96 protein-coding genes and 2 pseudogenes (1 of these 98 only partly in view) are annotated in these 115343 nt (G+C 58.8%); 32 read left to right on the top strand and 66 right to left on the bottom strand.

Annotated elements, in window-relative coordinates:
- The 6 genes from HMPREF9451_RS02930 to HMPREF9451_RS09620 all read right to left on the bottom strand — a co-directional run.
- Positions 1-1206, bottom strand: partial view of a sodium-dependent transporter gene (locus HMPREF9451_RS02930; RefSeq protein ID WP_009138811.1) — the 5' portion only. 219 nt of this gene lie to the left of the window's left edge; the window shows 1206 of its 1425 coding nt (coding positions 1-1206); the start codon lies at positions 1204-1206; its stop codon lies off the left edge, out of view.
- Between the two features lie 204 nt (positions 1207-1410).
- Entirely contained in the window at positions 1411-2334 is a 924-nt protein-coding gene (gene whiA, locus HMPREF9451_RS02925) for a DNA-binding protein WhiA (RefSeq protein ID WP_009138810.1), read from the bottom strand.
- A 4-nt stretch (positions 2335-2338) separates the two neighbouring features.
- Positions 2339-3478, bottom strand: a complete 1140-nt coding sequence (locus tag HMPREF9451_RS02920) for a gluconeogenesis factor YvcK family protein (RefSeq protein ID WP_009138809.1) — start codon at positions 3476-3478, stop codon at positions 2339-2341.
- Positions 3479-3480: 2 nt separating this feature from the next.
- Entirely contained in the window at positions 3481-4437 is a 957-nt protein-coding gene (gene rapZ, locus HMPREF9451_RS02915; protein ID WP_009138808.1) for an RNase adapter RapZ, read from the bottom strand.
- A 167-nt stretch (positions 4438-4604) separates the two neighbouring features.
- On the bottom strand, positions 4605-6542 hold the full coding sequence (gene uvrC / locus HMPREF9451_RS02910; protein ID WP_009138807.1) for an excinuclease ABC subunit UvrC: 1938 nt from the start codon (positions 6540-6542) through the stop codon (positions 4605-4607).
- 42 nt (positions 6543-6584) lie between these two features.
- Complete coding sequence (locus HMPREF9451_RS09620; protein ID WP_009138806.1) at positions 6585-7523, bottom strand: LysO family transporter; 939 nt, start codon at positions 7521-7523, stop codon at positions 6585-6587.
- Between the two features lie 249 nt (positions 7524-7772).
- Between HMPREF9451_RS09620 and HMPREF9451_RS02900 the strand changes: the two genes are divergently transcribed.
- From HMPREF9451_RS02900 to HMPREF9451_RS02880, 5 genes are all read left to right on the top strand, one after another.
- Positions 7773-8789, top strand: coding sequence for an acyl-CoA dehydratase activase-related protein (locus HMPREF9451_RS02900; protein ID WP_009138805.1), 1017 nt, complete (start codon positions 7773-7775; stop codon positions 8787-8789).
- Positions 8786-10072 carry a hypothetical protein gene (locus HMPREF9451_RS02895; RefSeq protein WP_009138804.1) on the top strand — a complete coding sequence of 429 codons (1287 nt, stop codon included), beginning with the start codon at positions 8786-8788 and terminating at the stop codon, positions 10070-10072. Before HMPREF9451_RS02900 ends, HMPREF9451_RS02895 begins: the two co-directional genes overlap by 4 nt.
- Positions 10069-11061, top strand: a complete 993-nt coding sequence (locus HMPREF9451_RS02890; protein WP_009138803.1) for an acyl-CoA dehydratase activase — start codon at positions 10069-10071, stop codon at positions 11059-11061. The genes HMPREF9451_RS02895 and HMPREF9451_RS02890 overlap by 4 nt, the downstream gene beginning before the upstream one ends.
- 116 nt (positions 11062-11177) lie before the next feature.
- Positions 11178-12335 carry an exonuclease SbcCD subunit D gene (locus tag HMPREF9451_RS02885; RefSeq protein WP_009138802.1) on the top strand — a complete coding sequence of 386 codons (1158 nt, stop codon included), beginning with the start codon at positions 11178-11180 and terminating at the stop codon, positions 12333-12335.
- A complete protein-coding gene (locus tag HMPREF9451_RS02880; RefSeq protein WP_009138801.1) occupies positions 12332-15574 on the top strand; it encodes an AAA family ATPase in 3243 nt (1080 codons plus the stop codon). Before HMPREF9451_RS02885 ends, HMPREF9451_RS02880 begins: the two co-directional genes overlap by 4 nt.
- A 71-nt stretch (positions 15575-15645) precedes the next feature.
- Here the strand turns inward: HMPREF9451_RS02880 and HMPREF9451_RS02875 are convergent, their stop codons facing one another.
- From HMPREF9451_RS02875 to pdxS, 3 genes are all read right to left on the bottom strand, one after another.
- On the bottom strand, positions 15646-16440 hold the full coding sequence (locus tag HMPREF9451_RS02875; protein WP_009138800.1) for an HAD family hydrolase: 795 nt from the start codon (positions 16438-16440) through the stop codon (positions 15646-15648).
- 159 nt (positions 16441-16599) lie between these two features.
- Positions 16600-17202, bottom strand: coding sequence for a pyridoxal 5'-phosphate synthase glutaminase subunit PdxT (gene pdxT / locus HMPREF9451_RS02870; RefSeq protein WP_262361686.1), 603 nt, complete (start codon positions 17200-17202; stop codon positions 16600-16602).
- Positions 17203-17237: 35 nt separating this feature from the next.
- Positions 17238-18146: a pyridoxal 5'-phosphate synthase lyase subunit PdxS gene (pdxS, locus tag HMPREF9451_RS02865; protein WP_009138798.1), complete on the bottom strand. Its 909-nt coding sequence runs from the start codon at positions 18144-18146 to the stop codon at positions 17238-17240.
- Positions 18147-18319: 173 nt separating this feature from the next.
- Here pdxS and pdxR point away from each other — a divergent pair, with 173 nt between their 5' ends.
- Positions 18320-19915, top strand: a complete 1596-nt coding sequence (pdxR, locus tag HMPREF9451_RS02860; protein WP_009138797.1) for a MocR-like pyridoxine biosynthesis transcription factor PdxR — start codon at positions 18320-18322, stop codon at positions 19913-19915.
- A gap of 582 nt (positions 19916-20497) precedes the next feature.
- On the opposite strand, the gene HMPREF9451_RS02855 is transcribed toward pdxR, so the two are convergent.
- Complete coding sequence (locus HMPREF9451_RS02855; RefSeq protein WP_009138796.1) at positions 20498-22600, bottom strand: FtsX-like permease family protein; 2103 nt, start codon at positions 22598-22600, stop codon at positions 20498-20500.
- Entirely contained in the window at positions 22590-23369 is a 780-nt protein-coding gene (locus HMPREF9451_RS02850) for an ABC transporter ATP-binding protein (protein ID WP_009138795.1), read from the bottom strand. The genes HMPREF9451_RS02855 and HMPREF9451_RS02850 overlap by 11 nt, the downstream gene beginning before the upstream one ends.
- 344 nt (positions 23370-23713) lie before the next feature.
- On the opposite strand from HMPREF9451_RS02850, the gene HMPREF9451_RS02845 reads away from it, so the two are divergent.
- The 6 genes from HMPREF9451_RS02845 (at position 23714) to HMPREF9451_RS02820 (ending at position 30835) form a co-directional block, all read left to right on the top strand.
- A complete protein-coding gene (locus tag HMPREF9451_RS02845) occupies positions 23714-24433 on the top strand; it encodes a response regulator transcription factor (RefSeq protein WP_009138794.1) in 720 nt (239 codons plus the stop codon).
- Position 24434: 1 nt separating this feature from the next.
- Positions 24435-26036: a sensor histidine kinase gene (locus HMPREF9451_RS02840; protein ID WP_009138793.1), complete on the top strand. Its 1602-nt coding sequence runs from the start codon at positions 24435-24437 to the stop codon at positions 26034-26036.
- 243 nt (positions 26037-26279) lie between these two features.
- Complete coding sequence (locus HMPREF9451_RS02835) at positions 26280-27131, top strand: SDR family oxidoreductase (RefSeq protein WP_148508485.1); 852 nt, start codon at positions 26280-26282, stop codon at positions 27129-27131.
- 18 nt (positions 27132-27149) lie between these two features.
- Positions 27150-28496 carry a dicarboxylate/amino acid:cation symporter gene (locus HMPREF9451_RS02830; RefSeq protein WP_009138791.1) on the top strand — a complete coding sequence of 449 codons (1347 nt, stop codon included), beginning with the start codon at positions 27150-27152 and terminating at the stop codon, positions 28494-28496.
- A gap of 370 nt (positions 28497-28866) precedes the next feature.
- On the top strand, positions 28867-30102 hold the full coding sequence (sstT, locus tag HMPREF9451_RS02825) for a serine/threonine transporter SstT (protein ID WP_009138790.1): 1236 nt from the start codon (positions 28867-28869) through the stop codon (positions 30100-30102).
- 172 nt (positions 30103-30274) lie between these two features.
- A complete protein-coding gene (locus HMPREF9451_RS02820) occupies positions 30275-30835 on the top strand; it encodes a GNAT family N-acetyltransferase (protein ID WP_009138789.1) in 561 nt (186 codons plus the stop codon).
- Between the two features lie 172 nt (positions 30836-31007).
- Here HMPREF9451_RS02820 and HMPREF9451_RS02815 read toward each other — a convergent pair whose 3' ends face one another.
- Positions 31008-32669, bottom strand: coding sequence for an FAD-dependent oxidoreductase (locus HMPREF9451_RS02815; protein WP_009138788.1), 1662 nt, complete (start codon positions 32667-32669; stop codon positions 31008-31010).
- A 104-nt stretch (positions 32670-32773) separates the two neighbouring features.
- A complete protein-coding gene (gene ahpC / locus HMPREF9451_RS02810; protein WP_009138787.1) occupies positions 32774-33337 on the bottom strand; it encodes an alkyl hydroperoxide reductase subunit C in 564 nt (187 codons plus the stop codon).
- A gap of 1103 nt (positions 33338-34440) precedes the next feature.
- Here ahpC and HMPREF9451_RS02800 point away from each other — a divergent pair.
- Complete coding sequence (locus tag HMPREF9451_RS02800) at positions 34441-36393, top strand: MFS transporter (protein WP_009138785.1); 1953 nt, start codon at positions 34441-34443, stop codon at positions 36391-36393.
- An 87-nt stretch (positions 36394-36480) separates the two neighbouring features.
- Here HMPREF9451_RS02800 and HMPREF9451_RS02795 read toward each other — a convergent pair whose 3' ends face one another.
- The 3 genes from HMPREF9451_RS02795 to HMPREF9451_RS02785 form a co-directional block, all read right to left on the bottom strand.
- Positions 36481-37263, bottom strand: a complete 783-nt coding sequence (locus HMPREF9451_RS02795) for a TVP38/TMEM64 family protein (RefSeq protein WP_009138784.1) — start codon at positions 37261-37263, stop codon at positions 36481-36483.
- 130 nt (positions 37264-37393) lie between these two features.
- Positions 37394-38974: a sensor histidine kinase gene (locus tag HMPREF9451_RS02790; RefSeq protein ID WP_187364028.1), complete on the bottom strand. Its 1581-nt coding sequence runs from the start codon at positions 38972-38974 to the stop codon at positions 37394-37396.
- 44 nt (positions 38975-39018) lie between these two features.
- Entirely contained in the window at positions 39019-39714 is a 696-nt protein-coding gene (locus tag HMPREF9451_RS02785) for a response regulator transcription factor (RefSeq protein ID WP_040625981.1), read from the bottom strand.
- 234 nt (positions 39715-39948) lie between these two features.
- Between HMPREF9451_RS02785 and HMPREF9451_RS02780 the strand changes: the two genes are divergently transcribed.
- The 3 genes from HMPREF9451_RS02780 (at position 39949) to HMPREF9451_RS02770 (ending at position 42631) form a co-directional block, all read left to right on the top strand.
- Positions 39949-40362: an ArsR/SmtB family transcription factor gene (locus HMPREF9451_RS02780; RefSeq protein WP_009138781.1), complete on the top strand. Its 414-nt coding sequence runs from the start codon at positions 39949-39951 to the stop codon at positions 40360-40362.
- 59 nt (positions 40363-40421) lie between these two features.
- Positions 40422-40640: a cation transporter gene (locus HMPREF9451_RS02775; protein ID WP_009138780.1), complete on the top strand. Its 219-nt coding sequence runs from the start codon at positions 40422-40424 to the stop codon at positions 40638-40640.
- 83 nt (positions 40641-40723) lie between these two features.
- A complete protein-coding gene (locus HMPREF9451_RS02770; protein ID WP_009138779.1) occupies positions 40724-42631 on the top strand; it encodes a heavy metal translocating P-type ATPase in 1908 nt (635 codons plus the stop codon).
- 54 nt (positions 42632-42685) lie between these two features.
- Here HMPREF9451_RS02770 and HMPREF9451_RS02765 read toward each other — a convergent pair whose 3' ends face one another.
- Positions 42686-45379, bottom strand: coding sequence for a tetratricopeptide repeat protein (locus HMPREF9451_RS02765; RefSeq protein ID WP_009138778.1), 2694 nt, complete (start codon positions 45377-45379; stop codon positions 42686-42688).
- A 154-nt stretch (positions 45380-45533) separates the two neighbouring features.
- Here HMPREF9451_RS02765 and HMPREF9451_RS02760 point away from each other — a divergent pair, with 154 nt between their 5' ends.
- Positions 45534-46145, top strand: a complete 612-nt coding sequence (locus HMPREF9451_RS02760; protein WP_009138777.1) for a GNAT family N-acetyltransferase — start codon at positions 45534-45536, stop codon at positions 46143-46145.
- 137 nt (positions 46146-46282) lie between these two features.
- On the opposite strand, the gene HMPREF9451_RS02755 is transcribed toward HMPREF9451_RS02760, so the two are convergent.
- Positions 46283-46483, bottom strand: a complete 201-nt coding sequence (locus tag HMPREF9451_RS02755) for a hypothetical protein (RefSeq protein WP_009138776.1) — start codon at positions 46481-46483, stop codon at positions 46283-46285.
- A 449-nt stretch (positions 46484-46932) separates the two neighbouring features.
- Here HMPREF9451_RS02755 and HMPREF9451_RS02750 point away from each other — a divergent pair, with 449 nt between their 5' ends.
- Positions 46933-48252, top strand: a complete 1320-nt coding sequence (locus tag HMPREF9451_RS02750; protein WP_009138775.1) for a solute carrier family 23 protein — start codon at positions 46933-46935, stop codon at positions 48250-48252.
- A gap of 755 nt (positions 48253-49007) precedes the next feature.
- Here HMPREF9451_RS02750 and HMPREF9451_RS02745 read toward each other — a convergent pair.
- The 4 genes from HMPREF9451_RS02745 to HMPREF9451_RS02730 all read right to left on the bottom strand — a co-directional run bounded on the left by HMPREF9451_RS02745 (position 49008) and on the right by HMPREF9451_RS02730 (position 52817).
- Positions 49008-50159, bottom strand: a complete 1152-nt coding sequence (locus HMPREF9451_RS02745) for an LCP family protein (protein ID WP_009138774.1) — start codon at positions 50157-50159, stop codon at positions 49008-49010.
- Positions 50140-51030: a class B sortase gene (locus HMPREF9451_RS02740; RefSeq protein WP_009138773.1), complete on the bottom strand. Its 891-nt coding sequence runs from the start codon at positions 51028-51030 to the stop codon at positions 50140-50142. The genes HMPREF9451_RS02745 and HMPREF9451_RS02740 overlap by 20 nt, the downstream gene beginning before the upstream one ends.
- A 219-nt stretch (positions 51031-51249) precedes the next feature.
- Complete coding sequence (locus HMPREF9451_RS02735) at positions 51250-51834, bottom strand: hypothetical protein (RefSeq protein ID WP_009138772.1); 585 nt, start codon at positions 51832-51834, stop codon at positions 51250-51252.
- Between the two features lie 467 nt (positions 51835-52301).
- Positions 52302-52817 carry a hypothetical protein gene (locus tag HMPREF9451_RS02730; RefSeq protein WP_009138771.1) on the bottom strand — a complete coding sequence of 172 codons (516 nt, stop codon included), beginning with the start codon at positions 52815-52817 and terminating at the stop codon, positions 52302-52304.
- Positions 52818-53184: 367 nt separating this feature from the next.
- Here HMPREF9451_RS02730 and HMPREF9451_RS10060 point away from each other — a divergent pair.
- The 3 genes and pseudogenes from HMPREF9451_RS10060 (at position 53185) to HMPREF9451_RS10230 (ending at position 55754) form a co-directional block, all read left to right on the top strand.
- Positions 53185-54428 (top strand): annotated as a pseudogene (locus HMPREF9451_RS10060) (IS256 family transposase).
- Positions 54429-54771: 343 nt separating this feature from the next.
- The gene (locus tag HMPREF9451_RS09345) at positions 54772-55113 is read left to right on the top strand and encodes a transposase (protein WP_009138768.1); all 342 of its coding nucleotides are present in this window, start codon (positions 54772-54774) and stop codon (positions 55111-55113) included.
- A 138-nt stretch (positions 55114-55251) separates the two neighbouring features.
- Positions 55252-55754: pseudogene (locus tag HMPREF9451_RS10230) on the top strand (transposase).
- A 121-nt stretch (positions 55755-55875) separates the two neighbouring features.
- Here the strand turns inward: HMPREF9451_RS10230 and HMPREF9451_RS02715 are convergent.
- The 25 genes from HMPREF9451_RS02715 to recN form a co-directional block, all read right to left on the bottom strand.
- Complete coding sequence (locus HMPREF9451_RS02715; RefSeq protein ID WP_009138764.1) at positions 55876-56079, bottom strand: 4Fe-4S dicluster domain-containing protein; 204 nt, start codon at positions 56077-56079, stop codon at positions 55876-55878.
- Positions 56076-57068, bottom strand: a complete 993-nt coding sequence (locus HMPREF9451_RS02710) for a Coenzyme F420 hydrogenase/dehydrogenase, beta subunit C-terminal domain (RefSeq protein WP_009138763.1) — start codon at positions 57066-57068, stop codon at positions 56076-56078. Before HMPREF9451_RS02710 ends, HMPREF9451_RS02715 begins: the two co-directional genes overlap by 4 nt.
- Entirely contained in the window at positions 57058-58200 is a 1143-nt protein-coding gene (locus HMPREF9451_RS02705; protein WP_009138762.1) for a polysaccharide pyruvyl transferase family protein, read from the bottom strand. Before HMPREF9451_RS02705 ends, HMPREF9451_RS02710 begins: the two co-directional genes overlap by 11 nt.
- Positions 58200-59636, bottom strand: coding sequence for a lipopolysaccharide biosynthesis protein (locus HMPREF9451_RS02700; protein ID WP_040625976.1), 1437 nt, complete (start codon positions 59634-59636; stop codon positions 58200-58202). The genes HMPREF9451_RS02705 and HMPREF9451_RS02700 overlap by 1 nt, the downstream gene beginning before the upstream one ends.
- A gap of 49 nt (positions 59637-59685) precedes the next feature.
- Positions 59686-60420, bottom strand: coding sequence for an acyltransferase (locus HMPREF9451_RS02695; RefSeq protein ID WP_009138760.1), 735 nt, complete (start codon positions 60418-60420; stop codon positions 59686-59688).
- A complete protein-coding gene (locus tag HMPREF9451_RS02690) occupies positions 60410-61456 on the bottom strand; it encodes a glycosyltransferase (RefSeq protein WP_040626365.1) in 1047 nt (348 codons plus the stop codon). The genes HMPREF9451_RS02695 and HMPREF9451_RS02690 overlap by 11 nt, the downstream gene beginning before the upstream one ends.
- A gap of 6 nt (positions 61457-61462) precedes the next feature.
- The gene (locus HMPREF9451_RS02685) at positions 61463-62701 is read right to left on the bottom strand and encodes a hypothetical protein (RefSeq protein ID WP_148508481.1); all 1239 of its coding nucleotides are present in this window, start codon (positions 62699-62701) and stop codon (positions 61463-61465) included.
- 154 nt (positions 62702-62855) lie between these two features.
- On the bottom strand, positions 62856-63839 hold the full coding sequence (locus HMPREF9451_RS02680) for a glycosyltransferase (RefSeq protein ID WP_148508479.1): 984 nt from the start codon (positions 63837-63839) through the stop codon (positions 62856-62858).
- A 40-nt stretch (positions 63840-63879) separates the two neighbouring features.
- Positions 63880-65196, bottom strand: a complete 1317-nt coding sequence (locus tag HMPREF9451_RS02675; RefSeq protein WP_009138756.1) for a phenylacetate--CoA ligase family protein — start codon at positions 65194-65196, stop codon at positions 63880-63882.
- Positions 65197-67065 (bottom strand): heparinase II/III family protein, encoded by a 1869-nt coding sequence (locus HMPREF9451_RS02670; protein ID WP_148508477.1) that lies wholly within the window; start codon positions 67063-67065, stop codon positions 65197-65199.
- Positions 67065-68171 (bottom strand): non-hydrolyzing UDP-N-acetylglucosamine 2-epimerase, encoded by a 1107-nt coding sequence (wecB, locus tag HMPREF9451_RS02665; protein WP_009138754.1) that lies wholly within the window; start codon positions 68169-68171, stop codon positions 67065-67067. The genes HMPREF9451_RS02670 and wecB overlap by 1 nt, the downstream gene beginning before the upstream one ends.
- Positions 68172-68189: 18 nt before the next feature.
- Positions 68190-68600, bottom strand: a complete 411-nt coding sequence (locus HMPREF9451_RS02660) for a serine O-acetyltransferase (RefSeq protein WP_009138753.1) — start codon at positions 68598-68600, stop codon at positions 68190-68192.
- Positions 68601-68641: 41 nt separating this feature from the next.
- On the bottom strand, positions 68642-69859 hold the full coding sequence (locus tag HMPREF9451_RS02655) for a nucleotide sugar dehydrogenase (protein WP_009138752.1): 1218 nt from the start codon (positions 69857-69859) through the stop codon (positions 68642-68644).
- Positions 69860-69863: 4 nt separating this feature from the next.
- The gene (locus tag HMPREF9451_RS02650; protein ID WP_232204088.1) at positions 69864-70634 is read right to left on the bottom strand and encodes a WecB/TagA/CpsF family glycosyltransferase; all 771 of its coding nucleotides are present in this window, start codon (positions 70632-70634) and stop codon (positions 69864-69866) included.
- Between the two features lie 7 nt (positions 70635-70641).
- The gene (locus HMPREF9451_RS02645) at positions 70642-71382 is read right to left on the bottom strand and encodes a sugar transferase (RefSeq protein WP_232204087.1); all 741 of its coding nucleotides are present in this window, start codon (positions 71380-71382) and stop codon (positions 70642-70644) included.
- 104 nt (positions 71383-71486) lie between these two features.
- Positions 71487-72302 carry a sugar transferase gene (locus HMPREF9451_RS09330; RefSeq protein ID WP_232204086.1) on the bottom strand — a complete coding sequence of 272 codons (816 nt, stop codon included), beginning with the start codon at positions 72300-72302 and terminating at the stop codon, positions 71487-71489.
- Positions 72283-72795 carry an antiterminator LoaP gene (loaP, locus tag HMPREF9451_RS02635; RefSeq protein WP_009138748.1) on the bottom strand — a complete coding sequence of 171 codons (513 nt, stop codon included), beginning with the start codon at positions 72793-72795 and terminating at the stop codon, positions 72283-72285. The genes HMPREF9451_RS09330 and loaP overlap by 20 nt, the downstream gene beginning before the upstream one ends.
- 186 nt (positions 72796-72981) lie before the next feature.
- A complete protein-coding gene (locus HMPREF9451_RS02630) occupies positions 72982-73632 on the bottom strand; it encodes a CpsB/CapC family capsule biosynthesis tyrosine phosphatase (RefSeq protein ID WP_040625974.1) in 651 nt (216 codons plus the stop codon).
- Between the two features lie 8 nt (positions 73633-73640).
- Positions 73641-74414 (bottom strand): CpsD/CapB family tyrosine-protein kinase, encoded by a 774-nt coding sequence (locus HMPREF9451_RS02625; protein ID WP_009138746.1) that lies wholly within the window; start codon positions 74412-74414, stop codon positions 73641-73643.
- A gap of 2 nt (positions 74415-74416) precedes the next feature.
- Positions 74417-75079: a YveK family protein gene (locus HMPREF9451_RS02620; RefSeq protein ID WP_040625973.1), complete on the bottom strand. Its 663-nt coding sequence runs from the start codon at positions 75077-75079 to the stop codon at positions 74417-74419.
- A gap of 533 nt (positions 75080-75612) precedes the next feature.
- Positions 75613-76260 (bottom strand): 4Fe-4S single cluster domain-containing protein, encoded by a 648-nt coding sequence (locus tag HMPREF9451_RS02615; protein WP_009138743.1) that lies wholly within the window; start codon positions 76258-76260, stop codon positions 75613-75615.
- 88 nt (positions 76261-76348) lie between these two features.
- Entirely contained in the window at positions 76349-78676 is a 2328-nt protein-coding gene (locus tag HMPREF9451_RS02610; RefSeq protein ID WP_009138742.1) for an anaerobic ribonucleoside triphosphate reductase, read from the bottom strand.
- Positions 78677-79277: 601 nt separating this feature from the next.
- Positions 79278-79529, bottom strand: a complete 252-nt coding sequence (locus HMPREF9451_RS02600; RefSeq protein ID WP_009138741.1) for a hypothetical protein — start codon at positions 79527-79529, stop codon at positions 79278-79280.
- Positions 79530-79681: 152 nt separating this feature from the next.
- Entirely contained in the window at positions 79682-80794 is a 1113-nt protein-coding gene (locus tag HMPREF9451_RS02595; RefSeq protein WP_009138740.1) for a homocysteine S-methyltransferase family protein, read from the bottom strand.
- A gap of 785 nt (positions 80795-81579) precedes the next feature.
- Positions 81580-83214, bottom strand: coding sequence for a DNA repair protein RecN (gene recN / locus HMPREF9451_RS02590; protein ID WP_009138739.1), 1635 nt, complete (start codon positions 83212-83214; stop codon positions 81580-81582).
- Positions 83215-83635: 421 nt separating this feature from the next.
- On the opposite strand from recN, the gene HMPREF9451_RS02585 reads away from it, so the two are divergent.
- Complete coding sequence (locus HMPREF9451_RS02585) at positions 83636-84025, top strand: YbaN family protein (protein ID WP_009138738.1); 390 nt, start codon at positions 83636-83638, stop codon at positions 84023-84025.
- A 113-nt stretch (positions 84026-84138) separates the two neighbouring features.
- Here the strand turns inward: HMPREF9451_RS02585 and HMPREF9451_RS02580 are convergent, their stop codons facing one another.
- Entirely contained in the window at positions 84139-84900 is a 762-nt protein-coding gene (locus HMPREF9451_RS02580; RefSeq protein WP_040626351.1) for a MerR family transcriptional regulator, read from the bottom strand.
- Between the two features lie 245 nt (positions 84901-85145).
- Between HMPREF9451_RS02580 and HMPREF9451_RS02575 the strand changes: the two genes are divergently transcribed.
- Both HMPREF9451_RS02575 and HMPREF9451_RS09610 read left to right on the top strand, forming a co-directional pair.
- Positions 85146-85817, top strand: coding sequence for an NAD(P)H-dependent oxidoreductase (locus tag HMPREF9451_RS02575; RefSeq protein ID WP_009138736.1), 672 nt, complete (start codon positions 85146-85148; stop codon positions 85815-85817).
- 34 nt (positions 85818-85851) lie between these two features.
- The gene (locus HMPREF9451_RS09610) at positions 85852-87348 is read left to right on the top strand and encodes a DNA-deoxyinosine glycosylase (protein WP_009138735.1); all 1497 of its coding nucleotides are present in this window, start codon (positions 85852-85854) and stop codon (positions 87346-87348) included.
- On the opposite strand, the gene HMPREF9451_RS02565 is transcribed toward HMPREF9451_RS09610, so the two are convergent.
- Positions 87345-88010, bottom strand: a complete 666-nt coding sequence (locus HMPREF9451_RS02565; RefSeq protein WP_009138734.1) for an HAD-IA family hydrolase — start codon at positions 88008-88010, stop codon at positions 87345-87347. The two genes, HMPREF9451_RS09610 and HMPREF9451_RS02565, sit on opposite strands and share 4 nt — an antisense overlap.
- A 99-nt stretch (positions 88011-88109) precedes the next feature.
- On the opposite strand from HMPREF9451_RS02565, the gene dtd reads away from it, so the two are divergent.
- The gene (dtd, locus tag HMPREF9451_RS02560; protein ID WP_009138733.1) at positions 88110-88556 is read left to right on the top strand and encodes a D-aminoacyl-tRNA deacylase; all 447 of its coding nucleotides are present in this window, start codon (positions 88110-88112) and stop codon (positions 88554-88556) included.
- A 134-nt stretch (positions 88557-88690) separates the two neighbouring features.
- Positions 88691-89014 (top strand): putative heavy metal-binding protein, encoded by a 324-nt coding sequence (locus HMPREF9451_RS02555; protein ID WP_009138732.1) that lies wholly within the window; start codon positions 88691-88693, stop codon positions 89012-89014.
- Between the two features lie 99 nt (positions 89015-89113).
- On the opposite strand, the gene HMPREF9451_RS02550 is transcribed toward HMPREF9451_RS02555, so the two are convergent.
- On the bottom strand, positions 89114-89524 hold the full coding sequence (locus tag HMPREF9451_RS02550; RefSeq protein WP_009138731.1) for a DUF2871 domain-containing protein: 411 nt from the start codon (positions 89522-89524) through the stop codon (positions 89114-89116).
- Positions 89525-89733: 209 nt separating this feature from the next.
- On the bottom strand, positions 89734-90783 hold the full coding sequence (gene trpS / locus HMPREF9451_RS02545; protein WP_009138730.1) for a tryptophan--tRNA ligase: 1050 nt from the start codon (positions 90781-90783) through the stop codon (positions 89734-89736).
- A gap of 108 nt (positions 90784-90891) precedes the next feature.
- On the opposite strand from trpS, the gene HMPREF9451_RS02540 reads away from it, so the two are divergent.
- Positions 90892-91527, top strand: a complete 636-nt coding sequence (locus tag HMPREF9451_RS02540; protein WP_009138729.1) for an IMPACT family protein — start codon at positions 90892-90894, stop codon at positions 91525-91527.
- Positions 91528-91534: 7 nt separating this feature from the next.
- Here the strand turns inward: HMPREF9451_RS02540 and HMPREF9451_RS02535 are convergent, their stop codons facing one another.
- The 7 genes from HMPREF9451_RS02535 to HMPREF9451_RS02505 form a co-directional block, all read right to left on the bottom strand.
- Positions 91535-92413 carry an ABC transporter ATP-binding protein gene (locus HMPREF9451_RS02535; RefSeq protein WP_009138728.1) on the bottom strand — a complete coding sequence of 293 codons (879 nt, stop codon included), beginning with the start codon at positions 92411-92413 and terminating at the stop codon, positions 91535-91537.
- Entirely contained in the window at positions 92406-93434 is a 1029-nt protein-coding gene (locus tag HMPREF9451_RS02530; protein WP_009138727.1) for a FecCD family ABC transporter permease, read from the bottom strand. Before HMPREF9451_RS02530 ends, HMPREF9451_RS02535 begins: the two co-directional genes overlap by 8 nt.
- Positions 93434-94468 carry an ABC transporter substrate-binding protein gene (locus tag HMPREF9451_RS02525; RefSeq protein WP_009138726.1) on the bottom strand — a complete coding sequence of 345 codons (1035 nt, stop codon included), beginning with the start codon at positions 94466-94468 and terminating at the stop codon, positions 93434-93436. The genes HMPREF9451_RS02530 and HMPREF9451_RS02525 overlap by 1 nt, the downstream gene beginning before the upstream one ends.
- 37 nt (positions 94469-94505) lie before the next feature.
- The gene (gene nirJ2 / locus HMPREF9451_RS02520) at positions 94506-95501 is read right to left on the bottom strand and encodes a putative heme d1 biosynthesis radical SAM protein NirJ2 (protein WP_009138725.1); all 996 of its coding nucleotides are present in this window, start codon (positions 95499-95501) and stop codon (positions 94506-94508) included.
- A gap of 158 nt (positions 95502-95659) precedes the next feature.
- Positions 95660-96625 (bottom strand): glutamyl-tRNA reductase, encoded by a 966-nt coding sequence (locus tag HMPREF9451_RS02515; RefSeq protein ID WP_009138724.1) that lies wholly within the window; start codon positions 96623-96625, stop codon positions 95660-95662.
- A 2-nt stretch (positions 96626-96627) separates the two neighbouring features.
- Positions 96628-97464, bottom strand: coding sequence for a cytochrome c biogenesis protein CcsA (gene ccsA, locus HMPREF9451_RS02510; RefSeq protein ID WP_009138723.1), 837 nt, complete (start codon positions 97462-97464; stop codon positions 96628-96630).
- Between the two features lie 174 nt (positions 97465-97638).
- On the bottom strand, positions 97639-97863 hold the full coding sequence (locus HMPREF9451_RS02505) for a response regulator transcription factor (protein ID WP_009138722.1): 225 nt from the start codon (positions 97861-97863) through the stop codon (positions 97639-97641).
- 674 nt (positions 97864-98537) lie between these two features.
- Here HMPREF9451_RS02505 and HMPREF9451_RS02500 point away from each other — a divergent pair.
- On the top strand, positions 98538-100289 hold the full coding sequence (locus HMPREF9451_RS02500; RefSeq protein ID WP_009138721.1) for an ATP-binding cassette domain-containing protein: 1752 nt from the start codon (positions 98538-98540) through the stop codon (positions 100287-100289).
- Positions 100290-100482: 193 nt separating this feature from the next.
- Here the strand turns inward: HMPREF9451_RS02500 and HMPREF9451_RS02495 are convergent, their stop codons facing one another.
- Positions 100483-102375: an ABC-F family ATP-binding cassette domain-containing protein gene (locus HMPREF9451_RS02495; protein ID WP_009138720.1), complete on the bottom strand. Its 1893-nt coding sequence runs from the start codon at positions 102373-102375 to the stop codon at positions 100483-100485.
- A gap of 126 nt (positions 102376-102501) precedes the next feature.
- Here HMPREF9451_RS02495 and HMPREF9451_RS02490 point away from each other — a divergent pair, with 126 nt between their 5' ends.
- Together HMPREF9451_RS02490 and HMPREF9451_RS02485 are read left to right on the top strand one after the other, a co-directional pair.
- Entirely contained in the window at positions 102502-103275 is a 774-nt protein-coding gene (locus tag HMPREF9451_RS02490; RefSeq protein WP_009138719.1) for a biosynthetic peptidoglycan transglycosylase, read from the top strand.
- Positions 103276-103317: 42 nt separating this feature from the next.
- On the top strand, positions 103318-104688 hold the full coding sequence (locus tag HMPREF9451_RS02485) for an aldehyde dehydrogenase (protein ID WP_009138718.1): 1371 nt from the start codon (positions 103318-103320) through the stop codon (positions 104686-104688).
- Between the two features lie 24 nt (positions 104689-104712).
- Here the strand turns inward: HMPREF9451_RS02485 and HMPREF9451_RS02480 are convergent, their stop codons facing one another.
- Positions 104713-105150, bottom strand: coding sequence for an acyl-CoA thioesterase (locus HMPREF9451_RS02480; RefSeq protein WP_009138717.1), 438 nt, complete (start codon positions 105148-105150; stop codon positions 104713-104715).
- 78 nt (positions 105151-105228) lie between these two features.
- On the opposite strand from HMPREF9451_RS02480, the gene HMPREF9451_RS02475 reads away from it, so the two are divergent.
- Entirely contained in the window at positions 105229-105876 is a 648-nt protein-coding gene (locus HMPREF9451_RS02475) for an alpha/beta hydrolase (RefSeq protein WP_009138716.1), read from the top strand.
- Positions 105877-106512: 636 nt separating this feature from the next.
- Here the strand turns inward: HMPREF9451_RS02475 and metA are convergent.
- Positions 106513-107427 carry a homoserine O-acetyltransferase MetA gene (gene metA / locus HMPREF9451_RS02470; RefSeq protein WP_009138715.1) on the bottom strand — a complete coding sequence of 305 codons (915 nt, stop codon included), beginning with the start codon at positions 107425-107427 and terminating at the stop codon, positions 106513-106515.
- 342 nt (positions 107428-107769) lie between these two features.
- Between metA and HMPREF9451_RS02465 the strand changes: the two genes are divergently transcribed.
- The gene (locus HMPREF9451_RS02465; protein WP_009138714.1) at positions 107770-109050 is read left to right on the top strand and encodes an O-acetylhomoserine aminocarboxypropyltransferase/cysteine synthase family protein; all 1281 of its coding nucleotides are present in this window, start codon (positions 107770-107772) and stop codon (positions 109048-109050) included.
- Between the two features lie 153 nt (positions 109051-109203).
- Here HMPREF9451_RS02465 and HMPREF9451_RS02460 read toward each other — a convergent pair whose 3' ends face one another.
- The 5 genes from HMPREF9451_RS02460 to HMPREF9451_RS02440 form a co-directional block, all read right to left on the bottom strand.
- A complete protein-coding gene (locus tag HMPREF9451_RS02460) occupies positions 109204-109992 on the bottom strand; it encodes a DUF6580 family putative transport protein (RefSeq protein ID WP_009138713.1) in 789 nt (262 codons plus the stop codon).
- Entirely contained in the window at positions 109989-111518 is a 1530-nt protein-coding gene (locus HMPREF9451_RS02455; protein WP_009138712.1) for an ABC transporter ATP-binding protein, read from the bottom strand. Before HMPREF9451_RS02455 ends, HMPREF9451_RS02460 begins: the two co-directional genes overlap by 4 nt.
- Positions 111500-112366 (bottom strand): energy-coupling factor transporter transmembrane component T, encoded by an 867-nt coding sequence (locus tag HMPREF9451_RS02450; protein WP_009138711.1) that lies wholly within the window; start codon positions 112364-112366, stop codon positions 111500-111502. Before HMPREF9451_RS02450 ends, HMPREF9451_RS02455 begins: the two co-directional genes overlap by 19 nt.
- An 82-nt stretch (positions 112367-112448) precedes the next feature.
- Positions 112449-113270: a DUF4430 domain-containing protein gene (locus tag HMPREF9451_RS02445; RefSeq protein WP_009138710.1), complete on the bottom strand. Its 822-nt coding sequence runs from the start codon at positions 113268-113270 to the stop codon at positions 112449-112451.
- Positions 113271-113288: 18 nt separating this feature from the next.
- The coding region (locus HMPREF9451_RS02440) for an InlB B-repeat-containing protein (protein WP_009138709.1) at positions 113289-115343 on the bottom strand (2055 nt) is incomplete at its 5' end.

The raw sequence follows: 115343 nt of genomic DNA, 5'->3' as shown, positions 1-115343 counted from the left end.
TGAGACGATGAAGTCCTCGATGGACTGAATGTCGCCGATGCCGGGAATAGCGACACCCGCAAGCACGTTGAATCCGAACACGCACGGCAGGCTCAAAACAACCACGAGCACGGCGTTGATCGCCACGGCACGCTTGCGATCGACATCCCACTTATCCATGGTAAAGCTGATCAGATTCTCGAACACAGCGATAACGGTGGAAAGCGCCGCAAAGCTCATGAACACGAAGAACAGCGCGCCCCAGATGTTGCCGAGCGGCATCTGGCCGAACACTACGGGAAGCGTGACGAACACGAGAGACGGACCGGAATCGGGCGTGACGTTGTACGCAAAGCATGCAGGGAAAATAATCAGGCCCGCCAGAATAGCGACAAGCGTATTGAGCAGCGTGACGTTGACGGCCTCGCCCGTCAGGCTACGTTCACGGCCGATACGCGAACCGAAAATCTCCATAGCGGCAATGCCGAGCGAAAGCGAGAAGAACGCCTGGCCCATGGCCGCATAGACCGCTTCGCCAAACGTGGTCCATCCACCAGCGAACATGCGGCTGAAATCGGGAATCAGATAGAACGCAAGGCCCTCGGCGGCGCCAGGCAGCGTGACCGAACGGATGCACAGCGCAATCATGGCGACGAACAGGATGGCCATCATCCATTTCGTGATGCGCTCCACGCCTTTCTGAAGACCCAGGCTGCAGATGAGAAAGCCGATGAATACGGCACCGAGCATCCAGCCCATGAGCTCTGAAGGATTCGCAAGCATGGCGTTGAACGCCGCTCCCGTGACCTCGGCCGTGCCGCCATCGAACATGCCCGATGCCATCTTGGGCACGTAGGCAAGCATCCAGCCGGCTACCGTGGTGTAGAACATCATCAAGATCATGCAGCCGATGTATCCCCACCAGGAAAACCAGTGGAAGCGACGCTTCGGCTCAAGGATATCGAAGGCCTGTGCGCAGCTTTTCTGGCTTGCGCGCCCGACGGCGAACTCCATGACCATGACGGGCAGGCCCAGGATGACCAAGAAGATAAGGTACAGCAGCACGAATGCGCCGCCGCCGTATTCGCCCGTGATGTACGGGAAGCGCCAAACATTGCCCAGGCCGATGGCACAGCCCGCTGCGATGAGAATGAAGCCCAGGCGGGACGCGAAGTGCTCGCGCTTCTGCTCCCCGCCTGCAGGCTTCACAGATTTCGTTTCAGCCATTGCGGTTACTCCTTGCATGATGAGAGAGGGTAAAAACGACAGAATTCTATCATCAAATGCAAGCAGCGCGAAAGAATCTCGAGCACGAAGGGCTTGAATGTCGGCGAGCCGAGCCAAAGGAAGAACCGCGGCGGCGTAGCGGAAAGACCCGCCGCGCCCAAACATCGGCGAGTCGACCCGAAGACAAAAACGGCTCGAAAAGCGCTATAAATTGCGGGCCATATCCTCGAGACGGCGAACGCGATGATACACCGCCGATTTCGAAAGGGGCGGGTTCGCCCGCTCTCCGAGCTCTTTCAAGCTGGCATCGGGATAACGAAGGCGAAGACGCACGAACTCCTGGAGCCCGGGAGGAAGATCAGCCACCTTGCCGCTTTCGGCAAGCTTTCTGATGCTGACGATTTGATCGATTGCAGCCTCCGCGCTTTTCGCCTGGTTGGCAAGTTCGGCGTTCACCTTGCGGTTGATATCGTTGCGCACGCTCTTGCGCACACGTTCGTTCTCCATGGCCAGGGCGCATTGATGAGCGCCGACGAAAGCGAGAAACGCCGATATGGCCGTGCCGCTTTTGAGGTAGACGATATAGGAATTGCGGCGGCGCAGGATGCGAGCCTTGATGTTGCGCTCGGCCATAAGAGCCACCAGCCCCTCGGCGAGCGCCTCGTTTTCCACGGTGATCTCGAAATGGAAATCGCCGCGCGGATCGGCGATGAACCCGCTACCGAGAAACGCGCCGCGAAGATACGAGGCTTCGCAACACGGCTTTTCGACCAGGTGCTCATGGATGCCCATCTCCAACCCTGACTCGCCAAGGATGCCCAGGTCGTGCAGGGCATCCTCCATTCCCGGCTGAGACGGCACGACGATCAGGTAATTCGGCGTTTTATGCAAGACGCTGCGGCGAACGGTCAGTTCCGTCTTGAGCGCATAGATCTGGTGCAGCGACTTGATGATGAGACGGGCGACCGAGCTGATCTCCGTGGCTATTTCGAGACGGTAGCGGCCGGGACCGGAGAAAAACAACGTTCCCTCGATGCGCGCGAGGGCCGCCAAGGCGGCCTTGTCGCAGTGGCTGCATCCCGGCATCACGCGGGTAAGTTCGTCTTTGACATCGGCGGTAAACGACATGGTGCTACCTTCTCAAGCGCATTCGGGACAAGCGGACAACGGTGCGCATCGCATCGCGCAGCGCATTCGGGTCGTGCCAGGTGGGACGAAGCTGATCGACGAGGTTTCGAACCAGCACGACAGGACCGGACTGCTGGATGGCGCAGGCGTCTTCGTAGGATATGCGAACGGAGCGAATAGCGGAAGCCTCCTGTTCGCTGCGCATGGGAAGCGTCTCGGGCGCCCGGCGAAGCGCCGCCGCCATGCGGTCGAGACGTCGCGCGGGACGCAACGGCTCGGGACTGTGAACAAGCATGTAGTCTACCAGGCCGTCCATGCCGTGACGTACAAGGGCCTCGTAGTGCTCCTTGGCCGACAGGCCCCAGGTCTCGCCCTGCATATCCGCAAGGGAGCAGACGAACATCGTGACACCGTGCGATTCGCGGATAGCGTCGATTACGCCCGGAACCAGCAAGTTGGGAATAATCGAGGTAAACAGCGAGCCCGGCCCCAAGACGATAAGGTCCGCCTGACGAATGGCGTCAAGCGCCGGCCCATACGCCCGAATAGGCTGGTCGGATTCGAGCCAGGCCCTGTGCAGAGCCGTCTTCGACTTGCACGCACGCGCCTGGCCGCCCAAAAAGACGCCGTCGCAGGCCTCGGCGCACAGAACAACCTTCTCGAGCGTCGATGGGTACACGCGGCCTCGCGCTCCCAAAAGCCGTCCACAGATGGCGATGGCCTCGGGAAACGAACCCGTAGCATCCTCCAGGGCGGAAAGCATAAGGTTTCCCAACGTATGGTTGCGCGCGAAGGAAAAGCGGTATTTGAACGCTCGCGTGAGCGGGTCGGAATCATCCGCGGCCATGGCAGCGAGGCATTTGCGGATGTCGCCAGGAGGAAGCGCACCGGCCTCTTCGCGCAGAATGCCGGTGGAACCGCCGTCGTCCGCCATGGCCACCACGGCAGACACCTCTGCCTCGAGGGAAAGCAACGTGCGTATGGAAACGGGGGCTCCGGTGCCGCCGCCGATGACGACCGCCTTGACGGGAGCGGCCGTGTCGTGCAGGGCCTCCTCCCCCACTTCGGAACGAAGGCGCGCAAAGGCGGCCGTCGCCGCAGGGTCGTAAGCGAACGGAAGATCGCTGGGAGTGAATTCCGCCATGGCTATTCGTCTTTCTTGGAATCGGGCGTCTCGTCGAGCGCGCAGCGCACGGATTCAGCAAGGGGAAGGTCGCGATGGGTCACGCTGACACGATACCCGCGCGTCTTCAGGTAATCCCCCGTGCTTTCCGCCAGCGCGACGCTTCTGTGCTGGCCTCCGGTGCATCCGACGGCGATAGCGAGCTGCTGCTTGCCCTCTTTCACATAGCCGGGCATAACCACGTCGAGAAGCTCGCGCCAGCGCTTCAAAAACTCGACGGTCTCGTCCCGATACATCACGAAATCCCGCACGGGAACGTCAAGGCCGGTCAGAGAACGAAGCGCCGGATCGTAGTAGGGATTCGGAAGAAAGCGCACGTCGATGACGATATCGGCGTCGAGGGGGGCGCCGTGCTTGAATCCGAAGGAGTAAACGGTGACGGCAAGGCCCTCCCGCTCTTCGTTTTCGGAAAACAGCTCCCGAATTCTCGTGCGCAACTGCATGGGAAGCATATCCGTGGTGTCAATGACATCGTGCGCGGCATTGCGCAAATCGAACAGAAGGGCGCGTTCGGCGGCAATGCCCTGCGCGATGGTCATGCCCTCTTCGCACAAAGGATGCTTGCGGCGGCTTGCCTTATAGCGCGCGACCAGTTTGTCGTCTCCCGCATCAAGAAACACCATGCGGAAGGGAATGCCCTTGTCGGCTATCTTTTTCAGCTCGCCCTGAAGGTCGGCGAAAAACGCCTTGTTGCGGGCATCGCAGACGACGGCGAGCTTGCGCGTCATATGTCCATCGGCGCCGCGCGCCGTGTCGAGCAGGTTGGGAATGAGGCTGGCGGGAAGATTGTCTATGCAGAAATAGCCCAAATCCTCGAAGGAATGCATGGCTTCGGTGCGGCCTGCGCCGCTCATTCCCGTGACAAAAACAAGATCGTTCGCATCGTCTTGCTGGAACGACGCATTCATATCGGCACCCATGGATTTCGCCTCTCTCTTCTGCGGAACCAGGCAATGCGGCCCGCCATGGAAAACCCGTTTGAACTTGCCTCGCCTTCAGGCGAAGCCCCGTCCGAATATATCGGCAAAACGCCGCCTTGCCGGGCTGCCAGCTGCGCAGCCGCCTTGACGCGCGGCGTGAAGGCGCGTCAGCGCATCGCTTCGGATGGGGATTGACGCTCATTATACTGCTTGAGAACGCGATGCACCTCTTCGGCGACCTCGGCCGGCACGGCCTTCGTCTCCAAGATGTCTTCCAAGCTCGCCTCTCTAAGGCGCCTGAACCCGCCCATGGCGTCGAGCAGGGCTTTCTTGCGCACAGGACCGAGACCGACCACGTCGTCAAGGATGGATTTCGTCATACCCTTGCCTCGCAGTTCGCGATGGAACGTAATCGCGAAGCGATGGCTTTCGTCTCGAACGTGCTTCACGAGGTATAAAGAGCTCGACCCGCTCGGCAAGACGACCGGACCTGTATCCTGCCAGGGAACAAACAGCTCTTCGTCGCGCTTCGCGAGGCCGGCGACGGGAATATCGGTGATGCCGAGCTCTTCGAGCTGCGCGAGGGCAGCCGTGAGCTGGGGCTTGCCGCCGTCGACAATAAGCAGGTCGGGCTTTTTGCCGAAGCGCTCGTCCGCCATGCGTTCGGGGGCATAGCGGCGACCGAGCACCTCGCGCATGCTCAGAAAGTCGTTCGCCTCATCAAGCGGCGTCTTGATTTTGAAGCGCCGATACTGGTTTTTGTCGGGCCGCCCTCCCGTGAAGACCACCATGGAGGCAACGGTGTAGCTGCCGTGAATCGTAGAGATGTCGAAGCATTCTATGCGCATAGGCGGCGCGTCAAGCGCCAAGGCGCTTTCGAGCTGCATAAGGGCGTCGTTGATGCGTTTGTCCTCGTAGTTCGTGCGGACCTTGTAGCGGCTCAGCGTGTGGCCGGCGTTCTTTCGGGCCATGGCCAAAAGCTCCGCCTTCTCGCCGCGCTGCGGCACGGTGAAGCGCACCTTCGCCCCGTGGGGACTTGCGAGCTTTTCGGTGAGCCACTGCTCCATGGCGGCTTCGTCCTCGAGCTCGCAATCGACGATCACCTCATGCGGGATCGACGTGGTGGCATCGTAATAGCGAAGCAGGAAGTTATGCAGCAGGTCGACGTCGGGAACGTCGCGACCGCGGTCGAGCACGAATTCGTTGCCGTTGACGATTCTTCCCTCCCTGATCATGAACACGTGCACGCCCGCGATGGTCTCCTCGCGCTCAATGCCGATGACGTCGGCGTTGAGATTACGCGCGGAAACGGCGTGCTGGCGATCAGTGAGGGAGTTGATGGTGTCGATGCGCGCCTTGATGCGACCGGCGCGCTCGAAATCGAGATCGGCGGCGGCAGCAGCCATCTCATCAGAAAGCTCTTCGACGAACTCCCTGTGATTGCCCGCGAGAAAACGCTCGATGCGCGCGACGTTCTGGCGATATTCATCCGGCGTGATCCACCCGCAGCAGGCGCCGGGTCCTAGCCCCACATGGGCGTCGAAGCACGGGCGACTCCCCGCTTCGGAAAGAAACGCCTCAAGCGATCCGGCGTCGAGCCTGCGCTTGAGCCTGCGCCACTCCGCGCATTTAGACGCGCAGACGGGAACGACCTTGCGGGCGATATCCACCAGATTGCGCGCCGCGCGACTATCGGTGTACGGCCCGAAATAGCGCGTCCCCGCCACGTGCTTCTCACGCGTGTATTTAATTGCCGGAAACACGTCCCCTTTGGTGATGGCAATGAACGGATAGCTTTTGTCGTCTTTGAAGTCGGCGTTGAAAAACGGCGCGTACTGGCTGATGAGATTTTTCTCGAGCACGAGCGATTCGTGCTCGTTTTCGACCACGATGTACTCGAACGAATCGATCTGCTCGAGCATGAGCGGAATCTTGGCGCGTTCATCCTGCCCCATGACGTACTGCTTCATGCGGGCGCGCAGCTGCTTGGCCTTGCCCACATAGATGACCTGGCCGTCTTTATCTTTCCAAAGATACACGCCCGGCAGCGTTGGAACGCTGGCGAGTTCTTTCTTTATTTCCTGTATGCGAGTCTCGTTTTTCATGCCTGCAAGTATAAGGCACGCAAAACCCTCCGCCTGAGGCGGCTACATGAATGCGTGGAAGAACTCTATAAGCACGGGAACGAAAGCCGAGCAGATCACGCCGTTGACCACCGAAAGAACCACGGTTTCGCCGTTGGTGCAACGAATCATCATGGGAAGCGTGGTGTCTTCGCTCGTGGCCCCCGCCGGCGCGATGCAGGTAGGATAGTTCAGATGCTTCGCAATCCAAGGAATGGTGAAAAACGATATGAGCTCGCGCAGCAGGTTGGAAAGAAACGTGATGCTTCCGATCTGAGCGCCTGCGATGCCCGTGAGCATGACGCCGGAGAGGCTGTACCACCCAAGGCCCGACGCTATAGCCGCGCCCGTCGGAAGGGAAAGCCCACAAAGAAACGCCGCGACCAGGCCGCCTGCGATAGAGCCCACGATGATGCCGGCAGGAATGATAAGCACGCGCACGTGGTATTCCTTCACCTTGCCCACGAGGCCTTTGCTGCCTCCCACGCTGATGCCCACGAAGAACATCAAGGCCGTGAGAATCCAGTCGGAATGGGCAACGAGCGCATCAATCGCGCCAAAGCCGACGTGAGAGAGGCCGTAAGCGACGCCTGCGACAAGAGAACCGACAGCCATGACGATCATGGCCACCTCCCCGCCTGTGGCATCGACCTCGTTGCGGGCGGCGGCATGAACGGCGTCTTCTTTATGGCGCCTGGTGATATCGGACATGAACGCGCGCGAAAGAGCGTAGACGACAGCCACCGAGAACGCGATGGGAAGCACGGCGAAGGCGAGGCTGCTCAAACCGAGCGAGGCAAGTTCGTCGAGAAACGAATCACGCCCCCCAAGCATAGCCCCCATGGAAAAAATCAGCAGACCCGTCGAAACGAGCGTAAGTTTTTCATTCACGCCCTTCAACGACGAGGGAAACGCGAAAGCGCCCACCAGCACGCCGACGCACATAACGAGGATGATTTCCACGGAACTCCTTTCAACACGAAAGCGCTATTGTACGACGAGGCGCCCTCGAAGCGCATGTGAATCAAAAGATGACGATTGCGCAACGATGTATCAAGACCCCCTTCTCCTCGCGCCGAAAGGGAGATAATACTTTGAATCACCGTCGTGAGGCGGCGCGTTCGCACGCAAAACCGACGCAAGCAACCCGGTTTCCCCGCCGCGCGAATCCGCGCAAGACGCAGGTCCGCAGCAAGCAGCAGAAGGAGCGCCATGACGCCGAAGAAGCCAATGCCACCATCGCCCTATGCCGACATACGGACCGTGGGCATTCCCCGCGCGCTCATGTTCTACCGCTACGAAACGCTGTGGACTTCGTTTTTCGAAGCCATCGGCGTACGCGTCGTGACAAGCGAACCGTCCGAGCGCGCGATGCTCGAACGGGGAGACGCCCTCTCCATGGACGAATGCTGCCTCGCCTCGAAGCTCTACATGGGCCATGCGGACTCCCTCATGGGCGCATGCGACGCAATCTTCGTGCCGAGCCTTGCGAACCTTGGCCGTTTCAAAAGCTTCTGCACTAAGTTCCAGGCGCTGCCCGACCTGGTGCGCAACACCTTCTACGACACGCCGCCGCGCATCGTGTCCTGCCTCGTAGAGGAGCAGGAGTCCTCCACGTCGATGCAAGACGCCTTCATTGAGATGGGCATGAAATTCGGATGTACGAAGCACGACGCGAAGCAGGCCTGGAAAGAAGCGCGCAAAGCCTCGAAAAACGAACGCAAGAACGCAGAACGCGCTCTCGACGCGAAACTCGACGAGCTGCGCCGCCGAAAGAAAAAGGCCGATACATCCAGGGGCGAAAAAGCCCCGCTCGCCATCCTAGTAGTCGCCCATCCCTATGTGGCGAAAGACCCCCTCATGGGAAAAGGCGTCGTCGACGCGCTCGAAGAGCTCGGCGCAACCGTTTTATTCGCCCAAGATTTCGATCGAGAGAAAGCCCTCGAAAAGAGCTTCGAATTCTCCGCAACCCTTCCCTGGATCGTGAACCGAGAGCTGATCGGGGCGCTTCTCTGCCTGCATGAAGACATCGACGGCGTCGTCTTAATCAGCGCGTTTCCCTGCGGCCCCGACTCCATGACCAACGACGCCGTGGCCCGCTGCATCAAGGGCAAGCCCATGCTCTCGCTGACCGTCGACGCGCAAAGCGGCACGGCGGGCCTCGAGACCCGTATAGAAAGCTTCATCGATATCCTCACCTATCAGCGAGAAGGAGGCTACCTGCGATGACCGCCCCGAAAGATTGCGCGACGGATGCGAGCACGCCCGTACGCGCGAACGACCCCTTGCCCCTTCGCGCCGCGAATCTCCTCGGAGACACGCTCGATGCCCTCGACACGCTCGGCCGTCGCTACGACGAAGGCCCGCGGGCAAGCGCGTCCGTGCGCAAGCAGGACGGCCGCCCCGCCCGACTCGTGGCGAAGCGCGAGCGCCGCAAGCGAGAGCGCCACGCTAAGACACGCGTCGCGTTTTTCCGCTACAGCTACTACGACATAGCCTTCCGATTCTTCGTAGAGCACGTCCTCAACGCCGAGTTCGTCTGCCTGCCCGAAGCAAATAGGCAAACCCTCGAGCGGGGCGCCGCGCAAAGCAACGACTTCGTCTGCGCACCTTTCAAGCACATCCTCGGCAATTACATGGAGGCCCTCGATGCCGGCGCTGACGTGCTGGTCCAGTTCACGGGGCCCTGCCGCCTGGGATATTACGGAGAGCTTCAGGAATCCATCCTGCGCGACATGGGATACGAGTTCGAGATGCTCAACTTCGCCGCCATAGCGGGCCGGCCCCTCAAGGAGTATGTGCGCACGTGCAAGAAAATCGTCAACCCCGATTTGTCCGTCGCCGACGGCATCAAGGGCATGCTCGTCGCATTCAAGATGATCGAATGTCTCGATGCCTACAACGACCGCTATCTCGAACGCGCGGGATTCGGCGAAAGAGCAGACGTCGACAAGGCGCGCGCCGCCTTCTTCGAGCGCATGGGGCAAGCGACCACGCGCCACGAGGTCGAGGCGGCCTTCCAGGCGGGCATCGAGGACCTCGAGGCCGCAACGGAGCCCTTGCCCGAAAACCCGATCCGCATCGGCATCGTGGGCGAGTATTTCACCGCCGTCGACCCGCAAAGCAACCTCGACGTCGAACGGAAACTGCTCGATATGAAGGTAAGCCTCGCGCGCGTCATGAACATCACGAACCGCAATATCCGCTATAACGAGCCTGAACTGCGCCGAGAAGTGGCGGAGTATGTCAAATACGATACCGGCCCCACCTCCACGCTGACTATCGCCGCCGCGAAGCGCTATGCCGAAGAAGGATTCGACGGCATCGTGCACCTCAAATCGTCGGGATGCACGCCCGAAATCGACTGCATGCCGGTGCTTCAGCGCATCAGCCGAGACTACCGCGTTCCCGTTTTGTTCCTCAGCTACGATTCGCAGACGAGCGACACGGGGCTCGACACGCGTCTTGAAGCGTTCTACGACATGATTGCCATGAGAAAGGCAGCCCGATGAGCAACCAAACCGCATCCGCATCGCCCCGCCGCGCATTCCTCGGCGTTGACACGGGGTCCATCTCCACCAAAGGCGTCATCATAGACGAAAACCGTTCGATCATTGCGCGGACGTATCTTTGGACCGAAGGCGACCCCTCCCAGGCCGCACGCCGCGTAGTCGCAGACCTCGCACGCCAGATAGACCGAGAACAAATCGAAATCGCCGCCGTGGGAACCACGGGAAGCGCCCGGCGCCTGGTGGGGGCGATGCTCGGCGCACAGGTGGTGAAAAACGAAATCACCGCACACGCGGTCGGAACGACGTATCTGCACCCCGACGTGCGCACCATCCTCGAGATCGGCGGCCAGGATTCGAAAATCATCTGCGTGGAAGACGGCGTCGCCGTGGACTATGCCATGAATACGCTATGCGCCGCAGGAACGGGGTCGTTCCTCTCGAGCCAGGCCCACAGGCTCGGCGTGGAGGTCGAGGAGTTCGGCGAAATAGCCCTGCGCTCCGACAACCCCGCCAACATAGCCGCCCGATGCACCGTATTCGCCGAAAGCGATCTGGTCCACAAGATTCAGATGGGCTACGCGCGCGAAGACGTCATCGCCGGACTGTGCAAGGCCGTAGCAACCAACTACCTCAACAACGTCGGCAAGGGCAAGAAGATCAATGCGCCCGTCGTCTTCCAGGGCGGCGTGAGCAAAAACGTCGGCGTCGTGCACTTCTTCGAAGAGGCGCTCGGGTGCGAGGTGACCGTCGATACCGACGGCCACCTCATGGGCGCGTTCGGTGCGGCGCTGCTCGCCGCGGGCACGCCCGAGCAGGACCTGCGCCCGTTCGAATTCGACATAGACGATTTCGAATTCAAAACCCGCGAAATCATCTGTCAAAAATGCCCCAACCATTGCGAGATCGTCTGCGTCTACCGCGACGACGACCTCATTGACTCATGGGGCAACCGATGCGATAAAGGCGCACTGAAAGCGAAAAGGAGATAACGAGAGCAAATCGAAGCGCATGCGTGCTCCATATGATGCTATGATGTATCAATACCGAACACATGTACGTGTTTATCCGCGTAAGTGGCTTAGACACCAGAGCACAAAGGAGCGCCATGCGTCTTCTGCACATCTCGGACCTGCACATCGGAAAGCAAGTCAACGAATTTCCCATGCTCGACGACCAGCGCTTCATGCTCGAGCGCATCCTCGACATCATCCGCACACGCAAAATAGACGCCCTGCTCATCGCGGGCGATATTTACGACCGGTCCGCCCCGAGCGCAGACGCGGTGGCATGCGTCGACTGGTTCCTATCCGCCGTCGCAAAGACGGGCGCCGCATGCATCGCCATCCCGGGCAATCACGATTCGGCCGAGCGCGTGGCCTACGCATCGGACCTGCTCGCGAAAAACGGCATCCATCTTTCGCCGGCATACAACGGCGAAATCGCGCACGTCGCCCTCGAAGACGAGCACGGCCCCGTCATGTTCTGGCTTTTTCCCTTCTTGAAGCCCGCCCTCGTGCGTCCCTTCTTCCCCGATGAAGAAATCGTCACCTACACCGATGCCTTGCGCCTCGTTGCCGACTCCTGTCCCCTCGATTCCAGCATGCGCAACGTGGCGCTGACCCACCAGTTCATCACGTACGGAGGAACCCAGCCCGACCGAACCGATTCCGAGCTTTCGCTCGGGGGCGTAGACAACGTGGACGTGAGCGTCTTTAATGCGTTCGACTACGTTGCCATCGGGCATGTCCATCGGCCCCAACGCATCGGACACGACACCGCACGTTACAGCGGAAGCATCCTGAAATACTCCGCCTCCGAAATCGACTACCCGAAATCGGCGCCGCTCATCACGCTTGGGGCAAAGGGGTCGGTAGATATAGAACTCATCCCCCTCGAGCCCCTTCACGATATGCGCCAAGTCCGTGGCCCTTTGGCAGAGCTCGTGTCCGATGAGACGACCGCCGATCTTTCGCAGAGCGATCGTGAAGATTACCTGCACGTTGTGCTCACCGACGCATTTCCCCCCGTCGATGCGCTTTCCACGCTTCGCAGCGTCTACAAAAACGTCATGAGCATCTCCTACGACAACGCACGCTCTGAAAACAATGCGGTCCATGATACCGAGGAGGAAACCGACCTCGAGCAGCTTTCCCCCATCGAGCTGTTCGCTCGGTTCTACGAAGCCCAGAACGGAAAACCCCTGACGCAAGCCCAAAACAAGCTCGCCGCCAACGCGCTCGAGAACAACGAGGAGGATCGATGAGACCCGTCAAGCTCACCATGAACGCATTCGGTCCCTACGCCAAAACGGCCGAGATAGACTTCACCAGGTTCAAAGACCACGGGCTCTACCTCATCACGGGCGATACGGGCGCAGGCAAGACCACCATCTTCGACGCCATATCGTTCGCCCTGTTCGGCTGCACAAGCGGCGACGACCGCAGCACGAAGACGCTTCGAAGCGACTTCGCCGACCCCGCAGCGGAAACAAGCGTCGAGCTCGAATTCGCTTATCGCGGTTCCCTCTATCGCATATGGCGCTGCCCCGGATACGAACGCGCCAAAAAACGCGGCGAAGGCACTACGACGCAAGCCCCCGAGGCGGTCCTTGAGCGACCGGGGAAAGCGCCCATAACGCGCGTGCGCGACGTTGACGCCGCCGTAAAGGAAATACTCGGCATAGACCGAACGCAGTTCGCCCAAATCGTCATGATCGCACAGGGAGATTTCCGCAAGCTGCTTTCCGCGAGCACCGACGAACGAAGCAGAATATTTCGCACCCTGTTCGACACGGGAAAGTTCCAGGCGTTCCAGCGGCGTCTCGCTGAAGAAAAAAATGCCCTGGAAGCACAGCACAGATCGATCGTGCAGGAAGTGCGCGTTCATGCGGGAAACGCCCGCCTCGAAGCGGAAGCGGCCGAATCGCTCGCAGAGCAGCTTGAGCAGGACACCCTTCAGGCGAATTGGCTGAAAGACACCCTGGAGGAAGCCGTCATTCGCGATCGAGAGCGCCATTCCGCGCAGAAAACGCGCGTTGACGCCGCCAAAAGCCGCAGGGACGCTGCGCTTTCCGCCGCAGACGGCCTCGCTCACCTGGACGCCCTCAAAACGAAAAAAGCCGCAGTAGACCAGCGAGTGAACGATCTCGAGTCCGCCGCCGCCCACGCACGCCGAAAGCTCGACGAGCATACCTTGGGTCAAAGCATCCGAGACGACCTGGCAAACCACGTGGCCGTCGGGCAAAGCGAGCTGCCGCTGTACGAGAAGCTCGAAAAAGACATCCGCCACGCCGAAAACCTGCACGCCGAAGCGCAGGCGGCCGCCTCGAAGGCGAAAGTCGCGCTGGAGCGCGAGGCAGGTCTCAAAGACGAACAGAGCCGCGCAGCGCAAACCATAGCCGATCTGGCACATGCAGAGAAGGCCTATGCGGACGCGCGCCTCGCATGCAAGGACGCAGAAGAAGAGCTCAAGAGCACGGTCGCCCACGTTGCGGCCTGGCAGTCCATGGAGAAAACCGAAAAACAAGCTGTGCAAGCCAGGGCGGAATCGGAGAAACAGCAGCGCGACGCGCAGGCCTCCGAGGCGCAGCGGGCAAAGGCGGCCGAGGCCATCGATAAGGCGGAAGCCGCTCGGGTTGCCCTCTCGGACGCACCCGAGCGCATCGTTCGATACGAGGCGCGCACGCGCGAAATAGAGGAATCCCTCGAACGCCTTCAGGCCGCAGCGCACGCCGAAGAACGCGCCGAGAAAGCCTGCGAGGATGCGCGTCGAAACGCTCGCCAAGCGCTCGAAAACTACGCAAAGGCCAAGGAGGCCTCCGACGAGGCGCACCACGCATGGTCCCAAGCGCAATCCCTCTACCTCGACGGGCAGGCGGGGCTGCTCGCATCCGGCCTTATGCCAGGAAACCCCTGCCCTGTCTGCGGCTCCATCGAGCATCCACGCCCCGCCACAGCGCCCCTTTCCACCCCTTCCAAAGAGCAGGTGGAAGCGCTTCAGCGCGCATGGACGAACGCGACAAAGAAAACAGAAGAGGCATCGCGGCAATCATCGGCGGCGCATGCCGCCGCACAAGAAAAGGAAGAGGCGCTCAAGGCCGTCATAGAGGCAGAAGGCCCTCGCGAGCAACGGGCAGCGCGCATCAGCCAGGAACAAGAAGACCTTGCCGACGCTCGGGCAAAGCTTGCCGCGGCAACCGAAGATTCCGCGAAACTGAAAAAAGCGATCGAGCTGCTGCACGCAGCACAACAGCGCCACAAAGCAGCAGATGAACAGGCAAGACTTCATGCGAGCCAGGCCGCAAGCGCCCTTGCCGAGGCAGAGCGCCACAGCGCAACGGCCCGCACACGGCGCGAGGCCATCCCCTATGAAAGTGCGCAGGAGCTCGAAAAAAAGCACGCCGAAGCACAGCAAGCCCTCGAAACGGCACGGAAGGCCCTCGCTCGCGCACGGGTCGACGCGCAAACGTTGCAGAAAGCCCGAGATGACGAACGGCGCGCATCAGAGCTGCTCGCGCAAGCGCAGTCGGAAGGCGCCGAAGCCAGAAGGCGTGAAGCCGCGCTTCTCGCGCAGGCCGAGTCGGCCGACTCCTCCGCCTCCTCGGCCCGCGCCCGCCTGAAATACGAAAGCAAGGAACAAGCATTGCGCGCAATACAGGATGCGCAGAAGCAGATTGACCTCTTCGACGCGACCCTCGCAAGAATCCGAACATCCCTAGGCGAATCGGAAAAGGAACTCGCAGCGTCACGGGGCGAGGCGGACACGCTCGCCCGCTCGATACGCGAGGCCCCTTCCTACGAGAAAGATCAGGTTGAAGAAGAACGGCGCAATGCGCACGACGCACTCGAGCGCGAAGAGCAAAGCCTCGCGGAAATAGGCGCAGCTCTCTCTGCAAACGAAAAAACGCTCGAGCAGGTACGCCTCCTGGCAAAAAAGGCCGGCGCTGTCGACGAGCGTTACGGGGAAGTGGCAACGCTGGCCGACACCGCCAACGGCAGGCTCGCAGGAAAAGACAAAATCGCATTCGAGACATACGTGCAGAGTATGTATTTCGACCGCATGATAGCGGCAGCAAACCGTCGCCTGCGCGCCATGACGAACGAACGCTACAAGCTTGTCAGAAGACGCGCCGCCATCACGAAAAGCGGACAGAGCGGGCTCGACCTCGACGTCATGGACGCCTACACCGGCAAAATGCGCGATGCATCCTCTCTTTCCGGTGGAGAATCGTTCAAGGCGGCCCTCGCACTCGCCTTGGGGCTCTCAGACGTCGTGCAGGCGCATGCCGGGGGCGTGCAGCTTGACACGATGTTCATAGACGAAGGGTTCGGTTCGCTCGATCAGGAATCGCTGCAGCTTGCCGTCAAGACCCTGACCGAGCTTTCCGGAGGAGACAAGCTCATCGGCATCATCAGCCACGTGGACGAGCTCAAGGAGAGCATCGACCGCAAGATCGTCGTCAAGCGCGGCCGCAATGGCTCGTCGGTCTCCATCGAAGCGTAACGTTTTACGCGCACACGCCTCGAAGGCACGAAAGCCGATGACGGCCGGCGCTTACCGCAGCATAGCGGCCGTCATCGGCGAAGGGCATCAAGCAGCTCTTTCATCTCGCGCTGCACCGCATGCTCAACGTTCGTGCCAATAACCCTTTTCGCAATCTCCTTCACCGCATAGCGGGCGTTTCCCATAGCGCACGACTCCCCCACCATGCGAAGGATTTCGTAATCGTTCATCGAGTCGCCGAACGCCATCACCTCGTCGGGCTTCACGCCGTGCGCGAGCATGACCTGCTCGATGCCTGTGGCCTTTGAAACCCCGCGCTGCATGACGTCGATCCAGTTCGAGCCGGACGGCGCGAAAACGAAATCGTCATCGAGCTCTCGGGAGAGCACGTACGCCATGTCCATGAGCTCATGATCGCAGAATATCGATGCCTTCACGATTGACGTGCTTGCAGGGGGCATATCTTCCATGCGAATGGGATTGGGGAGGTCCTTGTCGAATTCCGCCTTGTAGCAGGAGGGGTCATCGAGCAGATAGCTGTTCGTGCGATCGAACACCACCAGATGAAGACAGCTGAAACGCCTTGTCACGGACAGCAACCGTCGAAGCGCCGCGTGTGAGAAGACCTCGCGATCGACCAGAATTCCGTTCACGACCACTTGAGCCCCGTTCGACGCGACGAAATCCATCGAAGAGGCAACGGGTCCGAAAAACTCCTGAAGCGTGTCGAAGCGTCTGCCCGACGCGGCGCAGAAGCGAACCCCCACGCTTGTAAGGCCCCGAATCAAATCGAAGGTCTCCTGAGGAACACGCGACCTCTCGTCGAGCAGCGTTCCGTCCATATCCGATGCCACGAGTTTAATCATCGGGCTCTCCTTTCCGCGCGAGCCGGCTCGATGAGACCGAGCCTTCCAGCCGCACTTTGCCTTCGGCTTTTCGCCATCCTAGGAAACGAATCCGAAAAAATCGCAAAGCACCGTGCAAGTTGACGCGGATTTGACGCGGCGCGCACGAAGCGTTCACATTCACCGCACAAGCGAAAGGAACACCTCGTGAACGGACGTGTCGTCATCGAGCTCCGGATGAAACGACAACGCCATCTGGTTTCCGTAGCGCACGGCGACGATATCGCCGTGCGCCCGAGCGAGCACCTCGACGCCTTCGCCTACCGCCTCGATGCGCGGAGCGCGCACAAACGTCATCGGAATCTTCCCGCTTTTCGAAGGGTTCTTGCAGCATGCAAACAACCCTTCGGTGCGAAAGCTCCCCAGCTGCCTGCCGTAAGCGTTTCGCCGCACCCTGATCGGCATGGTCGCAAAGCCCCGAGGAGAGCCGCCAGAGCACGAGCCCGACCCTTTCCCCTCGTCGATTCCCTCCGCAAGCAGGATGGCTCCCGCACACGTACCAAGAACCGGCATCCCGCCTTCGATGCGGGCCTTTAAAGGAGCGAGCATGCCAAGGTCTTCAAGCAGTTTCGCCTGGACCGTGCTTTCGCCGCCAGGAAGAATAAGAGCGTCGAACTCCTTGCGCAGATCACCCGCCTCGCGAAGCTCCGTCCAACGCACCCCGAGCTTCGCGAGCACGACTTCATGCTCGGCAAAAGCTCCCTGCAGCGCCAACACGGCCACTCTAGGCGATTCTCCACACCCGGTCGCGCACATTTCTAGATTCCCCTCTGCGCCATGAGCACGTCTATTTCCTGCTCGTTGATTCCAACCATAGCTTCGCCCAAATCTTCGGAAAGACTCGCTATAAGCCGCGCATCCTCGAAGTGGGTAACGGCCTGCACGATTGCCGCCGCACGCTTGGACGGGTTGCCCGATTTGAAGATTCCCGAACCCACAAACACGCCTTCGGCTCCCAACTGCATCATCAGCGCAGCGTCCGCAGGCGTCGCAATGCCGCCTGCTGCGAAGTTGACCACGGGAAGACGGCCCTCGTCATGCACGCGGCGAAGCAAGGCATAAGGAACGCCCAGGCTTTTCGCGTGCTCGAAAAGCTCGTCGTCGACCATGGCAACAACGCGACGAACCTCCGCCATCATGGCGCGCATATGGCGAACCGCCTGTACTACGTCGCCCGTGCCCGGCTCCCCCTTCGTCCTGATCATGGAAGCGCCTTCCGCTACGCGTCGAAGCGCCTCGCCCAAGTCGCGGGCTCCGCAGACGAACGGCACGGCAAAACGCGTCTTGTCTATATGGTGCACATCGTCGGCCGGAGAGAGAACCTCGGATTCGTCCACGTAATCGATGTCGATCGCCTGGAGAACCTGTGCCTCGACGAAATGACCGATGCGGCACTTCGCCATGACGGGAATAGAAACGGCGTCCTGAATGCCTTTGATCATCTTCGGGTCGCTCATGCGGGAAACGCCCCCAGCCGCCCGTATATCGGCAGGGATTCGCTCGAGGGCCATGACCGCGCACGCCCCCGCTTCCTCCGCGATGCGCGCTTGCTCGGGCGACGTAACGTCCATAATCACGCCGCCTTTCAACATGCGGGCCAACGAGCGATTCAAGGAGGCCCGCTCCTTCGCGACCGCCTTATCCTTCAAAGCAACTCCGTGTTCCATAGGGCATTCCTTTCCTTCGAACAAACGCCGCGGGGCATTCCTTTCAGCTGCGTCGCGGCAAGATTGATGTCGATTCGGCAGGATAGTGCCGTTCTGGGTATGGCGGTATATCCAATTTCACTCTTTTTGATAGAATCAGATTAAGACCAGTTTTCTAATAGATAGAGCCAGTTATGTTGACATACAACCTCGACGAAAGAAACGAAGACCCCCTCTACGTCTACCTGTACAAGTGCATCAAAAAAGACATCGAAGACGGCATCGTGCATCCTCACGACAGGCTTCCTTCCAAGCGGACGCTCGCCCGCAATCTCGGGGTCGCCCTCATCACAGTTGAGTCGGCCTACGCCCAGCTTATGGCGGAAGGCTACCTCTACGCCGAGCCTCGCCGCGGGTATTTCGCCTGCGACATCCTCTCCCAACCGCAGCCCCAGAACGCTCGCCGGGATTTTTCAGACTTTGCGACAGGCAAAAATACGCCCTCGACCGCGCCCGAAAAGGATAGAAAAGGTCGTGACCCTCAAGAGGGAAATTCCTCTTCACAGCGGGACTTTACATTGTATAATTTAGAAAAACCAGAGCTATACAATGTAAAGTCTAGGATTCGCTTCAATCTGGCGTCCTTGGAAACGAGCCCCGACTCCTTCCCTTTCAGCACATGGGCCAAAACGTTGCGCGACACCCTTTCTCTCGAGCCTCGTTCAGATTTGGTCTCGGCCCAGGATTGCCAAGGCACCAAACGCCTCAGAGAGGCGATCGCCTGGCACATCCGCTCGGTGCGCGGCCTTGAGGCCGACCCCGACTGCATCGTCGTAGGCGCAGGCGCGCAGGTTCTTTACAACCTCATCATCCAGCTCCTCGAAAGGCCGGAAGCGGTCGCTTTAGAAAACCCAGGCTACGGGCGCCTTGCAAGCATCTACGAGGCCAACGGGATTCGCATATTCCCCATCCCCCTTGATGCGAAGGGCATTTCCTCCGAAGGCCTTCGCGCCTGCGGGGCCGACCTTGCGCATATCACGCCTTCACACCAATTTCCTACGGGAATCGTCATGCCTCCGAGCAGACGTTACGAGCTTTTGGCCTGGGCCACAGAAAAACCGGGGAGATACATCATCGAAGACGACTACGATTGCGAGTTTCGCCTCGCGGGAAAACCCATCCCCTCTCTTTCGGGAATCGACCGGTCCGAGCGCGTCATCTACACGAACACCTTCTCTCAAACGCTCGGTTCGGCCTTCCGCATCGCCTACATGGTGCTTCCCGCGCATCTCGCGCGCGTCTATCGCGAACGCATGGGATTCTATTCCTGCACGGTTCCCGCCATCGATCAGATGGCCCTTGCGCGCTTCATCGAGCAAGGCGATCTTGACCGTCACATCAACCGAACGAAAACGCGATGCAAAGCAGTGCGCAACGCCCTTATCGAAGCTCTCCGACTAACGCCTGCAGGCCCTTATCTTTCCTTCGAAAACATAGATTCAGGGCTTCATTTCCTCATGGAGGTGCACACGCAAAGCCAAGCCTCGCCCGAAGAAAACCGTCCTCAGAACAATTCCGCCTCTTGCACCCTTCTTGAAAACGCCATGGTCGAATCTCTCCTGAAGCAAGACGTAGCCGCAAGGTCGCTTTCTTCCTACCGAATTGGAGCCGACGAAGCGCCCGATTCGAGCAGATGCCGCCTCGTCATAAGCTATGCGGGGCTTTCGAAACGCGATGCGCGGGCTGCCGCGGAAGCCATATCGCGTGCACTCGTTTCGTTCCTTTCCTGATGGCAAAACACCCCGCATTGTGGCAAACGAAGCATCCTCATACTTAAAGTATGACTTTGACCTGGCATTTTGATACCTCACATAAAAATGAGTAGGCGCTTAAAACCAGAGCAATGCCCTAAATATCGCCGTAAATACTCCCTATTGGGGGATTTCAGGGGCTGTTTTCGAACCTATTATGGCAATCGTTCCGAATGACACCCTTCGGACATGCCCCACGCTCGGCTTGCTCTTCCCCATATATACGCAAGCCGACGAATCGGTCCACCAACCTCCTTGCTCGGACCGACGCGGCTCGGCTCGTCTTTCCCCTTTATCTACGAGCCGAAGCCCACAACCGCCCCTTTCCCTTGCAGGCGGTAGAGAAGCCTTGGGCGCTTACCACGCCAAGGCGAAGACGCTTCTCTCCTCTCTAGCGTCTTCTTCCCAAAGAGGCCGGGATGCACGCATATGCATCTCGGCCTGTTTTTTATCCTGGCTCTATGAGCTTGCACGGCGATTTGGGAAAGGGCCCGCGTACTAAGCACGATGCCCCTTCCCGATACGTGATACGTCAGCTGAAACGCGCCGAACAATTGAGCTCTATGAACGACGGAACCTCACCATGGCGCGTGCCGTGAAATACGTCACAAGGAAGTATGCGCCGTACACCGCCAGGAATGCCGCGACGGCGATTACGCTCATCTGGCCGATATCCATGTATCCGAACACCCTCACTACATCGATCACCACTTGCATGGCACACAGCGTATGCGCGACGCCTAGCACAAGCGGGAAGAGGAAGTAGATGCCGATCTGCTTGAAAAGGGCGCCGCTTATCATGGACTCGGGGGCGCCGAGCTTGGCGAGCAGCTCATAGCGGCGCACATTGTTCGAAGCGTCGGTCAGCTGCTGAATCGCAAGGATTGCCGCACAGGCGATTACCAAAACGAAGCCGATATACATGGCCAGATAGCTCACCACGGCCACAAGGCCTTTGCTCTGCGTACGCACGTCAGACGCCGTCTGCACCATCGTCACCGGCCACGTGTTCGTATCCGGAGTGTTTTCGACCTCGTCCATAAAAGCACCGAACGCCTCGGCCTGGCCCGGTTTGCACTGCACGTCGAGCAACGACGAGTAGGGGACCGCGTCAGAAGGGATGCACGAATCGGGAACCACAAGCACACCAGCCCTTTGGGCCACGCCGGTGGTCTCAAGCGTGTCGCGCGAAATCTCGCTTCTCACGCGCAGGTCGCGTCCTTCGTAAGAAAGAACCGGCTGTTTGCTGGCAACCGCTTCGAAATACGGCACGGTCGTGGTGAAGTCGCTCCAAATTAGCGCCTCGTCCTCCCCGAGGGCAACAGGCTCCAGCCCCGCAAGCTCGCGCGCATCGTTGAACTGCGAAACGCCCACTACATCGAGAAACGAGTTCGACTCCATATCGGAAGACATGATGCCGGCGCCTACGTGATCGAAAATCGATTCGCCCGAAGCCTGCCTTACGTCGCCGTACGTGATGCCCGACATGTAGAAATCAACCTGGACGCTGCGATCGACAAGATCGTCCCACGATGCGGCGCCGAGCGCGGCGGCACTGTCGGCAAGCCCAGAGGCCATATCGCGATCGTGCTCTTCGACGAACGCATCGAAACCCTCGGGGACAATCGAGACCATCTCGCCGCTTTCGGGGTCGGGCGTCATATAGCCGGTAATGACGCTTGCGTCATATTTCGTCCCGCTTTCCACCCCCGACGCCATCGCGTTGCAGATGCCTATGCCGCCGCACACGCTGGTGATAGCAAGGAAGAGCGTCAGCGAAATCACGCTCATCGACACGAACGCGGAATTCACACGTGCAGAAAGCTGGCGCAGAAAGAACATGTTCAAGCCACGCAGGTACAGCGGCCTTATCGTCTGGAAAAGGCGGAGCAGAAACCCGGAGAGCGAATAGAAGAACAACACGGTTCCCACGCATACCAGAACCGTCGCACCAATGAACTGCTCATTGACGTTCATGAGGCCGTTGTCCATCAGAAGCTTGTAGGAAATGCCGATGATTACGCACGATACGACGAAAAGAACGAAGGAAAGCGGCAGGCTGCGCAGGGTCAGCACCTCGTTCTTCCGATCGCCATGCAGCAGATCGATAAGCTTCGCCTTGAACAGATAACCCGTATTGAGCGCGACCGTGACGAAGAAAATAACCGCGAAGACAGCAACGGTATAGACGAGCGTTTCCGCGGAGATGGAAAACGCCACGCCTTCCACCGCGGTATCGAACATCGAGGCCGCCACGTTGGAAAGAACCTGGGATATCCCGATGCCCAAGGCAAGCCCCACGACAAGCGAAAGCGCTCCCACGATGCACGTCTCCAGAGCGGAAACCTTGAACAAGTCGCTCTTGCGCATGCCGAGCGTCAGATACAGAGCGAATTCCTTGTTGCGCCTCTTGATGAGGAAACGGTTGGCGTAGATGACAAGAAACGCCAGGATGACCGCGATGAACAGCGAGACGCCGGATATGATCACGCCCAAAAGTTCCACCATCTGCCGCGTGTCCTCGGAGATGCGCGCGACAGCATCCGACCCGGCAACGGAGTTGAATGCGTAGAACACGGCGATGCCCAGCACCAGCGTGAAAAAGTACACGGCGAAATCCTTCGCCGATTTTCGCACATTGGCGAACGCGAGCTTAGCAAGCATGGTCCGCCTCCGATCCGAGCTGGGTGGTTGCGGCGACGATCTTCGCGAAGAACTGCTCGCGCGTGCTCTGCTCGCGACGCAGCTGGCCCCACAGCTTTCCGTCCTTGATAAAGATGATGCGGCTGCACCAGCTGGCGGTAAAGGCGTCGTGGGTCACCATGACAATCGTCGAGCCCAGGCGGTTGAGAAGCTCGAAGGTCTCAAGCAGCTGCCCGGAAGATTTCGAGTCGAGGGCGCCGGTGGGCTCGTCCGCCAAGACGAGGCTCGGACGCGTGATGACCGCACGGGCCGCGGCGGCACGCTGCTTCTGTCCTCCGGATATCTGATACGGGTACTTGTCGAGCACCTCGACGATGGAAAGGCGCGACGCCATGTCTTCCACGCGCGCGGGAATCTCTCTCGAAGGAGCCTTCTGGATGGTGAGCGCAAGGGCGATGTTCTCTCGCACCGTCAATGTGTCAAGTAGGTTCGAATCCTGGAAGACGAACCCCAGCTCGTCGCGGCGAAAGCGCGAAAGCTCCTTGGAAGAAAGCGTCGTTATATCACGTCCCGCCACGCGAATGGAGCCGCTCGTGACCACATCGATCGTGGATATGCAGTTCAAAAGCGTGGATTTGCCCGAACCAGACGGGCCCATAATCCCTACGAACTCGCCTTCGTCCACGAAAAAGCTCACGCCCGCAAGACCGAGCGTCGCCAGCTCGTCCCCGCGCTTCGCGCTGCCGTAGCGTTTCGTGACGTTTTGAACTTCAAGCACATGACCTGCCATGGCTTCCTCCTATCGTTGCGACGGGCAAAACGCACTCGACGCCACGCCCGCCAAGGCGGTGGCCAAGCGAAACGCCCGCATTTCATGACCATTCCATCGTAGAAGCGCCCCCTTGCGCCAACCTTTCCCCAACCTGACGTTTGCCTGACATCGATGCGTCGAATGCTCCACGAACGGCGCTTCGTGCTTTAATGGACGAAGCGCACGCACGCCCGAAAACCGGCGGGTCCAGGCAATGCCGCATGCGCGGCAGACCCGCAGGGTCTTGTGCCCCGCCCGCACGCCGAGCCATGTTCGACGACGCCGCGTACGCAACGAATGCACGACGACATCCTGGAGCGACGATGAGCGACCAAAGCTTGAAAAAACGGAGGATTCTCCTGGTGGACGACGAACCCGAGCTGCGCCGCATGGTGGCGGCCATGCTCGAAGCGGAGGGCTTTTCCCATGTTGCCCAAGCGGCCAACGTGCAGGAAGCGCTTGCCGCATACCGGCAGACAAAGCCCGAGCTTGCCCTGCTCGACGTCATGCTTCCCGACGGCGACGGATTCACGCTGTGCCAATACCTGCGCGCCTTCGAGCCCGACACGCCCCTGCCCGTCATCTTCCTCACGGCGAAAGATGAAACGGACGATCGCCTCGCCGGACTGCGCTGCGGCGCCGACGACTACGTGACGAAACCGTTCAGCCCGCAAGAGCTCATCTTGCGCATGCAGGCAGTACTGCGACGCTGCTATCCGGCCGAGCCCGAAACCGTATACCTGGAAAACGCCACGCTCGACCTCGCGAACGCCGACGTGCTACGCCGCGACACCGGCGAACACCTGACGCTGACGGTTAAGGAGCGGGCGATTCTCGACACGCTCGCCCGCAACGCGAACCGCATCGTGACGACCGACGCCCTGTGCGAAGCCGCCTGGGGCGATTCCTTCGGCTACGCGCAATCGCTCATGACGCATGTGCGCCGTATTCGCGAAAAAATCGAGAAGGACCCCTCCCAGCCCCAATCCCTTGTCACGGCGAAAGGCCTGGGATACAGGCTCAACGTCTTAAAGGATCGCTAGCATGGGCGCGCATAAGAACGATTCGACATTCTCTCCTTCGCAAGAGCGCGCAAAACGGGCACGCCGCAAGACGTTCGCCCCGTTCTCCATAGGAAAGCAAGCTGCGTTGTTCGTCTGCCTGACGATTCTTTTGCTCTTCGTCGACCTGTTCCTTTATATGGGAATCACCATCTATGAGAACAATCAGGCATTCGGCAGTGGAACGCCCAAAGGCGTCACCATGAAAATAGGAGAAGACCTCGTCCGAAACGAAGACGGAGACTACGAGCTTTCCACCTACGCCCAGAACTGGATGGACGAAGAGCAATGCTGGGCTATTCTCATATCCAACGAAGGAACCGTGGACTGGAGCAGAAACGCCCCGGAAAGCGTCATACGCCCCTACACGCTCGCAGACGCCGCGACCTTTGCGCGCATGGGCTATCTCGACGACTACCCGTGCTTTATCTGCAAGCGAGACGACGGAATCCTGGTCACTGGATTTCCCAAAGACTCCTACGCGATGTTTCCCCTGAACTACTGGCCGCAGCAAACCATGCTGCGCACCCCGTTCTACATTTTCTTCATCTTCATCGTGGATGCGGGAATCATGTTCCTGGCATATTTCGTGTCACGCCGACGCGTCGAAAAAAACATCGAACCCATGGTGAAATCGCTCGACGACCTCGCCCGGGGCAAACCTGCGCATATCAACGCGACGGGTTCGCTTTCCGAGGTGGGAGAAAGTATCAACGCCGCGAGCGCCATCATGCGACGCAAAGACGAAGCACGCAAGCGGTGGGTGGCCGGCGTAAGCCATGACATCCGCACACCGCTCGCCATAGCCATGGGACACGCCGAGGGCATAGCCGAAAACCAGAGCCTGTCCGATGAGGTGCGTGCTTCGGCACGTATTGTCGTGAGGCAGAGCGCGCGAATCCGCGACCTCGTCTCGGACCTCAACATAGCCTCGAAGCTCGAATACGACATGCAGCCGCTCGACGCGCATCCCGCAGCCTTCGCCCGCATGGTCAGATCCATCGCCGCAGACTGCGCCAACGACCGCCTTGATGAACGCTTCTCCATCGAGGCCGATATCTCTCCGGCGGCGGAGCAGGTGCGTGTCTCCCTGGACGAAAGGCTTATCACGCGCGCCGTACGCAACCTTATCGACAACTCCCTGCGCCATAACGACGGAGGCTGCACTATAACGCTCGGAGCCGACGTGCGCGAAGGATTCGCGCTGCTTCGCGTGGCCGACGACGGAACCGGTATGGCAGAAGAATCGATCGCCCGGCTCAACCTCGAAGCCCAAAACATCGCATCATCCGCCTTTTCCGAAGACCGCCGCGACAACGGGCCTGTTCCGCCCCCGCACTACGAAGAGTACGCCGCGATGGGCGCACGGGCGGCGCGGGCGCCCATTGCACCCGAAAGCGAGGCCGGCTCCGCCGAGATGCCACCTTCGCTTCGCCCGAAAGAGCTCGCGGGCTTCAACGACCACGGTCTGGGCCTCTCCCTTGTGGCGCGCATCGTCATAGCGCACGGCGGGCGCATCGATTTCTCCACGAGCGACCCAGCGGGCTTCGAAACAACCATGCGTTTCCCGCTCGAAAGCTCCTAGGCACGGCTTTTCGACCAAGTCGAGGGGGCGAACGCGGACGTTCGTCCCCTCGACAGGAGCAAAGAATTCGGCAGCGAAACAAACCGCTCGCCGACAAATTGTTAAATACCGGAAACAGTCCGTGCGCTGCAGTCTTGCGGTTCTTCGCCAGGCTTATAATTCCTTGCTTCCACCGTTTCAGCTCGCCAGAGTTCCGCTTTCCACGATTCGGCTTTGCGCGAGCACCTGTCGAAAAGAGGATATATGAGAATGGGTCCCCAAGAGGTCATCTGGATCGCGGGCGCGGCTGGACGCATGGGCCAAGCGATCGAACACCACCTCGATCACGCACGCTACATCATCATGACGACAGACGCCGAGCTCGACATCACCGATCTCGAAGCGGTCAACAACTACGTCGATACCTACCGTCCCGACGTCGTGGTCAATTGCGCGGGCCTTTCCAGCAAGGAACTCGCCGAGCAAGACCCCACACGCGCCTACAAGGTCAACGCCCTCGGCGCGCGCAACCTTGCCATCGCCAGCGCGGCCGTCGGCGGCCTGATCGTCCACCTTTCAACCGACGACCTCTACCCCGGCTCCATCCAGCACCCCGTCAACGAGTTCGACAAGACGCTGCCTCCCCACGTCTACGGAAAATCGAAGGAAGCGGGCGAAACGCTCGTTCGCGAGCTCAATCCCCGCCACATCATCGTGCGATCTTCTTGGGTATACACCGCGCTGCCTACCGACTATCTCGTACGCATAATAGAAATGAGCAGAAAAGGCGAGACAATCGAAGTCCCCGCGAACCAGTTTGCCTCCCCTACCTCGTCGAACACCTATGCCAACTTCGTCATCTCCGTCATGGAATCGGGCGAGTTCGGCACCTTCCACGCATCAACGGAAGGGCTGTGCAGCCGCTACGAATTCGCCAAGCGCGCGCTCGAGCTCGCCGGCGTCCCCACCACGAATCTCGTAGGCAAGCAAAATCCCGAAGACGCCTACCGCATCGAGCTTGAAAACCTCATGATCAAGATGACCGGTATCTTCGAAATGCCCCGATGGGAAGACGACCTGAAGGCCTACATGGCCGACCACGGCATGACGGCCTAGCGCGAGAAAGGAGCATCCATGACCGAAACCCCCGAAAAGGCCATGACGAAAAAACGTCGCAAACTCGGCCTGACCACCACCATTCTTATCGCGCTCGTGCTCGGCATCGTCTGCGGCGTGATCTTTCACTACCTCATCCCCGCCGGAACCGTGCGAGACGACGTGTTCGTCGACGGCGTCTTCTACATCGTCGGCCAAGGATTCATCCGCTTGATGCAGATGCTCGTCGTTCCGCTCGTGTTCTGCTCGATTATCTGCGGCGCCGCCTCTATCGGCGATACCAAGACCCTCGGCACCGTTGGCGTGAAGACGCTTATCTTCTACATATGCACGACCGCCATCGCCGTTGGCGTGGCATTGGGCGTCGGCAATCTGATCAGCCCGGGCAAAGGCGTCGACATGTCCTCGATTGTAGTGAGCGATACCTCGACGCTCGATACCGCAAGCGCGGCCTCGGAGCTTTCCATCGCCGATACGCTTCTGAACATCATTCCGAAAAACCCCATCCAGTCGCTCGCCAACGGCGACATGCTCCCGGTCATTTTCTTCGCCCTGTTCGTGGGCATCATCATCGCGCTGCTTGGCCGCAAGGCAGAAACGGTGCACAGCTTCTTCGAGCAGTTCAACGACATCATGATGAAGATGACCTCCATTGTCATGCTCGTCGCTCCCATCGGCGTATTCTGCCTGCTTTCGCGCACCTTCGCCAACATAGGCTTCGATGCGTTCTTGCCCATGGTGAAATACATGCTCGGGGTTCTTCTGGCGCTTGCTCTGCAATGCCTCGTGGTCTACATGATCTTGCTGAGCGTGTTCGCGCACGTCAACCCGTTCACGTTTTTGAAGAAGTTCGTCTCGGTCATGGCGTTCGCGTTCTCCACAGCAACCTCTAACGCCACCATTCCGCTGAACATCGAGACCCTGGACAAGAAGATGGGCGTAGATCGCCGCATCTCCTCATTCACCATCCCCTTGGGCGCCACCATCAATATGGATGGCACCGCAATCATGCAGGGCGTGGCGGTCGTGTTCACCGCCCAATTATTCGGCGTGGATCTCGGCCCGGTCGAGTACGCGACGGTCATAGCCACCGCCACCCTCGCCTCGATCGGAACCGCGGGCGTTCCCTCCGTCGGCCTCATCACGCTTTCGATGGTGTTCAATTCCGTAGGACTGCCGCTTGAGGGCATCGCACTGATCATGGGCATCGACCGCATCCTCGATATGACGCGCACGGCCGTCAATATCACGGGAGACGCCGTATGCACCATGGTCGTCGCCAAACAGGAAGGCCGCGTGAACAAGGCCGTGTTCGACGACCCCGACGCGGGCAAGACGCTCGAGGAGATGCGCGCGGCTTCTTAGAAGAATTCTTCGCTTCCGGCCGGTCTTTCGCGCCAACGATCAATTCGCATGTCCAACCGGTGGTTCGCGCCGATAGTCCGCCCGAACCACCGGCCGATCGGCCTCAACCTACTTCTCGCTCCTCCGAATCCGCCCGTTGCGGCGGACGGGCGGATTTTTTTGCTTCCAGAACCCTCCGAACAATCGAACACCCCGCCGCTCGCTGCCAGGAGCGGTCTTTTTCCTTTTTTCGGAAAGACGCTCCACCAAATCAGAGCGCCAAAACGATATGATACGCAAACATTGTTACTTTTCGGTGGCCAGCGCGACTGCCTCGCAGGAATTCGAATCAGTCGCGCCGCGATCCCATCGATTGTCGAAAGGATGTGTGGTGAAGAAAATCTGGCAAAAATGGAACGAGATAAACCTCATCAAGCGAATTCTCGTATTCCTCGTTCTTGGCGCCGTACTCGGCGTCGTAGCACCGACGCTTGAATGGATCGGCATCTTCGGAACCCTGTTCGTAGGCGCCCTGAAGGCGGTCGCTCCCATCCTGGTATTCTTCCTGGTCATCTCCGCCCTCACGAACGCACGTGCAGATGGCTCCATGAAGACGATCATCGTGCTCTACATTCTGTGCACCTTTATTGCGGCGCTCGTTGCCGTCATCGCAAGCTACCTTTTCCCGATCGAGCTTACCCTCACCGGCCTCGAAGCGGCTGAGAACGCCTCGCCCGAGGGTGTCAGCGAAGTCCTGGGCACGCTGATCATGAACGTGGTGGCAAATCCCGTCGATGCGCTCGTCAACGCAAACTACCTGGGCATCCTTGCATGGGGCGTGCTTCTGGGCGTGGCTTTGCGCATCGCTTCCGAGGCAACCAAGAAGGTCTTCACCGACGTTTCCGACGCCGTGAGCCACGTTGTCCGCTGGGTTATCAGCCTTGCTCCCTTCGGCATCTTCGGCCTGGTCTACACCGCCGTGTCCACCAACGGCCTGGAAATCTTCACCGAGTACGGCATGCTGCTGCTCGTGCTCGTTGGCTGCATGTTCTTCCTCGCCTTCGTCGCCAACCCGCTCGTCGTGTACGCCTGCACCCGTAAGAACCCCTATCCGCTGGTTCTGCGCACCATCAAGGAATCCGGCCTGACCGCATTTTTCACCCGCAGCTCCGCAGCGAACATCCCCGTCAATATGGAGCTGTGCCGCAAGCTCAAGCTGGATAAAGACGTCTATTCCGTCTCCATTCCCCTGGGTGCCACCATTAACATGGGAGGTGCGGCGGTTACCATCACCGTCATGGCCATGGCCGCCAGCAACACCCTGGGAATCAGCGTCGACCTTCCCACTGCCGTGATTCTGTCCGTGCTGGCCGCCGTGTCTGCATGCGGCGCGTCCGGCGTCGCGGGCGGTTCGCTCATGCTCATTCCGCTCGCATGCTCCCTGTTCGGCATCGGCAACGACATCGCCATGCAGGTCGTGGCCGTCGGCTTCATCATCGGAGTAATTCAGGACTCCTGCGAAACCGCGCTGAATTCGTCCACCGACGTTTTGTTCACCGCAGCGGCCGAATATCGCGAACGCCGCAAAGCCGGCAAGGCAATCGACTACAGCGAATGGGAGAAATAATCTTCGCTTTACACCCGGAGGAAAAAGCCGCTTCAAGCGGCTTTTTCTTTATCCGAGATCATCTGCTCAGGAGACTTTCGCCTGAAGCTTTCTGTATCCAAGGCATTTTCAAACCAAATTCTTTCTTCGTACGAGCGGGCTTTCCCCGAAACCGCTCAGAAGGAGCCGCGCAGTGAACTACCGTATCATCGAGGAGCACAAAATCGACAGGGCGCTTTTTCGGGGCTTCATCCGCCGTCAAGAAGTCACGCTCTGCCGTCGCAGAAAAGGCGGCGAATGGGTCATCGGACCCGACCCCTTCGTCGATGATTGGAGCGAAGAGGACTATCGCGAACTCATCGGGCATATGAAGGATCTCTCATTGCGAGGGGGCTTCGTCTACGGCGCGATGCAGAGCAACGTCCTTAAAGGGTTCGTAACCGTCGATGCAAAGGCGCTCGGTCCCGATAACGAATACCTCGATTTGCGTGACCTCTTCGTGTCCGCAGACGCGCGCGGGCAAGGCATTGGCCGAGAACTTTTCCGGGCAGCAGCCCAATGGGCGCGAAGCAAAGGCGCGTGCAAACTTTACCTCTCGGCACATTCGGCCATCGAAACCCAGGCGTTTTACAAGGCTATGGGCTGCGTTGACGCGAAATACATCAGCCTGCGGCACGTCGAAAAAGAACCGTACGACTGCCAACTCGAATACCCCCTCTTCCCAGACTGCAACGCCGATGCGCCCGCACTATAAACCGTCCGCACGATTGGAGCCGCCCGCATGATTCAAGGATGACGGAGCAGACAAAACGACGGCCCCGCAGTCTTTCGGCATAACGGAGCCGTCTTGGTCTTTCATCGAGGCTTTAGCCCCCGGAATCGCGCGGAAACCGTATTCGAACGCACTTTCCGGCGATTATGCAAACTTACGCCAAGGCATCGAGCAGCTGCTCGATGTTCTTGCGGCCGAACAGCACCTGCTCTCCGTCATCGATCACGACGCACGGCACGCTCATCACGTTGTAGCGCTCTTTAAGCTCGGGCGCATGAGCGATGTCGTAGACCTCGGCGCGGACGTTTTCGTTCTCGGCAGCGATGCGCTGGGCCGCAACAACCGTCTCGGGGCACATCGTGCACGAAAGCGAGACGATCACCTTGACATCGACCGGGCCGTCCAACGCTGCGATGCGTTCGCGCACCGCATCATCAAGCGGCTGGCCGGGACCGGCAACGTTGTAGAGACCCAGCACGAACGACGTGAACTCGTGGCCTCCCGGCACACCGTGGAAGGCAAGACCGCTGTCGGACCCATCTTCACGCAGCACGCGAACGAACGCCGTCTCGTCTTCTGAGACGCCCTCCCCGCATACGACATTCACGCGATTGCCAAGGGAGGCAAGCGCATGGGCGTAGTCGGACAATTCGGAAGAAACGGCAGTCTGGTTGCCGTGCAATTCAAGCGTTACGGACGTCGCCATGCGGGCGAACACGGCATCAAGCTGAGCGCGCATGCCTTCGTCGAAAAGCGCCTGCGCATCTGACGAAGAGCTTTTCGGCGAGACCTCTCGCCCTGCAGCTCCCTGTTCGGCAGCGCCGCGCTTATCGGCCTGTTCGGAAACGGGGCGCTGAGGCACAAGCCCCGTCTTCTCCTGCATGGCGGCCGCATAATGCTCCATCGACGCGGCGGCTTTCGCCCCATCCCCCGTGGCGGTGACCACCTGGCGAAGATCTTTCACACAAACATCTCCCGCGGCATAGAGGCCTTCGACCTGGGTGCGCTGGCCTTCGTCGGTGACAACGTAGCCGCGCTCGCTCAGCTCAACGAGATTCTGTACAAGCTCGGTAGACGGCTCATAGCCCGCAAATACGAACAGACCGAACGTATCGCCCTCGGGAGCGCGGTAGCACCCCTCTTCCCCGGTGACCCGATTGCGGTAGCGCAGTGCGCGCATGAGGTCGTCCCCCTCGATTGCAACCGCTTCGGTGTTCGTGAGAACCGTGATCTTCTCATGCTCGCGTGCAGCGGCCGCTGCGCCGGGCGCACAGGTGAAATCGTCGCCGCGAACGAGAATGGTCACGTGATCGGCGTATTTCGTCAAAAACACGCCCTCCTCGGCCGCCGAGAAACCGCCGCCGATCACGAACACCTCTTTGCCCTCGAAGAATTCACCGTCGCAGGTTGCGCAATAGCCCACGCCGCGACCGGCAAAACGGTCCTCGCCGTCAATGCCCGCGCGACGCGGACGAGCACCCGTGGCAAGAAGAACGGAGAACGCATGCACCTCGCCTTTCGAGGTGCGCACGGTCTTCACGTCGCCGTCCATATCCAGTTCGAGCACTTCGGCCGCCATGAACTCGGCGCCAAACGATTCCGCTTGAGATCGCATGGTCTCTGTCAGCTGGGCGCCGCTCGTTTTAGCAACGCCCGGATAGTTCACGACATCCGACGTAATGGCAATTTGCCCGCCGAAGCGATCCTTTTCAACCACAAGAACGCGCATGCGCGCCCGCGCCAGATACAATGCCGCGGTCAGGCCTGCCGGACCACCGCCCACAATGACGGCGTCGTAGAAATTCTTCATATCCATAATGGCTCCTTCGTAGAAAAGGAGGCCGCATGCGCAGCCTCCTTTCGTTGTCTTCATTTTATCGTCGCACGTAGCATCGACGTCATTGAGACCGCAGTCCCGACTTACAGCTGGCCGACCAAATCGAGGCTCGGCTTCAAGGTCTCCGCGCCCGGCTGCCACTTCGCGGGGCAGACCTGGTCGCCGTGCTCGGCAACGAACTGGCACGCCTGGACAAGACGGAGCAGCTCGTCAGCATTGCGGCCAACGCCGCCCGCGTTGACCTGGTAGGACTGGATGCGACCCTCGGGATCGACGATGAAAGTGCCGCGCTCAGCCAGGCCGTTTTCCTTAATCAGAACCTTGAAATCCTTGGCGAGAGCATGGGTGGGATCGGCGAGCATGGGATACTGGATCTTCTTGATGCGCTCGGACTCGTCATGCCATGCCTTGTGCACGAAGTGGGTGTCAGTGGAGACGGAGTAAATCTCGCAACCGATCTTCTGGAATTCCTCGTACTTGTTGGCAAGGTCTTCAAGCTCGGTCGGGCAGACGAAAGTGAAGTCTGCGGGATAGAAGAAAAAGACGCTCCACTTGCCCAGCACGTCCTGCTTGGTGACGGTCTTGAAATCGTCGTTATGGAAAGCTTCCACGGTGAAATCAGAAATCTCTTTGTTAATCAAAGACATGGCGTTCTCCTTTTCATGGTGCCCTTTCGTGGGCAAAAGCGCTGATAATATACTGTGTTAGATATGTCTTACTTGGTGACAGGCCTTATTCTACACGATTCGTTTTTAATTGCAACTACTTTTATAACATTTATCGCTCAGGCGGCGCGTGCGCTGTAAAGCGGCTCCCCCTCCGACGCCCACGAAGCACACCGCCTCGCCTCCGACCTATGGGGCAGCCCAGCGTTTCGCTTTCGAATCCCGTAGCCCGAAGCGGCTCGGCGTCGCGCCTTCGGACCCCAAAGCGATCCGATGTCGCACTTCCAGGCCCCAAAGCAGTCCGACGTCGCACCCTCGGACCCCAAAACAATCCGACGTCCGGCAATCCATGCTATTTCGTGCATTTGCGCAGAGAAAATGCACGAAACGACGAAATAGTATGGATGCGACGGGCCTTCTTTCCCGAAGGAAACAACCACAAGTCTCTGACCTGGTGTTTTGCAAGCTGATACGCGTATGGGAATCCAATGTGCGGGACGAATCCATACTATTTCGTCAAAAGGTGCGTTTCGGCTGCACAAACGACCGTTTTAGTATGGACGACGGCCACGCCGCTGCCCTGCAGTCGCGATGCAGCCGTTCAGCCGCAACGCCGCCCCAGCCGCGCAGTCGCCGCCCCAGCCACGATGCGCCGCTTAACCGCGGCACTACTGCGAGGCCGCGACGCGTTGTGAAGAATTCGCGTACGAACCGTTTGAAACGCTTGACCGGGCTAAATCGCCCTGGTATAAAGTTACCCGAAGGTAACTTCCACACAAAACACCTCCATCTCCTGAGGAAATCGCCTTCGACGCGCGAAACGTATCACCCAGACACAACCGTTTCGCGCATGTGAAATACACCTTGCTTCTCCGAGAGCGAACGGCGCGCTGACCCCCTTGCGCGCCGTTTCGCGTTTTCCTGCTGTGAATCTTTCGTGAGAGCCTATTACGAAGGCGAAAACGATTTCGATACAATAGCTGCGTGGGATGCGCCTCTCGATACGCATCACGCCGTCGTCAAGTCTGCGCTTCGCGCCTCGTTCTGACGAATCTTTCGAACAATTGAACATGAAAGGATTCTTCATGCAGGGAAAACCCCTCGTCATGCTGCTTGCTGTGTTATACGGCAGCGCGTTTCTCGCCGGCTTCAATGAAAACCTCGTCAACATGGCGCTTTTGTCCATCATGGGCGAATACGGCGTCGACTCCATCACCGCACAATGGCTCGTCACTGGGTATATGATCGTCGCCACCATCGTGGTTACCTGCATGGCGTTTTTCTATCGCCGCTTCAAGCTGCGCACCCTGTTCTTCTCCGCCTCGGCGCTAAGCTTCGCAGGCTCCATCCTAGGCTTTCTCGCCCCGAATTTCACGCTTCTGCTCATCGCGCGCCTCATCCAGGCAATCGGCACGGGTATCTTCATCCCCATGATGATGAACACGATCCTCGCCGTCACGCCGAAGAACAAGCTGGGCACCTTCATGTCCATCGGCAGCTGCATGATCACCTTCGGACCCGCTTTCGCGCCCGTAATATGCGGCGGCATCGTAACCGCCCTCGGATGGCACAACGTCTTTTTGGTTCCCGCAATCGCCATGGCGATCCTGGCCGTTTTGGGCTTCTTCTTCGTCAAGAACCTCGACACCAGCCCGGCACATCTTGACATGCCCTCGGTGGCGCTTTCCTCGGTCGGCCTGTTCGCCTTGTCCTTCGGTCTGGCAGAGCTTACGATAACCCCCCTTGTCGCCCTGGCCTCGCTTGCCGCAGCGGTTCTGTGCGTCGTCGTTTTCATCCTACGGCAGCTGCGCTGCGCCCATCCCCTGATCGACCTCGCGCCCGCGAAAAGCATCACGTTCTGGCCCACGCTCGTGCTTGTCACCATCACCATGATGTCGACGTTTTCCATGAGCGTATTGCTGCCGCTCTATTTCGAAGGAGCGCTCGGTACCACGGCGTTTCTTGCAGGCGTCATCATGCTCGCTCCCGTGCTTGCGAACACCTTTATCACGCTTTTGGGCGGACGGATCATGGACAAACGCGGCGAATGGCCCCTTCTTCCCGCCGGCTTCGCCATCGCAACCGTCGGATTTGCAATTATGGCAATCGGTGCCCCGTCGCTTTCACTCGCCGCGATGCTTGCGGGGTCAATCCTCGCATTTTCCGGCATTGGCCTGGTCTTTTCCCCATCGCAAACAGCGGGCCTTCGCACGCTTCCGCCCGAGCAGCATCCCTTCGGCGTAGCCCTTTCCACCACGTTCGTGCAAATTGCCGCCTGCATCGGCCCCTCGCTTTACACAGGCATCCTCGCATCCGCCCAATCGAACGCGCTTGCTGACGGAGCAAATGCCCAAATTGCAACCGCGCAGGGCTTCTCGAACGCCATGGTGGTCGCCACCCTCGTGGCCTTCCTCGGGTTCGCCGTCGCGTTCGTCTACGCCCGAGCCGCCAAGAAACGCTCGCAGGCAGAGATGCATTCGAAGCATGTCGCCATGCGCGCGAAGAAAGAAGAATCGGGCCACGCGCACCAAGGCGCCGCTGCATCCAAGCCTTCGGCCGGCATGGTCTCCGAAGAACTCGCAGACATCGTCGAAGCGATCCCCTATACGCTTCCCGCAGACGCCTCGGTCGCCTTCGCCATGGAACAGTTCGCCGAACGAAACGTCAGCGGCATGCCCGTCGTAGACGAGCACGGACGCGGCGTGGGATACCTTTCGGACGGAGACATCATCCGCTACCTCGCCGACAAGCATCCGCTTTTCATGAACACGTACTCGCTCATAGCGCTCGCCGACGGAAGCACCTTCGACGACCGTCTGCGCGAACTTCTATCTCTTCCCGTCAAGACCGTGGCGACCGACAAGTTGATTGCCCTTCCCTACGATGCCACGCTGCAAGACGCATGCACGCTTCTTGCCCAACACAAGCTGAAGAAAGTCCCCATCGTGCGCAATGGGGCCATCGTAGGAACGGTGAACCGCTCTGCCATCATCCGCTATGCCATGGAACGAGCAGCAGGCGTCATGCCTCGCCCATAGCGAACACCCGCAGAAAAGACGCATTCAACGGCAATCGTCCAAGAAGAGGGCCGCCGCACCCAAACAGTGCGGCGGCCCTTCCTGCTTCTAAGCAGCCAGACGTTCTTCGGGCTTCGACGCTTCCTGCGTCGAAGAACGCGCCACCACATCCATGCGCGCCGCTTGCTCCTTCTTGCGCTCTCGACGCGCAATCGCGGCATACAGGCCCACGCCCGCCGCCGCGAAGGCCGCCGTCAAGGCAACCACCACGGCACTTGCCACCCAATCGCCCGATGCCGCAAAGCCCGCGGCCATCGTCGAAGAAACGATGGAAGGAATGCGCCCCACCGTGGTGATCAGGGCAATGCGCCACACGGGACACCTCGTCAGGCCCGCCACATAGGTCATCACGTCTTTCGGGGTTCCCGGGATAAGGAAGCACACGAACATGAGCAGCTCGAAACGGGCGGAATCCTGCAGCCACTTCATGGATTCTATCTTCTCGCGCGAGAAGAACAGCTCCACCGCCTTCATGCCCAGCGTGCGCACCAGCGTCACCACGATAAACGTACCCACCAAGCCCGCCGCCATACACAGCGCCGTGCCTTCCCAGAACCCGAAGATGTAGCCCGCGCCCAGCTCGAGCGGCTCGCCCGGAAGCACGGCCGCCACGATCTGCACCACGATCAGGGCCACCATGGCAAGAGGCGCGAAAGCCCCCTGAGCGTCCACCCATGCGCGCACACGCTCTCCATCGGCAAAAAACATGAAGAGATCGGGGCCATAGAGAACGAGAGGGACCGCCACGGCCAGCAAGGCTACGCATGCGGCAACTCCAAAAATGACATGTCGCTTTTCGATCGTGTGTTTCCCCAATACTTTCCGCTTCATTGCCAAAACCTTTCAGTTCCGCCGCAAGGGCCGGGTATTTCCTGATACTGAAAAGTCTAGAAAGCGAATATCAACTCAACATCAACGAAAAGCAACGGTGCGCTGACGAGCCACTCCGGCAGGAGCAACGCTATTCGTCCGCAAGCGGCGCTTCCACAAACGCCTCCACCACGGCGCCCCCCGATTCCGCGTTCGACAGTTTCACGCCGCCTCCGTGCTTCTCGCACAGCTCTGCGCAGATGTTGAGACCCAGGCCGAAATGAACGGAATCTTCGCGACGCTTTTCGGAGGCCTCGCGCCAAAAGGGCTCGCAGCCGTGGGCAAGCGCGTCGTCGGCAAAGCCGGGGCCGTCGTCGGAAACGCGCACCGTAAGCACCCCTTCGTCCCACTCGCACGCAAGGCTCACCTTAGAGTCTGCATAACGCAACGCGTTCGACAGAATGTTTTCCACCACGCGCGACAGCGCAATATCGTCGAAGCTCGCGAAACGAGGCAGGCCTTTCGCCTTCGCCTCGAAGTCTTTTCCCGCAGCATGCGCCAAATCCGACGCTTCGGCAGCCGCGCGCACGAACCACACGCCCACGTTGCCCGCATGCGGCGCGACCGAGCATTCGTTCATATCCACCAGGTCTTTCATCGACTCGACGTAGCGCTGCAAGCGTTCGGTCTGACGGGTCATGGCGCTTGAAGCCTCGGCGAGCTGCTCGGCGTCCACCAGGCCTTCGGGGGCGAAGGTGGACAGCATCTCGGCGCGCCCCTTAAGCACCGTAAGCGGCGTACGCAAATCGTGGGCGAACGCCGCGTTGACCTTACGGCGATTCTCGGCCATGCGCCACATGGCCTTGTTGTTGCGCTCAAGAGCGTCGCGCATCGTTTCGAACGAAGCGCACAAGCGGTCGAGCTCGCTTTTCGAGCCCGCACAAGGCGCAGGCATAGAAACCGAGAGGTCTCCTTCGGCAATACGACGTGCCGCTTCGTCCATCGCCTGGATGGGACGTTGGAGCTTTCGCTTGTAAAAGGCATGGCTTGCCAAGATGAAACACACCCCGAACACAATCGGAACCATCACAATAATCGAGAGGTTTATGGCCTGATAAGCTGGACCCGTCGTCGGAACGTAGACGTAATACCCCACAAGAGACGCAGCCGGGCGGTTTCCCTCGGAATCGGACGGAAGCTGCGCTTCCAATGCGACTGCGTTGCCTCGCTGGGCGTTGGCCGCCGCATCATAGGCCGGAAGCTCGTCGAGAGGGATGCTCGTATCACGCGCTTCTCCTTGGTCGACGATTCGCTCGTCCATATCGTGCACCACAATCCCTTCGGCCTCCTTGGGCACGTCATTCAAAGGGATGACGTAGCGATAGCGCGATTCCGACTTGCTCAGACGGCTTTCTATATACAAGGACACCCCTTCGACAACGATGGGTTCGTCACCATTGGCGTAGTTCGTAAACTCGCCCTCGGCCGCTTCGTACCAGCTCATATCCTCGGCTTTAACAAGGGCGTTCTCCTCTTCGTCGTAGATATACAGCCCAGGATAGACCCCGCTGCCGTTGAGGAGCACGTCTTCCGATAGCGAGGCGAGCGCCATGCTCGCGACCGCAGAAATGGCAAACGCCGCAAGAGACCCGATAAGCGCATAGAAGAAAAAGGCGCTTTTCACCGAACAGGCGTCAAGATAGCTCCGAAGGGAACGGACAGGGTGCCTCATGCATGCGAAGACCCTCTTCTTTCTCGACGGCATTGCCTGTTCTTCTAGTTCTGCCATGTGTAGCCCACTCCCCACACCGTCTTGATGTAATCCTTTTCGGCACCAGCCGCCGCAAGCGCCCGACGGAGCCGGCGCACATGTTCTGTCACCACGGAGGAATCGCCTTCAGCGCCCCAAACGCGCTCGTATATCATGTCGCGGTCGAACACCTGCCCCGCATGCTTGGACAACAGCGTGCAGATCTCGTATTCCTTGCGCGCCAGCTGCACCTGCTTGCCGTAGACGCGCACCGTCATGGCCGCGTAGTCTATGGAAAGCGTGTCGTCTATGCGAACGGCGCTCGCCCTCTTCGCACGCTCCCCCCTTGCCAGCTGGGCCTTCACGCGGGCGCCAAGTACTTCGAGCGAAAACGGCTTGGTCACGTAATCGTCCGCGCCGGCGGCGAAGCCGTCAATGGCGTCGGCGTCTTCCACGCGCGCCGTCAGAAACATGATCGGACAGGTGTGGACATCACGCAGCATGCGGCATATCGAGAAACCGTCTATATCGGGAAGGCCGACGTCAAGAAGAATGACGTCGGGCGAGCGCTTCGCCTTCTCGAGCGCCGAGGCACCGTCGAACGCGACCGTGGCAAGATAGCCCGACATCTCGAAATAGCTCTTGAGCATGTCGGCAATATCGCGCTCATCGTCGACGATCAAAACGAGCGGCTTTTTCTCTGCATCCACCGTTGAATCCACCTTCCGTCCTCTTTCTAAGCGCGACGCACGGGCGCACATCGCACATCGCACATCGACACGATACCGCCCAATTCTCAACTTTTCATCTACAAGAGTCCGACAAAGAACGGCATAGCCCCGCAATCGCTCATGGACCCTTCGGACTCCCGCATTTTGCACATTGACATATGAGCATATGTTCATATAATAGCGGTATTGGATATATGAGCATATGTTCATATGAATGGAGCTAGTATGTTAAACAACGAATTCCCGCAGGATTCTGTCGCGAAAAAAACCGAGGCCTTCATCGCGGAGCCAAGCACCGTCTTTTCGACACACGCCGGCTGCACATCTTCGGAGCATGCGAATGGCATTGAAAGCATGCCCGAGGAGGAGCTGCTGTACGACCTCGCCGACTTGTTCAAGGTATTCAGCGACACCACCCGCATCAAGATTCTCTACGCGCTCTTGATCGACGAGCTCAGCGTAAACGAAATCGCCGAAGCCATAGGGGCATCTCAATCGGCGGTCTCTCACCAGCTGCGCATCCTCAAGCAGGCGCACCTCGTGAAATTCCGGCGCGACGGCCGCAGCATCTGCTACTCGCTGGCCGACGACCATGTACAGACCATTCTCGACCAGGGTCTTTCCCACATCTGCGAATAAAAGCCCCGTATATCGCCCGAAAAATCGCCGCATAATGCGGCCGGAAGAAAGGAACAACCATGCGCAAATCCTTCAAACTCGACGAAATCGACTGCGCCGTGTGCGCCGGCAAGCTCGAAGACGCCATCAAGAAGCTCGACGGTGTCACGGACGCCAAGGTCAACTTCCTCACGCAGAAACTCACCCTCGAAGCCGCAGACGAAACCTTCGAAAACGTGTTCGAATCCGTGGTGAAGCTTACCGCCGACATAGAGCCCGATTGCGAGATCGTGCGCTAGCGCATCCACGCCCGCCGCGGCATCGTCGTCGCAAAACGCGTCTCTTTTTATGCCGGCGGCACCACCGATTGGAGAATCAACCCATGAACAAGAAACAAAAGAAGTGGCTCAGGCGCATCCTTATCGCCCTCGCGCTCTTCTTCGCCGTCATGGCCGTCGACAAGCTCGGAGTACTGACTGCCGTCTTCGGCGAGCCTGGAGCTCTCTACGCCAGCTTCGTGCTTTACCTCGTTCCCTACCTTATCGCCGGGCACGACGTCTTACTCAAGGCATGGCGCAATATCCGCCGCGGCGAGGCATTCGACGAAAGCTTCCTCATGACCGTGGCCACGATCGGCGCGTTTGCGATGGTGTTTTTCCCCGATGCCGATCCGCACATGGCCGAAGGCGCCGCCGTCATGCTCTTCTATCAGGTGGGAGAACTGTTCCAGAGCTATGCCGTGGGCAAGAGCCGCAAATCCATCGCCGCCATGATGGATATCGCCCCCGACTACGCCAACATCGAGCGCGACGGCGCGCTCGTTCAGGTTGATCCCGACGAAGTGCGAATCGGCGACGTCATCGTAGTCAAGCCTGGCGAACGCGTGCCCATCGACGGCGTTGTGGTCGAAGGAGCCTCGCAGCTTGACACCGCCGCCCTCACCGGCGAGTCCGTGCCCCGCCATGTCGAGGAGGGTGCGGAGGTTATCTCGGGCTGCATCAACATGACGGGCGTCTTACGCGTACGCACCACCAAGCTCTTCGGCGCCTCCACCGTAAGCCGCATCCTCGAGCTTGTGGAAAACGCCAGCGAGAAAAAGGCCCATACGGAAAACTTCATCACGCGTTTCGCGCGTGTCTATACGCCCATCGTCACCCTCGCGGCGCTTGCCATCGCAATCGTCCCGCCGCTTCTGGGCATGGGCGCCTGGTCCGACTGGATTTTGCGCGGCCTGACCTTCCTCGTGGTGAGCTGCCCGTGTGCCCTGGTCATCAGCGTGCCGCTGTCGTTTTTCGGCGGCATCGGCGGTGCCTCAAAGCTGGGTATTTTGGTCAAAGGATCAAACTACCTCGAGGCGCTTTCCGAAGTGGACACCGTGGTGTTCGACAAAACCGGCACGCTTACCAACGGAACCTTCAACGTGGTGGCCATCCACGCCCAGGACGGCGTCGATCCCGATTATGTGCTCTCCATGGCCGCGCACGCCGAAGCGTTCTCCGACCACCCCATCGCCGTCTCTGTCAAAGAGGCATACAGCGGCACGATCGACCAAGCTCGCATCGCACAGGCCACCGAAGAGTCAGGCCATGGCGTTTCCGCGAAGATCGACGAGCATGTGGTCTTGGTAGGAAACGACCGCCTTATGAGCGCACACGGCAGCAATTGGCACGACTGCGAACTCACTGGCACTATTCTGCACGTCGCCATCGACGGCTCGTACGTCGGCCACATTGTGATTGCAGACGTGGTGAAAGACGATGCCGTCCAGGCGATTAGCGACTTGCACGCCGCAGGCGTCGAGCGCTGCGTCATGCTCACCGGCGACCGCAAAGAAGTGGCACGTGCCGTCGCAGCCAAGCTTGGCCTGGACGAATACCATGCACAGCTGCTTCCCGGCGACAAGGTGGAGCAGGTCGAGCGCATCCTGGATTCCGCGCGCGGCAACCTGGCTTTCGTGGGCGACGGCATCAACGACGCGCCGGTGCTTACCCGCGCCGACGTGGGCATCGCCATGGGAGCCATGGGGTCGGATGCGGCCATCGAGGCGGCAGACATCGTCCTTATGGACGACAAGCCCAGCAACATCGCCCGTGCGATCCGCCTGGCACGCAGGACCATGCGCATCGTGCATCAGAACATCGTGTTCGCCATCGGCGTGAAGGTACTCATCTTGATACTTGCCGCCTTCGGCATCGCCAACATGTGGCTCGCCGTCTTCGGCGACGTGGGCGTGGCCGTAATCGCCATCCTCAACGCCATGCGCGCCATGAACACGCGATCGATCCGATAAAGCCGCAGGCCATACACCGAAAAAGCCCGCATTAAAAGCGGGCTTTTTCCTTTGCTATTCGAAATCAGAGAAAGACCTCACCACGGGAAGCAGAGCGTCGTCGCGAATGATGCGCATCCCAGATATGGCCATGACGCAGCCAAGAGAAACGCTACCCGAATCGATGGACTCCTTCGCAAGGTCGAGCATCTTTCTGCCGTTTTCCTCCAGCGCATCGACCGGCACTCCTTCTGCAGCCAGAATCTCGTTGCCCTGGCTTTCAGTGCGGCGCTGCAGCCCCTTGACGCTTTCGACAAGCTCGCCGAATTCGACCATCGCCTGGTCGGCCATGACCGACCTCAAGTTCGCGCACTTCGTGTAGCACGCCGCTGCGGCGTCGTAGCGTTCGAGTTTCCAGAACGCGAAGCCCATCCAATACCAGCACAGCGCGGCATCCGACGTCTGCCATGCAACCCGAAGCGCCTGGCAGCACATGTCCACCTCGGACTGGAATTCGCCGCGAACGAAATACGCCCTGGCCGCGCGAAGGTACGACTGCGCACGGGACGGCGCCAGCTCGATGCACCGCTTCGCATGGTCGAGCGCCTGATCGGACGCGGAAAGAGACATCGAATACACCTGCGAGAGAGCATCGTGGACAAGATACACCTCGTCGGGAAGAGGCAGCACGCGACGGCCTTGCGAATCATCCCGGCAATGCAGCGCGTACATGAAACGCGTCTCGTAGCTGTCGAAGTAGCGGTAGCACGTGCCCGCCGTGTCGGCGAAGCCCTCGAGCGATTTTGTTTTCGCAAGCAGCTCGTTGAGAGCCTCGAGCGCATGAGCCTCGTCGTCAGCGCGCAAAAACGCCGTTGCGCGAGCCATGGGAGCCTTCAGGCCGTATGGATCGACCAGCGCCTCCTTCACCTCAAGGTACGAATGCTCGCCCAGCTGCCCCGATTCGAACCCCTCCATGAGCGTAAGGCAGATACGACGCAGCATAATGTCCTCGGTGCGATCGTGGATGCCCTTCAGACATTCAAGCGCCGCAGGAACGCCCTTGTCGAGGGCCTCCGAAAGCTCGTCGGCATAACGAGCCCTGCCGCGGCTCTCGAAAATACCCAGGTCTTTCGGGCGAGCGACGCCCGTCATATCGCGCGCCGCCTCGGAAAACGGCGTGAAGTCCCGATCGATGCTCGCCTCGTACGTATTCCCGAAAACCCCTTCCCCCCGCTTGAAGCAAGACGAAACAGACTCGAGAGAAAACTCTTCGCCAAAGCGGAAATCTACGCCGCATTCTCTCAGGAAAGCGAACGGGTCTTTGACCGAGCGGTCCGATTCCTCCCGTTTGAGCAACTCCTCGAAGCGCGCACGTCGAATGCAGCCGGACACCACCACGTCGGACGCCACGCCGCCGCGCAGGCAGTTGACGTACGCCTCCTCCACATCGCTCGACACGGAAAACGCAAGCGACGCCATCAGGATGGCGGCATGAGCGGCATAGCGCGCCTCTGCCCCGTTGCGGTCGGCCGCAGATGCCGACAGGAACAGGCCGGTCTCTTGCGACCATGCGCTCGAAGGCATGGTGGATGCCGTAGGGCAGGAAACGTCCAGGCCGAAGCGAATGCCGTCGGCGCTTGAACAGAACTCGTAGCCAAGCCTATACGGCAGACGAAGACTCTCTCCCGCCCGAGCGAAGGCCACATGCTTTTCCCAGCGGCTTCGCAGCAAAGGCGCCTTCGTGATATCGGGGGCCTGCAAGCAGATGCGATCGATGAGCCATCGGTCGGTTTGGGCGCAGACGCCCTCCGTGGCGCGAAGGAAACCTCCGTCGGTCGATTCAAGATAATCGACAAGCAAAAGGAACCTGTTCAGCGCAGCCTCCGTGCGCAAGAACGACTCGCGGGCTTCGCGGGCCTCCGGCAGCGCCTCAAGAAGCCCGTTTTCCACCAGAATGCCTTCGGCGTTCAAGTACGAGAAGTCAAGATAGAAAGTATCGGCGTATTTCTTCGTGCGAACCATGCGCACGTTCGGCACGGACTCAAAGCCGTCCTCAAGCTCGACCGCGAAATCGGCGGCCGACTTGCCCATGATTCCCGCATCGCGCAGCTCGTGCACAAGGAAGCGCTCTATCCCCGCGCCCGAATCCAGGGACTCCCCCCACGAGGCCTCGGCCTCGAGCACCTCCTTGTTCACGGCGTCGAACGGGTCGGCCGTGTTGAGTCTCGCGAACACCGCGCCGAGGTCGAACGGCCTTGCGGCCTCCACGGCGTCCGCGAACGTCACGAACGTGAGGTAGAGCCGCGCAAGGAAATCGGCGTATTCCAGCCACGAATCCAACGCCGCAGTATCGAGCAGGGACGGGCGCTCGTAGCGCTCCATCCTATACGGCCCATCCTCTTCGGGGTTCTTGCACGCATACGAACCCACCACCTGGTCTTTCCCGTTCGCATCGCACGCGAATACGACGCCTGTAGAATGGTCGGAATCGGCGTATGTGGCAAGGTAGAGCGTGGGCGTGCGCGCAGGGGGCGCCACCAGCACGTCATCGCAAGAAAACATGCGGCCGTATTTATCCGCATAAGCAATAAGACGAACACGGACGCGATCAGCAGGATCGAACTCGACGACGTAGAACGACCCGCCATCCGTTAAATCGATGCCTTTCGAAACGTAGCCGAACACACGGCCCGCAGGCTGGCCCGCCACGTTTTCGAACCGCACGCACCTCGGCGATACGCCAAGCTTGATAGGAAACGAATCCGGCATAAAGCACCTCGCACACATTTCATTCGCCCGATGAGTTTCCTTCGAATTATACGGCAACAAAGCGGAAACGACTCTCTTTCGGGAAGAACCGCGAAACCCCGCACGGATACAATCCTCGGAAACGAAAGCTTAAAAACGCGAATGCGAGGTTGCCATGAAAGAACCCTGGGTCATCGAGACGGCATGCCTGGGCATGCGCCCCTTCACCAAGCACGATGCAGAAGAGCTGCGCAGCGCGCTCGATAACGACGAGTTCGTCCGCGCGGCGCACGAATATTTCGGAACCCCCGAAGCTAAAGAGGAGCTGGAGGAAAGCCTTCTCGAAGGCGGCGGGCACGCACCCTGGGCGGTCGTCATGAAAGCAACGAGAGAATTGGCCGGCTTCTTCGGCATACGCCCCGTTGCCGAAGAAGGAGAACGCCGTCTGAAGGCCCTCTATGTCATGAGGTCAAAGCGCTTCGAGCAAGGCTACGCCTCCGAGGCCATGCAGGCTGCACGCAGGTTCATCGAACGGGTCTTCGTGCGGGCGAGCAGCCCTTGCGAAAGCGCTTCGTCTCCCGCTCTGAAAAGCGGCTCCCTCGAAAGCCTGTCGCGCGAGGAAGAGGAGCTGCTCGACGAATACCGGAGCGTCATCGCGGCAACGCGGGCGGCCCTTGCGAAGGAGGCCTCCCCGGCAAATCCCCCTGCAGGCTTCCGCGTTCACGGGTCGATCGTGAAGCAGTTCCACGGACTTGACGTGTTCAGCTTCTCCTTCTCTCTGTATTAAAAACGCGGTATCCGCCCCTGAAATGCAAACGAACGCAAAAGCGGTCCCGCGCCTAACGCACGGAACCGCTTCGTTGTTTCGGATTCGCACCATATCGGCCTTTTCGGCTGCAACGGCTAATTTTTCAGCCGCAAGGCCTAATCAACAAGGCGCCGGGGTTTTTTCAGACGAGGAACGCCCGCTCCTCCGTTCGTCTTGTCCACGGGAATATTGCCCGTTACAACCACAGGATCGGACTCGAGCAGAAAGCGCCTCAAGAAATCCGCCTCCTCCGGCGTCAGAATCCTGCCTCCATCGGAAGAGCGCGGCGGCTGCGCCTTATCCGCAATATGTACCATGTAGAAACTCCCTCTCCGCGGCGTAATGCTACGTTCTTCTATCCGACGCACGCGCCCTGCGAGCATCGGTCACTCGGCCATGCCCCATTCTCTCCATCAGCCGAGCATTCATTTTGTGCATTGCTTGCGCAGTATGATATGGGATTGGAAAGCCGAGGTTATATCCGAACGGGATAATCGCGACCGACGGCTGTTTTAAGCCGACGAGGGCAAACAAATATGCAGAAACAGACGGTGAGCGGCGAGAAATTTTCCATGCGACTCGTTTTGCCGTAAGCGCATTACATTCCACTTAAGCAAACTTGTTACGCATATATTAAAAACGCTATGCATATTGACGTATAACTGATGATTCCTTGCAAAGCGCGGTATCATAGGCGAGATTACAGGCCCGATGGAGGGCGTCGATGGCCTTTCCGCCGTCTTCCATCACGACGGAAAGGATTTCCATGGCAGCAGACCGCCCCATCATCGGGGTAGACGAGCGCGTCCCCGTGGCGAAAGCCATCCCGCTCGGCATCCAGCACTTCATGAGCATGTTCGGATCGACGGTGCTCGTGCCGTTTCTCACCGGGCTCTCGCCATCGCTCGCCATCATGTGCTCGGGCATCGGCACCATCCTGTATCTGTTGGTGACCCGCGGCAAGATTCCCAGCTATCTGGGATCTTCCTTCGCATTCATCACGCCCATCGCCATGGTGGCGTCGAGCCAAGGCGTCGGTGCCGTAGGAGGCGCGCTGATCGTAACCGGCCTGGTGTACGTGGCGGTAGCGGGCATCATCAAGGTGGCCGGAACGGGCTGGCTTGACTTCATTCTGCCTGCACCCGTTGTCGCTCCCGTTATTGTGGTCATTGGCCTGGGTCTTTCCGCAACGGCTGTGAAAATGGCCTTCTTTAACGGCGGATACGACTCGGGCGCGCCTTTTAGCTACGAAGGTTTTGCCGTAGCCGCGCTGACGCTTGCGGTATCGGTGGTATTTTCCACCTGCTTCAAGGGCTTTTGGTCCACCATCCCCGTCCTTGTAGGCGTGCTGGTGGGTTATGCCGCCTCGTGCATGCTGGGACTCGTGGACTTCCAGCCCATTGCTGAAGCGGCTTGGATCGGGCTGCCCACGCTTACTGCGCCAACCTTTGATCTGGGCGCCATCATCTTGATCGCGCCGGTGGCTATCGTCATCATCATCGAACACATTGGACATTTGCTGGTGGTAGGCGAAGTGGTTGGCAAAAACTACAACGACATGCTCCCCCGCTCGCTTCTGGGCGACGGCCTGTCCACCATGGTCTCGGGCTTTCTGGGCGGCACTCCTACCACCACCTACGCCGAAAACATCGGCGTCATGAGTGCGACGCGCGTGTATTCCACCCAGATCTTCTGGTACGCGGGCGGCATCGCGTTCATCGTGGGCGGCTTCTGCCCGAAGATCGAGGCTATTATCAATTCCATTCCCACCTCGGTCATGGGCGGCGTAAGCCTGCTGCTGTTTGGCCTGATTGCCTCCAACGGCTTGCGCATGCTGGTTTCCAACCGCGTCGACTTCAGCAAGGCGCGCAATCTCATGCTGGTTTCCGCCATCTTGGTTGTGGGCGTAGGCATGGAAACCGCCGGCATCAAAATCCCCGTGGGAGCCTACGAGATTCCCGGCATGGCCACAAGCGCCATCGTGGGCGTGATTTTGAACCTCTGCCTGCCGAAAGACACCGTGGCCGATAAGACCTACCCCGCAGGAGAAGCGGGCGGAGATGTGCCCGTAAAAACTCAGGAATAAACAGACGAAAGCAACGCCGTTCGTAATGGAACGCAAGCAGGCCCCGTCAGTCGCCCGAAGCGTCTGGCGGGGCTTGTTGCATGCGCCTCGATACAAGAAAAGCGACCGCCCGTAGGCAGCCGTTCTCAAGCAAGACCCCGAACAAACCGCAAGCCAATCCCAAACCCGGGCCAAGCCGCAGCCGCAATCCAGTCCCAAGACAAGCCCCAGGCCCCAAGCTGCCCGTCTGCGCCTTGATTCTACGCTCCAACCTCCACCTTGCACCTGAGCCCCGGCTCAACATCCCATGCAGACCCGGAATCTGTACTATCTCGTTCGTTCGTGCAAGAAAAATGCACGAAATGCCTTTTTAGTATGGCTGCTCGACGGCTTCTGCCGGCAAGGAAAAAGAGACGCCGTCCTGACCAGGCGTTTTTGTTGCCCTGCAAATTCGAGCCCGTTCTATCGAGGCCGCAATCCATGCTATTTCGTCAAAGCGTGTAATTGCCGCGGCAATAACATCCGAAATAGTATGGATGCGCGCTTCGCGCCGAGCACCCCATCGCCGCCCATAGAGAAACGACACGAACCGCCGCGCATCGACACGCTTCATGCGCGAAGGTGCCGACAGGAGCGACAAAACACGCGGCGCGGCCGAAGCGGCAATCCCCTATCACTCATTTCGACAGCGTTCGACGGCCTTACGATAGGCCTTACGATAGAACGCATATTCCTCTGAACGATGGACAATAGCCAACTGAGCGCCGAAACACAGCCTAATCTACCTGCGTGTAGTACACGTCAAGAACGATCTGATACACGGCCTCTTCATCGAGATAAACCTCGACGAATTGGGCGCCCTGAACAGGTTCTCCCGGGAGCGTCACCACCTCGAGCGAGGTAATGCCGTTCGTCAGCACCGATGAAGCCAGGTAGCTAAACTCGTTAACGCCCAAATTGGTGACCGAATACTGGTTAGCCACGTTAAATAGGTCGATAAGCGAAGTCACATTGCCCTTAGCACTCGCGAGCGCCTTAGAGGAAAACGCCTGCAGATACTGAACCTGACGCGCCTGGCGGTCGAGCGATGACGTGAGTACAGAAGTGTCGCGATACTGCACGTAGCGCGCGGCGTTATCGCCATACAGAACAATGTCTTGACCGGCCACGATACCCGTGTTGGGAATAGTCTCGAGAGCATTGACCGAAACGCCGCCTATAGCATCGTTGAGCGGCGCAATGCCATCGTAATCAAGCGCCATGTAGTACGACATGGGCATGTTGTACAGCGCGCGCGACACCGCAGTAGTGGTGTATTCGCAGCTGGTATGAGCACCGTCGCCGTAGCTGAACGCAAGGCACAGCTGCATCTTTTCCTGGCCGATGAAGGCATCGCTCACGAACTCGCCCACGTCAACCATGCTGTCGCGAGGAATACCAATCACGGTCGCCTTGCCCGTCTGGGTGTCAAGGGCAAGCACCATCACGGCGTCGGCCTGCCCGGAACCTGCGGTAGAGTTCGCATGGAGAGACTTGTCGTAGCCCATCACCACGACCGACACGATGTTCTCGTTGTAGGCGTATGTGTGTCCGTTATGCTCGATCGTGCGGCCCTCGTCGTAGGAAACAGCGTCTTCGGCCGTTTCGATCTGTGTGGGCTCTGAAGCCTGCTTCATGGCAGCCTCGCCCGCCTTGATGGAACCGACTACCGCCCAGGCGGCACCGCCCGCAATAAGCGCGATGGCACCAACCACGATGACAGCTATCTTCAAGCGCTGTTTAAGCTTGTTGTGCGTGCGTTTCTTCTTGCGAATAAGCACCTCGTTCGTCGGACGCAGCGGGAAATCATCCGCCGGCTTTTCGAAAGAAGCGTCAAAAGCCTCCGCGTGTCCCATCCGTCCGAAATCGTTACTGCGTTTGTTGTTCATCTATCAGGACTCCCGTTACCAGGTATCGAGTATGGTCGCGATTCACGGCATCCATGCACGTGCTCAGCTGGACAATCTTATCATCATCGGCAAGCACGACGCCATCGCGCACGTTAACAAGCATCGAGGCGGGACTGAGCACCGAATCGAAGTATTCCCGAACGACCTCGGGCTTGCTGAAATCGAATGAATTGAGCACATGGCGATCGTCGTATTGGTAGGCCGCGACAATACGGTAAGTAAGAATGTGCCCAGGCGTGTAGATATACATGACATCGTGCTCATCGAAGAAGGTCTTGTCCTCGAAATAGTGCAGCGTAGTGAACATAGACCCGTTCTGTACCTGATGCCCGTAGACCATGGTGACCGGGTCGCTGAAGTCGGTCGCGTTGGCACGTTGGGTATACGCAGCGCCCTCTATCGCATAGTCTCCGTCGGCATTGTGGTCGAGGTAGAAGTTGTCGTCCACTGTGGACTGAAGAATGGGCACGTCAACCTTGGTTCCAGGAATGCTTACCCAAGCGTAGATATCAGGATTCTTCGTTTTAAGCTCGACGAAATCGACAGGGTTCTCAGGCAGGTTTCCCTCGCCGCTCTGCTCCTGGGCAGGCGAAGAAGAACCCTGTGCTTCGGGCACATCCTGCGCTTGCTGCGCGGCGCGATCGAGCTCTTGCTGCTGCCATACCATGAACCCTATTCCCGCCGCCGCAACGAAAAGCAGAATTGCCAGCAAGGTGAAAAGAACTGCCACCTGGCGCTTCTTTTTCGCAGGCCACGGATTCTTCTGGGAGCCTTCCTCCCTCTTCGCATGACGAGGGGCCGAAGCGGCCCCTGCGTCTTTCGAGATATGGTCACAATGATGCTCGCTCATGTGCGGGCGCCTCTTTCTTATCGCGGTTTTTTCGCTTCGCCCCAGTGTACACGCTCGCGGCACGCGTGCGCAGGCGTTCGGAAATCCCACACTCAGTCAGCAAAACACGGTGCCTTGCGCCCGTACAACAAACCTAAGCCACAGCCAAAGGAAGCAAGCCTGAACAAAAGAACGCCCGCTCGTTTGAGCGGGCGTCTGTCATCTTGAAAAAGCGATGCACTATTCAGCAATCTTCTTGCGAAGCGCGAAAGCAACCACGCCGGCGCCTGCAATCGCAGCAACCGTCACGCCCGCAACGGCGTTCATGTTAGCGCCAGTCTGGGGAGAGGTGGCGCTGGTATCGACACCAGCGGAGCCGGTCGCAGTGCTCTCATCAATAACAACGGAGAAGATGGAAAGCTTGTCAACGGTGATGGTAATGGTGCCATCAGCCGCAACCTTGGCCTGCTGGGTCTCGGTGGACCCATCACCATGCTGGATGTAGATGGTTGCATCCGCACCAGCATACTGAGCACCAACGCTGAACACGAAGGTCAGCTCGGTGAAGGAAATGCTGTCGTCAGCGGTAACCTCGAAAGAAGCGACCGGAGTAACGCCGGAGGGAACGTTGGAAGCCCGAACGCTGGACGGCTCGACATGGATGAATCCGTTGCCGGAAACGTCGCCCTTCACAGTGAGGGCAACGCCGTTTGAGCCGGTAACCGTGGTGCCGGCCGGGCTATTGAACTGAGCTGCAAATGCCATAGCGGGCAAGCTCATTGCCAGCACTGCAGCACAGAACAAAGCTGCGAGTTTCTTTTTCATGTTATTCCTTCCCATTTTTTAGCAAACGCATATAGCGCCGCTAGTTCCGAATCCAAAATATCGTTTTTTAATATTTTACCGCAAAAACAAGCAAGCTATTTCCATAATGTCATAAATTAACATTTGAAAAGCAGGGAACGTGACGACCTCACGGCAACCGAGCCACAAGTATACGCCGTTGCTCCCGAAACGTTTCTGATTGGACCATAATGACAACAAGGCACTGCATCGAGGGGCTCTCTCCTTTCGATAGGTGCTACAACCTTTAAAGAATAGCCTCTCCACCTACGGCCCGGTGTCCGCACTCCGGGCCGTAGGTGGAGAGGCTATTCTGTTTTTCTTGAGGCTATATTTCAAGTAGTCCCACACACGTATCGCCCTCTTAAGACCAGAATTTCCCTTAATGCAATCTACGCCTCCGTTTTGCGATACGTAGCTCGAAAGGTACGACCGCAGTTCTTCGGTATCTATTTCGTCCTCCGAAAGCACTGCCAGTCTCTCAAAGCCTTACTGAATCCGAACGCCGACACCAAACCTGCAACCGAAGCCTCCTCCAGCCTCCTTCTCCAACCCGGAGCCGCCAATATCCGGCCCGCATCGAAACAACTATCCAAAGTTATATGGAAATCGATTTGTCTCCTAAGCCTCTCATCCAGAATGATAGATTCACTTTCATTCAAGCATTTGAACATTGACATACCGCCAATGTTGCTCGTAAGAAGCTTGGACAAGTCTTCAGTAACAACAAGAAGACAATCGAGTCCTAGGTCGTCAAGCAATGCGTCTTTGTATAGTTCTTCAGCTGACGGCTTCTTGTCAAACCCCTCATTGAGAGGACTGAAGCCAATGACGATTCTGACATCGTCATCAAGTTTGTCGAGATTCGAAAACCCACTAACGGCAACAGCAGACGAAAGGCCTATATGCGATGCAATTCCGTATACGGACTTCTTTAATACTCGAATAACCTTCGAATCGTACATCGTTCTTGATTACGCAATCGGCCTTCAAACACGGGAACAAAGTCATTCGTCACAACCTTGCCCATCGCCACCTCCTCCTTCCCAAGAATAAACGTTGTCTCAGAAACCTCGGAGCAATCACCATACTGGATGAACACAAATCCATTGACAAGAGACGAGAGTTTGCCCCTCCCACACACTTCGCTATTGATGACAGGATTTCTTTTATACTGCTATCTCTAATCGAATCGCCTAGAAAAACTGATTGCGTGCCGATTGTTGGTGTAAGCGCTCCGAACGCGACGTTCCGGCTTTGGAAAGGAAAACGGCCTTCGCCTAGAATCCATAACGACCAAGAAATGGATTCTAAAGAAAGGCGAAGACCGCAATGGACGCTCTACAACAAGTCGCGGCGGAGATGGAAGACGGCGCCCTCGATACGCAGAAGCTCGTCAGGGCCCTGCCGGAATCGGCGTTGAACGCGATCATGGACGAGCAGGCCGACATGGCCTGCGAGGGCGGCGCGAACAGCCGCAACGGCTACCGCGAGCGCGGGCTGCTCACTCCGGCCGGAAGGATAACGCCGCGCATACCGAAGCAGCGCTGCGGCACGTACTTCCCCGACGGGATACTGGAGCGCTACAGCCGCGTCGACAAGGCGGTGGCGCGGCCGTGGCCGAAATGTACGCCACGGGCGTGTCGACGCGCAAAATCGAGCGCGTGGCGGCAAGGCTCGGCATCGACAGGCTTTCCGCCTCGCAGGTAAGCCGCATATGCGAGCGGCTCGACGCCGAGGTGGCCGAGCTGCGCTCGCGCGAGTTCGGCGTCCCGATGCCGTACCTGCCCCTCGACGCCACATACGTGAAGTGCCGGCGCGACAACCGCGCGCGGTCGACGGCGCCGGTCGCCGCGATAGCGGTCGGAGCCGACGGCGTCAGGCGCGTCGTGGGGCTTTCCGCCATCGACACCGAGACCTACGCCGGGTAGCTCGGATTCTGTCGCGACCTGCGCAAACGCGGGGTCTCCAGCGTCAGGTGCGTGACCAGCGACGCCCACGAGGGGCTGCGCCGCGCGATAGCCGAGTGCTTCCCGAGCGCCGCGTGGCAGCGCCGCATCGTGCACCTGGAGCGCAACGCGTGCTCGCTGCTCGGGTCGAAGCGCCGCCGCAAGGCGGCCGGGAAGATCATGCAGGCGGTGTTCGCCGAATCCGAGCCCGCCTCGGTGCGCGCGGCCTACCATGCGGCGACCGACGCGATCGGGGGCTTCTCCGGGGAGGCGGCCGAATTACTCGGGGAGGCCGAGGCCGACGCGCTGGCCTATCTAGACTTTCCCGCCGAGCACCGCCGCCGCATACGCACGAACAACGCGCAGGAGCGGACGAACCGCGAGATAAAGCGGCGCACGCGCGCCGCGCAGGTGCTCCCGAGCATGGAGCCTATGATTCGCCCGGTGGGCGCGGTCATGGCCGAGGCGGACGAGGACTGGTCGGTGCGCCGCTGCATGGCGACGATGGACGCGCTGGAAACCCCGCTGCCGCCCGAGCCGCCGATCGACGACGAGACCAGGTCGAGGGCCGAGCGGCTGGTGCTGGTGGCCATGGAGACGGCCGGCATAGGCCCGAAAGCGGCCTAGCCGTGCTATGATGCGCGTATCCTAGGCGAAGGCCCGAATCCATCCGGGCCGGAAATGCCGTTCGCTCGGGCCGCCTTCGGCGGCTTCTCGCTGGAACGGCTTACACCAACATCCGCGACACTACCGAACGCGCTGCTATCAGAGCACTAGAATCCAAACGCATTCCGTGGGCATCGATATGCCAAACTTCCACTTGGATGTAGTGCCCTTAGTCAGGGACGAAGAAGCCCTTCTATACATTGGCTCCTGCAGCGATGGGAGAACGACACGACGCGCACCGCCAGCATGCCCCGAGCACCAAACTCAATCATGCTAGGAAGCGGCCACGTCCAAGCCGATCGCGATGCTCGACGAGAAGGCCGACCAGCTCGTCGGCACCGGACCCTACGAACGCACCGACGAAAGGGCAGCATACCGCCTCAGCCACTACGAGCGCGGCTTCGCCACGACTTCTGGCCAGGTCACGCTCAAGATACCGAAGCTCAAGGGGATAAGGTTCGGCACGGCGGTTATCGAGCGCTACAAAAGGCGCGGGATCAGCGTGGAGGCCATCATCGAAATGTACCTGGCCGAGGTACCCACTCGGAGCATCGAGGGCGTTAGAGAAATCATGTGGGGCTCGGCCATATCGGCCGACACGGCATCCAACCTCAACGATAAGGCGTTCAAATCGGCCTACGAGTAGCAGTGATGGTGACGAGCGGCGTGAACGAGGACGGATGCCGCGAGGTCGTCGGCTGCGCCGAGGGCTTCGCGAAATCCAGGGAATGCTGGCGAGGGCTTCTTGTCGTGGCTTAAATCGCGAGGGCCGCGCGGCGTCCGGATGGCCATCGGCGACAAGGCTGCCAGCATGGTCAACTCAATCGCCGAGGTGTTCCCCGGAGCGAAATACCAGCGCCGCACCGTGCGCTTCTACCGCAACGCCCTCGCCAAGACGCCGAAGCGGCCGCGGGGCCCGGCGATGTTCATGACCATCTACGCCATGGAATCGCACGAAGCGGCGAAGGTCAAGGCGGAATCCGTAGCCAGCGAGCTCGAGACGACGAGGTTCAAGGAAGCGGCGAGGTGGTTCGCGAGGACTTTGTCGAGACGCTGACGTACTGCGAGATGCCGCGCGAGCATTGGCGGCGCATCCGCACGAACAGTGCGATTGAACTGCTCAACAGGGAAATCCAGCAGCGCACCTGCATGGTCGGCACGCTCCCCGACGGAAAGTCGACCCTGATGCTGGTTACCGCCCGCCTGAAATACATCATCGATAGCGATGAGGCTCCCGCCGCCACCTGGACGCGTCTCTTCTCAAGGAGTAGCTGTACCGGCGGCTAGCCGAAAGCTCGCAACGGTATCGACGACACCGAATTCTAGACGACAGCGATTTTCTCCCTTCTGTCGGAGCCATTCGCTTGTTGCTTTTCCTGGCGCCAACAATAGCAGCATGACCAGCCAATCAGGCAAGCTTCTTCTTGAACGCGCAAACACTGAGACACTTACCGCAACGCACGCAAACAACCTCGTCAATCATAGGGTACAAAAAACCGTAGCGATTCGGAATCATGCTGATGGCACCTTTTGGACAGACGGCGTAGCAGGCACTGCATCCGCAGCACTCCGAATCATTGGAGAACAAGACGGGGACCCTCTTTTCCGTCATCTGCCGAACACCCCTTTCAGAAACCTCTTGACAGCCCTCTTAGCGAGCCATTTTTTGGATGATAGCAATGTAGATCGGCGATACTCGTCCTCCAGCACGCCGATACCCTCCTCCTTCCAGCGCTCGAACACAACATCGCGCGATTCAGGTCGCGGGGAGGGGTGCATGAGCTGATCATTTCCGCACACTGCCTCCTCCAGTGGACGCTCAGCCCACGAAGTCTCGCTCTTTATGTAGGGGATGAGCGTTTCCGCCTTCGCCGTGTTCGCGATGACGACGGAAATTCCACGGCGGGCATCGAGACCCGAACCACCAACATCAATTCCCCAAAAGTCGCCGATGGTGAAGTCGCCAGGGCGCTCGCCGCCGGCATAAGGGCACCTGTAACAGCTCTCGCGATACACATCCCCAGCAAGGAAGCGCCTGTAGTAATACGAAATCTTAGGCGAAAATGGTACATTTTTTTCAATTCCGGCATGGAGAATCGTTGCACCACCACCACAGCCCCAGCCTTCACGTTTGTCGCGGAAGCGAAGCGAAAGCAGCCGGTCGGAGAACTCTTCCCCCATACAGTCAACGAAGAACGCCTGGCTAGGCACCCCGTGACAAACGATATCCACAGTGAGCAGCCCATCCTGCGGGCCACCGAGAAACGCGAGCAGCCCGTCCACCTGACATGGCGTCCCACTGAACAGGACCTCACGCCCTGCCCTGAGATCGCACCCGACGCTTGCAATTGCATCGCCCATATCGCTTTGAACGTATTTGGAACCGCGCATCGCCGAAAGCCCGTCAAGGTTCTCTGCCCGCACGCAGCCGACATGGAGCCCATCATCGAAAGCGTGACCATACACAACGCCATCGAGATCGAAAATCCTTCGCGCAAGGACTGAAAAGGCTCCGCCCGAGGATGAGAGCATGAGCTCATCGCCATCGGAATCAATCGCAGCGAGACATGTCCTACAAGATTGAGAAGCGTTATCTGCCATTCTGCCCCACCTCGACACAAGTCCCAAATGCACCGTCAAGAAACGCCTTCGCCTCTTTCGCGAACTTCTCCTTACTTGCACGCACCGCATTCCAATCAATTACCGCATCGGCAATGGCCATAGGATCGCGTCCATCGGCGGCTCGCCTATCGGCGAGCGCAAAGTCCCCGAGCACATCTTTAAGACGCACCGAAAACTTAGGCGGATCGAACACAATCACAGGACACTCGAACAGGAGCGAGAAGCAAGTGCCGTGGAAAGAATCTGTCACCACGTACGAGGCATCGCGAAACAATGCGACCCACTCTTCAGGCTTGGGAAGACAAACGCCCTCCAACCCCTCTGGCGCGCGCTTCAGAGGGTTGAACGTCACAATGCGAGCACGCATCCTCTCGCGCTCGGCGAGCTCCCGGGCAAATGCGCACATACCGGGATTGGCGTTGAGCATGTAAACAAGCACATAACCGTCCGCCGCGGCAGGAACACCCACCGAGAGCTCGCGCCAAAGCTCCGACCGACAGAGCAGAACGGGATCCTTGAGGGCCGTGCCGCTAAGCCCCATTTCCTCCAGAATCGCAACGCTTGAGCTCTCACGAACCGAGATAGCGTCAAACTGCGAGAGCAGTGGCTTCGTGAGCGCAACTTCCTCGGCGCTCAGGCTAGGGCGCCCGAAACTCGCCGAGAAAGCCACCTTCTTATAATCCTCAGGTACGTTCTTGAGGAAATAAACGGGGTCGATGCCATAGTTGCACTCGATGTTCCACGTTTGATCGCTGCCCACGCAATACACGGCATTCGAATCAAACCCTTCACCGCGAGCAAGATACGGCGCCGACGAGCACAGCTCAAGCTCGCGCTCGACAAAGGAGCGAAACAGCGTCGATGACTTATGCCTAACCGGCGCATTCGCAACGAGACGAGCAAGTCTCTCGGGCACGTTTCGATTGGTGTTGTCCATGTACGACTTTATCCAGCCCTTAGTTGTCCAATGCGGCCGACAATAGTCTATGAAAACGGGACGGCCGTAGCGCTCGAGGACATCGCGAGTTGCAACCGCCTGCAGCACGGTCCCATAGTTATGCGAGTCGATTACGGTCGACACGTAGATGTCTTGCTTCAGGGCTGGATTCATCAACCTTTGAACTCCTTAACCTTTGTGACAATTTTTTTGCGGAATACGACGGCCACGACGATGGCGATGCCGAATACGACGTAACGAACGATGGGGTGCGGATAGAGAAGTGGCAGGACAAGAGAAATCGCAGTAAAGATGAGGGCGAGCCCCCACACGGCGGCGCCGTTGAGGACAGCAGAGCCAACCTCTACACGCACGACCTTTTGAGAAAAAACGTAGTGAGCAGCGCCGAGCGCCACATAGCACGCCAAGGTTGTATAGCCCGCAGCACGATAACCAAACAAAGGGATAAACACGGCGTTGAGGGCGACATTAAGCACTGCAGCGAGCACGGAAGCGACGGTGGCAAGGCCAGTCTTCTCGTAATAAAACTCAATGTTTGAGCAGTACGAATACATGAACATGAAGAACACGCTCGCGGCGATGACGGGAACAAGTGCCATCGCCTCGCTATACTCCCCAGGAGCCAGGATAGCGACGACTTCCGGGGCCAAGATATCAACAACGAGCACAATCAAAGCCAAACCCCCAAGAACCGCAATGCTCGTTTTGCTGATTCTCCTAAGCTCTTTAGCAGCCAAAGTGCGGTAGAGCCATGGGACGACAGTCGAATTCAGGGAATTTGTGAGCAACGTCATAATCATCCCCGCCGAGTAGGCGATGCTGTAGATGCCCGCATCGGATGCGGCGCACATGTTCGCAATCATAATGCGATCGCTGGAGCTTAGCACCACTTGCGAGAGGTAGTGAGGAAGCAAGGGGATGTTAAACAGGAGGGTGAACTTCCAATATTCCCATTTAAACAGGCACTTGCTGCGTTTAAGCATGCATCCGCCAAGGACTATTGCAAAGGCCGCCTCGACAAGTACAAAAGACAGAACTCGAGCGAGAACTTTGTCACTAGCCATCACAACAAATAGGATGCCGAGCGCGGGAACCGTAATAGAAAGAACCAGAGAAGCCGGAACGAGTTTCCGATATTCATAGTCGAATTTCATTCTGGACACCCAAATATCGTAGATGCCCTTAACAATTACCTCGACGAACAATAGAGATGCGAGTATAAGCGGCATACCCGTAAGGGCCACGACGTTGTCGGACAGGGCGTAGCAAAGCGCAATCCAGAGTACGCCAAGAGCAAGAACCAAGCCAACTACGGAAGTCGTATAGCCTTCGCGATCATCTTTGAAGCGCATCATACCGTTGTTGAAGCCGCCGTATGTGACGCCAAGGGTGGCCACGTACATAGCGACCATTTCCCAGCTCTGGTAAACACTCACGGAACCATAGTCCGCGGTGCTCAGCAAGCGAGTGAAGATAGGGACCGTGATAAAAGAAAGCCCGCGTTGCAGGAAACTGCACAAGGTTATCCAAAGAGTTGCCTTCTTAACCTTGGAGAGCCCGCCGTATCTCTCCTTCGCGCTCTTGGCCAATCTGCTTATCTTTACCGCCACCAAACCACCACTAACACCAAATGACTAATCATCTAAGCATGCCCTCAAGGTGCTCGATGAAATCCTCATACGATTCAAACTCAGGCTTATGCTGCATAAACCGCTCGTAGCTCATGCCGCGAGTTCCGCGCAAGGCCATAGTCGCCTCGAAAGACGGGTCGCTGAGCACGCCTGTATCCCTCGACTCGAACAACCAAAAGAACTCGCTGAAAATGCATTTCGGAGGAACCACCCCCCGCTTACCTTCAAGCGAGTTGCGCCGCCAGCAATCGTACAAATCCGCCGCCTCGGAGACTTGGGCGGCACGGCGCTTCTCCAAATAAGAGTCGATGTCGCACACCACGCGCTGCGGATTTCCTACTACGACGCAGTTGTCCGGCACGTCCTTGTTGATAAGCGAATTGGCGCCAATCACAACGTTATCGCCGATGGTCACGCCCTTGAGGATGGTCGAGTGCATGCCGATGAATACGTTGTCGCCGATCTTCACGCGTCCTGCACTGCCTAGAACATCACCGTACATACCTTTGAAGACACTCCAATCATAGCCATGTGTAAGGATGGTGACGCCAGTTGTAATCGATACGTTATTCCCAATTTCAATCATCCAAGGTCGCGTCTGGTCAATGACGCAGTAATTGGGCGAATAAATAACGGTATTGTCGCCAATGGTCATGCCCAGGGAACGCAGGTACGCAACATAATCCGATGAAGAGGCCTTAGGCCCCAATATCGATTTCTTCAGCATGTGTTTAAGCCCCATGCTTCCCATTCCTTCCTTTAGCCAAGCAAAGCGCCAGGCCAATCATCTTATATTTCATACATACGAAGAAAACTGCTTGCTTAACAGGCAGTCTCCAAAACGGGAACGATTTGCAGGCAGAGACAAAAACTTGCCTGCCAAGGGCATCATCAGCAAGTCTTCTTTTCTCGCAATCCGATAAAGATGCCGAGGCTATGAGAATCAAGATTCCTCTCGTGTAATCGATTATCCTTCTATCCGCCCTCTTGAAACACTCGCCTTGAAAGATAGCAGGCTCATTTCCGCACTCTTCTAACAGGGTTTCAAAAAATACGAAAAAGGAATCAATGGTTGAAACTCGAAACGTTTTAGTAATGGAGTCCTGATCGTCCTTGCGATAGCAATACGGAGCACCATCTAACGCAGCAACGCAATCGGCTGCCTTGCAGATATCCGTGTTAAAGAGTATGTCTTCACTTCTTATCGCGCGAAATCTAATTCCATTATCCTCGATAAGCTGGCGACTATATAAATTCGGACATGCCGACACAGGAACGGGATCTTCCCTGAGCTTATTCGGAAGCGCACCGTAAAATGATCTCCGAAGCTCAAATATTTCCTTATCGCCATAAAGGGTCCTTCCAGCAAAAGGATGGCTAGACCACTTTTGGGAATTCCCATGCACAACACGCTTCAGATTCGAAAAAACGACTTGCGCTTTGGTCTCCTTTGCCGCGCGATAAAGCCGCTCGTACATGTCTTCCTCGACCCAGTCGTCGGAATCGACAAAGCCGACATATTCTCCTGTCGCCACCGCTAGCCCACTGTTCCTTGCCGGTCCTAATCCACCGTTATCCCTATGAACAACCTTCACACGCTCGTCAAGTCGCGCATACTGCTCTGCAATCTCACCGCAGGCATCTGGGGATCCATCGTCCACTAAAAGAATCTCGATATTATTTATCGTCTGCTTTAAAAGGCTATCGACACAGTATCGAAGATACCTCTCGGTGTTGTACATTGGAACGATTACGCTTACCACCGGTTTATTGCTCATATACATCTAACCCCTACGCATCTCGGAAACAATGAATAGCCCAACGCAAAGCGAAAGCGCCCAAAGAACGGCTGGATAAGTAACCGCTGTATTGTTATACATGCAATTAATCAAGAAAAGAATGCACATTGCAATGGAAAAACCGCCACTGGTGGCAAAGCCCTTTCGAACAATATCCCCCCTGCGAGCAATCAACATGATGCCTAAAAGCGCAACTGGCATCACGAATAAGACGGTGCCAATATAGCCCAATTGAATAAAGACCATTGCGGAAGTGAGAAAATGATAGTTGAGCCACCCATACAAGCTAAAGAAGGGCGAGCAGAAGAAGGACATCGATGATTGGCTGGCGCTTCCAAACCCAAACCCAAACATCATCGTGAATAAATCTCCATTGAAAAACTGCTCGCTTATCTGAGAAAAGGCATTGAGACGAGAAATGCCATAGCCTGTCTCTATATTCGAATTATCCGCCTCCGTCATAAGCGCATCAAAATCAACCAATGTTTCGTATTGAAGCGGGTTTATTGCTGCAAAAACAGACAGTGCCACAGCAATGAGGAGAACGATTGCTGCCACTGAGACGATTGTTTTGCGCGAGACGCGTGCATACAGGATAGATATGGCCACAATGAGGGCAAATTCCACGAAGAAGAACTTCAACTCGGCAACGGCGGCAATTAGCAATGCCGACAAAACAGTCAGCAGCAGCCCCGAAAGCCGCCCCTCTTTAGCAAGATAGAGGTTAAGCCCCCATGCCACCACAATACAGAGGTACACGTTGAGAATTCCGTTGCAACCTCTTTCGACTCCGAAGATACCGCCGATATTATCTTGGAAAAGCCCTAATACGTAATACTGTATCAAAACGAAGATGACGTTTGGCACCTGCATTTTGTAGACGAACCACATGAAAGCCCTAATATAGTCTTTGTCCCAAAAAATACGAAAGAGATAAATCCAGACGAACAAGCGACTGAAGGATATCGCTTGCCAGATTATGTATTGTGGCGCAATAGTATTTATGATTCCCGACAAAGGAGCTATAACCGCAAATAAGGCGACAGGCACGTTGAAAAACGGCTCATTGCCGACGCGTTTCCCGATAAGACGAGCATTCGAGAGAAGGATGCAGAGGTTGACGATATCAAAAACATAAGTGAAAGCACTTGGGATTAGACCAATATTCGAGAGGAAATTAACAACAAACAACAGCACAAACTCGATTGCCAAGAAATCCGCCATGTTGAACCTATGCACAAGTATGGCGCCCAAACCAGAGGTAGAAAGCCCTCTATTCTCATGCATTTGTTTAGGAGTCATTGGGTAAGACATTTATCTGCAACCTGTAATCGAATCGAAAAGAAATTCCTCTTTATTCCGCAGCAATTGCGCAGCGCTATCCGCAAACGACATCGAGTACCTCCCGTTTCCATGTCGCGACGTCGTAATTAACACGGTCCTCATAGCTGTTTCGCTTCAGCCGCGCAAGCAAACCACGGTCCTCGATGACGCTACGCATCGCCTCAACAAGAGAGCCGACATTGCGGGGTCTAACTATCAACCCGTCAACACCATTGCCGACGCATTCCGGGTTGAACCCAGCGTCGCTCACGATGTTGGCCACGCCAGCAAACTTGCACTCAATGTTGGAGCCGCTCATGCCCTCGCGCCACGAGGACGAGGACACGGCAGCATCATACATGTTCAGCTCGCCACACACGTCACCCGTCGCGGCGTCGAAAGCGCCCTTGTACGTCATGTTCGGAACGTCGCTCAAAAGACGCTCAAACTCATTCTGAAAGCCATCGACGACCGTTCCGTACACGGCGATGTCAAACTTGTCAGCAAGGCCCTCCGAGTTGAGCGTCCTCGCGGCTGCCGCTAACGTATCAATGCCCTTCTCGGGCCGCACCTGGGCGAAGTATACGAAGTGCACCGTGTCGCCTACGGCGCGCGGCGCGCGCGCCCTGCCCCCCTTTCGGAAGTTGGGCAAGTAGCGAGAGTTGCGGCACCCCACGGTCTCAAAATCCGCCATCAGCGAGCGGCTCTCAGCAAAAATGCACCGGGCGGCTTGATATTTCCAGACTTGCCCCGGATTCTCCCCAAGGTAATCGGCCAGCTCGCGTCCCATCATGAACACGGTCACATTGCCCAAGAACTCGCGCCCCCTGAGCTTCGCGATGATACCCAGCATCGTGCTCTGGCGCGAGTTGCTACCGATTCCAAGCGCTATCCTGTCTGCACCCCGGACCGCCCTAGCAAGCGCGATGGCCAAGCTAGGAAGCGCAATCGGTCTGCGCTTGAAGTCGTACAGGTCAAAGGTCTTCGCGTCACACGAAGAGAAGATCTCGTCGCGAAGCAGCGAGTCCTTGACAGTCACGCCACCGTACGGTGGCGGAAACTCCCCTATAAATAGTAGTTTATTGCTCAATGTCCAACCTCTGTATCAGGAGGGTTCTTTTGCCCCTCGGGGTGAGCTGTAAGGCGTCCACGCGTCTCAGCTCGCACTTCATGTTGCCCATAAACTTTGATCCGAGGCTACGCAGAAGCGCATCTTTCTCCGTATCATCCAGCTCGCTAGTAGCTATATAGTCCATACGCAGCCTACCGGGCTCATCCTGTACGAACTGGAACGAAAGAAGACTCGAGGCGCTCTCGCCGAGGTCACACAGCGATGCAGTGCTGATGTGCTCCCCGTTTCTTCCCACAACAGGGACATTTCTATGACCCCTAATCGCGTAGCCTCCAGCGCGGGGCTCAACGGCGTCGTCGATTGTGTAGCGAAGAAGCGGCATACGCCTGTTGATGAAGCCAGTGCCGACAATATGCCCGTCGACAATCTCCGTGAGACCGTACAGCCTGTTGAACTTGTACACGGGCGTATTGCCGTCCCATTCCACCTGTTCGCCAAACACCGTCCTCTCGGTGGAGCCGTATGATATCCTCACCGGGCAACCAAACGCCTCCTCGAGCTGGCGCAGCTGATAGGAATGGACGTTTTCCGACTGCAGAAACACGCCCTTGGGCTTCTTACGCAGCCTCACACCGGTCTGGATCAGCAGCTGTGCGAAAAAACTCACCGATGAAGTCAACCCGCGCAGATAGTCAGGCGCAAACGCATCAATCCTACGCACGGCCTCCTCGAGGTTCCCCTCGTTGAGCAGCTTGGTGTTGCACCTAACCATGCGGTAGAGCGGGCTAGTAGTGACGAGAGTCGAGCCGTCACCTCCAAAGTAGGCAAGCTTACTTCTGCGGAAGTCGTACCCCAACGTCCCATAGAAATGCATCGCAAAGGCGTTCTCGCGGTAGAAGCACTCGTCGGAATTCATAACGACGAGACGCCGACCCGTCGACCCACCCGTCTCGGCCGCATACGAGCCTTCACCGGGAATAGGCACGCTTATCTCATCATAGTTCATGAGCACCTGCTCCTTATCGAGCAGGGGCAGCGTGGCAAACGAATCGAAATTAACCGTCTCAGGACAGACGCCCGCCTCGTCGAACCTCCTCTTGTAGAAGGGGCTCGTGGCGTAGCAGTACGCACACAGGTCGCGCAGCTTGCCGAGCTGAAGCTCGGCAAGCTGGTCCTCGCTCATAACCTCGGAGGCCTCCAGCTCGCGCATCTGGGACAGGAACGTCTTGTTGCCCACAAGGCCGCGATGGATTGGCGCCGCGAGGACGTCCTTCGCGACCTCGGGCATCTTCTCGTACATCTTCTTGAGCTTATTGGTGTCCATTTAACCTGCTTCACTATCGCGTATGATAAAAATACCTGTGGTCAGTGACTCATTAACAGAGACGGAGAGCTCGACGCCCGTAGCGTTCATACCGTAGTCGGGCGAGTACTCAAACTCCCCCGACTCCAGGGACCCCCCCGCCTCGATGCGCACCACGACCCCGGACTGCAGGCGGAATTCAGCGACGCCGCCGTCGACTTCGACCCCCGCAGAAGGAAGGTGCCAAAAAACCGCAGCTGCCTCCCCACCTTTCACCTCGTCAGTCACAACGGCCTTCGCGCCCTGGACCTTCACCGTGCGGCGCACGCGCACAGGCGAGTAGCCGTCATGCTCGGCCGACATGATAACGCGGCCTTCACATTCCTCGAACGCAAATCCCGAGACGTTCGCCTTGCGCCCCCACAGGAACGGGCCGAGCGCCTCGGACTGGTCCCTGCCGCCCACGCACATCGTATTATGGACGCATGTAGAGCGGAACTTATCTCGCATCCTACGGTCACCATTGTAGATAAAGGTGCCAGGATCGATAAGCACGGGCTCACCGTCGACATACAGCTGAACGCTCAGCGCGTCGGCATGCCCATGGGCCGCAAGCCGACCGAAGCCAAGCGGGCCGTGGTCGAATGCGAGCACACCATGTCCTTCGTCGAAGCGGACTATGGTCACCCCGCCATCAGGAAAGCTCTCAACGGATGCGTTTTGAGCAAGCGGGAGAGCATTGGCGGATTGGAGCCTCCGCTTGCCGCACAACCAGCCGACTGTCTCGCAGCAGCGAACGTCCTCCACCCAGCGGTAATCCGATTCGAGCTCCAAAGTGACCAGCGCAAGAACGTAGTCCGGGTAGCAGGGCTTCTCGGGCCCGAGACAAAGGATGACGCCCTCGTCGTCGTCGCCGAACCCGACGTACTTGCCGCTGCCGACGCTGCATGCGCGTGCATAGCGCGCCATGGAGTGCAGACGCTCAACGAGAGACGCCGGCAGAGCCTTCCCGATCGTTCGCAGCACGTGCGAAACCAGACAGAGCGCCTCCATGACGAACAGCTGGTAGTGCAGCGCCTGTTCCTTGTTCACGCCATCTAGATAGGTCTGATGGGCAACTTCCGATTCAAGCAGCGCCAAAGCTTCGTCGAGCCACTCGTGCTCGCCGAACACCGTGGCCGCGACAGCAACGCCAGCCGCCTCAACGATTGTGTGGTTGTTCGCCGAGGAATGGCGGGAGTAGTGCTGCCGCACATGCGCGGCCATAACCCATGCGCCGACGCACAGGCGCCTCCTCAGCCCATCGGTGGCTTCATCGCCAGCGGCTTCGAGAAACGCAGCCGTCACGAGCCAGTTTATGAGCCTGATGGACTCCTCCATAGGGCTAGCCCACTCGGGACCCCACATGAAGGGGTTTTGTTCGCTCCAATCATCGAACAAGTCGGAAAGCTCGAAAAAAAAATCATCCGTGCCCGTAACGAAGTAGGACTTCGCCAGGAGGGCAAACTGACGGTGCCTGTTTAACTCCCAGTTGGTGCGGATGTCACCAGGCGCGCCCTCGTCGCCGAAGGCGTAGTCCGCCGCAAAGCGCATCGGCCAGTCGCCGGGAGACTGAAACGCGGCGTGCCAGCGCTTCCGATATTCGGAATACCGGTACCCGCCCAAAAGCTCTATGTCCGCCCCAACGCTGAACTCGCCATTCGTGAAATCGATGCCGAGTCGCGAGAGATTCGCCTTTGGCACGCGTCCGTAGGCGTCGACAGCATAAACAGGCTCCATCTTGGAGAAAGCCCGGCGCTCATGCACGGAAAGGCGCTTCTGACCGAAGCGCCACGCAACCTCTCCCGCGCTCATGGCCCGGAGTCTCTGGATGTACCAAGAAAGTCCCACTAGGCGCCCATCCTCCCGCACAGCGCATCCGCGATGCGTTCGCTGGCGTGCCCGTCACCGTAAGGGTTCGACGCATGGGACATAGCCGCATACTCGACCTCGTCGGAGATCAGGCGGCTAAACTCGCAATAGATCGTTTCCTCCTCGGTTCCGACGAGCTTCAGGGTGCCAGCAGCCACGCCCTCGGGGCGCTCGGTGGTGTCACGCATCACCAGAACCGGCTTGCCCAGGCTCGGGGCCTCCTCTTGGATGCCACCCGAGTCCGTAAGAACGAGATGACTCGCCGCCAGAAAGTTGTGAAAGTCCAGCACCTCCAGCGGGTCGATGATGCGCAGCCTATCGAAGCCGTCAAGCTCCTCATGAGCTGCTTTCCTCACGAGTGGGTTCATGTGTATGGGGTAGATGGCCTTGGTGTCGGGGTGCTCCTCCATAACCTTTCGTATTGCCCTGAACATCCTGTGCATGGGCTCGCCCAGGTTCTCGCGTCGGTGCGCCGTAATCAGGATGAGACGACTGCCCTTCGCCCACTCCAGCTCGGGGTTGCTATAGCCGTCGCGCACCGTAGTGTGCAACGCGTCGATGCCAGTGTTGCCGGTTACCCAAATTCTGTCGGCGGGCTTGCCCTCCTCGAGCAAATTCTGCTTGCTGGCTTCCGTAGGCGCGAAATAGTATTCGGTGACAATGTCCACAGCCTGGCGATTGAACTCCTCGGGCCATGGGCTGTATATGTCATGCGTACGCAGACCCGCCTCCACGTGGCCCACCGGGATATGCAGGTAGAAACAAGCAAGAGCGGCCGCGAAGCTCGTGGTCGTGTCACCATGGACCAGCACCACGTCAGGTTTCTCCTCCTCGATAACCTCCCTTATCTTCAGCAGCACATTGCACGTCACATCGAACAGCGTTTGACCGGGCTTCATGATGGCCAGGTCGTGATCAGGCACCACGCTGAACACGCGCAGAACTTGGTCCAACATCTCACGGTGCTGGCCCGTCACAGTGACAACGGTCTCGAACTCGCTTGGGCGCGCCTTCAGCTCATTCACGAGCGGGCACATCTTGATGGCCTCCGGGCGCGTCCCGAAGACGAGCATGACCTTCTTCAAACTTTTGCTCCTTGTAAACTATATCGTCGCTTTCGTATCAGGATCCAGCGTCTTGATAACCCTAGCGGGTGCCCCGACGGCCACGCTATTGGCAGGAATGTCCTTGTTGACCACCGAGTTCGCCCCGATGATGACGTTGTCGCCAATATGAATCGGCCCGATGATTACGGCACCCACGCCCACCTGCACGTTATCGCCCAGGACGGGAACCTCATACAGACCAGACGTCCCACCAATGGTGACGTTCTGGGAGATGTGGCAGTTTTCGCCGATGACGCAGCGCTTGTGGATAACCATGCCAAGCGCCTGGTATCCGAGAATCGTGCCTTTACCGATCTGCGCCTGATAAGGCACGACTCCAAAAAAATGATTCTTATACCCGCCTTGATAATCATCGGCAGCACCGGCACATGGTGCAGATACAGCCATCGGGATGCCGCATACCACTTGTAAACGTTCACGAGTAGCCCCTACAGCTTGTAGACGTTCTCACCGTCACCACACACGTTGCGCGGGTCGATGAGGATGCGGTCGCCGAACACTTCGGGCTTGCCCTTGATCTGGGAATGACCCACCATCACTATCACCATCTCCAGGCCGTCCAGGAACTCCTCCATGGAGTGCACCTGGCCCGGAACCTCGTCGCGCTCGACCCACGGGTCGTACACCTTCACGACGCCACCGCACAGGTGCTCCTCCATGGACTCAAGCATCTGCAGCGTCGGGCTCTCGCGCACGTCGTCAACGTCCTCCTTGTAGACCAGGCCGTAGATGCCCACCTTGGAGGCATCCTTGATCCCACGCTCGGCCATAACCTCGTGGGCACGATGCAGCACATACTCAGGCATGCCCGCGTTGGTCTGAAGCGCCAGACGGATGAAGTTTGCCGTTTCGGGGTAGTCGCCCACCAGGAACCATGGGTCGACGGGGATGCAGTGGCCACCCACGCCGGGGCCAGGCTGCAGAATGTTCACGCGCGGGTGCTTGTTGGAGATGCGAATGACCTCCGCCACGTCCATGCCGCCGATACGGCAGATCTTGGCAAGCTCGTTGGAGAATGCGATGTTAATTGCGCGGAAGGTGTTCTCGACGACTTTGGTCATCTCAGCGGTACGGATGTCGGTCACACTGATTTCGCCCTGACAGAAGGTTGCGTAAATCTTAGCAACCTCCTCGCCCACCTCGGGGTCGTCCGCACCAACCGTACGGTTGTTGTGCAGCAGCTCGTAAACCATGTTTCCGGGGATGATGCGCTCCGGGGCGTGCACGAGCTTAACATCTTCACGTTCAGCCTCAATGAGCAGCGGGCGCACGAAGCGATCCACCGTGTTGGGCGAGATGGTCGACTCGATCACGAGCACGGCGCCCTTCGGGGCGACCTCGAGCACCGTCTTGCAAGCGGCGATCACATAGCAGGGGTCGATCTTCTTGTCCAGCTTGTCGTAGGGCGTCGGCACGCTCACGATGTAGGTGTCGCACACCTGATACTCGGTCGTGAACTTGATGCCCGACTCCAGCGCCTCAGCAAACAGCTCGTCCAGGCCATCCTCCTTGAAAGTGGTGTGGCCAGCGTTCAGCGTAGCCACCAGCTTCTCGTTGTAGTCGGTGCCCACGACCTCCACGCCGTGCGTGGCCATCATGAGCGCAGTGGGCAATCCGATGTAGCCGAGGCCAATGACGTTAACCATTTCTCTATTCGCCTTTCTTCGCGAGTTTGTACTTATACGTGAGGGCCACGAACTTGACGTTGCCCACGATGTAGCGCTTCCAGAGCCTTCCGGGCTCCTGTATGAACCGATAGAACCATTCCAGGCCGTGGTCTTGCATCCACTTCGGCGCGCGATCGGTAACGCCCGCCACCACGTCGAAGCTGCCGCCCACGCCCATCACGAAGGGAATTCTAATTTTGTCCAGGTACCTGTGCACCCAGTACTCCTTCTTGGGGGAGCTGAAGGCCACGAACATCATGTCCGCGCCCGAAGCCGCCATGTCAGCCACAATTTGAGGTTCATCGACCTCGGTGAAGTAACCGTTGCGACAGCCGACGATTCGAATACTCGGATAGCACTCCTCAAAGATTGCTTTAACCTTGGTGACAACCTCTTCTTTAGCACCGAAGAGATAGACGCCGTAGCCTTTCTGATCGGCAACCTCCATCAAACGCTGAAAAAGGTCTATGCCAGTCACGCGTTCTTTCAGCGGAACGCCCAACTTCTTAGCGGCCCACACGATAGAGGCGCCATCGGCGTTGATGAGCGGGCAGGCGTTCACGATTTCGGCCAGTTCCGGATCGGCCTCCATCAGGTTCACCTTCGAAGCGTTCACCACCACATGTTGGGTGGGCACGCCGGCAGCAATAACCTTCTCCACCTCGGCAACCGTCTCGTCAAGCGAGAGAGCGTTAACGTATGTGTTGAGAATCGGATAGCGCCTGGGTGCTGTTATATTTTTTTGAGAATTCAACAATTGCCTAACTTCCCTGAGCCGTAAGAACTACCCCCACGGTCTGAACGATCAACTTCAAATCACTCCATGCGGAGCACTTCTTGATGTAAAGCAGGTCAAGGTCGACCCACTCGTCGAATGTGATGGAGTCACGGTTGCGCCGCGTCTGCCAATAGCAGGTGAGGCCGGGCTTGACCAGCAACCTTTGGCGCTGGTAGTCGTCGTAGGTTGCGACCTCAGCCGGCAATGCGGGACGCGGGCCCACGATGCTCATATCCGAGCGCAGGACATTGATGAACTGGGGCAACTCGTCGAGCGACAGCTTGCGCAGCCACTTGCCCACGCGGGTGATACGCGGGTCCTCGGCGATCTTGAACACCGGGCCGGTCTTCTCGTTGAGCTCCCTGAGCTCAACGAGCTTGTCTTCGGCATCCACGCACATGCTACGGAACTTCAGCATCCGGAAGGTTCTACCGTCCTTGCCAACTCGCTCCTGACTGAAGAACACGGGGCCCTTCGGATCGTCGACTTTGATGAGAATCGCGATAATGGCGAACAACCAGCAAAACACAACGAGCACCACCGCACTGAAAACGATGTCGAACGCACGCTTAAGAAAGCGGTACGCCACCCTGCCCTCGATGCCGGTAACCGGCACATTCCCAAGCTCCTCCTTGAGGCGCCTGGCGCGCTCGGAGCTTTCAGTTGAACCCCCGCCGCCATTGATGTCATACGCGAAGCCGCTGCGCACAGTTTTGCGCTCCAAGGCACTGTTATTCGCCGTCGCTCGCCTGACTTCGTCTGACGGCGAATCCCAAATGTCGGACCTTGCCTGCCCGGACTCGCAAACGGCTGTGAAATCACTGGCCACTATGCGCACACCGCCTCGAAAACGGGTTTTGCATGAAATCGTCCTTCCATGCTGCCACCGCGTATACAATTGAACTCAGAGATGCGGCACATCCGCAGGTCGCTCGTGAAAGAGCTCACGACCTGCGAAAACGCCTGTTTCTTGCTCGTGCTAGATTTGGCGGAAAGCGCGAACGCACCCATGGATTCCTCAGAGAACTCCGGGCGCGTTTTAAATATGCGCAAAGGGATGTCGCCCTTTAGAACGTTAAAAAAATTGAGGAAGCCATCGAGGGAGAGCTTTCGCAGCCATTTTCCCGGCTTGGCAATACGAGGGTCATCAGTAATTTTGAAAACAGGGCCCGTTTTTTCGTTAAGCTCCCTCAGTTCAGCAAGACGAGCCTCCGCGTCGACGCACATGCTGCGAAATTTATACATGTAAAAGACTTTTCCATTTTTTGTCAACACGTTGTTGTTTGAAAAAACAGGACCTTTGGGATCGTCTACCTTGACGATAATAGCCAGCAAGAGAAAAAGCCAACTCAATACAATTAAAACCGAAGCGCTGAAGCAGAAATCGAAAACCCTTTTCACGAAAAGATATCCGTATCGCCCATCAGGTCCTTTAAACGGCTCGTCTCCGACCATCTCTTCAATACCAGCAGCGCGCTCGGCGTCATCAGGACGAACCGGCTCCGTGCTGTCAAAATCATAGGCAAACCCACTTTGGATGGTTCTGTCAGCATCAAACTTAGCGCCCTCGGCCGCTTCCTTCATCGCACTTGAATCCGGCGAAACCTGCACCGGCTCCATATTTTCATATTTCTTTTCGGACAATTTCCAACCCTAACTTAACCGATTTTTTACGCCCCATTATTTCCATCTCGACATAAGCGCATCGCTTGTGTCGGTCAATCTTCCTTATGATGCCTTCATGCCCCTTCAATGGGCCTTCTTCTATACGCACGCCATCTCCGTTGACAACTCCACGAGATATCTCCACGAGACGCTTTGCCCCGCAAAATGCCTCCAGTACGTCAACCTCACTTTGGTCAAGAGGAAGGAAGCTGTTACTTCCGCAACCCAACATGCGAGTAAACGCCGGCACGTACTTCAACTCTGAAAGCAGCTCTGCCGGGTTTTCTGTTACCACGAAAACGTATCCAGGAAACAGAACCTCGGAAACACAGAACTCTTCCCCGCACCTTTTGCGTATCACCTTGCGGCGAGGAATAAAAACCTCTTTCAAAGTGCTACCGTCAACAAACTTTTGGATTCTCTCCAGCGTTGCTTGCTCTTTCCCGCTTGCAACCTGTACTACATACCACATGTGCACTACCTCCTTTCGCATGCAGACACGGCTTCGCCATCGGCCTTATGCGACCGGACGGTTTGCCAAGTATGTCCCCCACATAGAGAGAAACACGCCTAGCGATGATTTCTCTGCATGCGAGATATGCAGTACGCAAGCCTGCAGAAGCAAAGCAGGCGTAAGCGCCGCGCATAACGCGGTGCTCTAGCGCGCGTGCGCCCCCCTCACTCGAAAGCTCGAGCGTGCTTTCGCGAGGTATGCGTAATGCTCGGCACAATGAGCATCGCTTGCTATGTAGCGATACAGCATGGCATCGAACATCCGCTTGGCGGGCTTTCGCTCGCGGCCAAGTCGGCCGCCTTTCACGAAATCGGCCGAAGCCTGAAGTTTGCACCCCATGCTGACCAGTCGTTTCGCTATATCGATATCATCCTGAATGGCTTTGCAGCGCTCAGGATGAGCGATAATCACCTCGTATCCCCTACCTTGAAGTTCAAAAATCGTGCGCTCATATGCTTCGAACTCATGCGGGGTTGCCCGTGTTGAAAGCTCCAGCAGAAACTCATTGCTGCTATCGAAATGCAGATAGTCCGCCCATTCCATGCCCAAATCCATGAGCTTGGCATGGTTAACCTCAAAGCCCATCTGCAAAGGGAACCCCCCCGCATGAGCCACCAGTAACTCGTACGCATCCCATATAGCGTCATAGTCGAAATACGGATCGCGACAGTGCGGCGTGCAGACAATGCTCGTCACACCCGCGGCCTTCGCAGCCTCCAGCATGCGTAAGCTTTCCTGGAGATCCGCCGCTCCGTCATCAACACCGGGGAGTATGTGGCAATGAACGTCTCTCATACGCGTTACTAACCGCGGCGCGCGCGATTAGGCGGCGTACCGTGCTTGCCACCTACACGACGCACATCAGTGGACACGAACATGCCAGGCTCAGATGCGGCGCTGGTGTGGTCGAGCTCCCCATTCTGCGTGTAATACGCGTAATAGTATTCATTAGCCGTGGTCTCACAGTAGTTCATGACCACGCCAATCACATTCGCGCCGGCCTTGCGCAGCTGGTCGTGCGCTTCAAGGATGGCATCGCGCTTGGTGAAGTTCTCACGCACCACCAGCACCGTGCCGTCTGCCAGCGTAGAAAGAATTGCCGCATCAACAAACGTACCCACCGGAGGCGTATCGTAAATCACGTAGTCATAGCGTTCTTCCAGCGCATCCACCATACGACGGAAACGCTTAGAGGACAAAACGTCTGCCGGATTGGGGATATGCGGCTCAACATCAAGCAGATACATATTGGGCACTGTGGTGGAAGCTACCGCCTGTTCAAGAGACATTTCTTCAGAAAGCACCGCATAGATGCCGCCTTGGGCGCGTACCTTCAGCATGCCTGCAAGGGTACGGTTGCGAAAATCGCATTCCACCAGTAGCACGCTTTTGCCGGAGGTTGCAATAGCCTCTGCAAGATTGATGGCCACCGTGCTCTTGCCCTCATCGGGGATAGAGCTAGTCACCACCAGCGAAGCAATAGGATTGTCGACGCTTGCGAAGCGGATGTTGGCCAGCAATGTTTTTGCGGCGTTTTGCATCTCAAGCTTCATGGAGCGGGATTTTTTACGAGCCATGATTACCTACCTCCCTTCATGGCAGGCATACGACCGATGACAGGAAGCCCAAGCAGCTCTTCAACCTCTTCAACGCGGCGCACCTTGGTGTTAAGCATGTCCGCCACCACCACAATGGCAACCGCCAAAAACAGGCCGGCCATCAAGGCAACCGCCACATACATAGGACGATTGGGGCCGCTGGGATTTACTGGGGCAACTGCTTTGTCAATAACGTTAACGCTCTGGATGTCCATGACCTCCTGCGCAACGCTAGAAGCACTTTCAGCGAGCTTGTTGGCCACAACGGCCGTTGCGTCTGCATCTTCGCCCGTAACAGACAACGTGATGACGCGCGTAGTGGTTTCGCTTGTAATGGCCACATCAAAACCGGCAAGGCTTTGCATGCTGAGTGCCTTTGCCGTATCCCCCATGACGCGATCACTCTTGATAAGAGTTGCGACATCATTGGTGAGTAGCTGGCTGGCGTTCAAATCGCTATACATATTGCTACTGCCATTGGAGGTTTCCGTCTTCGTGAGCACATACAGGCTTGTAGAGGCCGTGTATGTGTTAGACATGAAGAAGTAACTATACGCACCCATGGCAAGAGCGCATACAATAGGCAGCGCAATCACGAGCGCCAGACGCTTGCGCAAAAGCTGCAGCAATTCAAGCAGTGTCATCCGTTCAAAAAACCTTTCGTCCATCTGCGTACACGCCTCAAACAAGACGCGCCGAATCGTACCCATACGCGAAAAAAGCACGCTAGCGTGCCAGGCATGGGGCATGCATTGGTTCATTTCATTCAACGATTATTTTACGGAAACACTCCGTTGGTTGACGAATCACGCATACCCGTTACGAAACAAGCTTATACGTTAGAAATAATACCCCATCTTTACGATTCATCGCTCTTCGTCATGCAAATTTTTCTCAAAATGAAATTTTCCACAAACTCGTACAAACCCAGCTCATTGGGGTATTTCATAGCTTCTCGATATGAAATTAGGGCTTGGTTAGCGTCTTTGCTTATAGACGACTTTCTAGCACCCGCCACCTCCGCACTCCTCAGCCTGCTTACCGCGCTTTTGAGGCTGCGCGGGAGGGCGCCCCGCCGCGTTCGAAACGCTTCGCGTTCTTGCACGCCATCACGGCTGGAACCCTCTCATTCGCCCTAACCGTATTCGGCGTTGTGTTCGGACCCTGCCCGAAACTCTTACCAGTTTTCCGGGACGGCGAAATCCATGATTTTATCTCGCCACAACACCATGCACCCAAGCCGCCTTGTTTCCACAAGGTCAATCACCCGCTGGTTCGAAGACCCCTTCCAATGCAGGTCGTAAGAACGCCTTCCCATAACGAACGGACCGTCCACCAGCACATCGCACACGTCAAGCAGCGCGCGTGCTGCGCAACGGGCGGCATTGCCCCTGCATGTCTGCGAGGCATCCTGCGCTTTGCGTCCGGGAACATTGCCCGCCAGAATGTCTTCATAGCAATAGCCCGAATACGCCCATACGCTCAGCCCACGCGTCTTACACCATCGGGCAAGGGCAAGGCATGCCTCGGGCTGCTCGAACGGCTCGCCCCCGGTAAGCGTCACGCCCGAAACGGACGCGTTGTTCGCAATGCGCTCACACAGCTCCCCCACCGTCGAAAGATACCCGCCTTCGTGCGACTGGCTCTCTCGGTTGTGGCACCCCGGGCAATGATGGCTGCACCCTTGGACGAACGCCGAGAAACGCAAGCCCGGTCCGTCCACTATGCTTTCCTCCACCACGCCGTACATGCGAATGGGCATCGCATACACGGCACCCAGTTCGTCTTGTACCCGGCGCGTGTTCTTCGTCTGTTCTTGCGCCATAACGTCCTGCCCTTTCGCATTGCTCTTCGGTGCTCCCGCGCCGGCCCTTCATGAAACAGGCGGCGCGGGCGCGGGAGCACAGCACGCGTTAACGCGTCATGACCGAATGCTTCACGCGGTCGGCCTCTTCCGCCGTTTTCGCATCGTTCCAGCGATCCATGGTTCCTACCAGGTAACCCGTAATGCGGCGGATGCGCTCAAAGGCTACGCCGTCCGATTCCGCGCGGCCGCATTTCGGGCACACATCGCCGATGATGCCGTTGTATCCGCACACCGGGTCGCGATCCACGGGATGATTCACCGATCCGTAGCCTATGCCCGCTTCTTTCATATGGCGAACCACCGCTTCGAAAGCGTCGAGGTTTTCCGTGGGATCGCCGTCAAGCTCCACATAGCTGATGTGGCCTGCATTGGTGAGCGCGTGATACGGCGCCTCGATGTCGATCTTGTCGAACGCGCTGATGCTGTAATACACCGGCACGTGGAAGCTGTTGGTGTAGTAATCGCGGTCGGTGACGCCCTCAATCACGCCGAAGCGCTTCTTGTCCATGCGCACGAAACGACCGGAAAGACCCTCGGCAGGCGTAGCGAGCAGCGTATAGTTCATCTTGCGCTCGGCAGAAAGTCTGTCCAAGTAGCGGCGCATGTAACCCACGATCTCCAGGCCAAGCTTCTGGCTTTCGGCGCTTTCGCCATGATGCTTGCCCGTAAGCGCCACCAGCGTTTCCGCCAAACCGATGAAGCCCACGGAGAGCGTGCCGTGCTTGAGTACTTCACGCTGCTCGTCTTCGGGCTTGAGCTTCTCGGAATCCAGCCAGACGCCTTGCCCCATCAAAAACGGAGCGTTATAGACCTTTTTTCGCGCCTGAATTTCGAAGCGCTCGTCAAGCTGGCCCACCGCCAAAGCGAGTTTTTCGTCGAACATCCGGAAGAACAACGTAACATCGCCCTTCGCCATGATGGCAAGCCGCGGCAGGTTGATGGAGGTGAAGCTCAGATTGCCACGCCCGGTTACAATTTCGCGATCGGGGTCATAGACGTTGCCCATGACGCGCGTGCGGCATCCCATGTAGGCGATCTCCGTTTCGGGCGTGCCCTTGTAGTATGGCAGGTTGAACGGCGCGTCCACGAAGCTGAAGTTGGGAAACAGCCTTTTCGCGGAGCAACGCATAGCCAGGCGGAACAAATCGTAGTTCGGATCGCCCGGATTGTAGTTCACGCCCTCCTTCACGCGGAAGATCTGCACCGGGAAGATGGGCGTTTCGCCCGAGCCCAAGCCGGCCTCCGTAGCAAGCAGCACGTTCTTGATAACCATGCGGCCTTCGGGAGACGTGTCCATGCCGTAGTTCACCGAGGAAAACGGCGTCTGCGCACCCGCGCGGGAATGCATGGTGTTGAGGTTGTGGATAAGAGCCTCCATGGCCTGATAGGTTGCACGGTCGGCATCTTTGAAGGCGTTTTTCTGCGCATAGGAAAGCGCTCGCTCTGCCAACGGACGTTCGATGCCTTCGTTCGCAAGCGCTTCGGCAACAAACGCGCGGTAGCCTTCGTCCATTTCAAGCGACGCCCACGTCCCCGTGGCCTCTTCGGCCGCAGCGGTTGCCCGCTGGGCAATTTCGCGCGCATCCTCGCGATCGGCCAAAAGGTCGCACGCTTCGGCTATGTGCTTTTTGAACAGGCGGCGGTACGTTTTGCGCACGCCCTCGGCCAGGCCGTAGTCGAAATCGGAAATGGACTGTCCGCCGTGCTGATCGTTTTGGTTACTCTGGATGGCAATGCAGGCAAGCGCGGAGTAGCTGGCGATGTCGCTCGGCTCGCGCAACACGCCGTGGCCGGTGGAAAATCCGCCGCGGAACAGCTTGCGCAGGTCAATCTGGCAGCAGGTGGTGGTGAGCGTGTAGAAGTCCATATCGTGGATATGGATGTCTCCATTGACATGCGCCGTCGCGAACTCGGGCGCGATCACGCACATCTCGTAGAACTGCTTGGCCGATTCGCTGCCGTACTTGAGCATGGTGCCCATGGCGGTGTCTGCGTCTATGTTGGCGTTTTCGCGCTTCATGTCGGAATCCGACGCTTTGGAAAACGTGATGTCCTTGAGCGTTTGAAAGATGCGGCTGTTCACATCGCGCACGCGGTTACGCTCGGCGCGGTAGAGAATATAGGCCTTTGCCGTTTGGCCGAAGCCTTCGTCGATGAGGGCCTCTTCGACAAGGTCCTGCACGCCTTCAACCGTGGGTACACCTTCCACGGCCCCGCTCTCTATGCGGGCCACCACGTCTTCTGCCACCTTCCAGGAAACGGAGCGCGGCTGCATGGAGCCAGATGCCTGAAAAGCCTTGTCCACCGCTTCGACGATCTTCTCGATCTTGAAATCGGCGGTGCGTCCGTCGCGTTTGACGATGGTCTCGATCATAGCCTGCCCCTTTCGCCGCGAAGGGCGCACGATGCCGGCGCGCATGCGCGCACTACGCCCTCTGTTCAACCTGTTTTGCCCCGCATGCGCATCGTGCGCTTTGTCTGCCACGGACGAAACCGAGCATGTAGCAACCGGCTTCGCTCCATGCGCAAATGCTGCGCCCCGCGTGCGCCGCCTGGTCCAAGCATGGGGGTCGATCGAAAGCGCACGCCGCATTCGAAGAGCCGCCGATCGCCTGGCAAGGCTTTTTTGATAGAAATACGCATCCACAATATATAGTGGATGCGTATTTATTGCTTGTATAGATATGGTATTTTGAGCATCTTCAAATTGCAAGAGCGAATCCGCCAGCGGCATGCGAGTCCGCTTACTTCAGCCGCAGGTCAAAAGGGGTGTTATTCGGGAAGAAAAATCTTTGATTCACCCCTTTCGCACCCCATGGTTCACGCTGAACAACCGCTCTCCGAAAAGCAGGATAATTGCGAAACCGGCGCAACGGGCAAGCCACCGGCGCACCCACGCACACTCAGGTACGCTCAGGCGGAACCAAGCAAACCCGGGCACGCTAACGCACGCCCGGGCAAACCAAGAGTGCGTCCTATTCGACGGTGCCGTAGACATACCCCCAGGCATGCCCGGCAATAGAGGAATTCAGCTGCGCACACAGGGCGATGCGCGTATACGATCCAGGGGGCAGCAGGTCGACTATTTCGCGCAAATCGGCGCAGATGTCGAAGGTTTCGGCCGCAAGGACCACATCAAGACGCTCAACGAACTGGGCGTCTTTAAAGAGGTAGTCAACGACACGCTGCAGCTCTCCGTACGATTCGCTTCGTTCCAGCAGGGCCATACGGCCTCCTTCGGTTGGATTATCGTGGTCGAAAATGTCCGAGGGCGCTCGGGGCGCGACGGCGCGGGCAGCGTTTCGCCGCGGACGTGCCACGCATACTCGAGGCCGCTTTCGGCAACGCCGACCGGTCGCTTCAAATCGGGTGTTCCAGACTAGCGAAGGCAGTCCGCTCCGCTCACGGCAACAGCAAGCGCACCCGTGCATGCCGGCGTCGCTTCGCCCACGACACGCAGGAACTGAGCGCCCGCCGCGCGCAGAGCCAAGGCCGCATCGGCCAGAGAATCGGGCGTTGCATAGGGGTTGCCAGGAATAGAGACGCCCAGGGTTGCGCGTTTCTTCTCCATAGCGGTCGCGGCCTTCACGCGAATCTGCACCAGCAGCGGCTTTTCCGTAAGCGCTGCGAAACGGCGCACAGCTTCGGCAATCGTCGCCGCTTCGGCCGCGCAAGAAAGCCCTACCACGTCGGCCCGATCAAGGGCGGATACAATATCTTCGACGTCCTTGCCCGCGAAAAGGCCGTCTTCGTCAAGGTCAACGGAAGCGAACACAGGCCGGTCGGTCTTTCTGCGCACAGCATTGATGGCGCATTCCGCATCGGCCACGCTGCGCAGCCCGTTTAGCAAAATCGCATCGTACATGCCCAAATCGAGCTCTGCCGACGCATCGTTGAGCGTCTGCACGGCGTTTTCGTACTGCTGCTCGGTCTGAGCGCGAGAGCCTTCGTTCGATGGGTCAAGAGGAAGGCCGCACGAGCCTATTTCGCAGATCAGGTGCTGAGGCTTGCACGCCCAAGCCCCCTCCAGGGCCCGCAGCGCTATTTCCTGCGCGCGATCTTCCATACGGTTGTGGGCAAGACGGGCCTCGCAAATCCCTTCGGTTCCGGCGACCAGGCACTGAGCGCCGGTCATCGACTCCATGCGGAGGGCATCCTGAACAGTTTCGGGCTCCATGAGCATAACAAGCTCGCCATCCTCTTGCATATTGATGCCTTGACGCTCCAGGGCGAAGGCGACAGGCGCGGAAAGCACCAGCATGTCTTTGTGAAAACGAAGTTCTATATCGGCCACGGTGAAGCTCCTCTTCAGATGGGCGGAAATGGGCGAGATGGGAGCGCGCCGTTGACGGACGCGCGATGCAAGCTTATTGAACGGGCGCACAGTACGCACCTGTTCGGCAAGCGTACAACGAGCCCGCCAGGCGATGCGCGGCATGCACGCACCGGCAAGCGCAGCAAAGGTCTCTTTCGGGACGCTATTGTAGCGCATGGCCCCGCAGCGCCTGATTCAAAAGACCGCATGATTGCATCCGGGTATTCATCAAGCCTTCATATATAAGTAAAACCTACGCAAAGTGAGCGGGCAAGGCGGGCGGTGAGCGGTTACTTCACACATCCTTGAAGTTTTGTCCATTAGACCTCCATAGGGCCATCATAGGTTCTTGAAATGAGGCCTTTATACTTGCAAGTGCAAGCACGAAGGTTCCCCTCCTTCGCTTGCCTGCTCGTTAAGCAGAAGCGGCGCAAAGACGCCGTAACCCCCTCCTTGTGTGAGGCCCGGCTTCCCTTCCGGGCCTCGATTTGTTTTCTGGGCAATTCGCCTTCCAAGAACGCACCCGCCTGAATCCCCTCATTCAGCCTTGCACCCTCATCCCCTTCGCTATCCTTCGCGGCTCTTCGCGCTCCCTCTTTGCGACCCTCCTCGCGCTCCCTTCGCGACCTCCTCGCGTCTCGCTCAAGCCAAGCGCCCAGACATAGAATGCGCTGCGGACTCGTGACGTTTTACGCTATCGATAGCTCTTCCCGATGAAAAGATGCCCCACCTAGAAACAACGTCTAGTCATACATCAGACCTCCACAGCCTCGCCATAGGTTCTCAAAAAGCGCCCCTTATAATGACAAGTGCAAGTTCGAAGGCTTCCCCTCCTTCACTTGCCTGCTTCATAGCAGCATTCGATGCCTAGGCATCGTAAATCCCCTCCTTGTGTGAGGCCCGGCTTCCCCTCCGGGCCTCAATCTTTTTCTCGGCGAAATTCGATCGGCAAGCCGCGTGCGCTACGCCATCCCGAGCATCTCTTTCGCATGGGCGCAAGAAGCCTCGCTCGAATTGCCCGAAAGCATGCGCGCCACTTCCAGCACGCGTCCCTCTTCGTCAAGCTCCGTCAGCGTGGTCTCCGGAATAGAGCCGTCTTCCGCGACGTTTTTGCTTACCAGGTAATGCGTTTGCGCACGAACAGCCACCTGCGCAAGATGAGTCACCACGATGACCTGGTGCGTTTCGGCCAAATCGGCCAAAACGTCGGCCAGGGCAAGCGCAACCGAACCACCCACGCCCGCGTCAACTTCGTCGAACATGAGCGTGTCGCCCTCGTCCACCGCGCCAAGCGCCGCTTTGACGGACAGCATCACGCGGCTCACCTCGCCGCCGGACGCAATACGGGCCAGCGGACGCGCGGTCATGCTCGCAGAAGGCCTGTAAGCGAACTCGAATTTCGAAGGACCCGCCGAGGTCCACTTCTCGCGATCCAAAGGCACGAACTGGCACACGAGCCCGGCGCCTCCCATTTCCAGACGGTCCATGAAAGCGTTCACCCGCTCAGCGAACAGCGGCGCCGCTGCGCTGCGGGCGGCATCCAGGTCGGCCGCTTTAAGCGCCAAGACCTCTTCCGCCTCATCAAGCGCCTGGACTGCTTGCGCCACGCGCTCCTGCGCATCATCCACCGAGGAAACCAAGTCGGCCGCGCGCTCACGACGCTCCACAACGTCTTCCATACGCGGGCCGTACGTGCGCATGAGACCCTGAAACGCACTCATGCGCTCCTGCAGGCGCGCAAACGATGTGGGGTCGTGGTCTATGCCATCCCGATACGCGCGAACATCGCGGGCAGCATCTTCCAATATATAGGAGGCTTCGCTGAGCGCTTCGCATGCGGAAGAAAGCGTAGGGTCCATCTTCTGCATGTATTCGAGCTGCATGATGGCGTTGTTCAGCGAAGACACCGCGCCGCCGTCTCCCGAAAGGCCCCAGTAGGCCGCATCCGCCGCCTGAGCCAGAGCCTCCGCGTTCTCGACGCGAGGCAGCTCCTGCCTGATTTCTTCGTATTCCTCGACCGAAGGGGACACTTCGTCTATGCGCTGCACGATGAAACGGGCCTCTTCCAGCTGGGCCGAGCTTGCGCGGGAAGCCTCCTGCACACGCTCGAGCTCGGCTTTTGCCTCGGTCGCGGCAGCAAAAGCGCTCTTGTAGGAAGCAAGCGCAGCGGCCACGTCCTCGCCCGCCCACGCATCGAGCATGGCAAGATGGCCCGATGCCTTGAGCAGGCGCTGGTGCTCGTGCTGGCCGCACAAATCGACCGACGATCCGATGCGGGAGGCAAGCTGGCCGACCGTGGCCATGGAGCCGTCTATGGAAACGCGGCTGCGCCCATCCGCGCTCACCTTTCGAACAGCCACATGGCCATCAGGGGCATCTTCGCCGCGCAGAAAGAACCTGCCTTCAACCGAGGCGGCCGATTCTCCCTCGCGGACCGTTGCCGCATCGGCGCGCTCGCCCACCAAAAGTTTTATAGCCGAGAGAAGCGCCGTTTTGCCGGAGCCCGTTTCGCCCGTGATGACGGTAAGCCCCGAAGACGGGACGAACGAAGCATCGCGAATCAAAGCGACGTTTTTGACATGAAGTTCATCAAGCATACAGCACCTCGCAAAAACACGGCACGGCGGCGCAAGCCGAATCCGGACTGCACCACGCGCCGCACCGAATAATTCTTGGCACATTATCGCGCAAAAGCATGGACAAATGTTCGAGACAAGCCCTGTCTTCCTCGTTCTTCGCGCAAAACAGCACGGTTTAAGTCCGCAGGAAGAATACGGCAAGAAAGCCGCCAGAAAAGCGAGCGTTTTCATCATGAAACAAGCGGCACCCTCGCCTGCAAAGTCCTATTGCCGGAAAAGAAACGATGCGCGTCTTTTGCCCCTAGCGCCTCGCAACTCAAGAACATACCGCACGAAGTCACGCTACAATGGACGCCCGCAACAAACGCCGCTTCGACAGACGCTCGTTGCACAAGGCCTCGGGCCGTCCCGCATGCAAAACCTGACGATAGGAGCCTTCGTGAAAAAGACCATCCTCTTCGCCTGCGCCTGGCTGGCTTTCGCCGTAGGTTTTCTGGGCGTGTTCATCCCCGTGCTTCCCACCACGCCGCTTCTCCTGCTTGCCACCTTCCTTTTCGCGAACAGCTCGCCGCGCTGCCACGCGTGGATCTGCAAAACAAAAGTCTATGGCGCCTACGTCAAGCCGTTCAAAGAACAAGGCGGAATTCCGCTGAAGCGAAAGGCTCACATCATCGGCGTATCCTTCGCCGTCATGGGCATAAGCGCGGTTCTGGTGCAAAAGCCCCTGGTGTGGGGCATTCTTGCGGCCGTCGCCTTGTTCCTTTTGTGGCTCATGGGCATGCGCATTCCCACCATCAGCGAGAAGAAGGCGGCGGGCCTGGAAGAATAGCGCGCCGTCAAGCCGAACGCGGCGAGCGACGGCGCCATCAAAAGCCTATCGGACGCGACGCGAATCGTCCGACCTATCGGGCCAGACGCTATCGACCGGACGTCGTTTTTCGGCTAGCGCGTGCAATACGCGCAAACCGCGTCGCGCAGGAATTGCGCTCCCCCGGAAACAGCCTCGTCGTAATACGCACGGAAACGTTCGTCTGCGACATAGCCCTCCGCCAAAGACGCATGCGCTTCGGGCGTGTACATGCCGTCGGGCCAATACATGCACAGCCAGCGCTTATGCATGGCGCACAGCCTTCGGGCCGCATCCCCTTCAGGATCGCCCGTCGCCGCCGCCTTGGCAAGCTGCTCGAGAATAGCCGCAGCAAGCTCCTCGGCGGATTCCCATTCCTCCTCGTCCATGGCAAGAACCTTTTCCCGCGAGGCGTCGATCGCTTCGTTTCCGTACAGGGCACGCGCCTCCTTGCCGTAGGCGCGTTCGTTTTCCTCGACGGCCTGGCGCTTCATGCCCTCGAACTTTTCCTTATCGCTCATAGAGACTCCCCTTTCAAGATGGTCTATGGTCTTTCTAACCGACGCAATCATGGCATCGGTTTCATCCCGACGCCGCTCAAGACGCTCAAGGTGCTCATGCAGGGCATCCCGTACATCGAAGCCAGGAGCGTCAAGAACGCGCCGTATTTCCTCGAGCGCCATGCCGGCGTCTCGGTATAGAAGAATCTGCTGCAGCCGCTGCACGTCGGCTTCGTCGTAGATGCGGTAGTTGCTGGCAGAGCGTTTCGGAGAAAGCAGCCCCACCTCTTCGTAGTAATGCAGCGTGCGCACGCTTACGCCCGCCATTTCAGACAGGCTCTTTACCGTATACGACACGAAATCCTCCTTCTTGCCGGCAAGACACCCGAAGTCTAGACCATCACGTCGCGTGAGGGTCAACGCCTTTTGCACAACGTTTTCAAGCGACGCATCCACCACGCCGACCGGCGCGCCGCACGCCACGCCATGACACCGTAGGAAAAAGCGGCGTCACCTACAGAGGAGCCGAGGCGTATGATGGACGCAGATGGCAATCGCCGCACGCACGAACGTTTCGCATGCGGCGGGAAAGGAGTCACGCCATGCTACCCACGAAACCCATCAACGCTATGATCGAGGATGTCTTCGCAACGCGCTTCACCTGCAAGCGTTACGACCCCGATCGCACCGTCTCGGACGAAGACCTGAACACCATTCTGGAGGCAGGTCGCCTCTCCCCAAGCTCTTTCGGGCTTGAGCCATGGAAATTCCTGGTGATTCCCAGGGAATCGGCGCTGACCGACAAACTGCGCGAAATTGCCTGGGGCATGAAGCGCAACGCCCCCTACAGCATCGTCATTCTGGCCCGCAAGCACATGGAAGCCTCCAGCCCGCACGTCGCCCATATGATGACCGATGTCCAAGGGGCTTCTCCCGAAGACTTCGAGCAGCGCAAAGACATGTTCGCGAACTTCCAGGCGAACGACCTCGGGGTTGCCTCCGACCCTCGCCTGATGTTCGAGTGGTCGTGCCGCCAAGCCTATATCGCGCTGGCGAACATGCTCACCACCTCCGCGCTTCTGCACGTAGACTCCACGCCGGTAGAGGGTCTGAATTACGAAAAAGTAAATAAGTTCCTGGCAGACGAAGGCCTCATGGACCCCGAGGAATTCGGCGTCGCCGTCATGCTGCAGGTGGGATATCATGACCCCACGCACATCATGCATCCCAAGACGCGCCAAAAAGCCGAAGACGTCGTCGAATTTCTGAAATAGCGCACACGAACACACCCATAGCCAAGGAACAGTCATGCCAAGCACGATTGAACACACTATAGAACCCGTCTTCGACAAGCGCAGCCGCGTGCTCGTGCTTGGCAGCATCCCTTCGCCGAAAAGCCGCGAACAGGGATTTTTCTACGGACATCCCCAAAACAGGTTCTGGCGCGCGCTGGCCGCCGTCTTCGACGAACCCGTCCCGCGCACCGTGGAGGACAAGAAGGACTTGCTGTTGCGCCGCGGCATCGCGCTGTGGGATGTGGCGGCCTCGTGCGAGATAGAGGGCGCGAGCGATGCTTCCATCCGCAACGTTGTTCCCAACAACCTGAAACTCATACTCGAAACGGCGGACATCCAAGCCGTGTTCTGCACGGGCGCGAAGGCGGGGCAGCTGTACGCACGGCTCTGCGAAAAAGACCTCGGCATGCCCGCTGCCACGCTCCCCTCAACCAGCCCCGCCAACGCGAAGACAACGCTGCCGCAGCTTGTGCAGGCGTACCGAAACGCGCTTTCTCCGTATACGGCAAGCAGCGAAAACGCACCCGTCCTAGACGTGGCCGACGTGGTGCGCCTCGAACGCGAGATAGCGAAGCGCGGCACACCCCTCGCACTGCTCATGGAGCGGGCCGGATGCTTCCTCGCCCACAGGGCGCAGCGCATGGCGGAAAAGCAAATCTCGATTGAAGAAAACGCGTTGCTCAACGAAAACGACCAGATTATGGATAATGCACGGCCTGAGGACAGGCCGCGCTTCATCGTGCTGTGCGGCAACGGGAACAACGGCGGCGACGGATGGGTTGCCGCGCGCGATTTGGCCGAAAACGGCCAGCACGTCACCGTAGTGTGCAACGTGATGCCCAATGAGATATCCGCCCAGCCGGCACGTGACGCCGCCCAAGCCGCGAAACGCGTTCTTGAAACCTTACCGCACGCGCTCATTCTGGCAACGCCGACGCAAGAACAGCTACACGAAGCATTGTCCCAAGCGGACGTCTGCATAGACGCGCTGCTGGGCACAGGCTTCGAAGGCTCGCATGTGCGCCCGCCCTTCGACGCATGGATCGCCGCAGCCAACGAACAGCGTGCACGCGGCATGCTCACGATTGCCGCCGACGTGCCGAGCGGGCTTTCCGCCCAGACGGGCAAGGCGGCCACGCCTTGCGTCAAAGCGGACGAAACCGTCACCATGATCGTTTCCAAGCCAGGTCTTGAGACGCCGTTCGCATTCGCATTCTGCGGAACGGTGAGCGTTGCTCCCCTCGCCTATATCGACCCCATCCTCGATGAGAAGAAAGAAAGCGCGCTCGCAAAGCCCCGTGCGGCATCCGCGAACGACCGCACACTTGACGAAAACGACGAAAAAGCCGCCGCATCGGACAAGCGGACCGCTCACGCCGAAGCAAAGCGGCCAACCGACAGAAACAACGAATTCTTGCGTGCCGAGGCGGAAGACGACGACGGCTACGACCCCTATTCCGACCGACGCCCCGAGCCAGAGCCGCTTTTCCAACGCGATCCGTGGAGCTAGCGACACCCCTCGCGCAAAGCGAGAATCCCGTCTACCAGCCCCGGAAAATCAGAGCATGCCAGACACGGATTCTCGGCGCACAGCGCGTCTTCGTCGAACATACCCCACAGTGCAGCGACCGAAAGCGTGCCGGCGGCGTTGCTCGCCTGCAGATCGTACGGGCTGTCTCCCACGTAGATGCAGCTCTCGGGAGTCGCCCCCAAAAGACCGCACCCCATCAGAATGGGATCGGAATCGGGCTTATGCTTGGGACAGCTATCCGCGCCCACAAGGCAGTCGAAGAACTCGGCAACCTCGAGCACTTCCAAGCCGCGCCTGGCAAGAGGGCTCATCTTTGATGTGACCACGCCCATCTTGAACCCCTCTTCGCGCAGGCGCTCAAGACCTTCGCGCACGCCCGGAAACAGCGATACGCGTTCGTCATGGATGCGATGGTTGAACTCGCGATACGTGAGCAGAAGCTCTTCGTGCACCGCCGGATCGTCGGTGAAATCCCACATCTGCGTCGAAAGCGGCTGACCAACCTTGGCCATGAGCTTTTCGTCGGCTATATCGTGCCCGAGCACGTTGCGCACGGCATGATGGAACGATTCGAGAATAAGGTCGTAGGTATCGACGAGCGTGCCGTCGTTGTCGAACAGCACCGTGTCAAGAATAGGCATTGTCTCCCCTTGGTTCATGGTTCGCTTCGTTTCGGCGTTATCGTATCATGGAGCACGAAACGCAACCGACCGCGAGTCCAGTCAACGTGAGGAGTACGCATGCGAGCACTTATCCAGCGCGTCACCCGTGCCCAAGTGTCCATCGAAGGGGAGCTTCATTCCAGCATCGGGAAAGGCTACGTCATCCTTCTCGGCGTCGGAGCCGAAGACGGCAACGAGCAGGCCGAGAAGCTTTGGTCCAAGATATCGAAGCTGCGCATTTTCGAAGACGAGAACGGCAAGACCAACGTAAGCCTGGCCGACGTGCAGGGCGATGTCATGGTGGTGAGCCAGTTCACGCTGTATGCGAACTGCAAGCGGGGCAACCGTCCCTCTTTCACCGAAGCGGGCGCGCCTGACGAAGCGAACCGCCTCTACGAGTACTTCGTGGAATTGGCACGCCGCGACATCGAGCACGTTGCAACAGGCTCGTTCGGCGCCATGATGCAGGTGGAGCTGGTCAATGACGGGCCTTTCACCATCTGGCTCGACACCGACACGCTGTAGGCCGAGCGAAACGCCAACGAAACGGCAACAAGATGCCGCCGAAAGCAACGGGAGGAAAACGGGCGTATTCCCCGCCCGCCTCCTTTCTGCGACGATAGTCTCCTCCAAGCAAAACGGCACAGAGAGGGGCATCCATGATCGTCACCACCACCCAGTCCGTCGAAGGCTACAAAATCACCGGCTATTACGGCATCGTCTTCGGAGAAGTCGTCACCGGCGTGAATTTCCTTCGCGATATCGGCGCAGGGCTGCGCAACGTGTTCGGCGGCAGGTCCGCAGGATACGAAAACGAGCTTGAGCAGGCCCGCAACAAGGCGCTCCGCGAAATGGAAGAACGCGCCGCCAAAATGGGCGCGCACGCGGTCGTCGGCGTGGACCTTGACTACGAGGTCCTCGGTGCGGGCGACATGCTCATGGTCACCGCAAGCGGCACCGCCGTCACCGTGGAAAAGGCGTAGCAACGACAACGGGGGTTCGACCGATAATCGAACCCCCTGTTTTTCTTCGCGCCCTAGGCGTCTTCGATAGCGGCTTTCAGGCGAATTGCGGTGTGCCTCCTACTGCTCCTGCACGGCCTTCTTCACCTTGAAGAGCACCAGCACCAGGCTTACGCCCAAGATGATATGTCCAAGGCCCGCTATGCCAGAAATAGCAGCGTCCGCACCGTTGGGAAGCGCGGTTCCAAGCACCTGGAAAACGCCCCTGACCAGCAGCATGACCACCGAAACGTTCAGGCCCGCATGGTACGCGACAAGCACCTTACCCAAACGCCCCTGAATGCCGAACAGCTTATCAAGCATGACCAAGACCACGAAAAATAGCATGCCCAGCGCAAGGTAGTGCGGATGGATGAATGCAAGCGTCGTGGTGCCATCGAAGCCGTTGATCTTCGTGAATTCGCGGAAGAACACGCCTCCCGCCAAAGCAAGAATCGCATACACGATTGCGCAGTTGATGTATTTCTTCACTCTAGCCCCTCTTCGATTCCTTTCGCCATCTTCGCAGGCGAATCTTACGTACGCCTCGTATTCTAGCGTATATTTGAACATTGTTCATATAATCCCGAAGACTCCGCATAACAACAAAAGGCGCCGGGAAACCGGCGCCTTTCGGGCGGGACTAGCTGCGAAGACAGACGAGCCATGCTCGCGAGTTCTCGAACCTCGGCGAGCCTCGATTAATACACCATGCCCATGGCTTCCTGAACCTCAGCAAGCGTCTGGTTGGCTATTTCGTTCGCGCGCTTGTTGCCTTCGTTGAGAACGTCCTTGATGTAGTCGAGGTCGTTTTCGAACTGGGCGCGGCGCTCGCGAATGGGCGCGAAGTATTCGTTGACCGCTTCGGTGACATACTTCTTCAGCGCGCCAGAGCCGCCCATGCCGATCTCCTCGGCAATCTCGCGCTCATCGCGGCCGGTGCAAATGGCGGCCGTGGAAATGAGGCCGGAAACGCCAGGGCGATTCTCGGGGTCGAAGGTAATCATGCGCTCGGAGTCGGTCTGGGATTTCTTAATGCGCTTGGTCGTTTCTTCGGCGGTCATAGAGATGGAAATGGCGTTGCCGTAAGACTTGCTCATCTTGCGACCGTCAAGGCCAGGCAGAAGCGGCGTATCGGAAAGCAGCGCGTCCACCTCGGGGAACACCTTACCATAACGGTTGTTGAAGCGACGAGCGATGGTGCGCGTAAGCTCGATGTGAGGCAGCTGGTCGCGGCCGACGGGGACCACGTTGCCCTTGCAGAACAGGATGTCGCACGCCTGATGGACAGGATAGGTCAGAAGAAGGCCGGTAAGCTCGTGGCCGGACGCCTCCATCTCGGCTTTGACCGTAGGGTTGCGCTGCAGCTCGGCCTCGGTCACCAGGCTCAAGAACGGAAGCATGAGCTGATTGCACGCGGGAACCGCCGAGTGCGTGTAAATCATGGTTTTCTCGGGGTCTATGCCGCACGCCAGGTAGTCCATGACCATGTTGTAGACGTTGTCCTGGATATGCTCGGTGGTGTCGCGGTCGGTGATGACCTGGTAGTCGGCGATGAGGATATTCGTGCGAACGCCCATGTCCTGCAGCTCTACGCGCCCCTTCAGCGTGCCGAAGTAATGGCCCAGGTGAAGCCTGCCCGTGGGGCGGTCACCCGTGAGCATCGTGTATTTCTCGGGATGGCCGGCCAAATCAGCGCGAATTTCGTCGCTGCGCTTCTGGCTTGCCTCGAAGCTTCCTTCGTTCGCCATATCTGAACTCCTTCGAAAGATCGAGCCGCACCGCACGCCATGCGCTACGGCAATAATCGCAATCACGATTGCCCATGGTACCACGACATGCGTGCTATAGTAGGGCGCATGAGTTCTTACACCACCATATCGGGCCGTGCAACGGCCGAAATCGAAGAGAAGAAGAGCCGCTTCATCGCCAGCGTCGCACATGTCGAAACCGAAGAGGAGGCTCTGGCGTTTCTCGAGGAAATCCGCGCCGCCAACCGCATGGCGCGGCATAACGTGTATGCCTACGTTTTGCGCGAAGGCGGGGCGGGCGCCGCCGGGCGCGTTCGCTACTCGGACGACGGAGAGCCGCAGAAGACCGCAGGGCTTCCCACCCTCGAGGTGATTCAGCACGCAGGTTTGACCGACATCGCCGTGGTGGTCACACGCTATTTCGGCGGCGTGCTTCTGGGCACGGGCGGACTCGTGCGCGCCTATACGCAGGCAACTCAGGCGGGCATCGAAGCGGCCGAGCTTGTCGTGGTATCCAAATGCGTGGATATCACCGTGCGCATGGACTATTCCTCGTACGATCAGATGGTGCGTCTCGCCGAAGACTGCGGCGCCAAAACGCTTGACGTGCAGTACACCGACCGCGTTTCCATGGTGCTGCGCATGCTCGACGGCACGCAGGAGCCCTTGCTCGCAAAGCTGACCGAACTGTTCCGGGGCAAGGAAGACGTGGAAGTGTCCGAGCCGGTCGACGCCATGTTTTAGGCGAAGCCTATTCATTTCGCGGAAACACGGGAAACGCCCGGCGACCGTCGGCAGAACACGCGCAAACCTCCACATCGAAGGCCTCGTCGATCGCCTTCGACGCGTACACTTCGTCCACTTCTCCCGCCGCAAGAACCGAACCGTCCCGCATGACAACCAATCGGTCGGAATAGCGAAGAGCCAGGTCAAGGTCGTGAATAACCATGACGACCGTCTTGTCCTCTTCGACATTGAGCCGCCGCACCAAACGCATCACATCATGGCATGCGCCGATATCCAGATACGTCGTGGGCTCGTCAAGCACCACCGTCTCCGCATCCTGCGCGAGCGTCATGGCGATAAACGCACGCTGCCGCTCGCCGCCGGAAAGATGCGCCAGGTCGCACGTGCGAAAACGCGCCACATCCGTCAGATCCATGGCGCGCTCCACCGCATCGCGGTCGGCCTTCGGGAGGCGCCCTCGCCCGTTCAGATACGGAAAACGCCCGCACGCGACCAGAGACTCCACGGTCATCGCCGGCGGACGAGGCCCCTGCGAAAGCAGCGCCAATCGTCGAGCGCGCTCCCGCGAGGCGTATTCGCGCACGGGCCGACCGTCGAGCAGAGCCTCGCCGCATTGCGGGCGCGCAATGCCGCACGCCAGCCTCAAAAGCGTCGACTTGCCGCAGCCATTCGGTCCAACAATGCTTGTGACCTGGCCTTTTTCAAATCCTACCGAGACATCTTCGACAAGCGGCCGCACGCGGTCATAGGCAAACGACACCGCGCGCAGCTCCATGGCAAAGCATGCGGACGCGCGCCGGCGATCGGAATCGGCCGAGGCGCCCATCGAGCGCCCGCCGAATGCGCGGCAATCGCCGCCAGCGAAAGCAAACTCGTCAGTCAAGGCCGCCCCTCCTGTTCTTAAAAATCAGATAGATGAAAAACGGCCCGCCCGCAAACGCCATCAAAATGCCCACGGGCACTTCGTACGGCGCGAAGAGCACGCGCGTCAAAAGATCGCAGCCCACCACAAACGCCGCGCCGAGCAGCGCAGAGATAGGCAGGACTGCGCGGTTGTCGTGACCTGCCAAAAAGCGCACGATGTGAGGGATAATCAGCCCGACGAAGCCGAGCAGACCGGCAAAACTCACCGCCGCGCCGGCAAGCAACGCGGCCACGGCGAGCATTCCCAGCCTGCTCGCGCGCACGTGCAAGCCCAGCGCATGCGCCATATCGTCACCGAGCGCAATGATGTTGAGCCGATGCGCGCCCGAAAACCCCGCGGCAAGTCCCACCGCGATAAGCGCCGCCGGCCAGGCAAGGTCGCGCAGCAGCACGCCGGAAAACCCGCCGGCCAAAAACATGGACGAACCCACGTAAGCATCGGGCGCCACGATCAAAATGGTGTTCATGCCCGCACCGAACACCGTGGTGATCGCGATGCCGGAAAGCACCACGGTCAAGCGAGACACGCCGGCATTCAGCGATATAACGAAGATGACCGCCGCCGTCGCAAGCGCGCCGACAAATGCCGCGCAAGGGGAAATCCACGGCACCTGAGGGAAAAAAGCGGCTGCCATCAGGACGAATAATCCCGCGCCCGAATTGACGCCTATCACATTGGGACTCGCCAAGGGATTATCCAGCACCGCCTGGATGATCGCGCCCGCAACGGCCAACGCCGCGCCCGCGAGCAACGCCGCCGCCACGCGCGGCAAGCGCACGTTCACCAAGATGTTCTTCGCCGCCTCATCCACATCCCCTCCGGCAAGCCATGTCGCCAGTTCGCCGAAGCTCACCGACGACGACCCCGTCAGAAACGCCAAGACCACCAGAGCGGCAAGGCCGCCGAGCGACGCGACGACGACACACGCCGTCGATCGCCCGCGAACCCTGCGCGCGGCATCGAATGCTGCCGTCGGCATTACGCATTACCGCCCGCGCCGTACAAATGCCCGGCAAGCGTCTCGTACGCCTGCGCCCAATTCGCATTGGGCTTGTACAAGAACAAATTGGGATCGAGCACGATATAGCGATCGTTTTGCACCGCAGAAAGCGTTGCCCACGCGGGGTTTTCCGCGGTCTGCGCCTCAAGGTTTTTCGTGGCCGCCGCCGTGTCGTTGCCCATGGGAATGACGAAAATGAAATCGGGATCAAGGTCGATGATGGATTCCAGACTGAAATCGGACAGCAGGCTTTGATTCTCGTCCGCCAGGTTCACCGCGCCCAAATCGGCGAGCATATCGCCCGCCATGGAAGACGACGCCTGCACGCGAGTACCGCGAGAATACGTGGTCATCAGCAACGCCGTAGGAGCATCGCCTTCGGCAGGAACCGCAGCGATCGCGTCGTCGATCGCTTTCTGCACGGCAATGCCGTTTTGCTCGTACAGGTCATCGCGACCCGTGATATCGCAGAAAACACGCAGCATACGCAGGTAATCGTCGAAGGTGGTCACTTCGAAATACGCCACGGGAATGCCCGACGCGTCCAACGCGGATTTGAAATCGGCCTGGCTGGAGTCGCCGCCGCGGCCGCCCGTTCCGCTGGTCATAATGACGAAATCGGGCTCAAGCGCAATAATCGCCTCAAGGTTGAGGCTCGTGAAATCACCCACGCTTTGCACGTCGGGAGACGCGATGTCGAAGTTGTCGAAGGTGAAGGCGTCGTCGGATACGCCCACCAACGTGCCGCCGGCCAGTTCCCACGTATTCGCGAAGCTGCCCATGCATGCGACTACGCGCTGCGGATCGTTCACCGTGACTTCATTGCCCATGTCGTCGGTAAACGTGTAGCTTTCAGGCGCTACAGCCTCCTGCTCGGCGATGGACTGAGAATCCGCAGGGGTGTCGGAGGCCGCGCCGCAAGCGCTTAGCGAAAGCACGCCGGCGGTGCCGCATGCAAGAGCAAGCGCCATGCCCGCCGCTGTGAAACGTTTTGCATATCCGCTCTTCATCATGGGAATTCCTTTCCTTTTTCTTATCCGAATACAATGCCTATGCATCCAATTTCAAGCCGTGAGCGCAGTAATCGTCTTGCGCAAGAATGTCGCCTTCGTGGTAATATGCCGCACGAGCGCGGCAGCCTCCGCAGCCCTCGCGATAATCGCACGTGCCGCATGCGCCCCCATATGCCTCGGTGCGCAACGCACGAAACACCGGGCTCGTTTTCCAGATTTCGTCGAAAGGCATGGTGCGCACATCGCCCGCCTCCTCGGTCATATAGGCGCACGGACGCACGATGCCTTCGGAACCCACCACGCAATACGTCAGGCCCGCAAGGCATCCGCGCGAAAAGCGCGTTTCCACGCCGAGCTGCTTGGCTACGCGCGTGAACTGGGGCGCGCACGTCGGCTTCACGTCGATGCTCACCTGCTGGGACTTCAGCATGATGTCGCGCAAAAGCGCTTCGTTTTCCTGAACCTCAAGGCTCGTTTCCTTGATGAACTCGCCGCGACCCACCGGAATGAGGAAGAAAATATAGTGGGCGATCGCGCCGATTCGCTCCGCGAAATCGGTCACACCGCAGATCTCCTCGCGGTTCCAATCCACCACGGTCGTGTGCAGCTGGAATGGCAGCCCCGCCTGCTTGCACGCTTCGATGCCCCTCATGGTCAGGTCGTACGCATTTTCAAGACCGCGGAATCTGTCGTGCTTGGCGGGGTCGAGGCTGTCAACCGAAATGCCCATTGCGCATGCGCCGCATTCCTTCAAGCGCATGGCGATCTCATAGGTGATCAGCGTGCCGTTGGTCCCGAAAACAGGACGCAAACCGCGCGATGCCGCATGCGCCACCAAATCGAAGATATCGGGGCGAAGCAGCGGTTCGCCGCCGGAAAAAATCATGATTTTGAAACCGGCATGCGCGATTTCGTCAATCATCTTCATGGCTTCTTCGGTGCTCAGCTCCCTGTCGGTAGCCTCTTCGGCATCCTGATAGCAATGCACGCATTTCAGGTTGCATTTGTTCGTCGTCATCCACGATACGATCATAGATACCCCCTTTTCGGCGCGCAAAAACCTAAGGCGCGCCTTCGCCTTTCCTTACGAAAATCTTTGCTTGTTCTTACAGAAATCGAGCGTTTTAGCAGGTCAAATACAATTTCTATCCCATGCAAAACGCACGTTTTTCCCCATAATCCAAACCGGCCCTACCCGCTTTGCCGCTCGTCGAACCAACGCATGTATTCGTGCGCCTCTTCGCGTGCGTGCTGCATGACCGACGTCTCCGAAGGCGCGCGCACGGCATCTTCGCCGCCGTCGATTCCTTGCAGATCGGCCAACGTATACACGAAAATATCGTCGAAGCCGACGCATCCCGTATCCACGCAGCCCCGCTCGGTCAAATCGAAGACCACGCTCATCCTGCCTCTGCGAGCGCGACGCATGCTCTTTGCCTCCGTGCGGGAAAACACGCATGCTTCCTGGTCATCGCAGAAAAGCACCACGTCCGCGCGCGCCAAGCCCTCGCGCCATGTGCCATCGCGTGCCGCCGTGCGCACGACCGTCGCGCCGCATGCTTCCAAACGCTCGCACACCGCTTCGCCCGTGCGATTCTCCCCTACGGCGAACACGACGCGTTTCGGCAAATCGTCGAAGACGAATTGTGCGAGGTCAAGAGCGGAAACGGCCCTGTGTTGCGCCAACGCCTGTTCATCGAGGCCCGCGCTACATGTTCCGAATTTCACCGCAGACGCAACGAGACGCTTTATGCACGCACCCGATACGCCGTGGACAACGGAAGCGGCGTACGCGGCACGCATCGCTTCGACAGGCGACGAATCCGTCGCGCAAAACGTGTCGTATCCGCTTGCGACATGAAGGGCATGCAATGCGGCGTCGAAGCCTTCGGCGGCATACAAACACCCCACGACCTGCGATGACGCACATCCGATGCACGAAGCGACCATGTCCGCCAGCACCTCGAAGCTGTCAAAGCCGCCGTGCATCACGACATACGCCTCGAAGCGCCCTCCATCGAAAATCACCATCGCTTCTGCGATGTCGGGCGCCGCCGCGCAGACGTCAAGCATGCTCGCCGGCCTCATCTCCGACGCTGCGCGCCACACATCACGCGGAGCTGACGCGCGTTCTATCCCTGCAAGCACCAGCTCCATGGCTAGCCTGCCGTCACGAACATGAGCAGCAGCGCTCCCAGAAAACCGCAGATAGAAAGCACAGAGCGCACTTTCGAGCTCGCCACATGGGGCGCGAGATACGATAGCGCCACGAATGCGGCGATGACGACCCATACCGCAAGAGACAGCCCAATGCGCGGCCAGAGATAGGAAAAACCCGCGGGGCACCCCAGTGCAACCATGGCTCCATGATGCATCGCGTAGCGGCCGAAACCGATTAGCATCCCCAGCGTGAACAGGGGAAATCCTACCAAAGCGGCACGCTTCGCCACCCTATTGAGCGTCTCGATGGCAGGCATGCTCAAGCTGAACAGCCGCGCGCTGCGCGCCTTCATCAGGCGACGCTGGTAAAGCTGCATGGCCGATGCGGCGGCGCTGATCACGAAGCACGCCATGGCCACCAGGAAAAGCAGAATATGCACAACGAGCGACGGCCACTGCTCGTAGGCGCTATTCGCGTAAAGCGCATAGCCTGAAGCCATAAGAATCATCTGGGAAAACAGGATGAAAAGCGATACCGTTGCCGACGCGATGGCTAGATACCCATACGGTCGGCGGCTTGCAACGGATACGAAAAGCGACACCAAGGCAAGCACCCAGGATGCAAGCATGAGAATGTTCGGACCTTGAAGAATAGTTCCCGACGTGCTCACCGACTCCATTCCGATCGACGCAGAATGGAGCAGGAAAGCCGCAAGGAAGAGAAGTCGAGCAGCAACAGGAAAACGGTCGCTTTTTCGAATGGTGCGAAAGGCGCACAAACCGGCAGAGCAGCCATACAGCGTGACGCTTGCCACGGCCATGAGAAAGGCGACCATCGTTCTCCTTTGATGCTTTTCGTCGGGGATTCGACGTGTTTTCAGCATACCGACGCGCGCGACAAAACAAAATAACCCATTCGGGCTAATCGCGGCACGGGACGTACGTCGCACGGCGTATAGGCGAAAAGACGGCGGATCCTTGCCGATTTCGCAGCAGACTTCGAGAAAATCTTACCTGCCTCGCAGCACGCCCGTTTCAAAACCATACGCAACAAGCGCGGCTCGATTGTCGCAATGCGCCTTCGCCGTCATGTTCGCCAAATGGACCTTCACCGTCTGCTCGGAAAGAGCCAAGCGCGCAGCAATTCCCCTGTTGGAAAGACCGCGAGCGATATGATAGAGAATCTGCTGCTCACGCACAGTCAACACGCTTTCCTGCTTGATGGACAGAATCATGGCTCCTCCAATTCGTTTCAATGCACGTCGCCGACAGTCGCGCACGATTTCGCCACGTCGGAAAAGACGACGATTCCAACCGACCGTCATCCGCGCAGTCTAGCGCATCCCGCACCATGAAGCGACAATCGCGGCGTGCCCTCACCGACATATTCGCCAACCACCGCGTCAATGGATCCTGCGCGGCAAGCATCCGATCAAGGCTTACTGCAGCAAAGAAAGACGTGGCAATCTTCGGGCCTCCGGGCCAGTCGTCCATGCTTTAGATGAAGCCGCGGCGTGCTACACTTGCCCACGTAACCGACCAGGATGCCGTGCGCATCCGCTTTTAAGGAGCTCCGCATACATGAAGTTTTAGACGATGCGCGTTTTCGTGCCCCATCCGCATCAGGCCGCTTATGCGGCGCACCTTTCGCGCATGTTGGGCAGCATCGTCTTTTTCGTTCGTTTTTCACACGGTTTCGTTTCGCATCCCTTCTCGCAAGACATCGTACATGCGACCTTCCCCGTATGTCCTTCTCGCGGGACCCCCGCACGTCGGCCTTGCGCGTCGCTCCCGCACGTCGGCCTTGCGCGTCGGCTCCACACGCGCATCTCCACACCCCGCGCGCGTCCTCCGCGACCGAAAAGCACGCTCCCCCCATGCGCGACCTCTCACGACAGGAGGCCGCCTTATGGCACGGCAAACACTCACACTATCCCGTGTTTCGTTCACCTATCCGCAGGCCGCACGCGCCGTTCTCACCGATTTGTCCGCCGCCTTCGCGCAAGGTTGGACCGCCATCGTAGGCGATAACGGATGCGGCAAGACCACGCTCGCCCGCATCGCCTGCGGCTTGGAAACACCCGACAAAGGCAGCATTTCAGCACGCCTTTCCTTCGCATATTGCGAGCAAGACCCGCGTATCGAGCCCTCGCTGCTGTACGATTTCGCATGCGATTTCTCCCCCGAGGCAACACGCTTGCGCACCGCCCTTGAAATTCCCGACGACGCCCTTTGGCGCTTCGGTTCGCTCAGCGGCGGCGAACCGAAGAAAATCCAGATTGCCGCGGCGCTTTGGAGCAGCCCTTCGCTCCTTGTCCTCGACGAGCCCACCAACCACGTCGATGCGACCTGCCGTGAACGCATCCTTGAGGCGCTGCAAGCGTTTTCGGGCATAGGCATCGTCATCTCACACGACCGCCGCCTGATAGGCTCTCTTCCGAATCGATGTCTTTGCTTTGAGAACAGACATTTCGTCATGAGGCCCGGAACCTACGACAACGCCTCGGAACAGCGCAAACGGGAGCTTCTTTGCTCGCAGCGCGCCAATGAGAAAGCGAGAAAAACCGTCGCGGCATTGCAGCGCGAACATATCCGCCGCGCAGAAGAGGCGTCCAGGACGGCGAAACACCGCAGCGGCCGCACACTCGACAAGCATGATTCCGACGGACGCGAAAAACGACGGCTGGCGGTATACGCGGACCAGGACGGAAAAGCCGGGGCGCTCGCAAACGCAATGAGCGGGCGGCTTGAGCGAGCTCGAGCAGACCTTTCACGTACACGCACGGAAAAACGCTACGAAGGAGACATAGCCTTCGACATGCAGCCCCACCCGCGCAAAACCCTGCTGCGCGTAGAAGAGGCATCGATAACATGCGGGCCGCAGGCGAAGCTGCACGTGCCCCGGTTCCACGTGGACAATACGGACCACGTGGGAATCAGCGGGAAAAACGGAAGCGGCAAAACGACGCTGATGAAATATCTGATCAGCCGCATTGATTCCGATATCCCCGCCCTATTCGTGCCTCAAGAATACACGCCCGACAAAGCGCACCGGCTCGTACGCAGAGTGCGCAAGGAATCCTCCGAGATAAAGGGGCGCATCCTCTCCATTGTCGCCCGCCTCAATTCAAACCCCGATCGCATCCTCGAAGGCGAGCAGACCAGCCCGGGAGAGCTGAGAAAGCTCGCTATAGCTTGCGGCATCGTCGACGGCGTCGCGCTCATTGCGGCGGACGAGCCCACCAACCATCTTGACATACACTCCATTGGAGCGCTCGAACGGGCGCTGGCGCAGTACCCCGGAGCGGTCGTTGCCGTAAGCCACGACGAGCGCTTCCTGGAGACGGTATGCACAAGACGCATTCATATCGAACGCGAAGGGGACGAGTCGCGCTGCCATATTTCCTGGAACATCGCCTGGGCGACGGATTCGACGCCGCGCCCAGGCCCAGGCGTCAGCCCCTGTGCGTATCCGGGCGTCGCCCTCGGTTCGCGTCGCGTCCGGCACCCCAGGCAGCGGCTTCTTATCTGCAGGTTCTTAGCAAACCCGCAAACTCCTTGTTTTCACGGAGCGCCGAGTCCTCGCAGACGCAAAATGCACGAAACGGCTCCCCGACACTCGCAAAACTCACGAAACATATCAAATACCCTTCAAGATTAGGGCAACATGCGCTTCCAATCCCAAAATTACTGGACAGAATATGCGTTAGTGTAGATTATCTTGCATGAATTGCCCAGGAAGCGACATCCGATTGATACGTTTCGTGCAATATGCGAGTGCCAGAACGTGTTTTGGCGCATTTTGACCCGCAGACACCCTAAGTCTCGGCTTCTCCGGCAAAAGACACGACTCGCTACTCCACGCCGAGCGCATCGGCAAGCTCGAGCCACTCGTCCTCGAGCGCCTCTTTCGCCGCGCGCAGCTCATCGAGCTCCGCCTGCAGCTCGCCCAAACGCACGAAATCGGTGGGATCGGCGCCGTCCATCTCGGCCTGCTTGTCCTCCACCTTGCGAGCAGCCGTGCCCATTTTCTTATTGAGGCTTGCCAAGCGCTTTTTCATCTCGCGCAATTCCGCGTTGGTGTAGCCAGAATCGGAAGCCTTCGAAGAAGCGCCCTGCTGAGCCTGGGCCGCCGCTCCCTGCCCCGTCACGTCGGCGAACGTTCGCCCGGATGCCGCGGACCGATTGCGCTCGTCAAGCAGCTCGAGATATTCGTCAACGCCGCGCGGGCAATGGCGAAGCTTGCCGCCTACGAGCGCATACTGATCGTCGGTGACGCGCTCCATGAGGTAGCGGTCGTGCGTCACCATGACAAGCGTGCCCGCCCAGGTGTCCAGCAAGTCCTCGAGCACCGCAAGCATATCGGTATCGAGGTCGTTTCCCGGCTCGTCGAGAATGAGCACGTTCGGCTCGTCCAAAAGGATGAGCAGAAGCTGCAACCTGCGCTTCTGGCCGCCCGACAAATCGCAGATGCGCGTGTACAGGTGGCGAGACGAAAAGCCCAGGCGCTCAAGGAGCTTCGCCGGCGTGGTCTCCTTGCCGTCGAGCACGACGCGCGTGCGATAGCGCGAAAGCACTTCCGTCACGCGATACTTGCTCATTTCCTCGAGTTCGTCCAAGCGCTGGGAAAGCACGGCGAATTTGACCGTTTTGCCTATTTTCACGAATCCGAAAGTGGGCTTGAGCGCGCCCTGGATGATCTTGAGCAACGTGGTCTTGCCGGCGCCGTTTTCGCCAAGCACGCCGATGCGGTCGCCCGGCCCGATGATCCAGTCCACATTGTCGAGCACCGTGCGGTCCCCGAAACGCTCGGTCACGCGAGTCAGCTCCACGCACTGCTTGCCCAGGCGCTGCATGGCCATAGCCCGCAGCTCGAGCGTGTTACGCACGGGCGGCTCTTCGGCAATAAGCTCCTGGGCCAGCGCCATATGAAACTTCGGCTTGGTGGAACGGGCGCGAGCACCGCGGGAAAGCCATGCGAGCTCTTTGCGCATGAGGTTCTTGCGCTTCTGCTCGGTTACCTGCGCTACGCGGTCGCGTTCCACGCGCTGCAAAACGTAGGCGGAATATCCGCCCTCGAACGGATCGACCAGGCCGTCGTGCACCTCCCACATGGCATTGGCCACCTCATCGAGGAACCAGCGATCGTGCGTGACCGTCAAAAGCGCTCCGGTACCCTTCGGCCAACGACGGTTCAAATACGCCGCAAGCCATGCAATAGCGTGCATGTCCAGGTGGTTTGTCGGCTCGTCGAGCATGAGCACGTCCCAATCGCCCACGAGAAGACGAGCAAGGTCCACGCGACGACGCTGACCGCCCGAAAGCGTCTTCACCTTGGCATCCCATGCGATATCCGCAATCAGCGCTGAAATAACCTCGCGCACGCGCGGATCGCCCGCCCAGACGTATTCGGGGGTGTCCCCCACCACCGCGTATTCGACGCTCGCTTCGTCTTCGAGCGAATCGCGCTGACCAAGCATGCCGATGCGCAGGCCGCGCGTATGACGAACCAGACCGTCGTCGGGCTCGACCAGGCCCGCCAGCACGCCGAGCAGCGTGGATTTGCCGTCGCCGTTTTGGCCCACGATGCCTATGCGATCGCCTTCATGGACGCCGAGCGCCACGTTGTCGAGAACCGTCTTTGCCGGATATTCAAGATGGATGCCTTCGCATCCGAACAGAAATGCCACGTACTTCGCCTGCCTCGTATATCGAAATTGCGTTGAGCCAATGATGCATCCAGCCATTGTACCAGGCTCGGCGCGTTCGTTTCGTCACCTTGCTGCCGTCTTTGTCACCAAGCCGCTACCCGCCCGTCAAGCTCGGGACAGCGCGATCGGTCATACTGGAAGGAGAATTCAAGGAGGAACGCCATGAGAAGAGCCGCCTACACCAACGACATCTCGAAACCGCCCATCGTGCTTCGCGTTCTGGGGAGCATCGTCAAATGGACGCTCATCGCCCTGCTTGCGGGCCTTGTGGCGGCAGCAGCGTATTTCGTCGTGCGAGGATACGCGCTCTATAACAACGCCGCGCAGGAGAAAAGCGTCGCGGACATGGTTACAGACATCGAATCGCGCGCCGGCTTCACGCCGCTCGAGGAGCTCCCCGAGACATACCTGGCGGCAGTCGTATCCGTCGAAGACCACCGTTTCTACCAACACCCCGGATTCGACGCGCTCGCCACAAGTCGTGCGCTGTTCAACGACTTGCGGGCAGGAGCGATCGTCGAAGGCGGCTCGACCATCACGCAGCAGCTGGCGAAAAACGAGTTTTTCTCCCAGGAGCAAGTCGTGGAGCGAAAAATCGCGGAGGTGTTCATGGCGTTTGATATCGAACGCGCCCTGGACAAAGACCGTATTTTAGAGCTCTACGTGAATTCAATCTATTTCGGCGAAGGCCTCTATGGCATCGGCCCGGCCTGTCAAGGATACCTGGGCAAGGCGCCCGGCACCATGAACGACTGGGAAAGCACCATGCTTGCCGGCACGCCGAACGCCCCCAGCGTATACGCCCCCACCGTGAATTACGACCTGGCATGCCAGCGCCAGCAGCAGGTGCTCGAGCAAATGGTGAAATACCACGCGATCACACAGGAAGATGCGAACGCCATAGCGGCCCAGGCAAACGAATCGCCCTGGGCGTAGAACGAGAACTATAATGCTGTCAAACGGCAAGGAGGAGCAGCTATGGACACCAAAGCCATCGTGAGGCAACAACGTGCCTACTTCGACACGGGAGAAACCTTGAGCGTGGATGCACGCATAGACGCGCTCTGTCGGCTTCGCTCCGAAATCAAGCGATCGGAACGCCGTATCATCGATGCTCTTGCCTCTGACCTGGGAAAATCATCGCAGGAAAGCTACATGTGCGAAATAGGGCTCGTACTTTCCGAGCTTCGCCACCACATAGCGCACATACGGGAATGGGCCGCCCCGAAGCGCGTGCGCACCGATGTGGGCAACTTCCCCGCACGCAGCTTCACCATAGCCGAGCCGTATGGCGTCGTGTTGGTCATGGCTCCTTGGAACTACCCCTTCATGCTCTGCATGGAGCCGCTCATCGGAGCGATTGCGGCCGGCAATTGCTGCGTCGTCAAGCCGAGCGCGTACACTCCCGCCACAAGCCGCGTGGTGGCCGAAATCATCGAGGCCGCATTCGATTCGTCATACGTGACGGCAATCGAAGGAGGCCGCGCCGCCAACGAAGCGCTGCTCGACCAGAGATTCGACTACATCTTCTTCACCGGGAGCCCCGCCGTCGGCAAGCTCGTCATGCGCAAGGCGGCGGAAAACCTGACCCCCGTCTCTCTCGAGCTGGGAGGAAAAAGCCCCTGCATCATCGCTGCGGACGCCAATCTCGCGCTCGCCGCACGACGCATCGCATTCGGGAAGTTCCTCAATTGCGGGCAGACGTGCGTCGCACCCGACTACGTGCTCGTGGAGCGCGACGTACATGACGAATTCGTTGCCTTGCTGGGAGGATACACCGCAAAAATGTACGGATCCGATGCGTTGCTTAACCGCAATTACGGGCGCATCGTAAACCGCAAGCATTTCGATCGTATCCTCTCGCTGATCGAGCCCGCCAAAACCGTATACGGAGGCACGCACTGCGTAGAAGATCTGCGCATCGAGCCCACCATCATGGATTATGTCGATGCGGAAGACGCCGTTATGAGCGAGGAGATTTTCGGACCCGTGCTCCCCGTGCTCGTCGTGGAGAATATGGCCGAGGCGGAGGCGTTCGTCAAGGCGCGCCCGAAGCCTTTGGCGCTCTATCTGTTCACCGAAGACCGCGCGCTGCAGGATCGAATCGTACGCACCGTTTCGTTCGGAGGAGGCTGCATCAACGACACGGTCATGCACCTCGCCACATCCAACATGGGATTCGGCGGCGTTGGCGAAAGCGGCATGGGAAGCTATCACGGCAAAGACAGCTTCGACACGTTCAGCCACCGCAAAAGCATTCTGCATAAATGCAGCAGCGTCGACGTGCCGTTGCGCTACCAGCCGTACTCGCGCTTGAAAGAGCGCATCATCCGCAGTGTGCTGCGCTAAGAGTCCCGTTCGTCGCAAGCGAGATTATTCGTCGGCCTCCAAGGCTTCCAGATACGCGGCGTACAACTCCGGCATGATGCGTTTCTGATTCACCGGCTTGAAGCTTTCGGCGCTTACGAGGCAATGCGTGGACGAGCCGGTGCAGCACGGCTTGTCCACACCGACAGCCTGGCCGTCCTTGTACACCTCGTACGAATACACCGTTTTAGCCGGAGTCAGCTTCGTCACGCGCGTGCGCACGATGGCCGTATCGCCGTATGTCAGCGGCATGCCGTAGGAAAGCTGCACGTCAGCAACGGGAGACATATAGCCCGCCTTTTCCATCTCTTCGTAGGAAAAGCCAAGCTTCTCGAGGAACTCGGAGCGGGCGATTTCGAACCACACCAGATAGTTTGCGTGATACACAATACCCATCCGGTCGGTCTCGGCATAACGAACTCGAATCCTGCTCTCGGAAATCATTTTCTCTCCGTTTCTCCAGCTCTTCGCTTCCTATGTCCCTTTGAATCGCGCCCGCAGACGCATCGTTTCACAGCGGCGATGATACCACCGCGTATACTGATACCTGCCGCCAAGCGCTTGCCGCAAAGGAAAAAGCACGAACCAAAGCGAGGCGCACCGCCGCATACCAAGCACTCGGCCGAAGCTGGACTGATCCTGTATCCCGGCGCAAAAGTAGACCCTCACGCCTACGTCCCCTTGGCGGAAAAGATCGCCGAGCGAGGATATATCTGCGTAATCGCGAAAATGCCTTTCAACCTGGCTTTTTTCGGCATCGATGCCGCTTCAGGCATCATAAACAACTACCCGCAAACCGATGCATGGTGGATTGCGGGTCACTCGCTCGGCGGCGACGCCGCCGCTCAGTACGCAGCGAACCATGCCGATGCTTTGGAAGGCATAGCGCTTCTTGCCTCCTACCCCGCAAGCGACCTTTCGGAAACGAGCTTGCGTGCGCTTTCGGTCTACGGCTCGCAGGACCTCGTTTTGAACCGCGAATCACTGGCTGAAAACGCAAGCAAGCTTCCAGCCAATGCGAAAACCGTCGTCATCGAGGGTGGCAACCATGCCGGATTCGGAGCCTACGGTCCACAGAAAGGCGACGGCGAGGCAGCGATATCTGCCGATGAGCAGCAGGAGGCCTTTGCCAATGCCTTTGATGCGGCGGCGAGCGCCGATCGGCAATAACCAGCGTGAGCATTCTGCACCATAGGACAGCACCGCCCGTGACGCCACGCGAACTAGGCGCCAGGCGATGCCGTCCCAACCAGAAAACAACCCGCCGCAGTTAAACTGCACGAAAACCGATGCCGACACTCGCAAAACCCACGAAACGTATCAGCGGATTCCCCGAAACAATCCTGTCATAAAGAGAATGGGCTAGTTTCTCTACATATCTTAGTTGTGTGTTGATTATCTCATTAAGAAAAGCATTTAGATTTTCTCATCTTGATACGTTTCGTGCGTTTTTCGATAAAACAACCAGCGTTTCGTGCATTTTCCGACAGATGCGCCGCAATTCGTGAGGACATGGACGATCGCCCCGCGCTGCAAGCCGCTTTTCTGAAGACGGGCGCCTTAAGCCTTCGGCCCGGCTTCAAACCGCTCGCCCCAACCACACCCCCCGCATCTTTGAAACGCAAAGCAAGGCGCGACCGTGTATATAAAGGCGACCGTGTATATAAAACTGCGAACCCGCGGCAAAGCCCGCGAATCCGCAGAATAAGCTCTCATTGTTAGATTCCGAACCGCACGGCGCAACCTGTCGAAAGCGCAGAGCTTCGAGTCCCGCAATCATGCCCGGTGAAACCGCAAGGTCTCGATCTACAGCGCCTCGAGGTCGTACGGCGTGGTCTGGTAGACGTAGTAGTTCAGCCAGTTGGTATAGATGAGCTGGCCTTCGGCGCGCCAGGAGACAATCGGGGCCTTTGTGGGGTCATCATTGGGATAGTAGTGCACAGGCACCTTGATATCCAGCCCGCGCTCCACGTCTCGATCGTATTCGAGCTTGAGCGTATCGCGGTCGTACTCGGGATGGCCGAACACGAAGAAATGCTTGGAGTCGATGCTCTTGGCAATGGAGACGCCGCATTCATCGGAATAGGAAATGACCTCGAGCTTTTGATTGGCGACGATGTCCTCATAGCGCGTTTCGGAGTGACGGGAATGGGGCATCATCGAAACGTCGTTGAAGCCGCGTACCAACGGAGACGAGGGCTTTATCAGGCGGTTCTCGAAAACACCGAAGCATTTTTCGTCAAGGTTATGCTTCGGTACGCCGTAATGATGATACAGGGCCGCCTGGGCTCCCCAGCACACATGGAACACGCTGTGGACATTCGTCAGGCTCCAGTCCATGATTTTCACCAGCTCGGGCCAATAATCCACCGTCTCGAAGTCCAAAGTCTCTACCGGGGCGCCGGTGATGATCATGCCGTCGTAACGATAATCCTTCACCTCGTCGAACGTGCGATAGAACGTTTCCAGATGATCGGCGGAAACGTTTTTGGACTGATGGCTTGCAATGCGCAGAAGCTCGACCTCGATCTGCAGAGGGGTGTTGGAAAGCTTGCGCATGATCTGCGTCTCGGTGACGATCTTCGTGGGCATGAGATTGAGAAGCAGTACGCGCAGCGGACGAATGTCCTGATGCATGGCGCGATGCTCGGTCATGACGAAGATGTTCTCGCCCTCGAGAATAGACGTGGCAGGCAATGCGTCGGGAATTCGAATTGGCATGGGATGCTCCTCTTTGGTTGAAACGTGCCGAAAATAAACCGCAGCGCGATACGCAATACGCGCGCGGCACAAATGCACTGTGCCCGCATATTGTACGGCAACCGCAAACGCATACAGACGAAAAAACGCCGTCTGCCGAAAAGCACCTTCGCCATGATCAGCCTTCGACGTCAAAGGCCGGCTCTGGTCGCATCGCGCCAAAGCACCGCCCGACAAGAACTTGCAACACAATTGCAACACTTGACCCGTCCGAAAAACGGCCCTTCACCCTATAATGGCTCGAAGCGTACAATCCACGCGCTCCTTTCGGAGCGCCCTGCACACGACAACGAGAGGAATCGCATGACCGAACGTATCGGCACCACCTGCGTACAGGGCGGCTACCGCCCCGGCGACGCACAGCCGCGCCAAATTCCTATCTACCAATCCACCACCTGGAAGTACGACACTTCCGAGCACATGGGCAAGCTCTTCGACCTGGAAGAGTCCGGCTACTTCTACACCCGCCTGCAGAACCCCACCAACGATGCCGTGGCCGCGAAAATCGCCGAGCTCGAAGGCGGCACCGCCGCCATGCTGACGAGCTCCGGCCAGGCCGCGAACTTCTTCGCCGTCTTCAACATCGCCGGCGCCGGTGACCACGTGGTGGCAAGCTCCGCCATCTACGGCGGCACCTACAACCTGCTCGCCCACACCATGCGCCGCATGGGCTTGGAGTGCACGTTCGTCGCGCCCGATGCGAGCGACGAGGAGCTTGAGGCGGCATTTCGCCCCAACACCAAGTGCGTGTTCGGCGAGACCATCGCCAACCCGGCGCTCGCGGTGCTCGACATCGAGCGCTTCGCCGCCGCAGCTCATGCGCACGGCGTGCCGCTGATCGTGGACAACACGTTTCCCACGCCCATCAACTGCCGTCCCATCGAGTGGGGCGCCGACATCGTGACGCACTCCACCACCAAGTACATGGACGGCCATGGCGCCGCAGTAGGCGGTGCCATCGTGGACTCGGGTAACTTCGACTGGATGGCCCATGCCGACAAGTTCCCGGGCCTCACCACCCCCGACGAGACCTATCACGGCGTGACCTACGCTGAGAAGTTCGGCCAGGGCGGGGCCTTCATCACCAAGGCGACGGCCCAGCTCATGCGCGACTTCGGCTGCATCCAGAGCCCGCAGAACGCCTTCCTGCTCAACCTGGGCCTGGAGAGCCTGCACGTGCGCATGCCGCAGCACTGCAAGAACGGTCAGGCCATGGCGGAGTTCCTCGCCGGCCACCCGGCGGTCCGCTTTGTGCGCTACCCGGGCCTTCCCGACGACACGTGCTACGACCTCGCCCAGAAGTATCTGCCGAACGGCTCCTGCGGCGTGGTGAGCTTCGGCTTCACCGGCGGCCGTGCTGCTGCCGAGCAGTTCATGAAGAGCCTCAAAATCGCCCAGATCGCCACGCACGTGGCCGACGCGCGCACCTGCTGCCTGCACCCGGCGAACGCCACGCATCGCCAGATGAACAACGCCGAGCTTGAGGCGTGCGGTATCGCGCCGGACATGGTGCGCCTGTCCTGCGGCATCGAGTCCACGGAGGATTTGATCGCCGACGTCGAGCAGGCTCTCGCCAGCCTCTAACGCGCCCTTTCTGAAATCGCAAACGGGCTCGGCACGCAATTGTGCCGAGCCCGTTTTTCGTCGCGCGACCCCCTTTTCGACAACAGCGCAACCGCTCGCCCGCAGACCCGTCCTCCAAAATGACGGCGCGCCCCTGCCCCGAGACAGGCAAAATCATCCGCCCAGCAGCGCATACTTCTTCTTGATGCGCGCAAGCTTGCGCATCCATGGACCGTACAGAATCACCAGGAACACCACCGTGGATATGGCGTGCATGGTATCGAAGGGAAGCGCGACCGCATACACAATCAACGCCTGCCCAATAGAGTGCGGATGGTAAAAGCCCACGATGCTCCAGATGTTAAGAACGAAGCCGTAGAGATACCCCGAAACGAACCCCCATGTAGCCAAAGGGACAAGGCCCAGAACAGCCTTCGCGAACTCGTGGCGCGAGACGGGCGCAGCATCGCCTCTTTCGCCCTCTTCCACCCGAATGCGACCGAACACCTGACGCACACCGTCGAAGACACCAAGCGACGCCAAGACGCCGCCCAGATACCCAATGAGCCCCCATCCATACATCTGCCAAGGGGTCCACGGTCCTTGCCCGAAGAAGAAATTCGAGACCAGCGCCGCAAGCGCCCCCACCATAAAGCCGCTGCGCCTTCCGAAGGCAGCGCCCGCTATGATGGCGATGGCCGACACCGGCTTAAAGCTCGGAAACGGAGCGAACAAGATTCGCCCCGCTGCCGCAAGGGCAGCGAGAACCACCACAGGCATAGTATCGCGCAAGCGCGGAGCGTTTTTCTCATACCCCGCGAAGAACAAAACCAACGACGCCACCGCAACGACGATGCTCAACAAAGCCGCCTGATCGATCCCCGTCATTGCGCATGCGATAAGCGCAATCGGGGCCATCACAACAGCGACAAGCTCTACGACGACGTTAATCGCGCGCCTCATACGGATTCCTCCCCCCACCGTCGAAGCAACGTCCCGAACAGACGCGATGCAGCATTAGGCCTATATACCAGGTTGTTGGCGAAGAATTCGCGGGCGCTTTCGGTGCACGCCGTCTCCCCATCGAAAAGCATGGACACCTCATCGGCGGTCACCAGCGCGAAATCAAGATCATGCGTCACGAACACGACGGTGCAGCCCTCCGCGGCCAGACCGCGCACGATGGTCGAAACATCCGCGCAGGATGCGGGATCAAGTCCCTTCGTGGGCTCGTCAAGCAGCAAAAGCTCGGGCTTGCAGAGCAACAGCTTCGCGAACGCGAGCTTTTGCTGCTGACCGCCTGACAGATCGTACGGATGACGCTTTTCGCACCCTTCGAGCCCGAATCGACGCAGCATCGCGCGTTCGTCCTCGCGGGCGTATCCGCATCGCTCGCGCCATTCCGCAAGCTCCTCTTCGACGCTGTCGCAGACGAAAAGCGCCTTGGGGTCCTGCGGCAGAAGAGCCTGCGCGCCCACGAGGTCGTTTTCCACTCTGCCCCTTTGAGGAGACCCCACTTTGGCCACAAGCTTGAGAAGCGTGGTCTTGCCCGAGCCGTTGCCCCCGACAAGCGCATGCACGCTTCCACGGCGCACTTGCAAATCAACCCCACGCAGCACCCACGGCGCGCTCTTTTCATAGCGAAACATCGCCCCGCGTACGCGTACGCAGCATGAACGCGCATCTCGCGCGTCTTTCCCAGCCAGATCAGCGTCCCAAGCTTGCCAGCGCTTGTTCAACGCGGCCTCCACCTGCTCGCGTGTGCCGACATCGCCTATCTTTCCCATGGCTATGGTGCGCGTCGCGTAAGCGGACACATCCTCAGGCGTGTGGGTAGCCATGATGATGGTAACGCCCAGCTCACGGTTCACGCGGCCGAGCATGAAGAGGAATTGCTTGAGCGCGTTCGGATCAAGCTGGGAAGTCGGCTCGTCAAGCAGAAGCAAGCGCGGACGCAGCGCTAAGACCGCAGCTAGGTTGACCAGCTGCTTCTGGCCGCCAGACAACGCCTCAACCGACGAGCGAACCCACGGCCCTATCCCGAAGAAATGAGCGACCTCGGCTACACGACGTCGCATCTCGTCTTGTTCGACGCCGAGATTCTCCAAGCCGAACGCGAGCTCGTGCCACACGGTGTCGCACACGATTTGGGCTTCGGGGCTTTGCGTGACGAACCCGATAGAAGAAGCCGACTCTCTGGGAGAAAGACCGCACGGATCCTTCGGAGAAACCATCTCGCCGCCTTCGACGACCTTTTTCCCCACAACGACGATAGACCCCGTGCGCGAGCCTTCGGGCGCCAGCTCAGGCTTGAGCGAACGCAAAAGGGTGGTTTTGCCAGATCCGGTCGAACCCACCAAAACGCAGAAATCCCCTTCATTCACTTCGAAAGAGACCCCATCAAACACACGGTCGCCCACGCCACCCCGGCGCGGGCTTCCATCGGCAGGATAGGCGAACGAGAAATCGTTTACCTCAACGAGCGCCACAGCCACCACTCCTTCGCATACAACACGACGGGAATAAGCATCATGAGCGCATAGGGAACATACCCCCACCACGCAACCAACACGCTCGCCGTCGGATAGAACTGATACTGGGAACACGCGATGTAGGCCAAGACGGCGTTGATCGCCGCGAACAGAGCAACCACCGCGAGAACTGCCATATCGCTGGCAGCAAGGCGGTAGCGCTTATACGTCGTGCGACGCGCGCCGCAGTCGTAGCCCCGAGCGCGCATGGCACTGCTGCGCTCGATGCCGTCTTCCATGCCCCATCCCATGAGAATGCTGACGATTCTGAGCCTGTCGTCCCTCATCTGCCCCTTCGTGCGCGGCGCGGCGGCGCTCGCGGCGTCTTGTATCAGGGCAATCGAGCGTCCGCGTGAAAGAAACTGGGGGACAAGACGCATGACCTGCGTAATCATCAGCGTGACCACGGGAGCCACGTTGCCGAACAAGGCCAAGGAACGATCGCTGTTCATGCAGGCCGAATAAGACGAAAACCACAGAAACACCGATGCGAGCATGCCGCCCGAGCAGGCGCCGTAAAACAGGGATTCCGCGTAGACGGCGAACAGGCCGAAACGGAAAACCTCGGTCGACCCCATTGCCGAGAACAACGGATTGGCCACCGTGACGATCAGCCACATGGGCACGATCCAAAGCAACGAACGGGCCGTACGCCCGAAACCGCGCGTCACGCACGAGGTGGCGAACGCACCCGCGAACGAGATAAGCACATATACCGGCTGCATAGCCGCCATCGAAAACACGAGGGCGCATGCTAAAAAGACGAATGCGACCGCGGGATGATAAGTAGAGAATACGTTTTCCATGAACCCTCCGGTCATAGCGAGCGACGCATGAGGAAAAGCGCCCGCCCCCTCTCGGGACGGACGCTTGCGAGGCTTCGCGCTGTTATCCGTTGATATCGGTCACATAACGCCATGCGACGACATCGCCGTCGCCGAGCGTGTACAGCCCGGAAGACATCTGCGGATCCACGCCGTTTACGGAGTATTTCCAGCCCCATGCGCCCTTGGAGGTATCCTCGGCAAGACCGCCGATGGCGCTTACATAGGACCCTCCGAAAGGCGAGCTGCTCGCGTTGACGGACAACCCCGTCGCCACCAATGCATCGAGCGCCGTCGCCCCGCGTTCAAAGGTGAACTGCATAGGACCCGCCGAGACAGGGTTGCCCACCGTCGCGCTCGTTACGGAAACGGTGATGGTCACCACGTCGCGGTTGGACTCCGGAACCGGGGCGGACGGAGAGGAGGCGCCGGCGCTCGCCGTCTGGTCGCCAGCATGGGACGCAACCACCGTTTCGGTGCCGGTCTGCACCACCTCGGAAGCCTCCGACACCTCCTGTCCTGATGCGCCGGAGGCCTCGCCTGTACCGTCATCGGACGAAGCCTCATCGGAATCCTCGGAAGAGTCGGAAGCCGGTTCCGAGGAAGCGGCAGCTTCCCCGTCCGAAGACGCCTGTTGCGTCGTCTTGAAAAGATCCGCATGATCGAAAGCTTCTTCCCCCGGCACGAATAGGAAAGACGCCGATACCGCGATAATCGCAACAGCCACGACGGACACGATGGCCATGACGACGCGCTGGGTGTTCGTCAGCGGCTTTTTCGCCGCAGGGGCGGCCGCGGAAAGGCCGGGGGCAATACGGGCCGTCTTGTCGGAAGATGAGGCGCTGGCGCCGCCCGACTCGAGGATGCTCTTTTTTTCATCAGACATGGCTCGACCACCCTCCGGCTAAGCGCGACGACGCGCGACGACGAAATACACCATGACGCCCGCCAGGGCGACAACGCCGACCGCAATGCCCGCGACAGCGAACGGATTGAGCGTCGCGGAAGCGGACGATGTATCAGCTGCGGTAGCAAAGGCGGAACCGACGGCGGGAGATTCCTTTTTCGCGCTCGAAGAGGCGTCGTTTGCGCTCCCCTGCATCGCGGAAGAAGCCTTCTCGTCATCCGCGGCAACAAGCGCTGCGCTAGACTGCGTCACCCCAGAAAGAGGGCTGCGCGTAGCCACGACGCCATAGGTGGACACCACCTTCGTCGAATAGGACGGAGACGGCGAAACGGACTGCGATGTCGCGGACGAAGACGAATCGCCCTGGGACGACGGCGGATTCAACCCGCCGGAATCAATGGGGGGCCTGACGCCTCCGCCGTTCACATCCTCGCCCCACTTCGCATACAACGTCATATCGCCCGTGACGGGCCTGGAGAAGTCCCACGCCTGCGTCAGCTGTTCGTCGGAGAACCACCCCAAGAACAAATGCCCCTCACGCGTCGGGTCGCCCGGTCGGGTCATCGGCTTGCCCTGCGCCACGCGAAACGTCGAGACCGCCGATCCTCCGTTGGACTCGAAGCTCACAGCAAAGCTCGGCGCAGCGCTCAGCTTGAACAACGTGCCCGAATCGTTGGTGTAGTAAAGGTTGCCCTCCGCGTCGGCCACAATGGAGGCAAGGCAGTAGTTCTGCATATCGCCTTCGGGAACGAAAAGCTGCTCGGCAGCGTCGTCGCCGAGCTTGTAGCGATACACGCCGCCCGGCACGCTGTTGCAGGTGAAGTACGCATAGACGCCATCGCCCTGAACCGAGATCAAAGGAGCGCTCTGAGACTGGCCCGTGCCTGCGACCACGCTTTTCTCAAGCGTCATCGTAGCAATATCGATCACGGAGATGGTACCGTTGACCGGGTATTTCAACGAATCGGACCCGCAGACGACAGCCTTGCCCTGCACGACAGCGGGCGTAGAGGTCGACGTGGCGGAGAACTTCACCGATCCAGCAAGCCTCAACTCGTCGCCGACGCGCTCGATCTTATGCAGAACGCCGTCGCTCTTGGTCACGGCAAGATAGCTGCCTTCGCCCGCCTTCGAGGTCTCGGCGGCAACGATGCCCGCACGGCACGGGCCGCTCACGGTGACCGAAGACAGCTCCATGCCGGTTTTGCCGTCTATGAGCGCGACTTTGCCGAAATCGTCGCCAACGATAAGGTCGTCGCCCGACGCGGCAGCACCTGCCCAGTAGAAACCGCCCGTATTCTCCTGCGCGGCAGTTCCGGTGCGCTTGACCCACTTGGTCGATCCGTCTTTAAGGGAAACGCACACCATCACGCCCTCGGTGGTGGGATTGTCGCCGTTTTGCGGCGAGAACATCGCGTAGACGAAACCGTTGGAAACGGTCAGCGAGGACATGGCCTGGTACTTGCGTTCGGAACCTTCGGGGGCGAAAGACGCGGTCTTCCACACGCACGTCAACGTATCGGCGGTGTAGGCGGCAAGCTTGCCGCCATCGTAGGCAACGACAATCAGTCCGTCGGCATAAACAGGACGGCAGATGTACTGCGTGTCCTCGCCGGTCGGCGTGGTCGCGACAGGTTTGCCGGTATCGCCGTCGATACGCTGGATTTTGCCCGATGCAACGAGGTAGACGTCGCCGCCGACCACGAGAAGGTCGGAAACGGTCGCCCAGGATGCACCATCTTTAAAGTCGTACTTCCACGCAAGGTCTGCCGCCTCGGTCGGCGTGGGGGTGGTCACCGTCGCGCCGGCAGAGCCGCCCGCGAAACCTGGCCAGTCGGCATCGAGTTCAGGACGCTCGGCATCCGGATTGGTCGTGTCTCCCTCGGAAGGAAGCGACGCGCCATCGGCAGCGTAATACCACATAACCGTATCGCCCGCGCGCAAATTGACGCTCGAGGCGCCCACGCTGGAGGCCTCGCCGTTGACGAACAGCTGCCAGTACCTGCCCGTCGCCTCGTCCCAGCCGAGCACGCGGCCGTCGTAGGGCGAGGT

It is taken from the genome of Slackia piriformis YIT 12062 (assembly GCF_000296445.1).
Lineage (GTDB): Bacteria > Actinomycetota > Coriobacteriia > Coriobacteriales > Eggerthellaceae > Slackia > Slackia piriformis.
This window is presented reverse-complemented; position numbering and strand designations above follow the sequence as displayed.

Bases quoted from the DNA above. Each gene is read 5' to 3' on its own strand.
- whiA (WP_009138810.1), bottom strand. From the start codon at position 2,334: ATGTCGTTTACCGCCGATGTCAAAGACGAACTTACCCGCGTGATGCCG.
- HMPREF9451_RS02920 (WP_009138809.1), bottom strand. From the start codon at position 3,478: ATGGCGGAATTCACTCCCAGCGATCTTCCGTTCGCTTACGACCCTGCG.
- rapZ (WP_009138808.1), bottom strand. From the start codon at position 4,437: ATGGGTGCCGATATGAATGCGTCGTTCCAGCAAGACGATGCGAACGAT.
- uvrC (WP_009138807.1), bottom strand. From the start codon at position 6,542: ATGAAAAACGAGACTCGCATACAGGAAATAAAGAAAGAACTCGCCAGC.
- HMPREF9451_RS02900 (WP_009138805.1), top strand. From the start codon at position 7,773: ATGACGCCGAAGAAGCCAATGCCACCATCGCCCTATGCCGACATACGG.
- HMPREF9451_RS02895 (WP_009138804.1), top strand. From the start codon at position 8,786: ATGACCGCCCCGAAAGATTGCGCGACGGATGCGAGCACGCCCGTACGC.
- HMPREF9451_RS02890 (WP_009138803.1), top strand. From the start codon at position 10,069: ATGAGCAACCAAACCGCATCCGCATCGCCCCGCCGCGCATTCCTCGGC.
- HMPREF9451_RS02885 (WP_009138802.1), top strand. From the start codon at position 11,178: ATGCGTCTTCTGCACATCTCGGACCTGCACATCGGAAAGCAAGTCAAC.
- HMPREF9451_RS02880 (WP_009138801.1), top strand. From the start codon at position 12,332: ATGAGACCCGTCAAGCTCACCATGAACGCATTCGGTCCCTACGCCAAA.
- HMPREF9451_RS02875 (WP_009138800.1), bottom strand. From the start codon at position 16,440: ATGATTAAACTCGTGGCATCGGATATGGACGGAACGCTGCTCGACGAG.
- pdxS (WP_009138798.1), bottom strand. From the start codon at position 18,146: ATGGAACACGGAGTTGCTTTGAAGGATAAGGCGGTCGCGAAGGAGCGG.
- pdxR (WP_009138797.1), top strand. From the start codon at position 18,320: ATGTTGACATACAACCTCGACGAAAGAAACGAAGACCCCCTCTACGTC.
- HMPREF9451_RS02855 (WP_009138796.1), bottom strand. From the start codon at position 22,600: ATGCTTGCTAAGCTCGCGTTCGCCAATGTGCGAAAATCGGCGAAGGAT.
- HMPREF9451_RS02850 (WP_009138795.1), bottom strand. From the start codon at position 23,369: ATGGCAGGTCATGTGCTTGAAGTTCAAAACGTCACGAAACGCTACGGC.
- HMPREF9451_RS02845 (WP_009138794.1), top strand. From the start codon at position 23,714: ATGAGCGACCAAAGCTTGAAAAAACGGAGGATTCTCCTGGTGGACGAC.
- HMPREF9451_RS02840 (WP_009138793.1), top strand. From the start codon at position 24,435: ATGGGCGCGCATAAGAACGATTCGACATTCTCTCCTTCGCAAGAGCGC.
- HMPREF9451_RS02835 (WP_148508485.1), top strand. From the start codon at position 26,280: ATGAGAATGGGTCCCCAAGAGGTCATCTGGATCGCGGGCGCGGCTGGA.
- HMPREF9451_RS02830 (WP_009138791.1), top strand. From the start codon at position 27,150: ATGACCGAAACCCCCGAAAAGGCCATGACGAAAAAACGTCGCAAACTC.
- HMPREF9451_RS02815 (WP_009138788.1), bottom strand. From the start codon at position 32,669: ATGGATATGAAGAATTTCTACGACGCCGTCATTGTGGGCGGTGGTCCG.
- ahpC (WP_009138787.1), bottom strand. From the start codon at position 33,337: ATGTCTTTGATTAACAAAGAGATTTCTGATTTCACCGTGGAAGCTTTC.
- HMPREF9451_RS02800 (WP_009138785.1), top strand. From the start codon at position 34,441: ATGCAGGGAAAACCCCTCGTCATGCTGCTTGCTGTGTTATACGGCAGC.
- HMPREF9451_RS02795 (WP_009138784.1), bottom strand. From the start codon at position 37,263: ATGAAGCGGAAAGTATTGGGGAAACACACGATCGAAAAGCGACATGTC.
- HMPREF9451_RS02790 (WP_187364028.1), bottom strand. From the start codon at position 38,974: ATGAGGCACCCTGTCCGTTCCCTTCGGAGCTATCTTGACGCCTGTTCG.
- HMPREF9451_RS02780 (WP_009138781.1), top strand. From the start codon at position 39,949: ATGTTAAACAACGAATTCCCGCAGGATTCTGTCGCGAAAAAAACCGAG.
- HMPREF9451_RS02775 (WP_009138780.1), top strand. From the start codon at position 40,422: ATGCGCAAATCCTTCAAACTCGACGAAATCGACTGCGCCGTGTGCGCC.
- HMPREF9451_RS02770 (WP_009138779.1), top strand. From the start codon at position 40,724: ATGAACAAGAAACAAAAGAAGTGGCTCAGGCGCATCCTTATCGCCCTC.
- HMPREF9451_RS02765 (WP_009138778.1), bottom strand. From the start codon at position 45,379: ATGCCGGATTCGTTTCCTATCAAGCTTGGCGTATCGCCGAGGTGCGTG.
- HMPREF9451_RS02760 (WP_009138777.1), top strand. From the start codon at position 45,534: ATGAAAGAACCCTGGGTCATCGAGACGGCATGCCTGGGCATGCGCCCC.
- HMPREF9451_RS02755 (WP_009138776.1), bottom strand. From the start codon at position 46,483: ATGGTACATATTGCGGATAAGGCGCAGCCGCCGCGCTCTTCCGATGGA.
- HMPREF9451_RS02750 (WP_009138775.1), top strand. From the start codon at position 46,933: ATGGCAGCAGACCGCCCCATCATCGGGGTAGACGAGCGCGTCCCCGTG.
- HMPREF9451_RS02745 (WP_009138774.1), bottom strand. From the start codon at position 50,159: ATGAACAACAAACGCAGTAACGATTTCGGACGGATGGGACACGCGGAG.
- HMPREF9451_RS02740 (WP_009138773.1), bottom strand. From the start codon at position 51,030: ATGAGCGAGCATCATTGTGACCATATCTCGAAAGACGCAGGGGCCGCT.
- HMPREF9451_RS02735 (WP_009138772.1), bottom strand. From the start codon at position 51,834: ATGAAAAAGAAACTCGCAGCTTTGTTCTGTGCTGCAGTGCTGGCAATG.
- HMPREF9451_RS02730 (WP_009138771.1), bottom strand. From the start codon at position 52,817: ATGTACGATTCGAAGGTTATTCGAGTATTAAAGAAGTCCGTATACGGA.
- HMPREF9451_RS09345 (WP_009138768.1), top strand. From the start codon at position 54,772: ATGCTCGACGAGAAGGCCGACCAGCTCGTCGGCACCGGACCCTACGAA.
- HMPREF9451_RS02715 (WP_009138764.1), bottom strand. From the start codon at position 56,079: ATGACGGAAAAGAGGGTCCCCGTCTTGTTCTCCAATGATTCGGAGTGC.
- HMPREF9451_RS02710 (WP_009138763.1), bottom strand. From the start codon at position 57,068: ATGGCAGATAACGCTTCTCAATCTTGTAGGACATGTCTCGCTGCGATT.
- HMPREF9451_RS02705 (WP_009138762.1), bottom strand. From the start codon at position 58,200: ATGAATCCAGCCCTGAAGCAAGACATCTACGTGTCGACCGTAATCGAC.
- HMPREF9451_RS02695 (WP_009138760.1), bottom strand. From the start codon at position 60,420: ATGGGGCTTAAACACATGCTGAAGAAATCGATATTGGGGCCTAAGGCC.
- HMPREF9451_RS02690 (WP_040626365.1), bottom strand. From the start codon at position 61,456: ATGAGCAATAAACCGGTGGTAAGCGTAATCGTTCCAATGTACAACACC.
- HMPREF9451_RS02685 (WP_148508481.1), bottom strand. From the start codon at position 62,701: ATGGCGGATTTCTTGGCAATCGAGTTTGTGCTGTTGTTTGTTGTTAAT.
- HMPREF9451_RS02675 (WP_009138756.1), bottom strand. From the start codon at position 65,196: ATGGACACCAATAAGCTCAAGAAGATGTACGAGAAGATGCCCGAGGTC.
- HMPREF9451_RS02660 (WP_009138753.1), bottom strand. From the start codon at position 68,600: ATGGCTGTATCTGCACCATGTGCCGGTGCTGCCGATGATTATCAAGGC.
- HMPREF9451_RS02655 (WP_009138752.1), bottom strand. From the start codon at position 69,859: ATGGTTAACGTCATTGGCCTCGGCTACATCGGATTGCCCACTGCGCTC.
- loaP (WP_009138748.1), bottom strand. From the start codon at position 72,795: ATGTGGTATGTAGTACAGGTTGCAAGCGGGAAAGAGCAAGCAACGCTG.
- HMPREF9451_RS02630 (WP_040625974.1), bottom strand. From the start codon at position 73,632: ATGAGAGACGTTCATTGCCACATACTCCCCGGTGTTGATGACGGAGCG.
- HMPREF9451_RS02625 (WP_009138746.1), bottom strand. From the start codon at position 74,414: ATGGCTCGTAAAAAATCCCGCTCCATGAAGCTTGAGATGCAAAACGCC.
- HMPREF9451_RS02620 (WP_040625973.1), bottom strand. From the start codon at position 75,079: ATGACACTGCTTGAATTGCTGCAGCTTTTGCGCAAGCGTCTGGCGCTC.
- HMPREF9451_RS02615 (WP_009138743.1), bottom strand. From the start codon at position 76,260: ATGGCGCAAGAACAGACGAAGAACACGCGCCGGGTACAAGACGAACTG.
- HMPREF9451_RS02610 (WP_009138742.1), bottom strand. From the start codon at position 78,676: ATGATCGAGACCATCGTCAAACGCGACGGACGCACCGCCGATTTCAAG.
- HMPREF9451_RS02600 (WP_009138741.1), bottom strand. From the start codon at position 79,529: ATGGCCCTGCTGGAACGAAGCGAATCGTACGGAGAGCTGCAGCGTGTC.
- HMPREF9451_RS02595 (WP_009138740.1), bottom strand. From the start codon at position 80,794: ATGCGCTACAATAGCGTCCCGAAAGAGACCTTTGCTGCGCTTGCCGGT.
- recN (WP_009138739.1), bottom strand. From the start codon at position 83,214: ATGCTTGATGAACTTCATGTCAAAAACGTCGCTTTGATTCGCGATGCT.
- HMPREF9451_RS02575 (WP_009138736.1), top strand. From the start codon at position 85,146: ATGCTACCCACGAAACCCATCAACGCTATGATCGAGGATGTCTTCGCA.
- HMPREF9451_RS09610 (WP_009138735.1), top strand. From the start codon at position 85,852: ATGCCAAGCACGATTGAACACACTATAGAACCCGTCTTCGACAAGCGC.
- HMPREF9451_RS02565 (WP_009138734.1), bottom strand. From the start codon at position 88,010: ATGCCTATTCTTGACACGGTGCTGTTCGACAACGACGGCACGCTCGTC.
- dtd (WP_009138733.1), top strand. From the start codon at position 88,110: ATGCGAGCACTTATCCAGCGCGTCACCCGTGCCCAAGTGTCCATCGAA.
- HMPREF9451_RS02555 (WP_009138732.1), top strand. From the start codon at position 88,691: ATGATCGTCACCACCACCCAGTCCGTCGAAGGCTACAAAATCACCGGC.
- trpS (WP_009138730.1), bottom strand. From the start codon at position 90,783: ATGGCGAACGAAGGAAGCTTCGAGGCAAGCCAGAAGCGCAGCGACGAA.
- HMPREF9451_RS02540 (WP_009138729.1), top strand. From the start codon at position 90,892: ATGAGTTCTTACACCACCATATCGGGCCGTGCAACGGCCGAAATCGAA.
- HMPREF9451_RS02530 (WP_009138727.1), bottom strand. From the start codon at position 93,434: ATGCCGACGGCAGCATTCGATGCCGCGCGCAGGGTTCGCGGGCGATCG.
- HMPREF9451_RS02525 (WP_009138726.1), bottom strand. From the start codon at position 94,468: ATGATGAAGAGCGGATATGCAAAACGTTTCACAGCGGCGGGCATGGCG.
- nirJ2 (WP_009138725.1), bottom strand. From the start codon at position 95,501: ATGATCGTATCGTGGATGACGACGAACAAATGCAACCTGAAATGCGTG.
- HMPREF9451_RS02515 (WP_009138724.1), bottom strand. From the start codon at position 96,625: ATGGAGCTGGTGCTTGCAGGGATAGAACGCGCGTCAGCTCCGCGTGAT.
- ccsA (WP_009138723.1), bottom strand. From the start codon at position 97,464: ATGGTCGCCTTTCTCATGGCCGTGGCAAGCGTCACGCTGTATGGCTGC.
- HMPREF9451_RS02505 (WP_009138722.1), bottom strand. From the start codon at position 97,863: ATGATTCTGTCCATCAAGCAGGAAAGCGTGTTGACTGTGCGTGAGCAG.
- HMPREF9451_RS02500 (WP_009138721.1), top strand. From the start codon at position 98,538: ATGGCACGGCAAACACTCACACTATCCCGTGTTTCGTTCACCTATCCG.
- HMPREF9451_RS02495 (WP_009138720.1), bottom strand. From the start codon at position 102,375: ATGGCTGGATGCATCATTGGCTCAACGCAATTTCGATATACGAGGCAG.
- HMPREF9451_RS02490 (WP_009138719.1), top strand. From the start codon at position 102,502: ATGAGAAGAGCCGCCTACACCAACGACATCTCGAAACCGCCCATCGTG.
- HMPREF9451_RS02485 (WP_009138718.1), top strand. From the start codon at position 103,318: ATGGACACCAAAGCCATCGTGAGGCAACAACGTGCCTACTTCGACACG.
- HMPREF9451_RS02480 (WP_009138717.1), bottom strand. From the start codon at position 105,150: ATGATTTCCGAGAGCAGGATTCGAGTTCGTTATGCCGAGACCGACCGG.
- HMPREF9451_RS02475 (WP_009138716.1), top strand. From the start codon at position 105,229: ATGATACCACCGCGTATACTGATACCTGCCGCCAAGCGCTTGCCGCAA.
- metA (WP_009138715.1), bottom strand. From the start codon at position 107,427: ATGCCAATTCGAATTCCCGACGCATTGCCTGCCACGTCTATTCTCGAG.
- HMPREF9451_RS02465 (WP_009138714.1), top strand. From the start codon at position 107,770: ATGACCGAACGTATCGGCACCACCTGCGTACAGGGCGGCTACCGCCCC.
- HMPREF9451_RS02460 (WP_009138713.1), bottom strand. From the start codon at position 109,992: ATGAGGCGCGCGATTAACGTCGTCGTAGAGCTTGTCGCTGTTGTGATG.
- HMPREF9451_RS02450 (WP_009138711.1), bottom strand. From the start codon at position 112,366: ATGGAAAACGTATTCTCTACTTATCATCCCGCGGTCGCATTCGTCTTT.
- HMPREF9451_RS02445 (WP_009138710.1), bottom strand. From the start codon at position 113,270: ATGTCTGATGAAAAAAAGAGCATCCTCGAGTCGGGCGGCGCCAGCGCC.